Here is a 114,755-nt window from a genome sequence, read left to right on the forward strand (position 1 = left end):
CGCAACGCCTTCGGACGGCAGAACGAGTCCTTCGAGGCCGCGGTCGACATCCGCGGAGTCGACGGCGATCCCGTGGAGGGCGTCTTCATCCGCGCTCCCTGGGTCGAATCCGTGGGCGCCGGAACCGAGGTGCTAGCCGAGCACGACGGCCACATCGTCGCCGTCCGGCAGGGCAACGCGCTCGCCACGTCGTTCCACCCGGAGCTGACCGGAGACCACCGAGTGCACTCCCTGTTCGTCGACATGGTGCGCGCCGACCGGACACCGGAGTCCTTGTAGGATCTCTGGAGTTCGTTGCAGAGATGGGTTACGCGAAGGAGACAGGCAGATGTCCGGCCACTCTAAATGGGCTACGACGAAGCACAAGAAGGCCGTGATCGACGCCAAGCGCGGCAAGCTCTTCGCGAAGCTGATCAAGAACATCGAGGTCGCGGCGCGGATGGGCGGCGTCGACCTCGAGGGCAACCCGACCCTCTACGACGCCGTGCAGAAGGCCAAGAAGCAGTCGGTTCCCAACAAGAACATCGACTCGGCCATCAAGCGCGGAGGCGGCCTTGAGGCCGGCGGCGCCGACTACGAGACGATCATGTACGAGGGCTACGGTCCCAACGGCGTCGCGGTGCTCATCGAGTGCCTCACCGACAACCGCAACCGCGCCGCCTCCGACGTGCGCGTCGCCATGACCCGCAACGGCGGCAACATGGCCGACCCCGGTTCCGTGTCGTACATGTTCAGCCGCAAGGGCGTCGTCATCGTCCCCAAGGGCGAGCTGAGCGAGGACGACGTCCTCGACGCGGTCCTGGACGCGGGCGCCGAGGAGGTCAACGACCTCGGTGAGACCTTCGAGGTCATCAGCGAGGCCACCGACCTGGTCGCGGTCCGCACCGCCCTCCAGGAGGCCGGCATCGACTACGACTCCGCCGACTCCAGCTTCGTGCCGTCCGTCCAGGTCGAACTGGACGAGGAGGGCGCGAAGAAGATCTTCAAGCTGATCGACGCGCTGGAGGACAGCGACGACGTGCAGAACGTCTTCGCCAACTTCGACGTCAGCGACGAGATCATGGAGAAGGTCGACGCGTAGCGCCGCCGCGAGCTCAGCACCTTCTTCGGCGGGCCGGTGGGACACATCCCACCGGCCCGCCGTCGTTGTCAGTGGCAGCGGATAGCCTGGCGTGCAGGAGAAAGATCACCGTCCGCGGTCCGCGGACACCGGCCGCGGAACGACGGCGGTGTCCGGCCGGGTCCGCGGGAGCGGCGGCGGTCCGGCCACGGAGAAGGGGAGGGGCGCGTGCGCGTACTGGGGGTGGACCCCGGCCTGACCCGGTGCGGGGTCGGCGTCGTCGAGGGGGTCGCGGGCCGTCCGCTCACCATGATCGGTGTCGGGGTCGTCCGGACCCCCGCCGACGCGGAGCTCAGCCACCGCCTCCTCGCCGTCGAGCAGGGCATCGAGCAGTGGCTGGACGAACACCGGCCGGAGTACGTCGCCGTGGAGCGCGTCTTCAGCCAGCACAACGTGCGCACGGTGATGGGCACCGCCCAGGCCAGCGCCGTCGCGATGCTGTGTGCCGCCCGGCGCGGCATCCCCGTCGCCCTGCACACCCCCAGCGAGGTCAAGGCCGCCGTCACGGGCAGCGGACGTGCCGACAAGGCGCAGGTCGGCGCCATGGTCACCCGGCTGCTGCGGCTCGCCGAGCCGCCCAGGCCCGCGGACGCCGCCGACGCCCTCGCGCTCGCCATCTGCCACATCTGGCGGGCCCCCGCCCAGAACCGACTCCAGCAGGCCGTCGCCCGGCATGCAGTCCACGCAACGAAAGGCCGTACGGCATGATCGCCTTCGTCAGCGGCACGGTCGCCGCACTCGCCCCCGACGCCGCGGTCGTCGAGGTCGGCGGCGTCGGCATGGCCGTCCAGTGCACCCCGAACACCCTGTCCACGCTGCGCCTCGGTCAGCCCGCCAAGCTGCACACCTCCCTCGTCGTCCGCGAGGACTCGCTCACCCTGTACGGCTTCGCCGACGACGACGAGCGCCAGGTCTTCGAACTGCTGCAGACCGCGAGCGGCGTCGGCCCTCGCCTCGCCCAGGCCATGCTGGCCGTGCACACCCCGGACGCGCTGCGCCGCGCCGTGGCCACCGGCGACGAGAAGGCCCTCACCGCCGTCCCCGGCATCGGCAAGAAGGGTGCCCAGAAGCTGCTGCTGGAGCTGAAGGACCGCCTCGGCGAACCCGTCGGCGCCCCCGCGATCGGCGCTCCGGTCAGCCAGGGCTGGCGCGACCAGCTGCACGCGGCCCTCATCGGCCTCGGCTACGCCACCCGCGAGGCCGACGAGGCCGTGACCGCCGTCGCACCGCAGGCCGAGGCCGCGGGCGGCACCCCGCAGGTCGGACAGCTGCTGAAGGCGGCCCTGCAGACCCTGAACCGCGCCCGCTGACCCCGAACACTGACGAGGCACATTCATGAACTGGGACGACACGACCGACCCCTCCGCCGAGGAGCGGCCCGTCGGTCCCGCCGAGGAGCGGCTGGTGGGCTCCGTCGCCGACCGGGAGGACCAGGCCGTCGAGGCCGCCCTGCGCCCCAAGGACCTGGGTGAGTTCATCGGCCAGGAGAAGGTCCGCGAACAGCTCGACCTGGTCCTGCGCGCCGCACGCGCGCGGGGCGCCACCGCCGACCACGTGCTGCTCTCCGGCGCGCCCGGGCTCGGCAAGACCACCCTGTCGATGATCATCGCGGCCGAGATGGGCGCCCCCATCCGCATCACCTCGGGCCCCGCCATCCAGCACGCCGGCGACCTCGCCGCGATCCTCTCCTCCCTCCAGGAGGGCGAGGTGCTCTTCCTCGACGAGATCCACCGGATGTCCCGGCCCGCCGAGGAGATGCTCTACATGGCGATGGAGGACTTCCGCGTCGACGTCATCGTCGGCAAGGGCCCCGGCGCCACCGCGATCCCGCTGGAGCTGCCGCCGTTCACCCTGGTCGGCGCCACCACGCGCGCGGGCCTGCTGCCGCCCCCGCTGCGCGACCGCTTCGGCTTCACCGCGCACATGGAGTTCTACGAACCGCACGAGCTGGAGCGCGTCGTCCACCGCTCGGCGCACCTGCTGGACGTCGAGATCGACCCGGACGGCGCCGCCGAGATCGCCGGCCGCTCCCGGGGCACGCCCCGCATCGCCAACCGTCTGCTGCGCCGCGTCCGCGACTATGCGCAGGTCAAGGCCGACGGGGTGATCACCCGCGAGGTCGCGGCCGCCGCCCTCGCCGTCTACGAGGTCGACACCCGCGGCCTCGACCGCCTCGACCGCGCGGTCCTGGAGGCGCTGCTGAAGCTGTTCGGCGGCGGACCGGTCGGCCTGTCCACCCTCGCCGTCGCGGTGGGGGAGGAGCGGGAGACCGTGGAGGAGGTCGCCGAGCCGTTCCTGGTCCGGGAGGGCCTGCTCGCCCGTACCCCGCGCGGCCGGGTGGCCACGCCCGCGGCATGGGCGCATCTCGGCCTCACCCCGCCGCGCCCGCCGGCCGGGGGAAACGGACAACAGGACCTGTTCGGGGCGTGATGGCCGCCGCCCGGCGAGGGCGGTGGCCCAGCAGGAACCCAGGTGCCATGCTGAGCGTTGTTCCATGCGAGCGGACTCGCTTAGACTCCGCCGATGCCGCCCTTGCGGGCGGCGCCGACCCCCGCCCCCATCCAACAGGCCGCTCACCGCGCGGTCGCGCGAAGGAATTTCCGTCCCGTGAATGCCTATACCCTTCTCCCGTTCATCGTGCTCATCGCGGCCATGTTCCTGATGACGCGCTCGGCCAAGAAGAAGCAGCAGCAGGCCGCCAACATGCGGAACGAGATGCAGCCCGGCTCGGGTGTCCGCACGATCGGGGGTATGTACGCGACGGTCAAGGAGGTCAACGAGGACACGGTCCTCCTCGACGCCGGACCGGGCGTCGAGCTCCTCTTCGCCAAGAACGCCATCGGCGCCGTCCTCACCGACGACGAGTACAACCGCATCGTCCACGGCGTCGAGCACGACCTGAAGTCCGGCGCCGGCATCGTCCCGGACGACGCCTCCTCCCTCACCGAGACCGACGAGACCGACGGTTCCGCCGCCGCTGCCGCCGCCGACGGCAAGCTCGACCTCGGTAAGAAGGACGCCGCCGAGCGCGGCGAGGACGCGATCCAGGCCGCCGAGGACAAGGCCGACGCCGCCGAGGCCAAGGCGGAGGACGAGTCCAAGAAGACCGACGGCGACTCCGACGCGAAGTAGTCACGCCCCGGGAGGCGCGGCGGCGGCATGACGGCGCCCCCGCGAGTCCCGGGCGCGTCTGTTCCCGCACGGGAGCCCGACACCATGTCATGGCCGACCGCGCCGACCGGGCGCGGGGCGGCCCGAGAGGGAGTACGAGAAGGTGGCAGCACCTAAGAGGGGCCGTAACGCGAGCGCCCCGAGCAAGCCAGGGCGCTCGCTGGCCCTCATCCTGATCGCCATCGTGGCGCTCACCGGGGGGATGTTCGCCTCCGGGCACAAGACTCCGCGTCTCGGCATCGACCTCGCCGGTGGTACGAGCATCACGCTCAAGGCGAAGGCCGACCAGGGGTCCGCGATCAACAAGGCCAACATGGACACCGCGGTCGACATCATGAACCGCCGTGTCAACGGTCTTGGCGTCTCCGAGGCGGAGGTGCAGACCCAGGGATCCGACAACATCATCGTCAACATCCCCAAGGGCACCAACTCCAAGGAGGCCCAGGAGCAGGTCGGCACCACCGCCAAGCTGTACTTCCGGCCGGTCCTGGCCCAGGAGGCCAGCGGCCCCGCGGGCAGCCCCTCGCCGAGCGCGTCCACCGGCGGCAGCTCCTCGCCCAAGCCGAGCGCGAGCCCGTCGTCGAGCGCCTCCTCGAAGCAGAAGGGCTCCTCGTCCGGCTCCCCGTCCCCGACGGCCACGGCGACCTCCCAGGGCCGCGCCGTCACCGACGCGCTGAAGGCCGGCTCCACCCCCTCGCCGAGCGGCTCCGCCTCCGGCAGCGGCAAGCCGTCGCCCAGCCCCTCGGCCTCCTCCGGCAGCGGCTCGGGCGCGGACACCAAGCAGCTCCAGGCGCAGTACGCCGCCCTGGACTGCACCAAGCCCGCCGACCGCGCCAAGGCCGGCAAGAACGTCAAGCCCGGCGACCCCACCGTGGCCTGCGGCCAGGTCGACAAGGCCTGGTACAAGTACCTGCTCGGCCCCGCCGGCGTGGACGGCACCGAGGTGAAGAAGGCCCAGGCGGTCTTCGACACCCAGGGCGCCTCCGGCTGGCAGGTGCAGATGACCTTCACCAAGTCCGGTGCCGACAAGTTCGCCGACATCACCGGCGAGCTGGCCAAGAACCAGCAGCCGCAGAACGAGTTCGGCATCGTCCTGGACGGCGAGGTCGTCTCCAGCCCGTTCGTGCGGACGGCCATCACCGGCGGCCAGGCGGAGATCTCCGGCAGCTTCCAGCAGGACGAGGCGCAGGGCCTGGCCAACATGCTGTCGTACGGCGCCCTGCCGCTGTCCTTCCAGGAGCAGTCCGTCACCACCGTCACCGCCGCGCTCGGCGGTGAGCAGCTGCACGCCGGTCTGCTCGCCGGCGCGATCGGTCTCGCGCTGGTCGTGATCTACCTGGTGGTCTACTACCGCGGCCTGTCGGTCGTCGCCATGGCCTCCCTGCTGGTCTCGGCGATGCTCACCTACCTGATCATGACGCTGCTCGGCCCGGCCATCGGGTTCGCCCTGAACCTGCCGGCCGTCTGCGGTGCCATCGTCGCCATCGGTATCACCGCGGACTCGTTCATCGTGTACTTCGAACGCATAAGGGACGAGATCCGCGAGGGCCGCACGCTGCGTCCCGCCGTCGAGAGGGCCTGGCCGCGTGCCCGGCGCACCATCCTGGTCTCCGACTTCGTGTCGTTCCTCGCCGCCGCGGTGCTGTTCATCGTGACCGTCGGCAAGGTGCGGGGCTTCGCGTTCACGCTCGGCCTGACCACCGTGCTCGACGTGGTCGTCGTCTTCTTCTTCACCAAGCCGCTGATGACGCTGCTCGCCCGCCGCAAGTTCTTCGCGAACGGCCACAAGTGGTCCGGCCTCGACCCGAAGAGCCTGGGTGCCAAGCCGCCGCTGCGCCGCACCCGCCGTCCCGCCGGTCCCGCCGCCGGTTCCGTCGACACCAAGGAGGCGTGAGCATGTCCAAACTCGGCGACCTCGGCGCACGACTGCACCGCGGCGAGATCAGCTACGACTTCGTCGGCAAGCGCAAGATCTGGTACGGCATCTCGATCCTGATCACCATCACGGCGATCGTCGGCCTCGCGGTGCGCGGCCTGAACATGGGCATCGAGTTCCAGGGCGGCGCGGTCTTCACGACGCCCACGAAGATGAGCACGTCGGTGGCCCAGGCGGAGGACTACGCCAATCAGGCCTCCGGCCACCAGTCGGTCGTGCAGAAGCTCGGAAACGGCAGCCTGCGCATCCAGATCGCGGGCATCGACACCGACCAGTCCAACAAGGTCAAGCAGGAGCTGGCCAAGGACCTGAACCTCGACCCCGAGAAGCTCGCCGCCGACCTGGTCGGCCCGAGCTGGGGCGAGCAGATCGCCAGCAAGGCCTGGGAGGGCCTGGCGATCTTCATGGTCCTCGTGGTGATCTACCTGGCGATCGCCTTCGAGTGGCGGATGGCCGTCGCGGCCCTGGTCGCGCTGATCCACGACATCACCATCACGACCGGTATCTACGCCCTGGTCGGCTTCGAGGTCACGCCCGGCACGGTCATCGGTCTGCTGACCATCCTCGGTTACTCGCTCTACGACACGGTCGTCGTCTTCGACAGCCTCAAGGAGCAGACGAAGGACATCACCAAGCAGACCCGCTTCACCTACAGCGACATCGCCAACCGGTCGATCAACGGCACCCTGGTCCGCTCCATCAACACCACGGTCGTCGCCCTGCTGCCGGTCGCCGGTCTGCTCTTCATCGGCGGCGGCTTCCTCGGCGCGGGCACGCTCAACGACATCTCGCTGTCGCTGTTCGTCGGCCTCGCGGCCGGTGCCTACTCGTCGATCTTCATCGCCACGCCGCTCGTCGCCGACCTCAAGGAGCGCGAGCCGGCGATGAAGGCCCTCACCAAGCGGGTCCTGGCCAAGCGCGCCCAGGCCGCCACGGACGAGGACGCCGCGCAGGCCCGCACCGGCGATGACGACACCGACGACGCGGCCCCCGCCGTCGTCGGCCCGCGCAACCAGCCCGCGTCCCGCAACCGGGGCCGCGGCCGGACCTCGGGGAAGCGCCGATGACCGAGCTCGCGGACGTCCCGGCGCTGCTGCTCAGCCGCATCCGTGATGTCGCCGACTATCCGGAGCCGGGCGTGATGTTCAAGGACATCACCCCGCTCCTGGCCGACCCGGCGGCCTTCACCGCGCTCACCGACGCGCTCGCCGGGATCGCCGCCGGCACCGGCGCGACCAAGGTCGTCGGCCTGGAGGCCCGGGGCTTCATCCTGGGCGCCCCGGTCGCCGTCCGCGCGGGCCTGGGCTTCATCCCCGTCCGCAAGGCGGGCAAGCTGCCCGGAGCGACCCTGCGCCAGGCGTACGACCTGGAGTACGGCTCGGCGGAGATCGAGGTGCACGCCGAGGATCTGGCCGCGGGCGACCGCGTCCTGATCGTGGACGACGTCCTGGCCACCGGCGGCACCGCCGAGGCCGCGATCCAGCTCATCCAGCGCGCGGGCGCCGAGGTCTGCGGCCTCGCGGTCCTGATGGAACTGGGCTTCCTGGGCGGCAGGGCCCGCCTTGAGCGGGCGCTGGGCGGGGCCCCGCTGGACGCCCTGCTGCAGGTCTGAGCGATCCGCACGGCGAAACGGCCGCCCCGGGATCCCCGGGGCGGCCGTCGCCGTACGGACACCCGCCGCACACCCGGAGAACCCCCCGGGGACATCTCCAGGAATCCCAGGGGAGTCCCGCGCGTTGCACGGGTAGTCGGTCCTCACAGCCGCCTGCAGGCGATGAGCGGGCGCAGGATCGCTACCATGGGGTCTCCGGAGCCTGACCGGGGGACCCGGATCGCGCACGAGGAGCCCTCTTGCCAGACGAGGCCCAGCCACTGACCGCCGCCAAGCCCGAGCCCGCCTCGGCCGCCACGGCCAAGCCCGCGCCGAGCGCTTCCCACGTGAAGAACGACACCCGTGGGACGGTGGAGCACGCCCAGTCCGCGCCCGTCGAGAAGAGCGCCGAGTCCGCGCGCCCCAAGCCGGCCCCGCCCGAGCGCCCGGCGCAGCCCCCGGTGGTGCGCCAGCCCGCCGCGCCCCCCACCCGCTCCGGCTCCTCCAACCGCGTGCGGGCCCGCCTCGCCCGCCTCGGCGTCCAGCGCGCGAACCCGTACAACCCCGTCCTGGAGCCGCTGCTGCGGATAGTGCGCAGCAACGACCCCAAGATCGAGAACTCCACGCTGCGCCAGATCGAGCGCGCCTACCAGGTCGCCGAGCGCTGGCACCGCGGCCAGAAGCGCAAGAGCGGCGACCCGTACATCACGCATCCGCTCGCCGTCACCACCATCCTCGCCGAGCTGGGCATGGACCCGGCCACGCTGATGGCGGGGCTGCTGCACGACACGGTCGAGGACACCGAGTACGGCCTGGAGGACCTGCGCCGCGACTTCGGCGACGTCGTCGCCCTGCTCGTCGACGGCGTGACCAAGCTGGACAAGGTCAAGTTCGGCGAGGCCGCCCAGGCCGAGACCGTGCGCAAGATGGTCGTCGCCATGGCCAAGGACCCCCGCGTCCTGGTCATCAAGCTCGCCGACCGCCTGCACAACATGCGCACCATGCGCTACCTCAAGCGCGAGAAGCAGGAGAAGAAGGCGCGCGAGACCCTGGAGATCTACGCGCCGCTCGCCCACCGCCTCGGCATGAACACCATCAAGTGGGAGCTGGAGGACCTCGCGTTCGCGATCCTCTACCCCAAGATGTACGACGAGATCGTACGGCTGGTGGCCGAGCGGGCACCGAAGCGTGACGAATACCTGGCCATAGTGACCGACGAGGTCCAGACCGACCTGCGGGCCGCCCGCATCAAGGCGACCGTCACCGGCCGCCCGAAGCACTACTACAGCGTCTACCAGAAGATGATCGTGCGGGGCCGCGACTTCGCCGAGATCTACGACCTGGTGGGCATCCGCGTCCTCGTCGACACGGTCCGCGACTGCTACGCCGCCCTCGGCACGGTGCACGCGCGATGGAACCCGGTCCCCGGCCGGTTCAAGGACTACATCGCGATGCCCAAGTTCAACATGTACCAGTCGCTGCACACGACGGTGATCGGCCCCAACGGCAAGCCGGTCGAGCTGCAGATCCGCACCTTCGACATGCACCGCCGCGCCGAGTACGGCATCGCCGCGCACTGGAAGTACAAGCAGGAGGCCGTCGCCGGCGCCTCGAAGGTCCGCACCGACGTCCCCAAGGCCGGCAAGAAGGACGACCACCTCAACGACATGGCGTGGCTGCGCCAGCTGCTGGACTGGCAGAAGGAGACGGAGGACCCGGGCGAGTTCCTGGAGTCCCTGCGCTTCGACCTGTCCCGCAACGAGGTCTTCGTCTTCACCCCCAAGGGCGACGTCATCGCGCTGCCCGCCGGTGCCACCCCGGTGGACTTCGCGTACGCCGTGCACACCGAGGTCGGCCACCGCACCATAGGAGCGCGGGTCAACGGCAGGCTCGTACCGCTCGAGTCCACCCTGGACAACGGCGACCTGGTGGAGGTCTTCACCTCCAAGGCGTCCGGCGCCGGCCCGTCCCGCGACTGGCTCGGCTTCGTCAAGTCGCCCCGGGCGCGCAACAAGATCCGGGCCTGGTTCTCCAAGGAACGCCGTGACGAGGCGATCGAGCACGGCAAGGACGCCATCGTCCGCGCCATGCGCAAGCAGAACCTGCCGATCCAGCGCATCCTGACCGGCGACTCGCTCGTCACGCTCGCGCACGAGATGCGCTACTCCGACATCTCCGCGCTGTACGCGGCGATCGGCGAGGGCCATGTCTCCGCACCGAACATCGTGCAGAAGCTCGTCCAGGCCCTCGGCGGCGAGGAGGCCGCCAGCGAGGAGATCGACGAGGCCGTCCCGCCGTCGCGCAGCCGCAGCCGCAAGCGCCGTTCCAGTGCCGACCCGGGTGTCGTCGTCAAGGGCGTCGACGACGTGTGGGTCAAGCTGGCCCGCTGCTGCACGCCGGTGCCCGGCGACCCGATCATCGGCTTCGTCACGCGCGGCAGTGGCGTATCGGTTCACCGCAGCGACTGCGTCAACGTCGACTCACTGTCCCGCGAGCCGGAGCGCATCCTCGACGTCGAGTGGGCACCCACCCAGTCGTCGGTCTTCCTGGTCGCCATCCAGGTGGAGGCCCTGGACCGCTCCCGTCTGCTGTCGGACGTCACCCGGGTCCTGTCCGACCAGCACGTCAACATCCTCTCGGCGGCCGTCCAGACGTCCCGGGACCGGGTGGCCACCTCGCGCTTCACCTTCGAGATGGGCGACCCCAAGCACCTCGGCCACGTCCTGAAGGCCGTACGGGGCGTGGAAGGCGTGTACGACGTCTACCGCGTGACGTCCGGCCGCAGCCGGTCCTAGGCACCCAGGGCCGCAGGCACCCACGGCAAAGGGCCCCGTACGACCGTACGGGGCCCTTTCACCTGACCGGCGGGCGGATCAGCCGCCGAACTCGTGCAGGCCCTTCAGAGCCTGGTCCAGGAGCGCCTGGCGGCCCTCCAGCTCCCTCTCCAGCTTGTCGGCCTTCGCGTTGTTGCCCTGGGCGCGCGCCTGCTCGATCTGCGCCCTCAGCTTGTCCACGGCGGCCTGCAGCTGACCGGTGAGGCCCTCGGCACGCGCGCGTGCCTCCGGGTTCGTCCGGCGCCACTCGGCCTCCTCGGCCTCCTGGATCGCCCGCTCGACGGCGTGCATCCGGCCCTCGACCTTCGGCCGCGCGTCCCGCGGGACGTGACCGATGGCCTCCCAGCGCTCGTTGACCGAGCGGAAGGCGGCCCGCGCGGACTTCAGGTCGGAGATCGGCAGGAGCTTCTCGGCCTCCTCGGCCAGCTCCTCCTTCAGCTTCAGGTTCTCCGACTGCTCGGCGTCCCGCTCGGCGAACACCGAGCTGCGGGCGGCGAAGAACACGTCCTGGGCACCGCGGAAGCGGTTCCACAGGTCGTCCTCGTGCTCGCGCTGGGCGCGGCCCGCGGCCTTCCACTCCGCCATCAGCTCGCGGTAACGGGCGGCCGTCGGCCCCCAGTCCGTCGAACCCGACAGCGCCTCCGCCTCGCCGACCAGCCGCTCCTTGGTGCGACGGGCCTCCTCGCGCTGCGCGTCCAGCTGCGCGAAGTGCCCCTTGCGGCGCTTGGAGAACGCCGACCGGGCGTGCGAGAAGCGGTGCCACAGCTCGTCGTCGGACTTGCGGTCCAGGCGCGGCAGCCCCTTCCACGTGTCCACCAGCGCCCGCAGCCGCTCACCGGCCGCCCGCCACTGGTCCGACTGGGCCAGCTCCTCCGCCTCGACGACCAGCGCCTCCTTGGCGTGCCGGGCCTCGTCGGACTGCTTCGCCCGCTGCGCCTTGCGCTCCTCGCGGCGCTTGTCGACGGTCTCCACGAGCTTGTCCAGCCGGGCCCGCAGCGCGTCCAGGTCGCCGACCGCGTGGTGCGCCTCCACCTGCTCGCGCAGGTGGTCGATGGCGACCTGGGCGTCCTTCGCCGACAGGTCGGTGGTCTTGACTCGCTTTTCGAGGAGGCCGATCTCGACAACCAGGCCCTCGTACTTGCGCTCGAAGTAGGCCAGCGCCTCCTCGGGGGAGCCGGCCTGCCAGGAACCGACGACCTGCTCGCCGTCGGCCGTACGCACGTACACGGTCCCCGTCTCGTCGACGCGGCCCCACGGGTCGCTGCTCACAGCGCCTCCTCCACATGATGCCTGCGGGGGGCCTCAGCACCCCCGGGCATCGTCCACAGTTTCGTCACGGCCAACATAGGCGACCAGCGGGTGGCCTGTCCGCATCCAGCGCGACCGAAATTCCGCTACCTGCCACGTCGACCTCGACGTGCGGCATCGGCTCCGGCCCGCGGGGTCGGGACGGGGGTCAGGACTTGGCGACCGTGGCCTTGTCGATCACGACCGTCGCGTTCGGCGCGCCGTCCCCGCGGCCCGTGTTCTCCCCGGCCTTGGCGATCTTGTCGAGCACCTTCATGCCCGCCGCGTCGATGGTGCCGAAGGGGGTGTAGCTGGGCGGCAGCGGGCTGTCCTTGAACACCAGGAAGAACTGGCTGCCGCCGGTGTGCGCCTGTCCGGTGTTGGCCATCGCCACCGTGCCCGCCGGATAGGTGTTCTTCTGCAGGCTCTTGTCCTTGAGGTTCTCGTCCGGGAGCGTGTAGCCGGGACCGCCCGTGCCGGTGCCCTGGGGGTCGCCGCACTGCAGGACGTAGATCTGCTGCGTGGTCAGGCGGTGGCACTTGGTGTGGTCGAAGTAGCCCTCGCCCGCGAGGAAGTCGAACGAGTTGACCGTGTGCGGGGCCGCGGCCGTCTTCAGCGCGATGCCGATGTCACCGCACGTCGTCGCGAGCTTCAGCGTGTACTTCGCCGACGTGTCGATCTTCATCGCCGGCTCCTTCTTCCAGCTCAGCTTCTTCACCGAGCCGGCCGCCGCCTTCTTGCACGGGTCCGCGGGCTTCTCGGCCGGCGTGGGACTCGGCGTCGTCTCGGCGGCGGCGTTGGTCTTCTTGTCGTCGTCCTTGAGCACCCCGGTCGTGTACAGGGCGACACTGCCGATCACGACGACGCCCAGTACCGACGCGATCACGGAGTTGCGCAGACGGGCCTTGCGCCGCGACTCGGTGCGCCGCTGCTGCTGCCGCAAGAACTTCTCCCGGGCGAGCTGACGCCGCCGCTGCTCCTGGCTGACCACCGGGTTCTCTCCTATGCGTGTCGTGTGTCGGACGGGACGCGTACGTCCTCGTGGGCCGACCGCTGCGTGTAGCCCCGTACCGTATATGGGTTCGCTGAGGAAACGGCAGCGCCGGTAGGCTCTGAGAGCAGCTGAAGCCGCCAGTAACCGACATTACGAAGGACGATCGTGCTCATTGCCGGGTTCCCCGCCGGGGCCTGGGGGACGAACTGTTATCTCGTCGCCCCCGCCGCCGGTGAGGAGTGCGTGATCATCGACCCCGGCCACCAGGCCGCCGAAGGCGTCGAGGAAACGCTGAGGAAGCATCGTCTCAAGCCCGTCGCCGTCGTCCTCACCCACGGCCACATCGACCATGTGGCCTCGGTCGTCCCCGTCTGCGGAGCGCACGACGTGCCGGCCTGGATCCACCCCGAGGACCGGTACATGATGAGCGACCCCGAGAAGGCGCTCGGCCGCTCCATCGGCATGCCCCTGATGGGCGAGCTGACCGTGGGGGAGCCGGACGACGTCAGGGAGTTGACGAACGGCACGACCCTGCCGCTGGCCGGGCTGGAGTTCTCCGTCGCGCACGCGCCGGGCCATACCCAGGGGTCGGTGACCTTCGGCCTGCCCGAGGCGGCGGACATCCCGCCCATCATGTTCTCGGGCGACCTGCTGTTCGCCGGCTCCATCGGACGCACCGACATGCCGGGCGGATCCATGGAGGACATGCTGCGGTCGCTGGCCCGTGTGTGCCTGCCGCTCGACGACTCCACCGTGGTGCTGTCCGGCCACGGCCCCCAGACGACCATCGGCCAGGAGCGCGCCACCAACCCCTACCTGCGGCAGGTGGCCGCCGGCCAGGGAGCCGCGCAGACTCCCCGACGAGGATTGTGACGAGAATTTCCGTGAGCACTTTCAAGGCCCCCAAGGGCACGTACGACCTTCTGCCTCCGGACAGCGCCAAGTTCCTGGCCGTCCGCGAGGCGATCGCCACCCCGCTGCGCAACTCCGGCTACGGCTACATCGAGACGCCCGGTTTCGAGAACGTGGAACTGTTCGCGCGCGGCGTCGGTGAGTCCACCGACATCGTGACGAAGGAGATGTACGTCTTCGAGACGAAGGGCGGCGACAGGCTGGCCCTGCGTCCGGAGACGACCGCCCCCGTGCTGCGCGCGGTCCTGGAGGCCAACCTCCACAAGACGGGCAACCTCCCGGTGAAGGTCTGGTACTCGGGCTCGCAGTACCGCTACGAGCGCCCCCAGAAGGGCCGCTACCGCCACTTCTCCCAGGTCGGCGCCGAGGCGATCGGCGCGGAGGACCCGGCGCTCGACGCCGAGCTGATCATCCTGGCCGACCAGGCGTATCGCACGCTGGGCCTGCGCGACTTCCGCATCCTGCTGAACTCGCTGGGCGACAAGGAGTGCCGTCCCGTCTACCGGGCCGCGCTCCAGGACTTCCTGCGCGGCCTGGACCTGGACGAGGACACCCGCCGGCGCGTGGACATCAACCCGCTCCGCGTCCTGGACGACAAGCGTGAGTCGGTGCAGAAGCAGCTGACCGGCGCGCCCCTGCTGCGCGACTACCTGTGCGACGCCTGCAAGGCGTACCACGAGGAGGTCCGCGAGCTGATCACCGCGGCGGGCGTCTCCTACGAGGACGACCCGAAGCTGGTGCGCGGTCTGGACTACTACACCCGCACCACCTTCGAGTTCGTGCACGACGGCCTCGGCTCGCAGTCCGCGGTGGGCGGCGGCGGCCGGTACGACGGCCTGTCCGAGATGATCGGCGGCCCCGCGCTGCCGTCCGTCGGCTGGGCCCTCGGCGTCGACCGCACGGTCCTCGCCCTGGAGGCCGAGGGAATCGAACTGGCCATCCCGTCGGCGACCAGCGTCTACGCGGTCGCGCTCGGCGACGAGGCCCGGCGGGTGCTCTTCGCGAAGATCACCGAGCTGCGCAAGCTGGGCGTCGCGGCGGACTTCGCCTACGGCGGCAAGGGGCTGAAGGGCGCCATGAAGAACGCCAACCGCTCGGGCGCCCGCTACACCGTCGTGGCCGGCGAGCGCGACCTCGCCGAAGGCGTCGTCCAGCTCAAGGACATGGAGTCCGGTGAGCAGACGGCGATCGGCGTCAACGAGATCGTGGCGGAACTGGAATCCCGTCTCGGCTAGCGACCACAGGGGCGCCGGATCCCTCCGGCGCCCTTCTCGGTGGCCGGGCGGTCCGTGGCCCATGGCGCCGCTGACGGCCACGGTGTGCCGCCGGGGCGGTCATCCGCCCGGATGAGCCGGGTCACAGCCGGACCCACGGGCCCGTCAACGCGGCGGGCGGCGATTCGTCCTGCCGGACGATCCCCGCACGGGATCTCCCTGCGCGCGTGGCCGTCGCCGGGCCGGTGCTCAGGACGGTGATCCCGCCGGCGTCCGGTGAGCCGTTGCCCCGTAGGACCTTCGGTGTGGTGGTCTCGCCCGCGCCATGGGGTCCGAGCAGGCCGAAGACCCTCCCGCGCCGGATCGCGAGACCCGGACCGTCCACCGCGGACGGGTCCCCGCACCGCTCGCGCGGCCCCCCGCGCGTTCGTTCGCGTGTGTGCTCATGCCCTCGGGCCCCGGCCGGAACCGAGCGGTCCGGGCCCGCCGTGCGTACCTTCTTATGTCCACCGAACGGTGGAGGCACAGGCCTGTGCGGCACAATGGCCGGTGCCCGAAGATGGTCCGACTCTCAAGTGACGGAATCGGCGTGATGAGCAAGACCACAGTGAACGACGTCTCCGCGGAGCCCGGTCCGGAGCGGGCCGCCGACGCCCCGCGCGCGGTGGGCGGCAGCCGTGCCCTCGCCATCCTGCTGGTGATCACCGGCGCGGCCGGACTGCTGGCCGCCTGGGTCATCACGATCGACAAGTTCAAGCTCCTCGAGGCCAAGGTCGCGGGCAAGAGCTTCACCCCCGGATGCAGCCTCAACCCGGTCGTCTCCTGCGGCAGCGTCATGGAGAGCAAGCAGGCCGCCGCCTTCGGGTTCCCCAACCCGATGCTCGGTCTGGTCTGCTACGGCATCGTCATCTGCGTCGGCATGAGCCTGCTGGCCCGCGCCCGGTTCCCGCGCTGGTACTGGCTGACCTTCAACTTCGGCACGCTGTTCGGCGTGGCCTTCTGCACCTGGCTGCAGTTCCAGTCCCTGTACCGGATCAACGCGCTGTGCCTGTGGTGCTCGCTGGCCTGGGTCGCCACGATCACCATGTTCTGGTACGTCACCTCGTTCAACGTCCGCAACGGCTTCCTGCCGTCCCCGGGCCGGCTGAAGTCGTTCTTCGGCGAGTTCACCTGGGTGCTGCCGGTCCTGCACGTCGGCATCATCGGCATGCTCGTCCTGACCCGCTGGTGGGACTTCTGGACCAGCTGACGGCCCGGGCGGGATTGTCAGTGGGGTGTTTTAGGGTTTCAGCGTGGAACCCGACCTCTTCACCGCCGCAGCAGAAGAACGCCAGGAGAAGGACCCGGCAGGCAGCCCCCTGGCGGTGCGCATGCGACCGCGCACACTCGACGAGGTCGTCGGCCAGCAGCATCTGCTGAAGGCCGGCTCGCCCCTGCGCCGCCTGGTCGGCGAGGGCTCCGGCGGCCCCGCCGGACCGTCCTCGGTGATCCTCTGGGGACCGCCCGGCACCGGCAAGACCACTCTGGCGTACGTGGTGTCGAAGGCGACCGACAAGCGGTTCGTGGAGCTGTCCGCGATCACCGCGGGCGTCAAGGAGGTCCGCGCGGTCATCGACGGCGCCCGCCGCGCCATCGGCGGCTTCGGCAAGGAGACCGTCCTCTTCCTGGACGAGATCCACCGCTTCAGCAAGGCCCAGCAGGACTCCCTGCTGCCGGCCGTGGAGAACCGCTGGGTGACCCTGATCGCGGCCACCACGGAGAACCCGTACTTCTCGGTGATCTCCCCCCTTCTCTCCCGCTCCCTCCTGCTCACCCTCGAACCCCTCACCGACGGCGACATCCGGGGCCTGCTCGAGCGCGCTCTCGCCGACGAACGCGGCCTGAAGAACGCCGTCACGCTCCCCGGGGACACCGAGGAGCACCTGCTGCGGATCGCCGGCGGCGACGCCCGCCGCGCCCTGACCGCCCTGGAGGCCGCCGCCGGGGCCGCCCTGGACCAGGGCGAGAGCGAGATCACCCTGTCGACGCTGGAGCAGACCGTCGACCGGGCGGCGGTGAAGTACGACCGCGACGGCGACCAGCACTACGACGTCGCCAGCGCCCTCATCAAGTCCATCCGCGGCTCCGACGTCGACGCGGCCCTGCACTACCTGGCCCGCATGATCGAGGCCGGCGAGGACCCCCGGTTCATCGCCCGCCGCCTGATGATCTCCGCCAGCGAGGACATCGGCCTCGCCGACCCGAACGCGCTGCCGATCGCGGTCGCCGCCGCCCAGGCCGTCGCCATGATCGGCTTCCCCGAGGCCGCCCTCACCCTCAGCCACGCCACCATCGCCCTGGCCCTCGCCCCCAAGTCCAACGCGGCCACCACCGCGATCGGCGCCGCCATGGAGGACGTGCGCAAGGGCCTGGCCGGCCCGGTGCCGCCGCATCTGCGCGACGGCCACTACAAGGGCGCCGCGAAGCTGGGCCACGCCCAGGGGTACGTGTACCCGCACGACCTGCCGGAGGGCATCGCCGAACAGCAGTACGCCCCGGACGCCCTGAAGGACCGCGAGTACTACACGCCGGGCCGGCACGGTGCCGAGGCCAGATACGCCGACGCCGTGGAATGGACCCGTAAGCGCCTCGGTCGCAGGCGGTCCTGAGCACCCTGTAGACTGCCCCGAAGTGCCGAGTCCCGTGCCGTCAGAGCGGGACAGCCGGCCGGAGAACCGGTCCCTCGCGGACCGGCTCCAGGAGCGTCGCGCACCGTCGAACGGTGTCGCGGGCAGCCCACCACCACCCGAATCCCGGGAACGGTCGGTGGGCCACTCGCGTGCTGCACGTATGTGCCCAGACCAGGGAAGCGGCTGCCCGGCAGGTCCCCTGCGGACCCGACGGGTTTTCCCGGCTGCGGATGCGACCTCCCTAACTCTGGCAAGCCGGAAACTACGAAAGAGAAGAACAAGTGGCGAACCAGTCCCGCCCCAAGGTCAAGAAGTCGCGTGCCCTCGGCATCGCGCTGACGCCGAAGGCCGTCAAGTACTTCGAGGCCCGCCCCTACCCGCCGGGTGAGCACGGCCGTGGCCGCAAGCAGAACTCGGACTACAAGGTCCGTCTGCTCGAGAAGCAGCGTCTGCGCGCGCAGTACGACGTGTCCGAGCGCCAGCTCGTCCGCGCCTACGAGCGTGCCTCCAAGGTCCAGGGCAAGACCGGTGAGGCCCTGATCATCGAGCTCGAGCGCCGTCTCGACGCGCTGGTCCTGCGTTCGGGCATCGCCCGCACGATCTACCAGGCCCGCCAGATGGTCGTCCACGGCCACATCCAGGTCAACGGCCAGAAGGTCGACAAGCCGTCCTTCCGTGTCCGTCCGGACGACGTCGTGCAGGTCCGCGACCGCTCCAAGGAGAAGACGCTCTTCACGATCGCCCGTGAGGGTGGCTTCGCCCCCGAGGGTGAGACCCCGCGTTACCTCCAGGTGAACCTCAAGGCCCTGGCGTTCCGCCTGGACCGCGAGCCGAACCGCAAGGAGATCCCGGTGATCTGCGACGAGCAGCTCGTCGTCGAGTACTACGCCCGCTGACCCCAGCCCAGGCGCAGCACCTCAGCCCGCCGTCTCCCCGCCCTTCCGGGTGGGCGAGGCGGCGGGTTCGCGTTTTTCCGCCTCACCCCGTTTTCCCGGCTCCCCCTCCGTCCCGGCCTCCCCGCCGCCCTGCGCCACCGGCCCGCGCGGCGACGGCAACGCGGACAGCGCCCCCGCCTCCCGGTGCCGCAGCGCCCGGGCCACCGCCGCCTCCCGGTCCAGCCCCGCGCCCTCCCGTACACACTCCGCGTACCGGGCGTCGCCCAGCGCCTGCCGGGCGGCGGCCTCGCACTGTTCGTGCGGGGCGTTGTAGAACGCCGAACCGAACAGCGGCAGTCCGACCGAGGGCCACAGCCGCCCGGCGGCCCCCTGGAGCACCGCCGCCTCCACCGGATCCCCCTGCGTCACCGTCACCAGCGCCAGCAGCTCGATCGAGAGCACCGAGCCCAGCAGGTCGCGGAAGGCGTGCGCGTTGTCCAGACAGTCCGCCAGCAGCACCCGCGCCCCGGCCGGGTCCCCGTCGAGCCAGGCCGCGTAGGCCAGCACGTACAGCGCGTACGACCGCGCCCAGCGCTCCCCGTGGTCCTCGCAGACCTGACGCACGTCCTCGCACAGCCGCACCGCGTCCGGCAGATCCCCCTGGAACGCCCGCGCCATCGCCAGCTCGACCTGGCCCATCAGGACGTTGCTGTTGAGCTCGCCGATCTCCCGATAGCGGTGCAGCGCCGACCGCAGCAGCGTTTCTGCGCGGGCCATGTCATCCGTGACCAGGGCCAGACAGCCGGTGCGGTGCTCGGCGTACGCCACCGCCGTCGGGTCGGCCGACCGTTCCGCCTGCTCCCGGCATGCCCGCAGCGCCTGCAGCGCCGGCACGGTGTCGCCCTGCAGGATCGCCACGTAACCGAGCACCCACAGCGCCTTCAGCCGGGCCTGGTCGTACTCCGAATCCAGCTCGACGCTGCGCTCCAGCCAGCGCCGCCCCTCCGAGAGCCGGCCGCAGCCCACCCAGCAGAACCACAGCGAACCGGCCAGGTGCTGGGCGAGATGCGCCTCGTCCGGAACGGTCAGACAGAACTCCAGCGCGGTCCGCAGATTCGGCAGCTCGGCGTCCACCCGCGCGGCCACCTCCCGCTGCCGGGGCGAGAACCACTCCAGCTCGCACCAGGTAGCCAGGCCCAGGTACCAGTCCCGGTGCCGTCTGCGCAGCCGGTCCGCGTCCCCGGTCGCCTCCAGCCAGCCGGCGCCGTAGGCCCGCACGGTGTCCAGCATCCGGTAGCGCGGGCCCACCGGGGTCTCCTCACGGGCGACGACCGACTGGGCGAGCAGCTCCGACAGCACGTCCAGGATGTCCTCGGCGGGCAGCCCGTCCCCGCTGCACACATACTCGGCGGCCTCCAGGTCGAAGGTCTCCGCGAACGCCGACAGACGTGCCCACAGCAGCCGCTCGGCCGGCGTGCACAGCTCGTGACTCCAGCCGATCGCCGTGCGCAGCGTCTGGTGCCGGGGCAGGGCGTCCCGGCCGCCGCCGGTCAGCAGCCGGAACCGGTCGTCGAGGCGCTGCAGAAGCTGCGCCGGGGACAGCGCGCGCAGCCGCCCGGCCGCCAGCTCCAGCGCCAGCGGGATCCCCTCCAGCCGGTGGCACAGCTCCCGTACCTCGGCGCCGTCGGCCACCGGCACACCCTGCGACCGGGCCCGGTCCGTGAACAGTTCCACCGCCTCGTCCCCACCGAGCGGCGCCAGCGGGAACAGCCGCTCGCCCGCCAGGCCCAGCGGGCGCCGGCCCGTGGCCAGCACGCGCAGCTCCGGCAGCTTCCGCAGCAGCTCCGCCACCAGATCGGCGCAGGCCGTCACGAGGTGCTCGAAGCCGTCCAGCACCAGCAGGACCCGGCGGCCGGCCAGATGCTCCAGCAGCGTCTCCCGGGGCATGCGGGTGGTGTGGTCGGTCAGCCCCAGCGCCTCCACGACCGCGTACTCCACGAACTGCGGATCGCGCACCGGCGCCAGCTCCACCCGCCCCCGGTCCGCCGCGGGCAGGCCACGCTCCGGGTCACCCGACGCCCACCGTGCCGCCGCCCGCACCGCCAGCCGGGACTTGCCGACCCCGCCCACCCCGGTCACGGTCACCAGCCGCGCCCGGCCGAGTGCCGCGGTCAGCTCGGCCAGCTCGGCCGAGCGCCCGACGAAGGCGGTGAGTTCGAGGGGCTGATCGCCGTCCGTCCAGGAGCCGGCGCTGTGAGGACCTCGCATGGGACACGGAGCGTACTGAACCGTGTTCATTCCGTACAATCGCTTCCCGTAACTCCCCTCGCACCGAGCCGGTAATCCGGTACGGAGCCTCCGCCCCGGCGCGATAGGCTCGGGACACTGCTTTTTCATGGTTCCGATGTTCAGAGCACGTTTCAGGGAGCGGGTGCGCACAGTGTCCGGTGGAGAGGTGGCCGGGATCCTGGTGGCCGTCTTCTGGGCGATCCTGGTCTCCTTCCTCGCCGTGGCACTGGCGAGGCTGGCCCAGACGCTCAAGGCGACCACCAAGCTCGTCGCGGACGTGACCGACCAGGCGGTCCCGTTGCTCGCCGACGCCTCCCAGGCGGTGCGCTCCGCGCAGACCCAGATCGACCGGGTCGACGCGATCGCCTCCGACGTCCAGGAGGTCACGTCGAACGCCTCCGCGCTGTCGACCACCGTCGCCTCCACCTTCGGCGGCCCGCTGGTCAAGGTCGCGGCCTTCGGCTACGGCGTCCGCCGGGCGCTCGGCGGCCGCAAGGAGGAGGACGTGCCCGGGAAGTCGCCCCGGCGTACCGTGATCGTGGGCCGGACGGTCCCTGCCGCACGACGCAAGCGGAAGTAAGGACTGAGACCGAGCGATGTTCCGCCGTACGTTCTGGTTCAGCACCGGTGTCGCCGCCGGCGTGTGGGCCACCACCAAGGTCAACCGCAAGCTCAGGCAGCTGACCCCGGAGAGCCTGGCCGCCACCGCGGCGAACAAGGCGCTGGAGACCGGCCAGCGGCTGAAGGACCGCGCGGTCGGCTTCGCGCTCGACGTCCGCGACAACATGGCGCAGCGGGAAGCCGAACTGGGCGAGGCGCTGGGCATCGACGCGGACCCCGAACTCCCCGCGCCCCGGCGCCATGCCGCCATCGAGAACGACCGCAGCAGCCCGAAGTACATCGAGAACACGACGTACTCGCACAACCGGAATGAGGACCACTGATGGAGTCGGCCGAGATTCGCCGCCGCTGGCTGAGCTTCTACGAGGAGCGCGGGCACACCGTCGTGCCTTCGGCGTCGCTCATCGCGGACGATCCGACCCTGCTCCTCGTCCCCGCCGGCATGGTCCCCTTCAAGCCCTACTTCCTGGGTGAGGTCAAGCCGCCGTTCCAGCGCGCCACCAGCGTGCAGAAGTGCGTGCGCACGCCCGACATCGAAGAGGTCGGCAAGACCACGCGCCACGGCACGTTCTTCCAGATGTGCGGCAACTTCTCCTTCGGCGACTACTTCAAGGAAGGCGCCATCAGTTACGCCTGGGAGCTGCTCACCACGCCCCAGGACAAGGGCGGTTACGGCCTGGAGCCGGAGAAGCTCTGGATCACCGTCTACCAGGACGACGACGAGGCCGAGCGCATCTGGCACGAGGTCGTCGGCGTGCCCAAGGAGCGCATCCAGCGCCTGGGCATGAAGGACAACTACTGGTCCATGGGCGTGCCCGGCCCGTGCGGCCCCTGCTCCGAGATCAACTACGACCGCGGTCCCGAGTTCGGCGTCGAGGGCGGGCCCGCCGTCAACGACGAGCGGTACGTGGAGATCTGGAACCTCGTCTTCATGCAGTACGAGCGGGGCGAGGGCATCGGCAAGGACAACTTCGAGATCCTCGGGGAACTGCCGAGCAAGAACATCGACACGGGCCTCGGCCTGGAGCGGCTCGCCATGATTCTGCAGGGCGTGCAGAACATGTACGAGATCGACACCTCCATGGCCGTCATCGAGAAGGCCACCGCGCTGACCGGCGTCCGCTACGGCGACGCCCACGACTCGGACGTGTCCCTCCGTGTGGTCACCGACCACATGCGCACCGCCACGATGCTCATCGGCGACGGTGTCACCCCGGGCAACGAGGGCCGCGGCTACGTCCTGCGCCGCATCATGCGCCGCGCCATCCGCAACATGCGCCTGCTCGGCGCCACCGGTCCGGTCGTCCAGGACCTGATCGACACCGTGATCGGCATGATGGGCCAGCAGTACCCCGAGCTGATCACCGACCGCGAGCGCATCGAGAAGGTCGCCCTCGCCGAGGAGAACGCCTTCCTCAAGACGCTGAAGGCCGGCACCAACATCCTCGACACCGCCGTCACCGAGACCAAGCAGTCCGGCGGCACCGTCCTCGCCGGCGACAAGGCGTTCCTGCTCCACGACACCTGGGGCTTCCCGATCGACCTCACCCTGGAGATGGCCGCCGAGCAGGGCCTCTCCGTGGACGAGGACGGCTTCCGCCGCCTGATGAAGGAGCAGCGGGAGCGCGCCAAGGCCGACGCCCAGGCCAAGAAGACCGGCCACGCCGACATGGGCGCCTACCGCGAGATCGCCGACGCCGCCGGTGCCACCGACTTCATCGGCTACACCGACACCGAGGGCGAGACCACGATCGTCGGCATCCTCGTCGACGGCGTCTCCTCCCCGGCCGCCTCCGAGGGCGACGAGGTCGAGGTCGTCCTCGACCGCACCCCGTTCTACGCCGAGGGCGGCGGCCAGATCGGCGACACCGGCCGGATCCGCGTCGACACCGGTGCCGTCATCGAGGTCCGCGACTGCCAGAAGCCGGTCCCGGGCGTCTACGTCCACAAGGGCGTCGTCCAGGTCGGCGAGGTCACCGTCGGCGCCAAGGCCCACGCCTCCATCGACGCCCGCCGTCGCACGGCCATCGCCCGCGCCCACTCGGCCACCCACCTGACCCACCAGGCGCTGCGCGACGCCCTCGGCCCGACGGCCGCCCAGGCCGGTTCCGAGAACCAGCCGGGCCGCTTCCGCTTCGACTTCGGCTCCCCGTCCGCGGTCCCGACGGCCGTGATGACCGACGTCGAGCAGAAGATCAACGAGGTGCTCGCCCGCGACCTCGACGTGCACGCCGAGGTCATGGGCATCGACGAGGCCAAGAAGCAGGGCGCCATCGCCGAGTTCGGCGAGAAGTACGGCGAGCGCGTCCGCGTGGTCACCATCGGCGACTTCTCCAAGGAGCTGTGCGGCGGCACGCACGTGCACAACACCGCCCAGCTGGGTCTGGTGAAGCTGCTCGGCGAGTCCTCCATCGGCTCGGGTGTCCGCCGTATCGAGGCCCTCGTCGGTGTGGACGCCTACAACTTCCTCGCCCGTGAGCACACGGTCGTGGCCCAGCTCCAGGAACTGATCAAGGGCCGTCCGGAGGAGCTGCCGGAGAAGGTGTCCGCCATGCTCGGCAAGCTGAAGGACGCCGAGAAGGAGATCGAGAAGTTCCGCGCCGAGAAGGTGCTGCAGGCCGCCGGCGGTCTCGCCGAGTCCGCCAAGGACGTGCGCGGTGTGGCCCTGGTCACCGGTCAGGTCCCGGACGGCACCACCCCGGACGACCTGCGCAGGCTGGTCCTCGACGTGCGCGGCCGCATCCAGGGCGGGCGCGCCGCCGTGGTCGCCCTCTTCACGGTCAACAACGGCAAGCCGCTGACGGTCATCGCCACCAACGACGCCGCCCGCGAGCGCGGTCTGAAGGCCGGTGACCTGGTCCGTACCGCCGCCAAGACCCTCGGCGGCGGCGGTGGCGGCAAGCCGGACGTCGCCCAGGGCGGCGGTCAGAACCCGGCCGCCGTCGGCGACGCCGTCGACGCCGTCGAGCGGCTCGTCGCCGAGACCGCCAAGTAGGGAACGGTCGAGAAACCATGCGCAGAGGACGTCGGCTCGCGATCGACGTCGGGGACGCCCGGATCGGGGTCGCCTCGTGCGACCCCGACGGGATCCTCGCCACCCCGGTGGAGACCGTCCCCGGCCGGGACATCCCCGCCGCCCACCGCCGGTTGCGTCAGCTGGTGGAGGAGTACGAACCGATCGAGGTCGTCGTCGGCCTGCCCCGCTCCCTCAAGGGGGGCGAGGGCCCGGCCGCGGTCAAGGTCCGCGCCTTCGCCCAGGAGCTGGCCCAGGGCATCAAGCCGGTGCCGGTGCGCCTGGTGGACGAGCGGATGACGACCGTGACGGCCAGTCAGGGACTGCGCGCCTCGGGCGTGCGGTCCAAGAAGGGCCGCGCGGTCATCGACCAGGCGGCGGCCGTCATCATTCTGCAGCAGGCCCTGGAATCCGAACGGGTGTCAGGCAGAGCACCCGGCGAGGGCGTCGAAGTGGTCATCTGATCGCGATACGGTAACGTTCCGCGCGATGCGCCGGTGTTCGAACAGCCGGGGCACAGCAAGAGGCGGAACGGAAGCCGGCCCACCGGCCGCGTGACCGTCGGCCTCGCGGCTCTAGGGGATCGATGACTGAGTATGGCCGGGGCCCAGGCTCCGAACCGTGGCATCCGGAGGACCCGTTGTACGGGGACGTCGGATGGGGAGGACAGCAGGCCCAGGCGGGTCAGCGGTCCCCCTACGACGGGCGGCCGCAGCAGTATCCCCAGGCGTCGCAGTACGGCGACTGGAGCCAGGAGCAGCAGCCGGGGTACGGCGGGCAGCAGCACCAGCAGCACCAGCACCAGCAGCAGCACCAGCAGTACGACACGTCCGGTCAGCCGCAGTACGACCAGCAGTTCACCGGCCACCCCCAGCAGCAGCAGTTCCACCAGGGCGGCTGGGACGCGACCGGCACCCACGGCCAGGTGCCGTACGCCGCCGACCCCGGCGACCCGTACGGCCAGCAGCCCGTGGCCTACGGCGGGGAGCAGCCCGACTTCTACGGCACCGAGGACGCCTACCCGCCGCCGGAGCCGCCAGGCCGCAGGCGCCCCGAGCCCGATCCGGAGCCGGCGGCCGACGCCGAGGAGGAGCACGGAGTCCTCCCGGGCGACGACGAGGACGACGAGGAGCACGAGCTCCAGGGCCGGCGCGAGCGGCGCGGCAAGGGCCGCAAACCGGTCAAGAGCAAGAAACGGCGTACCGGCTGCGCCTGCATGGTGGTCGTCCTGGTGTTCGGCGGCGGCCTGGGCGGAGTCGGGTATTTCGGCTACAAGTTCTACCAAAATCGTTTCGGCACGGCTCCGGACTTCGCGGGCGAGGGCAGCAGCCAGACCGTGACCGTCGAGATCCCCAAGGGCGCGGGCGGCTGGGAGATCGGCCGCCGCCTGAAGGAGGCCGGGGTCGTCAAGAGCGCCGACGCCTTCGTCCACGCCCAGGGCACGACGCCGGGCGGCGACGGGATCCAGGCCGGCGCCTACCTCCTGAAGAAGGAGATGTCCGCCGCCAGCGCCGTCAAGCTCATGCTGGACCCGCGCAGCCAGAACAACGTGGTCGTCACCGAGGGCGAGCGCAACACGAACGTCTACGCGGCCATCGACAAGCGACTCGAACTGCCCGACGGCAGCACCAAGAAGATCGCCCGGAAGCAGTACAAGAGCCTCGGCCTGCCGTCGTGGGCGGAGAACAACAGCGACATCATGGACCCGCTGGAGGGCTTCCTCTGGCCCGCCACGTATCCGGCCGCCAAGGGCATGAAGCCCGAGGCGATCCTGAAGCAGATGGTGACCCAGGCCAAGCAGAAGTACGCCGCCTACGGACTCGACGGCAAGGCCAGGGAGCTGGGTCTGAACAACGCGTTCGAGCTGGTCACGGTCGCGAGCCTGGTCCAGGCCGAGGGCAAGACGCACGACGACTTCCGCAAGATGGCCGAGGTCGTCTACAACCGCCTCAAGCCCACCAACACCGAGACCAACCGGCTGCTGCAGTTCGACTCGACCTACAACTACCTGCTGGGCAAGAGCAACATCCACATCTCCGAGAAGGAGATCAACAGCAACCCGAGCCCGTACAACACGTACACCCACAAGGGACTTCCGCCCGGCCCGATCGGCAACCCCGGCGAGGACGCGCTGAAGGCGACGCTCAACCCGACGGACGACGGCTGGATCTACTTCGTGGCGACCGACGGCACGAACAACACCGAGTTCGCCAAGACCTACGCCGAATTCCAAGAGCTCAAGGACAAGTTCAATGCCAGCTCGGGCAACTGACGGCCGCCGGGCCGCCGTGCTCGGTTCGCCGATCGCCCACTCCCTGTCCCCGGTGCTGCACCGGGCCGCGTACGACGCGGCGGGGCTCACCGGCTGGTCGTACGACAGCTTCGACGTCGACGAGGCCGCCCTGCCCGGCTTCCTGGACGGGCTCGGGCCGGAGTGGGCGGGACTGTCACTGACCATGCCGCTGAAGCGGGCGGTCATCCCGCTGCTGGACGAGATCAGCCACACCGCCGCCTCGGTCGACGCGGTCAACACGCTCGTCTTCACGGAGGACGGACGCCGGCGCGGCGACAACACCGACATCCCGGGCATGGTGGCCGCCCTGCGCGAGCACGGCATCGAGCAGGTCGACTCCGCCGCCATCCTCGGCGCCGGCGCCACCGCCTCCTCCGCGCTCGCCGCGCTCGCCCGGATCTGCACCGGGGAGGTCGTCGCCTACGTCCGCGGCGAGGCCCGCGCCGCCGAGATGCGGCGGTGGGGCGAGCGGCTCGACGTGGAAGTCCGCACCGCGGACTGGGCGGACGCGGCCGAGGCGCTGCGCGCGCCGCTGGTCGTCGCCACCACGCCCGCCGGGGCCACCGACGCCCTCGCCACCGCGGTGCCCGAACGCCCCGCCACCCTCTTCGACGTGCTCTACGACCCCTGGCCCACCGAGCTGGCGGCCCGCTGGTCCATGTTCGGCGGTGCCGTGGTCAGCGGCCTCGACCTGCTGGTCCACCAGGCCGTGCTCCAGTTCGAGCAGATGACCGGGCACGCTCCGGGCCCGGTGGACGCCATGCGCCACGCCGGGGAGAAGGCACTGGCCGGCCGCTGACGCCCCGCTCGCGGCCCCCTGGCTCCTCGCGCACGGCCCCGTGGTGTCCCGCACCCGGTCCGCCGGCGTCCGCGCGCGCGTCCGCCTGCTGGACCGGCGGCCGGACATCGCCGCCGGACGTGGGAGGATCGGAGGTGGCGGACCGGGGTCGCGCACCCGGTGACGCCGTCGCCGTACGCGAGCACGCGCGTACGCAGGGCAGTACCGGGCGCGAGCACTGAGGAGCACCGTTGAGCAGGCTGCGTTGGCTGACCGCGGGGGAGTCCCACGGTCCCGCACTTGTCGCGACGCTGGAGGGTCTTCCCGCCGGCGTGCCGATCACCACGGAGATGGTGGCGGATCACCTGGCGCGGCGGCGGCTCGGCTATGGCCGCGGTGCGCGGATGAAGTTCGAGCAGGACGAGGTCACGTTCCTGGGCGGTGTCCGGCACGGCCTGACCATGGGCTCCCCGGTGGCGATCATGGTGGGCAACACCGAGTGGCCCAAGTGGGAGCAGGTCATGGCGGCCGACCCGGTCGACCCGGAGGTGCTGGCGAACCTCGCCCGCAACGCGCCGCTGACCCGCCCCCGGCCCGGCCACGCCGACCTCGCCGGCATGCAGAAGTACGGCTTCGACGAGGCCCGCCCGGTCCTGGAGCGCGCCTCCGCCCGTGAGACCGCGGCCCGCGTGGCGCTCGGTGCGGTCGCCCGGTCGTACCTGAAGGCGACGGCCGGCATCGAGATCGTCTCGCACGTCGTCGAGCTGTGCTCCGTGAAGGCCCCGCAGGGCGTGTACCCCACCCCGGCCGACGTCGAGAAGCTGGACGCCGACCCGCTGCGCTGCCTCGACGCGGACGCGTCGAAGGCGATGGTCGCGGAAGTCGACCAGGCGCACAAGGACGGCGACACGCTCGGCGGCGTGGTCGAGGTCCTCGCCTACGGAGTCCCCGTCGGCCTGGGCTCGCACGTGCACTGGGACCGCAAGCTGGACGCCCGGCTGGCCGGTGCCCTCATGGGCATCCAGGCGATCAAGGGCGTCGAGATCGGCGACGGCTTCGAACTGGCCCGGGTGCCCGGCTCCAAGGCGCACGACGAGATCGTCAACACACCGGAGGGCATCCGCCGCGTCTCCGGCCGCTCCGGCGGCACCGAGGGCGGTCTGACCACCGGTGAGCTGCTGCGGGTGCGGGCCGCGATGAAGCCGATCGCGACCGTGCCGCGGGCCCTGAAGACCGTGGACGTGTCCACGGGCGAGGCGGCCCAGGCCCACCACCAGCGGTCCGACGTGTCCGCCGTGCCGGCCGCCGGCATCGTCGCCGAGGCCATGGTGGCGCTCGTCCTCGCGGACGCGGTCGCGGAGAAGTTCGGCGGCGACTCGGTGACCGAGACCCGGCGCAACGTCCAGGCGTACCTCGACAACCTGGCCATCAGGTGAGCGTCATGCCGGCGGTCGTACTGATCGGCCCGATGGGCGTGGGCAAGTCCACCGTCGGGCGGCTGCTCGCCGAACACCTCGGCGCGGGCTACCGGGACACCGACGAGGACATCGTCGCCGCCGAGGGCCGCACCATCGCCGAGATCTTCGTGGACGAGGGCGAGCCCGCCTTCCGCGTGAAGGAGAAGGCGGCCGTGCGGGCCGCGCTCGCCGAGCACGAGGGTGTCGTCGCGCTGGGCGGCGGAGCCGTCATGGACCCGGAGACCCGGGCGCTGCTGGCCGGGCACCGGGTGGTCTACCTGTCGATGGACGTCGAGGAAGCCGTCAGGCGCACCGGTCTCAACGTGGCCCGCCCGCTGCTCGCGGTCAACCCGCGCAAGCAGTGGCGCGAGCTGATGGAGGCCCGTCGGCACCTGTACGAGGAGGTCGCCACCGCCGTGGTGGCGACGGACGGCCGCGACCCCGAAGAGGTCACGCAAGACGTGCTGGACGCACTGGAGTTGAAGCAAGGATGAGCGAGTCAGTCACCCGGATCCAGGTCGGCGCGACGGCGGGCACGGACGCGTACGAGGTGCTGGTGGGCCGGCAGCTGCTGGGCGAGCTGGCCGGGCTGATCGGGGAGCGCGCCAAGCGGGTCGCGGTCATCCACCCGGAGGCGCTCGGCGAGACCGGTGAGGCGCTGCGGGCAGATCTGGCCGGGCAGGGGTACGAGGCCGTCGCCATCCAGGTGCCGAACGCGGAGGAGGCCAAGACCGCCGAGGTCGCCGCCTACTGCTGGAAGGCGCTGGGCCAGTGCGGGTTCACCCGCACCGATGTCATCGTCGGCGTCGGCGGCGGCTCGACCACGGACCTGGCCGGGTTCGTCGCAGCGACCTGGCTGCGCGGGGTGCGCTGGGTCGCCGTCCCGACCACCGTGCTGGCGATGGTGGACGCGGCGGTCGGCGGCAAGACCGGGATCAACACCGCCGAGGGCAAGAACCTGGTCGGCTCCTTCCACCCGCCGGCCGGTGTCCTGTGCGACCTGGCCGCGCTGGACTCCCTGCCGGTGCACGACTACGTCTCCGGTCTGGCCGAGGTCATCAAGGCGGGGTTCATCGCCGACCCGGTCATCCTCGACCTGATCGAGGCCGACCCCGAGGCCGCCCGGACCCCGGAGGGCCCCCACACGGCCGAGCTGATCGAGCGGTCGATCCGGGTCAAGGCCGAGGTCGTCTCCTCGGACCTGAAGGAGTCCGGCCTGCGGGAGATCCTCAACTACGGCCACACGCTCGGCCACGCCATCGAGAAGAACGAGCGGTACAAGTGGCGGCACGGCGCCGCGGTCTCGGTGGGCATGCACTTCGCCGCCGAACTGGGCAGGCTGGCGGGCCGGCTGGACGACGCGACGGCCGACCGGCACCGCAGCGTCCTGGAGGCCGTCGGGCTGCCGCTGCACTACCGCTACGACCAGTGGCCCAAGCTGCTGGAGACGATGAAGGTCGACAAGAAGTCCCGGGGCGACCTGCTGCGCTTCATCGTCCTGGACGGCCTGGCCAGGCCGACCGTCCTGGAGGGCCCCGACCCGGCGGTCCTGCTCGCCGCGTACGGCGAGGTCGGGCAGTAGGTCCCCTCCTGTTCCGTCCGTCCGATTCCCTCCCCGGACCGGGCACTTCGGGCCGCCCCCGGCCGTTTCACCAAACGACGGCCGGGGACGGTACCGTTCGGTAGGAAGCGGGGGCACGCCCCCCGCTTCCCGCACCACAGCCCTGTACGAGACGGAGTTGGCAACGGATGCAGCACGCAGTGGGGTCTCCGCTGCCGCCGCCCCACCAGCCGGGGCAGGCGCCGCACGCCGGCTGGGTGCCGGCCGGACACCACCCGGGCCCGCACCCGGGAGCCTCCCAGGGGTCGGCCCCCGTGCCCCCGCCGGCCTCGGGCTTCCCGGCCCCGGTCGCCCCCGTGCCCCCCGCGCCGCAGCCGCCCCCCGCCCACCCGGTGCCGCCGCCCGCCTCCCCGCAGTACGGCTCCGGCCCGCCCGCCCCCGATACCACCGGGCACGTACCGCTGCCACCCGGCGGCCCGGTCGGCGTGCCCGCGCCGCCGCCCGCCGCGGCCGCGGTCCCGGACCCGACGGCCACCACCCTCGCCGTTCTCCTCATCGGCCCGGCCGGTGCGGGCAAGACCAGCGTCGCCAAGTTCTGGGCGGACCACCGCCGCGTCCCCACGGCCCACATCAGCCTGGACGACGTGCGCGAATGGGTCCGCTCGGGCTTCGCCGACCCCCAGTCCGGCTGGAACGACAACTCGGAGGCCCAGTACCGCCTGGCCCGCCGGACCTGCGGATTCGCGGCCCGTAATTTCCTGGCCAACGGCATCTCCTGCATCCTGGACGACGCCGTCTTCCCGGACCGCCCGGTCGTGGGCCTCGGCGGCTGGAAGCGGCACGTGGGCCCCGGCCTGCTCCCTGTGGTCCTGCTCCCGGGCCTGGACATCGTCCTGGAGCGCAACGCCGAACGCACCGGCAACCGCCGCCTCTCCGACGAGGAGGTGGCCCGCATCCACGGCCGCATGGCCGGCTGGTACGGCTCCGGCCTCCCCATCATCGACAACTCCCAGCTGGACGTCCCGGGTACGGCCCGGGTCCTGGACGAGGTCCTGGCGAGGGCCATAGCGAGCCCGCCGAGCTGGTAGGCGGGGCCGTGGCGAGCCCGCCGAGCCGGTAGGCGGGGGAGCAGCGTTCCCGGCCGGGAAGGGCGGGGGAACCGCGCGACGAGCCACGGGCCACCCGCACCCGGCCGGCACCCGCGCCACCCTCCGCGAACCCCACTCGGCCCCTCCCAATCGGCACGAACCGCACAAAACTCCTACGCTCATCTCATGTCAGAGGTGTACGCGAACCGCCGATCCCGGCTGAGGGACCACGTCAACGCGGCCGGCACCGCGGCAGCGCTCGTCACCCGCCCGGCCAACGTCCGTTACCTCGCCGCCGCGGCACCGCAGGGCTCCGTCCTGCTGCTCGGCCGGCAGGAGGACCTCCTGGTGTGCGCCGGCCCGCCGGACGACCGTCCCCACGAAGGCAGGCCGGACGAGCATGTGCGCCTGCACATCCTTCCGGTGAACGGCCCGGGCAACGGCGGTGACGCCGCGGTGGCGGCGGCCGGCCTCGCCGCGGCCCAGGGCGCCGACTCCCTGGCGGTCGAGGAACACCACCTCACCGTGGCCCGCCACAGAGCCGTCGCCTCCGTCGCCCCCAAGCTCCGCCTCAGCGACCTCGGCGGCGCGGTGGAACAGCTCCGGGTGGTCAAGGACGAGGAGGAGATCTCCTGCCTCCGCATCGGCGCCGAGATCGCCGACCAGGCCCTCGGCGAGCTGCTGGAGTCCATCCTGGTCGGCCGCACCGAACGGCACCTGGCGCTGGAGCTGGAACGGCGCCTGGTCGACCACGGTGCCGACGGCCCGGCGTTCCCCACCTCCGTGGCCACGGGACCGCACGCCGGACGCCGGGGCCACCGCCCCACCGACCGGCGGGTGGAGGAGGGCGACTTCCTCTCCGTCTGCCTGGGCGCCACCTACCGCGGCTACCGCTGCGAGATCGGCCGTACCTTCGTCATCGGCACCTCGCCCGCCGACTGGCAGATCGAGCTGTACGACCTCGTCTTCGCCGCTCAGCGCGCCGGACGGGAGTTCCTCGCCCCCGGTGCCGCCTACCGTGACGTCGACCGCGCGGCACGGCAGGTACTGGACTCGGCGGGCTATGCGGAGGCACTCCCACCGCTGATCGGACACGGGGTCGGACTCGAAATCGACGAGGACCCGCAGTTGGCGCCCGCGGCAATGGGTAAACTGGACGCTTGCGTGCCGGTCACCGTCGAACCGGGGGTCCACCTCCCGGGCCGGGGCGGTGTCCGGATCGATGACACGCTCGTCGTACGCCCCGAGGCGGACGGCGGACCCGAGCTACTCACCATCACGACCAAGGAGCTGCTCGCCCTCTAGGCAGGTGCGTGCACCGGGGTCGTACGTCAGTCCAGGAGATTCCGCAACCGTGGCTTCCACGAACGACCTCAAGAACGGCATGGTGCTCAAGCTCGAAGGCGGCCAGCTCTGGTCCGTCGTCGAGTTCCAGCACGTCAAGCCCGGCAAGGGCCCGGCATTCGTGCGCACCAAGCTCAAGAACGTGCTCTCCGGCAAGGTCGTCGACAAGACCTTCAACGCCGGTGTCAAGGTCGAGACGGCCACTGTCGACAAGCGCGACATGCAGTTCTCGTACATGGACGGCGAGTACTTCGTCTTCATGGACATGGAGACCTACGACCAGCTGCACATCGACCGGAAGACCGTCGGCGACGCCGCGAACTTCCTGATCGAGGGCTTCGAGGCCACCGTCGCCCGGCACGAGGGCGAGGTGCTCTTCGTCGAGCTGCCGGCCGCCGTCGAGCTGACCATCCAGGAGACCGAGCCCGGCGTCCAGGGCGACCGCTCCACCGGTGGCACCAAGCCCGCCACCCTGGAGACCGGCCACCAGATCCAGGTCCCGCTCTTCATCACCACCGGTGAGAAGATCAAGGTCGACACCCGTACCAGCGACTACCTCGGCCGGGTGAACAGCTAACCGTGGCTGCCCGCAACACGGCCCGCAAGCGCGCCTTCCAGATCCTCTTCGAGGGCGACCAGCGCGGCGCCGACGTCCTGACGGTCCTCGCGGACTGGATCCGGCTCTCCCGGTCCGACACGCGCCAGCCGCCGGTCAGCGAGTACACGATGCAGCTGGTCGAGGGCTACGCCGAGCACGCGACGCGGATCGACGAGCTGATCGCCCAGTACGCGGTGGGGTGGACGCTGGACCGCATGCCGGTCGTCGACCGCAACATCCTGCGGCTGGGCGCGTACGAGCTGATCTGGGTCGACGAGACCCCGGACGCCGTCGTCCTGGACGAGATGGTGCAGATGGCGAAGGAGTTCTCGACCGACGAGTCGCCCTCGTTCGTCAACGGCCTGCTGGGCCGGCTGAAGGAGCTCAAGCCCACGCTGCGGCGGGACTAGCCGGAAAGGCCGCGAGAGGGGCGCCGGGGAACGGTGGCGCGGCGGCCGCGGGTCGTCCGTGGCTGATCGCGCGGTTCCCCGCGCCCCTTCGGCATGTCCGCGCGCCCCGGCACCTGGAAGCGGCCGGAGCCCTCATGGCCCCCACGCAAAAGCCGCCGGGGTGGCCGGAACCACTTGGTTCCGGCCACCCCGGCGGCACGTTTCTGCTGAGCTGGGAAGCGGTTACGCGTCTTCGTGCGTGGCCACCGCGCGGCGCGCGTCCGCGTCCAGCACACCCCAGCTGATCAGCTGCTCGGTGAGGACCGAGGGGGACTGGTCGTAAATGACGGCAAGGGTGCGCAGGTCGTCCTGGCGGATGGAGAGCACCTTGCCGTTGTAGTCGCCGCGCTGGGACTGGATCGTCGCCGCGTAGCGCTGCAGGGGTCCCGCCTTCTCGGCCGGCACGGTGGCCAGCCGCTCGAGGTCGAGGACCAGCTTCGGCGGCGGCTCGGCGGCACCGCCCGGCGTGGTGCCCGGCAGGAGTTCCTGCACGGGGACGCCATAGAAATCGGCCAACTCGGCCAGGCGCTGCACGGTCACGGCACGGTCGCCGCGCTCGTACGAACCGACCACCACGGCCTTCCAGCGACCCTGGGACTTCTCCTCGACACCGTGGAGGGAAAGGCCCTGCTGGGTGCGGATGGCCCGGAGCTTGGCCCCGAGCTGTTTGGCGTATTCGCTGGACATATAGCTCCCCGGACACTGTGTCGACGCGGCCGGCTGTTTTCCCGCCGCGCGGCTGGTAACTCACTGTGAGGTTACGCAGCGTGACTCTTGTGCGTCAAGCCGAATGGTCCACACCGACTCTTCCGTGGTAGCGACAGTCGACTGGGCCAAGTGGGTGAAAGCCGGATGTCAGGGGGGTGACGGGGGCCTGACCGGTGACCTGCTACCGTGGATGGCGCAATTCCGACGTCCTTTAAGGTCCGTCCCGTGAGGCGGAGAAGGAGGTCCGTTTCGTATGGACAAGCAGGACACGCAGGACACGCAGGCGAATCCGCAGGCGTCCGGTGCGCGGCCCGTTCTCGAGGGCCCCGACATCGCGCGGGTGCTGACCCGCATCGCCCACGAGATCGTCGAACGCGCCAAGGGCGCCGACGACGTGGTGCTCCTCGGCATTCCGACCCGGGGCGTCTTCCTCGCCCAGCGGCTCGCCGTGAAGCTGGAGCAGATCACCGACCGCAAGATCCCGGTCGGCTCCCTCGACATCACCATGTACCGCGACGACCTGCGCATGCACCCGCCGCGTGCGCTGGCCCGCACCGAGATCCCCGGTGACGGCATCGACGGCAGACTGGTCGTCCTCGTCGACGACGTGCTCTTCTCCGGCCGCACCATCCGCGCCGCCCTCGACGCCCTGAACGACATCGGGCGCCCCCGCGCGGTGCAGCTCGCGGTCCTGGTCGACCGCGGCCACCGGGAACTGCCCATCCGTGCCGACTACGTCGGCAAGAACCTCCCCACGTCGCTGCGGGAGACGGTCAAGGTCCAGCTCGCCGAGGAGGACGGTCGCGACACCGTGCTGCTCGGTGCCAAGCCGGCCGGCCAGTAGCGAGTCAGGCGCACGGCCCGCTTCGGCGTGCCCACACATGCGCCGGTTTGCCCGAATCCTCCCGAATGAACTGCCTTACGGAGCCTGACAGATGCAGCGTCATCTCATCTCGGCCGCCGATCTCACCCGCGACGACGCCGTCCTGATCCTCGACACCGCCGAGGAGATGGCCCGGGTCGCCGACCGGCCGATCAAGAAGCTGCCGACCCTGCGTGGCCGGACGATCGTCAACCTTTTCTTCGAGGACTCCACGCGCACGCGGATCTCCTTCGAGGCCGCCGAGAAGCGGCTGTCCGCGGACGTCATCAACTTCACCGCCAAGGGCTCCTCGGTGTCCAAGGGCGAGTCCCTGAAGGACACCGCCCAGACCCTGGAGGCCATGGGCGTCGACGCCGTGGTCATCCGGCACGGCGCCTCGGGGGCCCCGTACCGGCTCGCCAACTCCGGCTGGATCGACGCGGCCGTCATCAATGCCGGCGACGGCACCCACCAGCACCCCACCCAGGCCCTGCTGGACGCCTTCACCATGCGCCGCCGGCTGGTCGGCCGCGACGCCGGGCTCGGCCAGGACCTGTCCGGCAGGCGGATCACCGTCGTCGGCGACGTCCTGCACAGCCGGGTCGCCCGCTCCAACGTCGACCTGCTGCACACCCTCGGCGCCGAGGTCACCCTGGTCGCCCCGCCCACCCTGGTGCCGGTCGGCGTCGAAGCCTGGCCCTGCGAGGTGTCGTACGACCTCGACAGCACACTGCCCAAGTGCGACGCCGTGATGATGCTCCGCGTCCAGCGCGAGCGCATGAACGCCGCGTTCTTCCCGACCGAGCGCGAGTACTCCCGGCGCTACGGCCTCGACGGCGACCGCATGGCCAAGCTGCCCGAGCACGCCATCGTGATGCACCCCGGCCCGATGGTCCGCGGCATGGAGATCACCGCCGAGGTCGCAGACTCCGACCGCTGCACCGCCGTCGAGCAGGTCGCCAACGGCGTCTCCATCCGCATGGCCGTCCTGTACCTGCTGCTCGGCGGCAACGAGCCCGCCGTCAGCCACGCCCGCACCAACGAGGAGAAGTAAGACCCATGAGCAAGATCCTGATCCGTGGTGCGAAGGTGCTCGGGGGCGAGCCGCAGGACGTGCTGATCGACGGCGGGACCATCGCCGAGGTGGGCACCGGCCTGTCCGCCGAGGGCGCCGAGGTGGTGGAGGCCGACGGCAAGGTGCTGCTGCCGGGCCTGGTCGACCTGCACACCCACCTGCGCGAGCCGGGCCGCGAGGACTCCGAGACCGTGCTCACGGGCACCCGCGCCGCGGCAAGCGGCGGCTACACCGCGGTGTTCGCCATGGCCAACACCTTCCCGGTCGCCGACACCGCCGGCGTCGTCGAGCAGGTCTACCGGCTCGGCCGCGACCACGGCTACTGCGACGTGCAGCCCATCGGCGCCGTCACCGTCGGCCTGGAAGGCAAGAAGCTCGCCGAGCTGGGCGCCATGCACGAGTCCGCGGCCGGCGTCACCGTCTTCTCCGACGACGGCAAGTGCGTCGACGACGCCGTGATCATGCGCCGCGCCCTGGAGTACGTGAAGGCCTTCGGCGGTGTCGTCGCCCAGCACGCGCAGGAGCCGCGGCTGACCGAGGGCGCCCAGATGAACGAGGGCGTCGTCTCCGCCGAGCTGGGCCTGGGCGGCTGGCCGGCCGTCGCCGAGGAGTCGATCATCGCCCGGGACGTGCTGCTCGCCGAGCACGTCGGCTCCCGCGTCCACATCTGCCACCTCTCCACCGCCGGCTCCGTGGAGATCGTCCGCTGGGCCAAGTCCCGCGGCATCGACGTCACCGCCGAGGTCACCCCGCACCACCTGCTCCTGACCGACGAGATGGTGCGCACCTACAACCCGGTCTACAAGGTCAACCCGCCGCTGCGCACCGAGCGGGACGTGCTCGCCCTGCGCGAGGCGCTCGCGGACGGCACGATCGACATCGTCGCCACCGACCACGCCCCGCACCCGCACGAGGACAAGGACTGCGAGTGGGCCGCCGCCGCCATGGGCATGGTCGGCCTGGAGACCGCGCTGTCAGTGGTCCAGGCGACCATGGTGGACACGGGTCTGCTGGACTGGGCCGGCGTCGCCGACCGCATGTCCGTCAAGCCCGCGCGGATCGGACAGGCCACCGGGCACGGCCGTCCCGTCTCGGCTGGTGAGCCCGCCAACCTCACCCTCGTCGACACGGAATACCGTGGCCAGGTGGACCCCGCGGGCTTCGCCTCGCGCAGCCGCAACACCCCGTACGAGGGACGTGAGCTGCCGGGCCGTGTGACGCACACGTGGCTGCGGGGCAAGGCCACGCTCGTCGACGGGAAGCTCACGTGACACCTGTAATCCTGCTGGCCGAGGCGGAGAAGTCGGCCGAGGTCACCCACTGGGGCGGCCGCATCGGCTGGCTCGTCGGACTGGTCCTCTTCATCGCGCTCGTCTACTGGCTGATGCGCGAGGGCTGGAAGTGGCGCGGCACCCTCCAGGGTGACCTGCCGGAGCTGCCCAGCGCGCCGGAGGAGACCGGCCCGGCCAGACTGAGCATGAGCGGCCGCTACCACGGCTCCACCACCGCCGGGCAGTGGCTGGACCGGATCGTGGCCCACGGCCTGGGCACCCGCAGCCGGGCCGAGCTCACCCTGACCGACGCGGGCCTGGAGGTCGAGCGCCCCGGGGCGACCGACTTCTTCGTGCCCACGGCCGCGCTGCGCGGAGCCCGCCTGGACAAGGGCATCGCCGGCAAGGTCCTCACCGAGGACGGACTGCTGGTGGTGACCTGGGCGCACGGCGACAAGCTGATCGACTCCGGCTTCCGCTCCGACCACGCGGCGGAGCACACCGAGTGGGTCGACACCCTGAACCAGATGATCAACGACACGGAAGGCGCACGATGACGACCTCCACCAGGGGAGCCGCGAGGGTTCCCGCCGTACTCGTCCTGGAGGACGGCCGCAGCTTCCGCGGCCGCGCCTACGGGGCCGTGGGGGAGACCTTCGGCGAGGCCGTGTTCTCCACCGGCATGACCGGCTACCAGGAGACCCTCACCGACCCGTCGTACGACCGCCAGATCGTCGTCGCGACCGCTCCCCAGATCGGCAACACCGGCTGGAACGACGAGGACGACGAGTCGAGCCGCATCTGGGTCTCCGGCTACGTGGTGCGCGACCCCGCGCGCGTGCCGTCCAACTGGCGGGCCAAGCGCTCCCTGGACGACGAGCTGGTCGCCCAGGGTGTCGTCGGCATCAGCGGGATCGACACCCGCGCCCTCACCCGCCACCTGCGCGAGCGCGGCTCCATGCGCGCCGGCATCTTCTCCGGCGAGGCGATCGCCCCCGAGACGGAGCTCCTGGCGCGCGTGCAGGCCCAGCCGCACATGAAGGGCGCGAGCCTCTACGAGGAGGTCGCGACGAAGGAGGCGTACGTCGTCCCCGCGGTCGGCGAGAAGCGCTTCACGGTCGCCGCCGTCGACCTCGGCATCAAGGGCATGACCCCGCACCGCATGGCCGAGCGCGGCATCGAGGTGCACGTGCTGCCGGCCACCGCCACGGCCGACGAGATCTACGCGGTCGAGCCGGACGGCGTGTTCTTCTCCAACGGGCCCGGCGACCCGGCGACCGCCGACGGCCCGGTCGCGCTGATGAGCGCCGTCCTGGAGCGCAAGACGCCGCTGTTCGGCATCTGCTTCGGCAACCAGATCCTCGGCCGCGCGCTCGGCTTCGGCACCTACAAGCTGAAGTACGGCCACCGCGGCATCAACCAGCCGGTCCAGGACCGTACGACCGGCAAGGTCGAGGTCACCGCGCACAACCACGGTTTCGCCGTGGACGCGCCGCTCGACAAGGTCAGCGAGACGAAGTTCGGCCGCGCCGAGGTCTCGCACGTCTGCCTGAACGACGACGTCGTGGAGGGGCTGCAGCTGCTCGACCAGCCGGCCTTCTCCGTCCAGTACCACCCCGAAGCGGCAGCGGGCCCGCACGACGCCGCCTACCTGTTCGACCGCTTCGTTTCCCTGATGGAGGGCCAGCGTGCCTAAGCGCTCCGATATCCAGTCCGTCCTGGTCATCGGCTCCGGCCCGATCGTCATCGGCCAGGCCGCCGAGTTCGACTACTCCGGCACCCAGGCGTGCCGGGTGCTCAAGGCCGAGGGCCTGCGCGTGGTCCTCGTCAACTCCAACCCGGCGACGATCATGACCGACCCGGAGATCGCCGACGCCACCTACGTCGAGCCGATCACCCCCGAGTTCGTCGAGAAGATCATCGCCAAGGAGCGCCCCGACGCCCTGCTGCCCACCCTGGGCGGCCAGACTGCCCTGAACACCGCGATCTCGCTGCACGAGAACGGTGTGCTGGAGAAGTACAACGTCGAGCTGATCGGCGCCAAGCCCGAGGCGATCCACAAGGGCGAGGACCGCGACCTGTTCAAGGACGTCGTGGAGGAGGTCCGCCGCAAGACCGGACACGGCGAGTCCGCCCGCTCGGTCATCTGCCACACCATGGACGACGTCCTCAAGGGCGTCGACACCCTCGGCGGCTACCCGGTCGTGGTCCGCCCGTCCTTCACCATGGGCGGCGCCGGCTCCGGCTTCGCGCACGACGAGGAGGAGCTGCGCCGCATCGCCGGCCAGGGCCTCACGCTCTCCCCGACCACCGAGGTGCTCCTGGAGGAGTCCATCCTCGGCTGGAAGGAGTACGAGCTGGAGCTGATGCGCGACAAGCACGACAACGTCGTGGTCGTCTGCTCCATCGAGAACTTCGACCCCATGGGCGTGCACACCGGCGACTCGATCACCGTCGCCCCGGCGATGACGCTGACCGACCGCGAGTACCAGGTGCTGCGCGACGTCGGCATCGCGATCATCCGCGAGGTCGGCGTCGACACCGGCGGCTGCAACATCCAGTTCGCGGTGAACCCCGAGGACGGCCGCGTGATCGTCATCGAGATGAACCCGCGCGTGTCGCGTTCCTCGGCGCTCGCCTCCAAGGCCACCGGCTTCCCGATCGCCAAGATCGCCGCCAAGCTGGCCGTCGGCTACACCCTGGACGAGATCCCGAACGACATCACCCGGGAGACCCCGGCCTCCTTCGAGCCCACGCTCGACTACGTGGTGGTCAAGGCCCCGCGGTTCGCCTTCGAGAAGTTCCCGCAGGCCGACTCCACGCTGACCACGACCATGAAGTCGGTCGGCGAGGCCATGGCCATCGGCCGCAACTTCACCGAGGCCTTCCAGAAGGCGCTGCGCTCGCTGGAGAAGAAGGGCAGCCAGTTCACCTTCGTCGGCGGGACGGGGGACAAGGAGACCCTGCTGCGGGAGGCCGTGCGGCCCACCGACGGCCGGATCAACACGGTCATGCAGGCCATCCGCGCGGGTGCCACGCCGGAGGAGATCTTCGAGTACACGAAGATCGACCCGTGGTTCGTGGACCAGCTCTTCCTGATCAAGGAGACGGCGGACGAGCTGGCCGAGGCGCCCGAGCTGACCGCCGGCCTGCTCGCCGAGGCCAAGCGGCACGGCTTCTCCGACCAGCAGATCGGTGAGATCCGCGGCCTGCGCGAGGACGTCGTCCGCGAGGTCCGGCACGCCCTCGGCATCCGCCCGGTCTACAAGACGGTCGACACCTGCGCCGCCGAGTTCGCCGCGCGGACGCCGTACTTCTACTCCTCCTACGACGAGGAGAGCGAGGTCGCGCCCCGCGAGAAGCCCGCGGTGATCATCCTGGGCTCCGGCCCGAACCGCATCGGCCAGGGCATCGAGTTCGACTACTCCTGTGTCCACGCCTCCTTCGCGCTGTCCGACGCCGGGTACGAGACCGTGATGGTCAACTGCAACCCGGAGACCGTCTCCACCGACTACGACACCTCCGACCGGCTGTACTTCGAGCCGCTCACGCTGGAGGACGTGCTGGAGATCGTCCACGCGGAGCAGCAGGCCGGCCCGCTGGCGGGTGTGATCGTCCAGCTGGGCGGCCAGACCCCGCTCGGTCTCTCGCAGGCCCTGAAGGACAACGGCGTGCCGGTCGTCGGCACGTCCCCCGAGGCCATCCACGCGGCCGAGGACCGGGGCGCCTTCGGCCAGGTCCTCGCCGAGGCCGGCCTGCCCGCCCCCAAGCACGGCACGGCCACCACCTTCGCCGGCGCCAAGGCGATCGCGGACGAGATCGGCTACCCGGTCCTGGTCCGGCCCTCGTACGTGCTCGGCGGACGCGGCATGGAGATCGTCTACGACGAGACCCGCCTCGCCTCCTACATCGCCGAGTCGACCGAGATCAGCCCCTCCCGGCCGGTCCTCGTCGACCGCTTCCTGGACGACGCGATCGAGATCGACGTCGACGCCCTGTACGACGGCGAGGAGCTCTACCTCGGCGGCGTCATGGAGCACATCGAGGAGGCCGGCATCCACTCCGGCGACTCGGCGTGCGCCCTGCCCCCGATCACCCTCGGCGGCTTCGACATCAAGCGGCTGCGCGCCTCCACCGAGGCCATCGCCAAGGGCGTCGGTGTGCGCGGCCTGATCAACATCCAGTTCGCGATGGCCGGCGACATCCTCTACGTCCTGGAGGCCAACCCGCGCGCCTCCCGCACGGTCCCCTTCACCTCGAAGGCGACCGCGGTGCCGCTCGCCAAGGCCGCCGCCCGGATCTCGCTGGGCGCGACCATCGCCGAGCTGCGCGCCGAGGGCCTGCTGCCGAAGAACGGCGACGGCGGCGAGCTGCCGCTGGACGCGCCGATCTCCGTCAAGGAGGCCGTCATGCCCTGGTCGCGCTTCCGCGACATCCAGGGCCGTGGCGTGGACACCGTCCTCGGCCCGGAGATGCGCTCCACGGGCGAGGTCATGGGCATCGACTCGGTCTTCGGCACGGCGTACGCCAAGTCGCAGGCGGGTGCCTACGGCCCGCTGCCCACCAAGGGCCGCGCGTTCATCTCGGTCGCCAACCGCGACAAGCGCTCGATGATCTTCCCGGCGCGCGAGCTGGTCGCCCACGGCTTCGAGCTGCTCGCCACCTCCGGCACCGCCGAGGTCCTCAAGCGCAACGGCATCAACGCCACGGTCGTGCGCAAGCAGTCCGAGGGCACCGGCCCGAACGGCGAGCGGACCATCGTCCAGCTCATCCACGACGGCGAGGTCGACCTCATCGTCAACACCCCGTACGGCACCGGCGGCCGCCTCGACGGCTACGACATCCGTACGGCCGCGGTGGCCCGCTCCGTGCCGTGCCTGACGACCGTCCAGGCGCTCGCGGCGGCCGTCCAGGGCATCGACGCCCTCAACCACGGTGACGTGGGCGTCCGCTCGCTCCAGGAACACGCGGAACACCTGACCGCGGCCCGCGACTAGCAGCCCTGAGGGGGACACCGGAAACGGTGTCCCCCTCTTCACGAGGACACCCATGTACAAGATCTTCTTCAATCTCGTCTTCAAGCGCATGGATCCCGAGAAGGCCCACTACCTGGCCTTCCGCTGGATCCGGCTGGCGGTTCGGATCCCGGGCTTGCGCACCTTCGTCGCCGCCGCCCTAGCGCCCCGCCACAAGGAGCTGCGCACCGAGGCCTTCGGGCTGCGGATGCACGGCCCGTTCGGGCTCGCCGCCGGCTTCGACAAGAACGCCGTCGCGATCGACGGCATGTCGATGCTGGGCTTCGACCACGTCGAGATCGGCACGGTGACGGGGGAGCCGCAGCCCGGCAACCCCAGGAAGCGGCTGTTCCGGCTCGTCGCGGACCGGGCGCTGATCAACCGCATGGGCTTCAACAACGACGGCTCCCTGACCGTGGCGGCCCGCCTGGCCACCCGCGAGCCGGTCTTCAGGACCGTCGTCGGCGTCAACATCGGCAAGACCAAGGTCGTCCCGGAGGCGGAGGCCGTCGGCGACTACGTGAAGTCGGCCGAGCGGCTCGCCCCGTACGCGGACTACCTGGTCGTCAACGTCTCCTCGCCCAACACTCCCGGCCTGCGCAACCTCCAGGCCACGGAGGCGCTGCGACCGCTGCTGACGGCCGTGCGCGAGGCCGCCGACCGCACGGTCGCGAACCGGCGCGTCCCGCTGCTGGTGAAGATCGCGCCCGACCTCGCCGACGAGGACATCGACGCGGTCGCCGACCTCGCCGTGGAGCTGGGCCTGGACGGCATCATCGCCACCAACACCACCATCGCCCGCGAGGGACTCGGCCTGACGTCGGCGCCCTCGCTGGTCAAGGAGACCGGCGGCCTGTCCGGCGCCCCGCTCAAGGCGCGCTCCCTGGAGGTCCTGCGCCGCCTGTACGCGCGCGTGGGCGACCGGATCACCCTGGTGGGTGTCGGCGGCATCGAGACGGCCGAGGACGCCTGGCAGCGCATCCTGGCCGGTGCCACGCTGGTCCAGGGCTACAGCGCCTTCATCTACGAGGGCCCCTTCTGGTGCCGCGCCGTCCACAAGGGACTCGCCTCCCGCCTGCGCACCAGCCCGTACGCCACCCTCGCCGACGCGGTCGGCGCCGACGTGAGGAAGCCCGCATGAGCCCCCTGGAGCCCTTCGGTGCCCGGCTGCGCCGCGCGATGGACGAGCGTGGCCCGCTGTGCGTCGGCATCGACCCGCACGCCTCCCTGCTCGCCGAATGGGGGCTGAACGACGACATCGCGGGTCTGGAGCGGTTCAGCCGCACGGTCGTCGAGGCCATGGCCGACCGGGTGGCCGTCCTGAAGCCGCAGAGTGCCTTCTTCGAGCGGTTCGGCTCGCGGGGCCTCGCCGTCCTGGAGAAGTCGGTCCAGGAGGCGCGGGCGGCCGGTGCCCTGGTCGTGACGGACGCCAAGCGCGGCGACATCGGCTCGACCATGGCCGCCTACGCCGAGGCGTTCCTGCACCCGGACGCCCCGCTGTTCTCCGACGCCCTGACCGTCTCGCCCTACCTCGGCTACGGCTCGCTCAGCCCGGCCGTGGCCCTGGCCCGGGAGAGCGGCGCCGGCCTGTTCGTGCTGGCGCTGACCTCGAACCCGGAGGGCGGGGAGGTGCAGCACGCGGTCCGCGCGGACGGCAGGAACATCGGCGCGACCATGCTGGCCCACCTGGCGGCCGAGAACGCGGGGGAGGAGCCGCTGGGCTCCTTCGGCGCGGTGGTCGGCGCCACGCTCGGCGACCTGTCCTCGTACGACCTGGACATGGGCGGCCCGCTCCTCGCCCCCGGCATCGGCGCCCAGGGCGCGACCCCGGCCGACCTTCCCGGGGTCTTCGGCGCGGCCGTCCGCAACGTCGTGCCCAACGTCAGCCGGGGTGTTCTGCGTCACGGTCCCGACGTCAGCGCGCTGCGCGGGGCGGCCGAGCGGTTCGCGGAGGAGATCAGGGCGGCCGTCACCGCGGCCTGAGTCCCGTGTCAGGTGCTCGGCTGAGCGGTATCGCGCCGACTTGAGCGTGAATACATTCTCAAATCGAGGGCAATATGTCTGAAATGTCCGGCCTGACGGAGGCTGACCAGGACTTTTCCGCTGTTCTCGCTGACTCTGGCGGACTTGCCCGCTAGTCTCCGAGCAGTGGGGGCACCTCCCACGCCCTTCAGGCAGTGGGGGAGAACGGGCAGCGTGTTGCTCGTAGCTCCCCAGGTGTGGGGCGACTAGGTTCCTCACCGGTCCGTATCCGACAGTTCGACATCCGAGGTGACGTAGGCGTGGCTCTTCCGCCCCTTACCCCTGAACAGCGCGCAGCCGCGCTCGAAAAGGCCGCCGCGGCTCGCCGGGAGCGGGCCGAGGTCAAGAATCGACTCAAGCACTCCGGCGCCTCCCTGCACGAGGTCATCAAGCAGGGCCAGGAGAACGACGTCATCGGCAAGATGAAGGTCTCCGCCCTGCTCGAGTCCCTTCCGGGCGTGGGCAAGGTCCGCGCCAAGCAGATCATGGAGCGTCTGGGCATCTCCGAGAGCCGCCGAGTGCGCGGTCTCGGTTCCAACCAGATCGCTTCCCTGGAGCGTGAGTTCGGCAGCACCGGCTCCTGAGCCCGACTCCCCGTACGCGGGGAGTCGGACCGGGAGTCCCGGGCACTCCGGGATTGCTGGAATAATCGCTGCATGGCTGCAACATTCCGGGGGACGACCCCCGAGCCCCCGGACGTACGTCCGCGGCTGACCGTGCTCTCCGGCCCCTCGGGGGTCGGCAAGAGCACGGTCGTCGCCCATATGCGCAAGGAACACCCCGACGTCTGGCTCTCGGTGTCGGCGACCACCCGCAGGCCGCGCCCCGGCGAGCAGCACGGAGTCCACTACTTCTTCGTCACCGACGAGGAGATGGACAAGCTGATCGCCAACGGCGAGCTGCTGGAGTGGGCCGAGTTCGCCGGCAACCGTTACGGCACGCCCCGCGCGGCCGTGCTGGAGCGGCTGGAGAACGGCGAGCCGGTCCTGCTGGAGATCGACCTCCAGGGCGCCCGGCAGGTCCGCGCGTCCATGTCCGACGCCCAGCTGGTGTTCCTGGCTCCGCCCTCCTGGGAGGAGCTGGTGCGCAGGCTGACCGGCCGGGGTACCGAGCCGCCCGAGGTCATCGAGCGCCGCCTGGAGGCGGCGAAGACCGAGCTGGCGGCCGAGCCGGAGTTCGACGAGACCCTGGTCAACACCTCCGTCGAGGACGTGGCTCGCGAGCTGCTAGCCTTGATGGACGTTGTGTGATCGTGACTGTGATCACGATGTCTGATTCTTTCCCATCCATCGGAAGGTAGAGCGTGTCCTCTTCCATCACCGCGCCCGAGGGCATCATCAACCCGCCGATCGACGAGCTTCTCGAGGCCACCGACTCGAAGTACAGCCTCGTGATCTACGCGGCCAAGCGGGCCCGCCAGATCAACGCGTACTACTCGCAGCTCGGCGAGGGCCTCCTCGAGTACGTCGGTCCGCTCGTCGACACCCACGTCCACGAGAAGCCGCTCTCCATCGCCCTGCGCGAGATCAACGCCGGTCTGCTGACCTCCGAGGCCATCGAGGGCCCGGCGCAGTAGTACCGTCAGATTGCGGTTGACTTATCCACAGGCCCGGCAGTCACGCTGCCGGGCCTGTGGTGTGTCATGGAGTCGTACGGTTCCGTCGTACGTTTTCGAGTCCGGGGAGACACGGTGGACAAGCCGAGGGTCGTGCTGGGGGTCAGCGGTGGCATCGCCGCGTACAAGGCCTGTGAGCTGCTGAGGAGGTTCACGGAGTCGGGCCACGACGTGCGCGTGGTGCCCACCGCCTCCGCGCTGCACTTCGTCGGCGCCGCCACCTGGTCCGCGCTGTCCGGCAACCCGGTCTCCACCGAGGTCTGGGACGCCGTGCACGAGGTCCCGCACGTCCGCATCGGGCAGCACGCCGACCTGGTGGTGGTGGCCCCGGCCACCGCCGACATGCTCGCCAAGGCCGCCCACGGCCTCGCCGACGACCTGCTGACCAACACGCTCCTCACCGCCCGCTGTCCGGTCGTCTTCGCCCCGGCGATGCACACCGAGATGTGGGAGCACCCGGCCACCCAGGAGAACGTGGCCACGCTGCGCCGCCGCGGCGCCGTCGTCGTCGAGCCCGCCGTCGGGCGCCTGACCGGCGTCGACACCGGCAAGGGCCGGCTGCCCGACCCGGCGGAGATCTTCGAGGTCTGCCGCCGCGTGCTGTCCCGCGGGGCCGTGGAGCCCGACCTGCGGGGCCGGCACGTCGTCGTCTCCGCGGGCGGCACCCGCGAGCCGCTCGACCCGGTCCGCTTCCTCGGCAACCGCTCCTCCGGCAAGCAGGGCTACGCCCTCGCCCGCACCGCCGCCGCCCGCGGCGCCCGTGTGACCCTTGTCTCGGCCAACGCCGGCCTGCCCGACCCGGCGGGCGTGGACGTCGTCCCGGTCGGCACCGCCGTGCAGCTGCGCGAGGCCGTCCTGAAGGCCGCGGCGGACGCCGACGCCGTGGTCATGGCCGCCGCCGTCGCCGACTTCCGCCCGGCCGCCTACGCCGCCGGGAAGATCAAGAAGAAGGACGGCCAGGATCCCGCCCCGATCGCCCTGGTGCGAAATCCGGACATCCTTGCGGAGATTTCCGCCGACCGGGCCCGGCCCGGACAGGTGATCGTCGGCTTCGCCGCCGAGACCGACGACGTCCTCGCCAACGGCCGCGCCAAGCTCGCCCGCAAGGGCTGCGACCTGCTCGTGGTCAACGAGGTGGGAGAGCGCAAAACCTTTGGTTCCGAGGAGAACGAGGCCGTCGTGCTGGGCGCCGACGGCAGCGAGACCCCGGTGCCCCACGGGCCCAAGGAGGCCCTCGCGGACACCGTCTGGGACCTGGTCGTCGGGCGACTGGGCTAACGTCCGGCGCGCGATCGGGCGAACTCCTGACCAGATCGCGCCAGGCTCAAATCGGGTGTGGCGGCCCTGGCCAAGGCCGCTCGCCATTGTGCACAATGCCCGTGCCGCAGGTCACAGCGCTCCCGAGAGGCGAGACGGTGGCCCATTGGTCGAGTACGACCGATAAACTGTTCACGGTGGACGCCGGGCCGCAGCCCCGCGTCCTCCGCAAATGATCAGCCAGCAGCCGCTGCAACCACAGGGAGCGTTGTGTCCCGTCGCCTGTTCACCTCGGAGTCCGTGACCGAGGGTCACCCCGACAAGATCGCTGACCAGATCAGCGACACCATTCTCGACGCGCTTCTTCGCGAGGACCCGACCTCCCGGGTCGCCGTCGAGACGCTGATCACCACCGGCCTGGTGCACGTGGCCGGCGAGGTGACGACGAAGGCCTACGCGGACATCGCGACCCTCGTCCGCGGCAAGATCCTCGAGATCGGCTACGACTCCTCGAAGAAGGGCTTCGACGGCGCCTCCTGCGGCGTCTCGGTGTCCATCGGCGCGCAGTCCCCGGACATCGCGCAGGGCGTCGACACGGCGTACGAGAACCGGGTCGAGGGCGACGAGGACGAGCTGGACCGGCAGGGCGCGGGCGACCAGGGCCTGATGTTCGGCTACGCGTCCGACGAGACGCCGACCCTGATGCCGCTGCCGATCTTCCTGGCGCACCGCCTGTCCAAGCGCCTGTCCGAGGTCCGCAAGAACGGCACCATCCCCTACCTGCGCCCCGACGGCAAGACGCAGGTCACCATCGAGTACGACGGCGACAAGGCCGTCCGCCTCGACACGGTGGTCGTCTCCTCCCAGCACGCCTCCGACATCGACCTGGAGTCGCTGCTCGCCCCCGACATCCGCGAGTTCGTCGTGGAGCCGGAGCTGAGGGCGCTCCTGGACGAGGGCATCAAGCTGGACACCGAGGGCTACCGCCTGCTGGTCAACCCGACCGGCCGCTTCGAGATCGGCGGCCCGATGGGTGACGCCGGCCTCACCGGCCGCAAGATCATCATCGACACCTACGGCGGCATGGCCCGCCACGGTGGCGGCGCCTTCTCCGGCAAGGACCCGTCCAAGGTCGACCGCTCGGCCGCCTACGCCATGCGCTGGGTCGCCAAGAACGTCGTGGCGGCCGGCCTGGCCTCCCGCTGCGAGGTCCAGGTCGCCTACGCGATCGGCAAGGCCGAGCCGGTCGGTCTCTTCGTGGAGACCTTCGGCACCGCCAAGGTCGACGCCGAGAAGATCGAGAAGGCGATCGACGAGGTCTTCGACCTCCGCCCGGCCGCGATCATCCGCGACCTCGACCTGCTCCGCCCGATCTACTCCCAGACGGCGGCGTACGGCCACTTCGGCCGCGAGCTGCCCGACTTCACCTGGGAGCGCACGGACCGCGTGGACGCCCTGCGCAAGGCCGCCGGCCTGTAACCCACCCGCTCTCCTCACCGAGGCCCGGCTTCCCTTCGGGGGGCCGGGCCTCGGCGTGTCGCGCGGGGGAGCCGCAGCCGGGCGGCAGCCGTGATGATCCCGGGCGGACGCCGGTTGTCGGTGCCGTTTGGTAAGAATGCAAGCGTGAGCAGCGAGAACGGGGCGTCCCGAACAGAGGGGGGCGGCGGGGCCGAGGGGGCGCCGCCGGAGCAGCTCGCGCTCATCCGGGAGAGCGTGCGCCAGGCGAAGACGCCCCGGGCCAAGCCAGGGACCTGGCGCGGGGCCGCGCTCGCCAAGGAGCTGCCCGTCGCGCGGGTGCTGGTCGACAAGGGTGTGCTGCATCTCGACCGGTACTTCGACTACGCCGTGCCCGAGGAGCTGGATGCTGAGGCACAGCCCGGTGTGCGGGTGCGGGTGCGGTTCGGGGCCGGCCGGCACCGGGTGCGCGAGGGCCGCCGGGAGGGCGGCGGGCTCATCGACGGCTTCCTCGTGGAACGGCGGGCCGAGTCCGACTACTCCGGACCACTGGCCGCGCTCGCCCAGGTCGTGTCGCCGGAGCGGGTGCTCAGCGAGGAGCTGCTCGGCCTCGCGCGGGCCGTCGCCGACCGGTACGCGGGCAGCCTCGCCGATGTGCTGCAGCTGGCCGTCCCGCCGCGTAGCGCCCGCGCCGAGCGGCGGACGTCCCCGGAGCCGCTGCCCCCGCCGGAGCCGCCGGACCCCGGCTCCTGGACGCGGTACGAGCACGGGCCGGCCTTCCTGGACGCCCTGGCCTCCGACGGGGCGCCCAGGGCCGTGTGGAACGCGCTGCCCGGACAGCTGTGGAGCGAGGAGCTCGCCCGGGCCGTCGCCGCCACCCTCGCCTCCGGACGCGGCGCGCTCGTCGTCGTACCGGACGGGCGGGCCGCCGCGCGCGTGGACGCCGCCCTGACCGGGTTGCTCGGCCCCGGCCGGCACGCGCTGCTCACCGCCGACGCCGGTCCCGAGAAGCGGTACGCCCAGTGGCTGGCGGTGCGGCGCGGTTCCGTGCGGGCCGTCGTCGGGACGCGGGCCGCGATGTTCGCACCCGTGCGGGACCTCGGGCTCGTCGCCGTCTGGGACGACGGGGACGACAGCCACAGCGAGCAGCACGCCCCGCAGCCGCACGCCCGCGACGTGCTCCTGCTGCGTGCGGCGCTGGACAGGTGCGCCTTCCTGCTCGGGGGTTGGAGCTGCACGGTGGAGGGCGCCCAGCTCGTCGAGAGCGGCTGGGCCCGGCCGCTGGTCGCCGGACGGGAGCAGGTGCGCCGCACGGCCCCCCTGGTCCGGACGGTCGGGGACGACGACCTCGCGCGCGACGAGGCCGCCCGCGCCGCCCGGCTGCCCACCCTCGCCTGGCAGGTGGCCCGGGAGGGGCTGCGGCACGGGCCCGTGCTGGTGCAGGTGCCCCGGCGCGGTTACGCGCCCCGCATGGCCTGCGCCCGGTGCCGGGAGCCCGCCCGCTGCCGGCACTGCGCCGGCCCGCTCGAAGGACAGGACGGGGGCGTCCTGCGCTGTGGGTGGTGCGGGCGTGAGGAGAGCGCCTGGCACTGCCCGGAGTGCGGCGGCTTCCGGCTCCGCGCCCAGGTCGTGGGCGCGCGCCGGACCGCCGAGGAACTGGGGCGGGCCTTCCCCGCCGTACCGGTGCGCACCTCGGGGCGCGAGCATGTGCTGGACACGGTCCCGGACACGCCCGCGCTGGTCGTCAGCACGCCGGGCGCCGAACCGGTCGCCGAGGGCGGTTACGCGGCGGCCCTGCTGCTGGACGGCTGGGCCATGCTCGTACGGCCCGACCTGCGGGCCGGCGAGGACGCGCTGCGCCGGTGGATCGCGGCCGGTGCGCTGGTGCGGCCGCAGAGCGAGGGCGGCACCGTGGTCGTGGTGGCCGAGCCGACCCTGCGGCCCGTGCAGGCACTGGTGCGCTGGGACCCCGTCGGGCACGCGGTGCGGGAACTGGCCGAGCGGGCCGAGCTGGGCTTCCCGCCGGTGTCGCGGATGGCGGCCGTGTCCGGTCAGCCCGCGGCCGTCGCCGAGTTCCTCGCGGCGGCCGAACTGCCGCCGGACGCCGAGATGCTGGGGCCGGTGCCGTTGCCGCCCCCGCCGCCCGGCCGGCCGCGCAGACCCGGTGCGCCGCCGCCGGGCGAGCACTGGGAGCGGGCACTGGTCCGGGTGCCGCCGGGCAGCGGCGCCGCGCTGGCCACCGCGCTGAAGTCCGCCCAGGCCGCGCGCATGGCGAAGGGCAGCGGTGAGGCGGTGCGGGTGCGGATCGACCCGCCGGACATCGGCTGAGACGCCGCCGTCGTGGGCCCGGCCTTTCGTCGCCGGTGGCATGGGCCCTTGCGCCGTGAGCGGCTCCGGGGGCCGCCGCGTCGTCAAGGTTGCCGGACACCGGGTCGTCAGGTGCCGGACACCGTGCCGTCAGGTCGCCGGACACCGTGCCGTCAGGAGTGCCGGGCATCCCCGTCAGGGCCTCCCCGACGCACGGCTGCCCTCCCGGACGGCCCGGGAGGGCAGGCAGAACGGCTGCCGTCGTCAGCCGTTGCGCGGGCCGGGAAAGGCAGTCGGCCGGGCGTCGTCGCGAAGGGCGGGGCTGCCCGCGGTCGGCTGGGTGGGCATGGAGCGGGCCGCGGGGACCGTCGGCATCGTGGGCATCGTGGGCAACCCGGTGTTCACGTCGAGCGTGCGGGTGCCGGACGGCTCCGTCGACCGCTCCGCCTCGGCGGCCGCCTGGGCCGCGGCGCGGCGGGCGCCGTACCGGCGGTGCACCGCCTGCTTGGTGACACCGAGCGCCGAGCCCACCGCGTCCCACGAGAAGCCGAGCGAGCGGTCGAAGTCCACGGCGGCCGTGACCAGGGTTTCGACGCTGTCCCGGAGCTCCTGGGCCAGGCGCACCGTCGGGGCGGGGGCGCGTCCGTAGACGACGAAGCCCGTGGACGGGCCGGAGCGGCGCGGGCGATAGACGTTGCCCAGCTGGGCGGTGAGCGTGCGCAGCGCGTCCACCTGCCGGCGGACCCGCTCGATGTCCCGCACCAGCAAGTGCAGGCTGGCCCGGGCCTGGGCGTCGTGGGTTGCGTGGTCGGCCATGAACAAGCCTCTCGAACCGGCGTTGAAAGGAATTGGGCCGCCAAAGCGGCCCGATGTGGTCAACTCTCTCTTGACCAACGCGCTGACGCTCCGCTGGTCACGGGGTGGGGGCGTACGGGCATATGCGTACGCCGCCTGCCCACCCGCGCGCCGTCAGTCCCCCGCCCACCCGCGGGCCACCCTTCCCCGGCCGGCCGGAGTGCGGGCGGCCGGTGGGCGGTCGCTCGCCGTCGGCGGCCTTTCGCCGGTGGTCATAGACTGGTGCGCTGCCCGCCCAACCCCCGCCCGAGAGGCCCGATCCCGCCCATGAAGCTCGTCTTCGCCGGTACCCCCGAGGTAGCCGTTCCCGCTCTGGACGCTCTGCTCGCCTCCGGGCGGCACGAGGTGGCCGCCGTCGTCACGCGGCCCGACGCGCCGGCCGGGCGCGGGCGCAGGCTGGTCGCGTCGCCCGTGGCCGAACGGGCGGAGGAGGCCGGCATCGAGGTGCTGAAGCCCCTGAAGCCGCGGGACCCGGAGTTCCTGGAGCGGCTGAGGCAGATCGCCCCGGACTGCTGTCCCGTCGTCGCCTACGGCGCCCTGCTGCCGAAGGCCGCCCTGGACATCCCCGCCCACGGCTGGGTCAACCTGCACTTCTCGCTGCTGCCCGCCTGGCGGGGCGCGGCGCCCGTGCAGCACTCCGTCATGGCGGGCGACGAGATCACGGGCGCCTCCACCTTCCTCATCGAGGAAGGGCTCGACTCCGGCCCCGTCTACGGGACCGTGACCGAGCAGGTCCGTCCCACCGACACCAGCGGCGACCTGCTGACCCGGCTCGCCTTCGCCGGCGCCGGGCTGCTCGCCGCGACCATGGACGGCATCGAGGACGGCACCCTGAAGGCCGTGCCGCAGCCCGCCGAGGGCATCACCCTCGCGCCGAAGATCACCGTCGAGGACGCGCAGGCGGACTGGACGACGCCCGCGCTGCGGGTCGACCGGGTGGTGCGCGGCTGCACCCCGGCGCCCGGCGCCTGGACCACCTTCCGCGGCGAGCGGCTCAAGCTCATCCAGGTCACGCCCGTGCCCGAGCGGACGGACCTCGCCCCCGGCCGGCTCGCCGTGGGCAAGAACAGCGTGCACGTGGGCACCGGTTCGTACGCCGTCGAGCTGCTGTGGGTGCAGGCCCAGGGCAAGAAGCCGATGCGCGCCGCCGACTGGGCCCGCGGGGTGCGCATCGCGGACGGCGAGACGCTCGGCGGCTGACGCCGGGACGACGACGGCGACGGCAGCGGCAGGGCGCGCCCGACCGTGGGCTTGGACGGCCGCGCCCGACCGCCGGGGTGGCCGGCCGCGCCTGATCGTGGGGGTGGCCGGGCGCGTACGGGCGTGGGCGTGGCCGGCTGTGCGCGAGCGCGGGCGTGGCCGGCTGTGCACGGGCGTGAACGGCCGAGCCCTGTCGCGCCGGGCGGCGGTCCTTCGCGTCGTGCGCGGCGGTACCCGGCCGCGCCCGGCGGCCCGGGCGGCCGGTGCCCCGGACGGCCGGGGCGCGGGGGCGCCGACGTAGGCTGGAGACGCATCCTCTTCTTCACACCCGGAGCACCTTTTTCGTGAGCGAGCAGTCCCGGCGGCCGCGCAAGCCCGCCAAGCCCTACCGCCGTCCTCAGAAGGACCCCGTCCGCATCCTGGCCTTCGAGGCGCTGCGCGCGGTGGACGAGCGGGACGCGTACGCCAACCTCGTGCTGCCCCCGCTGCTGCGGAAGGCCCGCGAGAAGGGCGACTTCGACGCCCGGGACGCCGCCCTCGCCACCGAGCTGGTGTACGGCACGCTGCGCCGTCAGGGCACGTACGACGCCGTCATCGCCGCCTGTGTCGACCGGCCGCTGCGCGAGGTCGACCCACCGGTGCTCGACGTGCTGAGCCTGGGCGTGCACCAGTTGCTCGGCACGCGGATCCCGACGCACGCCGCCGTCTCCGCGTCCGTGGAGCTGGCCCGGGTGGTGCTCGGGGACGGACGGGCCAAGTTCGTCAACGCCGTGCTCCGCAAGGTCGCGCAGGACGACCTCCAGGGCTGGATCGAGAAGGTCGCGCCGCCCTACGACGAGGACCCCGAGGACCACCTCGCCGTGGTGCACTCACACCCCCGCTGGGTCGTCTCCGCGCTGTGGGACTCCCTCGGCGGCGGCCGGGCCGGCATCGAGGACCTGCTGGCGGCGGACAACGAGCGGCCCGAGGTGACACTCGTCGCCCGCCCCGGGCGGGCCACCGCCGAGGAACTGCTCCGCGAGGACGCCGCCGTACCCGGCCGCTGGTCGCCGTACGCCGTGCGGCTCGCCGAGGGCGGCGAGCCCGGAGCGGTCGAGGCCGTGCGTGAGGGCCGGGCCGGCGTGCAGGACGAGGGCAGCCAGCTGGTCGCCCTCGCGCTGGCCAACGCCCCGCTGGAGGGCCCGGACGAGAAGTGGCTCGACGGCTGCGCGGGGCCCGGCGGAAAGGCCGCGCTGCTGGCCGCCCTCGCCGCCGAGCGCGGGGCCGCGCTGCTCGCCTCGGAGAAGCAGCCGCACCGGGCCGGCCTGGTCGCGAAGGCACTGCACGGCAACCCCGGGCCGTACCAGGTCATCGCCGCCGACGGCACCCGCCCGCCGTGGCACCCCGGCTCCTTCGACCGGGTGCTGGTGGACGTCCCCTGCACCGGTCTCGGCGCGCTGCGCCGCCGCCCCGAGGCCCGCTGGCGCCGCCGCCCCGAGGACCTGGACAATTTCGCCCCGCTCCAGCGCGCCCTGCTGCGCACGGCCATCGACTCCGTACGCGTCGGCGGAGTCGTCGGCTACGCCACCTGCTCCCCGCACCTGGCCGAGACCCGCGCGGTCGTCTCCGACGTCCTCAAGCAGCGCCCGGACACCGAGCTGCTCGACGCCCGCCCGCTCCTCCCCGGTGTGCCGGACCTGGGCGAGGGCCCCGACCTCCAGCTGTGGCCCCATGTCCACGGCACGGACGCGATGTACCTGGCCCTGATCCGCAGGACCGCCTGACGCCGAAAGGGTCCCCGCGCCCGGAAGGGGCGCGGGGAACTGCGCCGGCAACCCACGACGGCCCGCAGCCGAACGACGACCGAAGGGCCCGCGGCTACAGACGGGCGCGGCGGCATGGCAGGCTTGGGTCATGGCCGTGCAGATCAACCCCAGCATCCTGTCCGCCGACTTCGCCCGACTCGCGGAGGAGGCCAAGGCGGTTCAAGGCGCCGACTGGCTCCATGTCGACGTCATGGACAACCACTTCGTCCCGAACCTCACGCTCGGCGTGCCGGTCGTGGAGTCCCTGGCCCGTGCGACGGACACCCCGCTGGACTGCCATCTGATGATCGAGGACCCCGACCGGTGGGCGCCCCAGTACGTCGAGGCGGGGGCGTCGTCCGTCACGTTCCACGTGGAGGCCGCCGCCGCCCCCGTGCGGCTCGCCCGGGAGATCCGCGCGAAGGGCGCCCGCGCCTCGATGGCGCTGAAGCCCGCCACGCCGATCGAGCCGTTCGAGGACCTGCTGCCGGAACTCGACATGCTGCTGATCATGACGGTCGAGCCGGGCTTCGGCGGCCAGGCGTTCCTCGACATCATGCTGCCGAAGATCCGCCGTACCCGTGAGCTGATCGGCAAGCACGGTCTGCAGCTGTGGCTGCAGGTCGACGGCGGTGTCTCGGCCTCGACGATCGAGCGGTGCGCGGACGCGGGAGCGGACGTGTTCGTCGCCGGCTCGGCCGTCTACGGGGCACAGGACCCGGCGGAAGCGGTACGTGCTCTGCGCGCCCAGGCGGCCACGGCCACCGCCAAGGCGTCCTGGGCATGCGACCACGGAGCCACGGCGAAGTGAACGCTTGAATGAACGGCGCCCATCAGGGCGATTCAGTCGCGCCGAATCTGCAAGGATGAACGGCGAATCCAGAGTGTGAACAGCAGTGAGGAGATCGCCGTGTCGGGTATGTCGGCGGGCCGGTCAGCCATGCGGATGGGACCCGCTGAGCTGGTGCAGGCGGCGGCCATGGCCCGCCGCTTCTACCTCGAGGGCAAGTCCAAGATCCAGATCGCGGAGGAGTTCGGCGTCAGCCGCTTCAAGGTGGCCCGGGTCCTGGAGACGGCCCTCGAACGGGATCTCGTGCGCATCGAGATCCGCGTCCCGGCCGAGCTGGACGCCGAGCGCTCCGACGCGCTCCGCGCCCGCTACGGCCTGAGGCACGCCGTCGTGGTCGAGTCCCCGGCCGAGGCCGAGGAGACCCCCGATCCCGAGAACCTCGGCGAGGTCGCGGCCGACCTGCTCGGCGAGCTCGTGAACGAGGGCGACGTGCTCGGCCTGGCCTGGGGCCGGTCCACCATCCACATGGCGGCGGCGCTCGACCGGCTGCCGCCGTGCACGGTGGTGCAGCTGACGGGCGTGTACGACGCCGGGACCGCCGAGCGCGGCTCGGTGGAGGCGGTCCGCCGGGCCGCCCAGGTGTCGGGCGGCGACGCGCACCCGATCTACGCGCCGATGCTGCTGCCGGACGCGGCCACCGCGGCGGCGCTGCGCAACCAGACGGGGATCGCCCGGGCCTTCGAGTACTTCGACAAGGTCACGGTTGCCTGCGTCTCCATCGGCTCCTGGGAGCCGGGCATCTCGACGGTGCACGACATGCTCAGCGACGAGGAGCGCGCGCACTACGCCTCGCTCGGTGTCGCCGCCGAGATGTCGGCGCACCTCTTCGACGCCGAGGGGCGCCGGATCGGGCGGGACCTGGGGGAGCGGTGCATCACGGTCAAGACCGACCAGCTGCGCCGTATCCCGGAGGTGGTGGCGATCGCGGGCGGCCAGCGCAAGGCGTCCGCGATCGACGCGGTGCTGCGCTCCGGGCTGGTGACCAGCCTGGTGACCGACACCTCGGCCGCCGACCACCTGATGACGACGGGCCCGACGCCGAGGCCGGCGCTCAGCCGCGCGGACCCGGACGGGGCCTGACCGCGGGGCGCGGCACCGTCGTGACGGGACGGCCGTGGCAGCATCGGCGGCATGCTGCTGCGGCTCGTCCCCCGCGTCCCCGAACCGGGACGGCGCTGTCCCGTGCGCTCGCGGGGCTGCTGGTCTGTCTGTCCGTCCTGCTGACGGGATGCTCGTCCGGCCCGGACACCGCTCCGGCCCCCGGTGTGTCCGCTCCGGAGTGGGCCAGGGACATGGCCACCGTCCGGGAGGCCCGGCTGCCCGCCGAGGCGCGCCGCACGCTCGCCCTGGTCGACCGGGGCGGCCCGTACCCGTACAGCAGGGACGGGATCGTCTTCGGGAACTTCGAGGGGCGTCTGCCGAAGCACCGGCGCGGCTACTACCACGAGTACACCGTGCGCACCCCCGGATCGCGTGACCGCGGGGCCCGGCGCATCGTCACCGGACAGGGCGGCGAGATCTACTACACCGATGATCACTACGAGACGTTCCGGGCGGTGCTGAGATGACGGAAGACCTGGGCGGCCGGTACACGGTCACCCTGGACCTGGAGGGCGTCACGGGCAAGGCGGGCCTGATGGACCGCGTCGCGAAGGCCCTGGCGCTGCCCGACTGGTTCGGCCGGAACTGGGACGCGCTCGCCGACTCCCTCGCCGATCACACCGTCTGGCCCGAGGGGGCCGTGGAGCGGGGTCTGCTGATCGTCGTACGGGGCTGGCGGCCGTACGCCGGGACCCGGCCGGACGAGTGGCGGACCGCCGAGGAGGTCTTCGCGGAGGCGGTGGACCGGACGCCGGCCCTCACCGTGGTCCTCGCCCTTGGAGGAAGCTCCTAGGTGATCGACGGCCACCCTGGATGTTCTGTCGGGGCATGACACCGGCACCGCCATGGGACAATGAAGTACGTGCTCTTTCCCCCTGGCACACCTGTCCGGGGGTCACCTCTGATCGACTGGGATGTGCAGCACGTGCGTTTCCTCAATGACATCCAGCCCGCCTACGACCTGACGTACGACGACGTCTTCATGGTGCCGAGCCGCTCCGCGGTGGGCTCCCGTCAGGGCGTGGACCTCGCCGCGCCGGACGGGACGGGCACCACCATCCCGCTCGTCGTCGCGAACATGACCGCCATCGCCGGCCGCCGCATGGCCGAGACGATGGCCCGTCGCGGCGGCCTCGTGGTCATCCCGCAGGACATCCCGATCGACGTCGTCACCGACGTCGTCTCCTGGGTGAAGAGCCGCCACCTGGTGCTGGACACTCCGATCGTGCTGGCCCCGCACCAGACCGTCGCCGACGCCCTGGCGCTGCTGCCCAAGCGTGCGCACAACGCCGGTGTCGTCGTGGACGAGGACCAGCGCCCCGTGGGTGTCGTCACCGACGCCGACCTGTCCGGCGTCGACCGCTTCACCCAGCTCGAAGTGGTCATGTCCAAGGACCTGCTGCTGCTGGACGCCGACATCGACCCGCGCGAGGCCTTCAACACCCTCGACCACCACAACCGGCGCTACGCCCCGGCCGTCGACCAGGACGGCAGGCTCGCCGGCATCCTGACCCGCAAGGGCGCCCTGCGCGCCACGCTGTACACCCCGGCGGTGGACGCGAACGGCAAGCTGCGGATCGCCGCCGCCGTCGGCATCAACGGCGATGTGGCGGGCAAGGCCAAGCAGCTGCTCGACGCGGGCGTGGACACGCTCGTCATCGACACCGCGCACGGTCACCAGGAGTCGATGATCAGCGCCGTCCAGGTGGTCCGCGCGCTCGACCCGCAGGTGCCGATCGTGGCCGGCAACATCGTCTCCGCCGAGGGCGTCAAGGACCTCATCGACGCGGGCGCGGACATCATCAAGGTCGGTGTCGGACCGGGCGCCATGTGCACCACCCGCATGATGACCGGCGTCGGCCGCCCGCAGTTCTCCGCCGTCCTGGAGTGCGCCGCCGAGGCGAAGAAGTACGGCAAGCACGTGTGGGCCGACGGCGGTGTCCGGCACCCGCGCGACGTCGCCATGGCCCTCGCGGCCGGCGCGTCCAATGTGATGGTCGGCTCCTGGTTCGCGGGCACCTACGAGTCGCCCGGCGACCTCCAGCAGGACGCGAACGGCCGCCTCTACAAGGAGTCCTTCGGCATGGCCTCCGCGCGTGCCGTGCGCAACCGGACGTCCGAGGAGTCGGCGTACGACCGTGCCCGCAAGGCGCTGTTCGAGGAGGGCATCTCGACCTCCCGCATGTTCCTCGACCCGGCCCGCCCGGGCGTCGAGGACCTGGTCGACTCGATCATCGCGGGCGTCCGCTCCTCCTGCACCTACGCCGGCGCGGGCTCCCTGGAGGAGTTCGCCGAGAAGGCGATCGTCGGCATCCAGAGCGCGGCCGGCTACGCCGAGGGCAAGCCGCTGCACGCCAGCTGGAGCTGATCGCACCACCCCTGCCGACGGCCCCCGTCGTTCCCGCCATCCCGGGAACGACGGGGGCCGTCGGCGTGCGCCCCGACCCGCCGTCCGCCACCCGCCCGGTGCCGGGAGCCGGGCCGCCGACGGACCTGTCCGGCACCCGTGCGCGTGGTATCTACACCTTTCTCGGTGAGGGGGTGCGGAGAGGGCTCACGAGGGGGTTGTGCAACGGTCGACAGCTCTCGCGCAACGATTTGTCATTCGGGCCCGATGAACGCAATGATCATCCGGGGACGCGCAAGGTTGCTGCATTACGCCCGTGAAGGCCCGCCTCATAGGGTGCTGCGCTAGTACGTGGTGTGGCGGGGACCCCGCTCGGTGGGTTCCTGCCCTCGCAGGCCCATCGGTCCCCCTCCACGAGGACCGGCGGCCGTGCCGGTCCACCACCGCAACCGACCGGCAGCGAGAAGGAGCCAACGCGTGCTCGACCAAGGCGCACCCCCGCAGAACCCGATACCGGCCGCCCCCGCGTCCCAGGGCGTCGCCGCGCGCCTGATGCGTCGCAAGCCCGTGGAACGCCTGGTCGCAGAGGGCGGACAGGGTGAGGGGGGACAGCTTCGGCGCTCCCTCGGGCTGTGGCAGCTGACCATGATCAGCATCGGGGCCACGCTCGGCACCGGCATCTTCGTCGTTCTCGGCGACGCCGTTCCGGAGGCCGGTCCCGCGGTCACCCTGGCCTTCGTCATCGCCGGACTCACGGCGCTGTTCTCGGCCCTGTCGTACGCCGAACTGGCGGGCAGCATCCCCGTCGCCGGATCCTCCTACTCGTATGCGTACGCAACGCTGGGCGAGCTGGTCGCCTGGGTCTGCGGCTGGTGTCTGGTGCTGGAGTACGGCGTGTCGGTGGCCGCCGTCGCCGTCGGATGGGGCGAGTACCTCAACGAGCTGCTCGACGGCACCATCGGCGTCACCATCCCGAGCGCCCTGTCCTCGGCGCCGGGTGAGGGCGGGATCATCAACCTGCCCGCCCTGATCGTCGTCCTGCTGGCGATGGTGTTCCTGCTCGGTGGCGCCCGGGAGTCCGCCCGTGCCAACACGATCATGGTCTGCGTGAAGATCGCCGCCCTCGTGCTCTTCTGCTCGATCGGCTTCATGGGCTTCAAGTCCGGCAACTACCGCGACTTCATGCCGCTCGGCATGTCCGGTGTGAGCGCCGCGGGCGCCACGCTGTTCTTCTCGTACATCGGCTTCGACGCCGCCTCCACCGCCGGTGAGGAGGCGAAGAACCCCAAGCGGGACCTGCCGCGGGCGATCATGCTGTCCCTGATCATCGTGACCGCGCTCTACGTCCTCGTCGCGGGCGTCGCCGTCGGCGCGTGGAACTGGAAGAAGTTCGACGGCTCGGAGGCCACCCTCGCCGCGATCATGAACGACGTCACCGGCCAGTCCTTCTGGGGCACGATGCTCGCGCTCGGCGCGGTCATCTCCATCGCCAGCGTGGTGCTCACCGTGCTCTACGGCCAGACCCGCATCCTCTTCGCGATGTCCCGCGACGGCCTGGTGCCCAAGGCGCTCGGCAAGGTCCACCAGAAGACCGGCGCCCCGCGTCTGAACACGGTCCTCGTCTCCCTCTTCTGCGGTGTCCTCGCCGCCCTCATCCCGCTGGGCAAGCTCGTCGACGCCACCAGCATCGGCACGCTGTTCGCCTTCGGTCTGGTCAACATCGCGGTGGTCGTGCTGCGGTACCGGCGCCCGGAGCTGGAGCGCACGTTCAAGGTGCCGTTCGGCCCGGTCCTGCCGGTGCTGGGCTTCCTGTTCTGCGCGTACAACATGTTCAGCCTCGACACCGTCACCTGGGTCGTCTTCGGATGCTGGATGGCCGCGGGGCTCGTGTTCTACTTCCTCTACGGCTATCGCCGTTCCCGTCTCGCGACCAATGAGGATCTCGCGGTGACGGCAGAGAAGTGACCGAACCGAAGAAGTGAACCACCCCCTGTGCTGAACGATCTCGACGAACGCATCGTGCACGCCCTCGCCGAGGACGCCCGCCGCTCCTACGCGGACATCGGGCAGATGGTCGGCCTGTCCGCGCCCGCGGTGAAGCGGCGCGTGGACCGGCTGCGGGCCACCGGAGCCATCACCGGATTCACCGTCCGGGTGGATCCGGCGGCCCTCGGCTGGGAGACCGAGGGGTACATCGAGATCTACTGCCGGCGCAACACCTCGCCGGAGACCATTCAGCGGGGCCTGGAGCGGTATCAGGAGGTCGTGGCCGCGTCGACCGTCACCGGCGAGGCGGACGCGATCGCCCAGGTCTTCGCCTCCGACATGCGTCACTTCGAGCGGGTGCTGGAGCGGATCGCCGGCGAGCCGTTCGTGGAGCGGACCAAGTCGGTGCTGGTGCTGTCGCCGTTGCTGCGGCGCTTCTCCTCCGGGGCGCCGGGGTAGGGACGGATCACCTCGGGGGGCGTCCGGGAGAGTGCCGGGTGCGGGTGGTTTCCGGCTGGTCGCGAACCACGACGGGCCCGCACCCGGCACTCCCCCCGAGCCCTATTCCGCGGTCTTCCGCGCCAGCGGATTGTTGCCTATCGAGTTGTGCACGCTGAAACTCACCGCGTCCGGCCGATAGCGGTCGTCCGACCACTCCACCGGACGCCCCTCGCGCGTCGTCGTCACGCGCCGCACCCGCAGCAGCGGACTCGTCCGGCGCACCCCGAGCAGCTCGGCGTCCAGCGCGCCGCAGGCCACCGCGTCGATGATGTGCTCGCCGTACGCGAAGACCAGACCGGTGTCGTCGTACAGGCGCTGGGTGACGGACGGGCAGTCGGGCTCGATCGCCTCGACCGCGGGGGAGATCCATTCGGCGTACACCGTGCGTTCGAGCAGCACCGGCTCACCGTCCAGGCCGCGGACCCGCAGGACGTGCAACACCGGGGTGCCGACGGCCAGTTGGAGGCGTACCGCGTCCTCGGAGGTCGCCGGGTGGTACTCCTGGGAGACCACATGGCCGGTGGCCTCGCGGCCCATGGTGCGGGCCCACTGGGCGAAGCTGCGCAGTTCGGCGAAGCTCTGGCTGCGGCGGCTGGCGAGCACGACCCGGCGGGCTCCCTGGCGGGAGCCGATGAGCCCTTCGGCGGTGAGGGCCGCGACGGCCTGGCGGACCGTGCCGCGTGAGACGCCGTAGTGCGCGGCCAGCTCCGACTCCGAGGGCAGCCGGCTGCCGACCGTGTACTCCTCGCGGTCGATCGCGTGCCGCAGCTCCTCGGCGATCGCCTCGTGTCGCGCCGTCATGCTTCCCCTCTGCGTAGGTCGCTGTGCACAGCGTGACCAGCCTAATCGACATCCTGCGGTGATCCGTGTCAACCGGAAGTGTGCAGGGAAACGGGGGTCGGTGTTTCTCCGGCGTTCATGAACACGACACCGGGGCCGGGCGTACTGAGGCCAACTTGTTCAGACAAGTTCTCCCTCACTTCTCATGTGTCCCCCTGGAGAGACCGTGACCGTGTCCCCGAGAAACGCCGTCCTCGGCGGCTCCCTCGCCGTCGTCGCCGCCCTCGCGCTGAGCGCCTGCGGTGCCGCCCCCGACAACGCGTCGACCACCACCAAGGACGGAAAGAGCGCCGCCACCGCCACCTCCGCGGCCGCCTTCGGCGGCATGGACGCCCTGGTCGAGGCGGCGAAGAAGGAGGGCACGCTGCACGCCATCGCGCTGCCCCGCGACTGGGCCAACTACGGCGCCCTCATCGACGGCTTCCAGAAGAAGTACGGCATCAAGATCGAGGTGGAGAGCCCCGACGGCTCCAGCCAGGACGAGATCAACGCCGTCACCTCCCGGAAGGGCCAGGACCGCGCCCCCGACGTCCTCGACCTCGGCAGCTCGTTCGCGCTGAGCGCCGCCCAGCAGGGCCTGCTCGCGCCGTACGAGGTGGCCTCCTACGGCGACATCCCCCAGGCGCAGAAGGACCCGAAGGCCCGCTGGTACAACGACTACGGCGGCTACATCTCCATCGGCTGCGACGCCGAGCGGGTGAAGTCCTGCCCCACCACCTTCAAGGATCTGCTCAAGCCGCAGTACAAGGGCCAGGTCGCCCTCAACGGCAACCCCACCAAGTCCGGCTCCGCCTTCGGCGGCGTCTACGCGGCCGCGCTCGCGCACGGCGGCTCCTTCGACGACATCCAGCCCGGCCTGGACTTCTTCGCCGAGCTCAAGAAGAACGGCAACTACACGCCGGTCGAGTCCACCCCGGCCACCGTCGAGAAGGGCGAGACGCCGATCTCGATCGACTGGGACTACCTGAACGCCGGCTACGCCGACGAGTTCAAGTCCAAGGGCGTCGACTGGAAGGTCTCCATCCCGGCCGACGGCCAGTACGCTCAGTACTACTCCCAGGCCGTCAACAAGGACGCCCCGCACCCGGCGGCCGCCCGCCTGTGGCAGGAGTACCTGTACAGCGCCGAGGGCCAGAACCTGTGGCTCAAGGGCTACGCCCGCCCCGCCCTGATGACCGCCATGGACAAGGCCGGCACGCTCGACAAGACGGCCGCCGCCAAGCTCCCCGCGGTGACGGGCAGCCCCTCCTTCCCGACCGAGGACCAGCAGAGCAAGGCCAAGACGGCCCTCGCGCAGGGCTGGGGCAAGGCCGTCTCCGGATGACCGCCGCTCTCCCGCGCGCGGACGTGGCGCCCGTCGCTTCGGCGAAGCGGCGGCGCCGCGCCCCCGGCTGGCTCGCCGTACTGCCGCTGCTGGTGTTCACGGCGATCGCCTTCGGGCTGCCCGCCGTGGCCATCGTGGACGGCGCCTTCACGGTCAAGGACGCCACCACCGGCGCCGCCGGCTACACCGGCGCCAACCTGACGGCCTCGCTGCAGGGGCCGTACCTCACCGCGCTGCTCGGCAGCGTCAAGCTGTCCGCGGTCTCCGCCGTGCTCGGCGTCCTGCTCGGACTGCCGCTCGCGCAGGCCGTGGCCGGCTCCCGCTCCCGCGCGCTGCGCGAGGCCGTGCTGACCGCCTCCGGCGTGCTCGCCAACTTCGGCGGGGTCCCGCTGGCCTTCGCCTTCGTCGCCACCCTCGGCAACGCGGGCGTCCTGACCATGCACCTGGGCCTGAAGGACAGCGGCTGGAACCTCTACAGCTTCTGGGGCCTGGTCCTCGTCTACCTGTACTTCCTGATCCCGCTCATGGTCCTCACCATCACCCCCGCGCTGGACGGTCTGCGCACCCAGTGGCGGGAGGCCGCGCTGAACAACGGCGCCACCGGCGCGCAGTACTGGCGGCACGTGGCCCTGCCCGTGCTCGCGCCCTCCCTGCTCGGCGGCCTCGTCCTGCTGTTCGGCAGCGCCTTCGCCGCCTACGCCACCGCCGCCGCCATGGTCGGCAGCGCCGTTCCGCTGGTCACCCTGCAGATCGCCGACGCCCTGTCCGGCAACGTGCTGGTCGGCCAGGAGAACGTCGCCCTCGCCCTCAGCCTCGACATGGTCCTGGTCGCGGGCCTGGTCATGGCCGTGTACCTGCCCCTTCAGCGACGGAGTGCCCGATGGCTCGACGCCTGACCCTCTGGCGGTGGGTCGTCCTCGGCCTCGCCGCCCTGTACTTCCTGGTGCCGCTCGCCGCGTCCGTGATCTTCACCGTCGACGTGCCCGGCCACGGCGTCACCTTCGACGCCTACAGCAGGATCCTGTCCACCGAGGGCTTCGTCTCCAGTCTGCTGCTCTCGCTGGAGCTGGCCGTGGCCACCATCGCCGTCGTCCTGCTGCTGATGGTGCCCGCCGTGGTAGCGCTCAGGCTCGGCGCGCCCCGGCTGCGGCCGGTGGTGGAGGTGGTGTGCTCGCTGCCGCTCGTGGTGCCGCCGATCGCCTTCGTCGCCGGCATCGTCAACGTGCTGAAGTGGGGGCCGGAGCACCTGTCCAGGACCCCGCTGTTCCAGACCTTCACGGCGATCCAGGACGAGGACTTCCCGGTCGTCCTCGTCCTCGCGTACGTCGTGATGGCGCTGCCGTTCGTGTACCGCGCGCTGGACGCGGGCCTGCGCGCCGTCGACGTGCGCACCCTCGTCGAGGCCGCCCGCAGCTGCGGCGCCGGCTGGCCCCAGGCCCTGCTCCGGGCCGTGCTGCCGAACCTGCGTGGCGCCCTGATGAACGCGGCCTTCCTCACCCTGGCCCTGGTCCTCGGTGAGTTCACCGTCGCCCAGCTGCTCGGTTTCCGCCCCTTCGCGGTGTGGATCTACAACATCGGCGGCTCCCAGGCCCAGATGTCCGTCGCCGTCTCCGTGCTCAGCCTGCTCGTCACCTGGGCCCTGCTCCTCGCGCTCGCCGGTGCCGGCGGCGGACGCGCCCGAACCGCTTCTTCCCGGGGATGACCCACATGACCGTCACCACGCTTGAGAAGGCCACTCAGGAAAAGGCCGCGACCGTCGAATTCCGCTCACTGCGGCGCGAGTTCGGGACGACCGTCGCACTCGACGGCCTCGACCTGACCGTCCGCCCGGGGGAGTTCCTGGCCCTGCTCGGCCCGTCCGGCTGCGGCAAGACCACCGCGCTGCGCATGCTCGCCGGGTTCGAACACCCCGACTCCGGCGCCGTGCTGGTGGACGGCGAGGACGTCACGCACGTCCCGGCCCACCGCCGGGACGCCGGGATGGTCTTCCAGTCGTACAGCCTCTTCCCCCATCTGAACGCCCTCGACAACGTCGCCTTCGGACTGCGCATGCGCAAGGTCCGCACCGCCGAACGCAGGGCCCGAGCGGCCGAGTTGCTGGAGCTGGTCGGGCTCGGCGACAAGGGGGAGCGGTACCCGCATCAGCTCTCCGGCGGCCAGCAGCAGCGCATCGCGCTGGCCCGTGCCCTCGCCCTGCGCCCGCGCGTGCTCCTGCTCGACGAGCCGCTGTCCGCGCTCGACGCCAAGGTCCGGCTCAGCCTGCGCGAGGAGATCCGCCGGCTCCAGCAGGAGCTCGGCATCACCACCCTGTTCGTGACGCACGACCAGGAGGAGGCCCTGTCGGTCGCCGACCGGGTCGCCGTCATGCGCGCCGGCCGCCTCGAACAGTGCGCCGAGCCCGCCGAGCTGTACGGCCGCCCCGCCACCGCCTTCGTCGCCGAGTTCGTCGGCACCATGAGCCGGATCCCGGGCGAGCTGAAGGACGGCACCGTGGAGGTGCTCGGGCAGCGGCTGCCGGCCGACGGCGAGGTGCCCGACGGCCCCGTCGACGTGCTGGTGCGGCCCGAGGCCGTACACGTACACGCCGACGAGCGGGGCGACGCCCGGGTCGTCGCCACCGCCTTCCTCGGCGCGGTCGTCCGGGTCACCGTACGGCTCGCCGACGGCACCGAAGCGAAGGCCGACCTGCCCGCGCACCAGGCCGCCGGGCTCGGCGCCGGAGCGGCCGTCGGCGTCTCGCTGCCCGAGCGCCCCGTACTGGTGGCCGAACGTATCCAGAAGTGAGGAACGACACCGACGTGACCCCCCACACCCCCACCCTCCCGCTGCAGGCGGTCCTGTTCGACATGGACGGCACGCTCGTGGACACCGAGCGCCTGTGGTGGGAGGCCGTCGAGCAGGTCGCCGGGCGCCCGCTGACCGAGGCCGACCAGCCGGACGTGCTCGGCCGCCCGGTCGAGCACACCGCCGCCTGGCTCGGCGCGTCCACCGGCCGCCCCGAGGCGGAGCTCGCCGCCGTACTGCACCGCGAGTTCGCCGAGCGCGTCCGCACCGGGATCGTGCCCCGCCCCGGCGCCCTGGAGCTGCTGGACGCGCTGGCCGCCGCCGGCGTCCCCGCCGCCCTGGTCACCGCGTCCCCGCGCGCGGTCGCCGACGTCGTCCTCGACGCGCTCGGCGCCGGACGGTTCGCGGCCTCCGTCACCGCCGACGACACCGCCCGCACCAAGCCGGACCCCGATCCCTACCTCGCGGCCTGCCGCGCCCTCGGCGTCGAGCCGGCCGCCTGTGTCGCCGTCGAGGACACCGAGACCGGCGTGGCCTCGGCCGAGGCCGCCGGATGCGCCGTACTCGCCGTCCCGTCCCTCGCCCCGATCGGCGCGGCTCCCGGCCGGACCGTGCGGGACAGCCTGGCCGGCGTCACCGCACAGGAGCTGAGCCGCATGGTCGCGCCCGAGCTGACGGTCATGACCTGGAACCTGTGGCTCGGCGGCAGCGAGGTGGACGACCACCGCGCCAAGCAGCTCAAGGCGATCCTGGACAGCGGCGCCGACGTCGTCGGACTGCAGGAGACCGCCGGCACCGCCGCCCAGGAGCTGGCCGGGGCGCTCGGCTGGCACCACCACCGGGCCGGCGAGAACCTCGGCGTCATCAGCCGCCACCCGATCACCGCCCGGCTCGGCGACCCGGACGTCGGCTTCTACGGCGCCGCGGGCGTCCGGATCGCGGTGGCCCCCGGCCGCGAGGTCGACGTGTGGACCGCACACCTGCACTACACGCCGTACGGACCGTACGAGGCCGCCTTCGACGGGCTGCCGGCGGCCGAGCTGATCGCCCACGAGGAGCTGCGGCTCGCGCAGCTGCGGGACGCGCTGCGGCGGATCGCCGAGGCGTCGCGGGACGGCGTGCCGGTCGTCCTCGTCGGCGACTTCAACTGCCCCTCGCACCTGGACCGGCCGCAGGTCGAGTGGCCGGTGACGAAGGCCGCCGAGGAGGCGGGCCTGCGCGACTCCTACCGGGAGGCCCACCCCGACCCGGCCGCCGCACCCGGGCACACCTGGTCCCCGGTCCACCCCGTGCACGAGGACGGCAGCGGGCGGCCCGAACCGCAGGACCGGATCGACTACGTCCTGCACCGGGGCCTGGCCGTGCTCGACGCGCGAACCCTCGTGACGGGCAGCCCGCGCCCCTGGCCGGACGTGGCGGGCAACGACTGGCCCTCGGACCACGCGGCGGTGCTCACCACGTTCACCCTGCCCCCTGCGTGACCCGGGGTTACCGCAGGTCACCATTGCGGTGCGGGGTGACCGTCCCGTAGGTTGTCCCGCACTCTCTACTGACTGGTAACACCGGCAGGTACCCCATGCGCTGGCCCCTCGGCCGTTCCACCACCGTCCGTTCGCGGATCGTGGCGCTCGCGCTCGCCCCGGCGCTCGCCCTGATGGCCCTGTGGAGCTTCGCCATGGTGTCCGTCACCGCCGAACTGCGCGCACTGGTCCGGCTCCAGGGGGTGTACGAGGACTTCGGCACCCCCGTCGACACCGCGATCGGACAGATCCAGATCGAACGCCGGATGTCCGCCGCCTACCTCGGCGCCCGCCCCGACCCGGCCGCCGCCGGGAACCTGCTCGGCCAGCAGCGCCGCACCGACCGGGCCGTCGACGCCATGCGGCGGGCGATCCGGGACGGCGACCGGGACCGGCTCAGCCGCCGGCAGCGGCAGTCCCTGGACGCCATGGCCGGCGCGACGGACCGGCTGGAGGGGCTGCGCTCGCTCGTGCTGTCCCGGCACATCTCCTGGGACCGGGCCGTCGAGCGGTACAGCGCGCTCGTGGAGCCCGGCTTCGACGTGCAGTCCACGCTCACCGCCCTGCAGGCCGGGCAGCTCGCCCGCGAGGCACAGGTCGTCGTCGAACTGGTCCGGGTGCGCGAGTTCGTCTCCCGCGAGGACGCCCTGGTCGCCGGGGCCCGGGCGGCCGGCAGGCTCACCGACCGGCAGTACGACACCCTCACCGCGACCATCGAGGACCGGCGCGTCTTCGAGCGCACCTATGTGCCCGACCTGCCCGCCGACTCGCGCGCGCTGTTCGAGGAGTTCGGCCGCGACGAGCTGCACCGCTCGCTGGTGCGCGGCGAGGACGCGCTGCTGCGGGCCGGGGCCGGCGGGGCCGGCCGGGCCGTCTCGGCGGACGGCTGGCGGTCGACCACCGACCGGGCCGTCAAGCGGTACATGCGGCTGTGCACACGCTCGGCGGAGAACTCGGCCGCCCGCGGCCGGGACTTCGCCTACCGGGAGCTGGCCAAGGCGGCCGTCGTGGGCGCCGTCGGACTGGCCGCCGTGGGACTGTCGCTGTGGTTCGCCGTCCGGGGCGCCCGGCGCGTCTCGCGCCGGCTGGAGACGCTGCGGGACGCCGCCGACCTGCTGACCACGCAGCAGCTGCCCGACGTCATGCGGCGGTTGAGCGCCGGCGAGGACGTGGACGCGGTGACCGAGGCGCCGCCGCTGGCCGCCGACGAGGTCCGCGACGACGAGATCGGGCAGGTCGGCCGGTCCTTCAACACCGCGCGGCTGGCCGCCATGGAGGCCGCGGTCCGGCAGGCCACCCTGCGCCGGGGCCAGTTCGCGGTCCTGCTCACCATCGCCCGCCGCAACCAGGCGCTGGTGCACCGGCAGCTGAAGCTCGTCGACACGCTGGAGCGGCGCACCGAGGACCCCGACGTCCTGCGCGAGCTGTTCCGCATCGACCACCTGACCACGCGCATGCGCCGGCACGCCGAAAGCCTGATCATCCTCTCCGGTGCCGCCCCCGGCCGCCGCTGGCGCCGGCCGGTGCCGGTCGCGGACGTCGTCGCCTCGGCCGTCGGCGAGATCGAGGACTACGCGCGCGTGGTCGTGCCGCCGATGCCCGAGGCCGGGGTGGCGGCGGACGCGGTCGCCGACGTCGTCCACCTGATCGCCGAACTGCTGGAGAACGCCACGGTGTTCTCGCCGCCGCACACCCAGGTCACGCTGCGGACCGGGCGGGTCGGCCGCGGGTTCGTGGTGGAGATCGACGACCGCGGGCTCGGCCTCGACGCCGAGGCGCGCGCCCTCGCCGAGCGCACCCTCACCGACCCGGACGACTTCGACCCCACCCGGCACGACCGGCTCGGCCTGTACGTGGTCGGCCGCCTCGCCGCCCGCCACGGCATCGAGGTCACCCTCCGCGATTCCCCGTACGGCGGCACCACGGCGGTGGTCCGGCTGCCGGAGCGGATGCTGGCGCGGCCGGAGACGGAGCCCGCGAGGACGGCCGGCGGGACCCGGCACGGCGGCGTCCCGGCCGAGGCGCCGCGCACGACGGGAGGACGGGCCGAGGCGCAGGGCACGGCGGGAGGAGGAGCCGAGGCACAGGGCACGGCGCGGCACCTGCCGCCCCGGCCACGAACCGGACCGACGCCCCTGGACCCGGCACTCCGGCCCGCGTCCGAGGCTGCGCCCGTGTCCGAGGCTGCGCCCGTGACTGAGGCTGCGCTCCTGCCTGAGGGCGTGCCCATCTCCGAGGCCGTGCCCGTGTCCGAGGCCGTGCCCGTGTCCGAGGCTGTGCCCATGTCCCGGGCCGTTTCCGAGGGTGCGCGCTCGGCCGGGTCCGGTCCGGTGCCCGGGCGGGGTGGTGCGGGCGCTCCCGCCCTGCCCACCCGTACCCGGCAGAAATCGCTCGCTCCGCAGCTGCGGGATGATCCGCCGGAGCGTGGCACCGGACGCGAGCTCGACGCCGAGGAGATGCGGGCGGTCCTCGGAGCCTTCCAGCGCGGCCTGGACCGCGGCCGCAAGGGCCTGCCCGTGCCCGATGACGTCCACGCCGAGAGCGCCGGCGCCGCGGACACCCCCGACGACGAGAGGACGGACACCGACGATGCACGGTGACGAGCAGACCCCGCGGCAGCCCGCCGTGCCCGCCGGAGCGCCCGGTACGGATCTCGGCTGGCTGCTGGACGACCTCGTGGCCCGCACCGAGCACGTCCGCCAAGCGGTGCTGTTCACCGCCGACGGCCTCCCGCTCAGCAGCTCCGACGGCATGCGCCGGCGGGACATCGAGCACCTGGCCGCCGTTTGCTCCGGCTTCCACGGCCTGGCCCGCTCCGCGGGGGAGCGGTTCGGCGCGGGCGCGGTGCGGCAGACGATGGTGATGCTGGACGACGCGTTTCTCTTCGTCACCCCCGCCGGGCACGGCAGCCGGCTCGCTGTGCTCAGCGGGGCCCGCACCGACGTCGGCCAGCTCGCCCACGAGATGGCCCTGCTGGTCCGCCGCCTCGGCCGCCATCTGGACGCGGCGGCCCGTACCACCTCATGATCCCGCGGTGAGCGACGAGCACTGGTACGAGGACGAGACCGGGCCGATGGTCCGCCCCTACACCGTGACCCGGGGCCGTACCCGGCCCGCCGGCCGGCACACCGCCGACCTGCTGTCCCGGGTCACCGCGCTCGACGCGGACGAGCCGGCGGCACAGAACCTCGATCATGCCCCGGCGGCCCTGCTCGCCCTGATCCGGCGCGGCCCCCGCCCCCTGGTCGAGCTGGCCGCGGACGCCGACCTGCCGCTCACCGTCGTCCGGGTGCTGCTCGGCGACCTGGCCGAGGCCGGACTCGTCCGCATCGACGCGCCCCGCCGCCCGGCCGCGGGTCCCGCGGCCGACCCCGCACTGCTCCAGGAGATCATGACCCGGCTGAAGGAGCTGTAGCCCGGGAGGACACGGTCAGCGGCGCACCAGCTCCGCCAGCAGGGCGGCGGTCGGCTCGTCGGCCGGCAGGAACGCCTCCAGCCGCAGCTCGGCCACGGTGACGTCGGTGGCCGTACCGAAGTGGGTCAGCGTGGTGATGAGCGTCAGCACCCGGTCGTCGTCCGGCCCGGTGGCCCGCAGGCGCAGGGGCACGGCGAAACCGAGGTGATCCGGTGAGTCGCCCGGCCGCCGCGGTGCCAGGGCGGTGAGGTCGGCGGCCAGGCGGGCCAGGCGTTCGTCCGGGTTGCGTACGCTCTCCGCCCGCACCCGGTCGACGATGTGCCACGCCCACTCGCGCAGGTTCACGATGCGCGGCGCGAGGCCCTCCGGGTGCAGCAGCAATCGGGGGACGCTCACGGGCGGGGCCAGCAGGTGCGGGGCCACGCCGGCGGTGAGCGCGTGGAAGCCCGCGTTGGCCGAGACGAGGTCGCCGTGCCGGTCGACGACCACCGCCGGACAAGGCAGATGACCGTCCAGGATCTGCCGGAGCGCGGTGCGGATCGGGCCGAGCCGGGGGTCGTCCAGGCTGCTGCGCGGGTACACCGGGGCGTATCCGGCCGTGAGCAGCAGCTCGTTGCGCTCGCGGATCGGGACCTCCAGGGACTCGGCAAGCCGGATGATCATGGATCGGCCGGGGGAGGACCGGCCGCTCTCGATGAAACTCACGTGCCGCTGCGTCGTTCCCGCACGCGTGGCCAGTTCCAGCTGGCTGACGCGCCGACGGGTGCGCCAGTCGCGCAGCGCGGTTCCGAGCCCTCCGACGGGCGATTCGCTGATCACTCCTCCTGTGTAACCCGCGGGATGGCCGCGCGGCCATTCCCCGGGGGGAATTGCCGCGCGACGGCCGGCGCAGCAGGGTCATGGCCGTGGAAACCGATCAGGAACGACACGGAGAAGAGCGATCATGACTGTTGCCACCGGCCTCCAGGACCTCACCGACCGGTACGTCGCCGTATGGAACGAACCCGACGCGGAGCGCCGCCGGGCCGCGATCCGGGAGCTGTGGTCCGCCGACGCGGTCCATACGCTGCAACCCCCCGGGGATCTGCGGCGGACCGCCCAGGGGCTGGGCTTCGGCCGGCTCGTCCTGGAGGCCCGCGGGCACGACGCACTCGACGTCCGGGGGACGCGCGCCCACGAGGAGTTCGTCGCGCCCGGCGACTACCTCTTCCGGTCGTGCGGCGACGCCGGCCGGCTGCACGACGTCGTCAAGTTCCACTGGGAGATGACGTCCCGGGACGGCGGCGAGGTCGCCGCGGTGGGCCTGGAGATCCTCCTCCTCGGCCCCGACGGGCGGATCACCGGCGACTACCAGTTCATCGAGGGGTGAGCGCGATGCCGTACACCCTCCCCACCGCGGTGCGCAGTTATCACCTCGGCGCCGGCGAAGGGACCGGGAGACTGTCGCTGCGCACCCGCCCACCGCGCCGGCCGGGACCCGGCCAGGTGGCGGTCGCGGTCCGTGCCGCCTCCCTGAGCTACCGGGAACTGCTCGTGCTGCGGGGGCGGTACGTCCTGCCGGTCGCACCGGACGTCGTCCCGGTCTCCGACGGCGCCGGTGAGGTCGTGGCCGTCGGACCGGACGTACACCGGGTGCGCCCGGGCGACCGCGTCACCGCCAACCTGTTCCCGCTCTGGCTGGACGGCCCGCTGGAGCCGGCCCGGCTGCCCCAGCTGGGCGGCACGCTCGACGGCATGCTGACCGAGCTGGCCGTCCTGCCCGCGGACGCCCTCGTACCCGTCCCCGAGCACCTCTCCTACGCCGAGGCGGCGACGCTGCCCTGCGCCGCCGTCACCGCGTGGAACGCGCTGACCGGCGACGGCCGCGGAGTCCGGCCCGGCCAGACCGTGCTGGCCACCGGCTCGGGCGGCGTCTCGCTGTTCACCGTGCAGTTCGCGAAGCTGCTGGGCGCCCGGGTGATCGTCACGACCGGCGACCGGGCCAGGGAGCGCCGGCTGCGCGAGGTGGGCGCCGACGAGGTCGTCGACCACCGTGCCGTGCCCGACTGGCACACCGCCGCCCGCGAGCTGACCGGCGGGCTCGGGGTCGACCGGGTCGTGGACACCGCGGGGACGCTTCAGCAGTCGCTGCGGGCGGTCGCCGTCGACGGGCACGTCGCCCTCGTCGGGTCCGTGTCCGGAGACTGGACGCCCGTCGACCCCCGGCTGCTGTTCGGTGCCGCGGCGACCCTGCGGGCGGTGGCCGTGGGCAGCCGGGCCCAGTTCGCCGCCATGAACGACATGATCGCCGCGCACCGGACGCGGCCGGTCATCGACCGGGTGTTCCCGTTCGAGGAGGCCGCGGCCGCCTACCGGTACTACGAGACGGCCCGTCCCTTCGGGAAGGTCGTCATCGAGGTGCGGTAGGCGTGGCTCCCGGCACCGGAGGCCGAGGGTGAGAGCTTCGGCCGCCACGGGACCACCCGGAAGTCGCCGATGTCCGTCTTCACCTCCTCGAACGGGGCCCGACGACCGGCAGGGGCCCGGCGCACTCCGGGTGGCCGGACCCTGCCGCAGGTCATGCGCCCCGGGGAGGACGGACGCCCGGGCGGGGGTGCGCAACGAATCGCCGCCGGACCCCCGCTCCACGCAACGAACCGCGCACCCGCGCGCAACGGCTCCTTCTTGTCCGGCCGAGCACGCCGACCGTACGGTCTTATCGGCCCCCCAAACCCCTCGTACCGGTGAGGATCCCGCATGCGCACCGCCCTGCTCCAGAGCTCCGGCCGCCCCGGCTCCGTCGCCGAGAACCTCCAGGTCCTCGACGAGGCCGCGGGCCGTGCCGCCGCCGGGGGCGCCGTGCTGCTCGCCGCGCCGGAGATGTTCCTGACCGGGTACGCGATCGGTGACGACATCGCGCGTCTCGCCGAGCCCGCCGACGGCGACTCCGCCGACGCGATCGCCGGGATCGCCGCCCGGCACGGGCTGGCCATCGCCTACGGCTACCCGGAGCGCGACGGCGAGACCGTGTACAACTCCGCCCAGCTGATCTCCGCCGAGGGCACCCGGCTCGCGAACTACCGCAAGACCCACCTCTTCGGCTGCGCCGAGCGCGAGCACTTCACCCCCGGCGAGCAGTCGCTCGTCCAGGCCCGGCTGGGCGGCCTGACCGTCGGCATCATGATCTGCTACGACGTCGAGTTCCCGGAGAACGCCCGCGCCCACGCCCTGGCCGGCACCGACCTGCTCGTCGTGCCGACGGCGAACATGCACCCGTTCCAGTTCGTCGCCGAGTCCATGGTGCCGGTGCGCGCCTGGGAGAACCAGATGTACGTCGCGTACGTCAACCGGGTCGGCACCGAGGGCGAGTTCGAGTTCTTCGGGCTCTCCGCCCTCGCCGGGCCCGACGGGATCGCCCGCACCCGCGCCGGCCGCGGTGAGGAGCTGGTCGTCGCCGACGTCGACCCCGCCTTCCTCGCCGCCTCCCGCGAGGCCAACCCGTACCTGAAGGACCGCCGCCCCGGCCTGTACGGGTCCCTGGTCTGATCCCCCCGAGCCCTCCCCGATCCACCCCCGCGCAAGGAGTCCGTACCCCATGACGTCCACGGTGCCCAACGCCGTCGAGCACACCGACGAGCAGCAGCCGCCGATCACCATGTTCGGCCCGGACTTCCCCTACGCCTACGACGACTTCCTCGCCCACCCGGCGGGCCTGGGCCAGATCCCGGCGACCGAGCACGGCACCGAGGTCGCGGTCATCGGCGGCGGTCTGTCCGGCATCGTGGCCGCGTACGAGCTGATGAAGATGGGCCTCAAGCCCGTCGTCTACGAGGCCGACCAGATCGGCGGCCGGCTCCGCACGGTCGGCTTCGACGGCTGCGACGACTCGCTGACCGCCGAGATGGGCGCGATGCGCTTCCCGCCGTCCTCCACCGCGCTGCAGCACTACATCGACATGGTCGGCCTGGAGACCACGCCGTTCCCGAACCCGCTGGCCGAGGCCACCCCGTCCACCGTCGTGGACCTCAAGGGCGAGTCGCACTACGCCGAGACCGTCGACGACCTGCCCCAGGTGTACCGGGACGTCGCCGCCGCCTGGAACAAGTGCCTGGACGAGGGCGCCGACTTCTCGGACATGAACCGCGCGATGCGCGAGCGGGACGTCCCGCGCATCCGCGAGATCTGGGCGAAGCTGGTCGAGAAGCTCGACAACCAGACCTTCTACGGCTTCCTCTGCGACTCCGAGGCCTTCAAGTCCTTCCGGCACCGCGAGATCTTCGGCCAGGTCGGCTTCGGCACCGGCGGCTGGGACACCGACTTCCCGAACTCCATCCTGGAGATCCTCCGCGTCGTCTACACCGAGGCCGACGACCACCACCGCGGCATCGTCGGCGGCTCCCAGCAGCTGCCGCTGCGCCTGTGGGAGCGTGAGCCGGAGAAGATCGTCCACTGGCCGTACGGCACCTCGCTGAAGTCCCTGCACCTGGACGGCGAGCCCAAGCCGGCCGTGACCCGGCTGCACCGCACGGCGGGCAACCAGATCACCGTGACCGACGCGAACGGCGACATCCGCACCTACCAGGCGGCGATCTTCACCGCCCAGTCCTGGATGCTGCTGTCCAAGATCGCCTGCGACGACTCGCTGTTCCCGATCGACCACTGGACCGCGATCGAGCGCACCCACTACATGGAGTCCTCGAAGCTCTTCGTACCCGTGGACCGGCCGTTCTGGCTGGACAAGGACGAGGAGACGGGTCGGGACGTCATGTCGATGACGCTCACCGACCGCATGACCCGCGGCACCTACCTGCTGGACGACGGCCCGGACAAGCCGGCCGTGATCTGCCTGTCGTACACCTGGTGCGACGACAGCCTGAAGTGGCTGCCGCTGTCCGCGAACGAGCGGATGGAGGTCATGCTGAAGTCCCTCGGCGAGATCTACCCGAAGGTCGACATCCGGAAGCACATCATCGGCAACCCGGTGACGGTCTCCTGGGAGAACGAGCCCTACTTCATGGGCGCGTTCAAGGCCAACCTGCCCGGCCACTACCGCTACCAGCGGCGCCTGTTCACGCACTTCATGCAGGACCGGCTGCCCGAGGACAAGCGGGGCATCTTCCTCGCCGGCGACGACATCTCCTGGACGGCCGGCTGGGCCGAGGGCGCGATCCAGACCGCGCTGAACGCGGTCTGGGGCGTCATGCACCACTTCGGCGGCGAGACCGACGCGACGAACCCGGGCCCGGGCGACGTCTACGACGAGATCGCGCCGGTGGAGCTTCCCGAGGACTGACCCGGGAACGGACCAGGGCGCGGGCGGCCGGCCTCAGACTCCGGCCGCCCGCGCCTTTTCAAACACCTCGGCGGCGACGTCCGTCAGCTCGGCGGCGTCCCGCGCGGTGCCCTGCAGGTCGATGAGGATCTCGTCCAGACCGATCGCGGCGTGCTCCACGAGGTCCGCCACGATCTGGTCGACGCTGCCCTGGAAGGGCCGGCGGTCCGTGCCCTCGTACGGCTTGGCCCCGCGTTCGGTGTTCACCCGCAGCACGGTCCGGATCGGCTCCGTGCGGCCCCGCTCCTCGGCCAGCTCCCGCAGCCGGCGCCACTGGCCGGCGATCTGCCCGGCCCCCATGCCCACCGGCAGCCATCCGTCGGCGTGGTCCACCAGCCGGCGCAGGGCCCTGCCGTTGCCCGCGGCCAGCAGGACCGGAATGGGCCGCGCGGGCTTGGGACCGACCACGGCGGAGCCGATCTTCGTGAGCGGGCCCTCGTGGACGACCGGATCCGGGCCCCACACGGCACGGCACACCGCGATGATCTCGTCCAGGGCCTCGCCGCGTTCCTCGAAGGGCCGGACGCCCGAGGCCGCGTACTCGTCCAGGGACCAGCCCGTGCCGAGGCCGGCGACCACCCGGCCGCCGCTCGCCGCGTCCAGGGTGGCCAGGGCCTTCGCCAGCTGGAACGGCAGATGCAGCGGAGCCACCAGGACACTGGAGCCCAGCTCCGCCCGCTCGGTGGCCGCCGCGGCCAGGGTGAGGGTGACCAGCGGGTCCGCCACGCTCCGGTACGCGTCGGGCCAGGCAAGGCCCTCGATGCCGTACAGGCCCTGGGTGGCGGGCTCGGGGAACAGGGCCCGCTCGAAGACCCACAGGCTCTCGTAGCCGATCTGCTCGGCGGCGCGGGCCACCTCGGGGACGTCCTTGCCGATCGAGTACTGCCGCATCTGGGGAAGACCGAGACCGAGCCGGGTCGCCATGCCGTTGCTCCTCTGCAATCGGGTGCCTGACGGTCAACGTGTCACGGTCACGGGGGAGTTCCTCGGGCGGCACGCCCAGGGGCGAGATCCGGCCACATCAGTCGGGGAGCGGGGTCAGCAGCATCCGGCCCGCGAACCCGACCGCCGCGTCCAGCCGTTCGGTGAACTCCTCGGCGACGTCGGCGCAGGTCCGCAGCGCCCACAGGGCGCGGGCCGCCGCCCAGGTCGCGTCCCGGGCCCGCTCCAGGCTCCAGGAGCCCAGCAGGTGGGTGAGCGGGTCGGCGATCTGGAGCAGGTCGGGACCCGGCATCAGATCCTCGCGGATGCGTTCCTCCAGTGCCACGAGGAGCTCGCCCACCCGGTCGAACTCGTCCTCCAGATCGGCCGGCCGGCAGCCGAGCGTGCGGCAGGCGTCGACCACGGCGAGGGCCAGGTCGTGCCCGATGTGGGCGTTGATGCCGGCCAGCGCGAACTGGAGCGGCCGCACCCCGGGGTGCCGGCGGAGCTGGAACAGGGGTCGCCAGCAGGCGGGCGGGCGGCGGTCCGCGGCGGCCGTGTCGACCGCCGTCAGATACCGCTCGGCGAACCGCACGCTCAGCGCGCCCGCCGCCCGCGGGTCCGGGAACTCCCCGGAGTCCAGGCGCCGGCCGACCTCCTCGGTGACGGCGAGGTAGACGCGGTTGAACACGGCGACGCCGTCGCCCGCGGGCAGGGCCGCGTCGAGAGCGCGCATCCGCGCGACGACGGCGTCGACGGGGGTGATGAGGTGTGCCGGCTGCGCCATGGGGGAAGCGTCCCAGCCCGCGGCCCGGCCGGCGCGCCGACCGGCCCGGTGCTTCGCCGGAACGAGGGAACGCCGGAACGAGGGAACTCCGGACCGGGCCCGCCGGAACGAGAGCGCCGTACCGCGAGCGCCGTACCGAGAGCGCCGGTCCGGGTCCGTCGTGCCGGGAGTGCCGCCGGTCCCGGCACCCGGACCGGTTGCGCCGGCGGCGTCCGCGCGCCTACGGCTTGGCGCCGGGCGTCTGCGCGTCGTAGGACGACGTGCCCTCGTCCAGCAGCGGTTCCTGCTTCTTCAGATGGGCCGGGGCGAAGGCGCGCAGTGCGTGGTAGCCGGTGATGACGACCAGGGTGCCGAGGGCGATGCCGCTGAGCGAGAAGGTGTCCGTGAACTTCATGGTGACGTTGCCGACGCCGATGATGATGCCCGCGGCGGCCGGGACCAGGTTCAGCGGGTTGCGCAGGTCGACCTTGGCGTTGATCCAGATCTGGGCGCCCAACAGGCCGATCATGCCGTACAGGATGACGGTGATGCCGCCGAGGACCCCGCCCGGGATCGCGGCCACGACCGCGCCGAACTTCGGGCAGACGCCGAAGAGCAGCGCGAAGCCCGCGGCGGCCCAGTAGGCGGCGGTGGAGTAGACGCGGGTCGCGGCCATCACACCGATGTTCTCGGAGTAGGTGGTGTTCGGCGGGCCGCCGACGGCCGTCGACAGCACGGAGGCGACGCCGTCCGCCGAGATCGCCGTGCCCAGTTTGTCGTCCAGCGGGTCGCCGGTCATCTCGCCGACCGCCTTGACGTGACCCGCGTTCTCCGCGATCAGGGCGATCACCACCGGCAGCGCGACCAGGATCGCCGACCACTGGAAGGACGGTCCGTGGAAGGAGGGCAGGCCGATCCAGTCGGCGTTGGAGACGCCGGAGAGGTCCAGGCGCCAGTGGTCGGTGACCTTGCCGCTCGGGCTCATGGAGTGGATCTTGCCGAAGATCCGGTCGAACGCCCAGGAGATGCCGTACCCGAAGACCAGGCCGAGGAAGATCGCGATGCGCGACCAGAATCCACGCAGGCAGACGACCGCCAGACCGGTGAAGAGCATCACGAACAGGGCCGTCCACTGGTCCTGCGGCCAGTAGGTGGACGCGGTCACCGGGGCCAGGTTGAAGCCGATGAGCATGACGACCGCGCCGGTCACGATCGGCGGCATGGCGGCGTGGATGATCCGCGCGCCGAAGTACTGCACGGCGAGGCCCACCAGGAACAGCGCGACGCCGACGACGAGGACCGCGCCGGTCACGGTCGCGCTCGTACCGCCCTGGGCGCGGATCACGGCGGCGACACCGACGAACGACAGGGAGCAGCCGAGGTAGCTCGGCACCCGGCCGCGGGTGGCGAGCAGGAAGATCACGGTCGCGACACCGGACATCATGATCGCGAGATTGGGGTCCAGGCCCATCAATACCGGGGCGACGAAGGACGCTCCGAACATGGCGACCACGTGCTGGGCGCCCAGGCCCACGGTGCGGGGCCAGGAGAGCCGTTCGTCGGGGCGTACCACCGCTCCGGGCGCGGGCGTGCGCCCGTCACCGTGCAGTTTCCAGCGCACGCCGAGGTCCATGGTGGGTTTCGCTTTCTTACGTACGTGAAGACGGTCCGGACCATTGTCAGGGGTAACCGGTGGCTTTACGCTCGCCCGATCCTACTTATGAACTGAATTCACATATCTGATCAGCGGTAGATCGGAGTGCTCGATGAGTGGAGGGCCCGGGCGGCCAGCGACCCCGGACTGCGGCGCGCCCTCGCGGACCTGACCGACCGCGCCGACGCCCTACGTCCAGCGCGACGGACAGCGCAATCCGGAGATCGACAGCGGCACGGACCGCCAGGACGCGGAGAAGGTCTTCGACTCGACGTACGACCTCGCCCTCGCCTGGTACTACACCGGCCGGCGCGACTACGCCGAGAAGGCCGGGCAGATCCTGCGCACCTGGTTCCTGGACCCCGCCACCCGGATGAACCCCGCCCTCGACCACGCCCAGTTCATCCCGGGCGATCCTCGCGACCGGCGCGCCCGGCTGGACGAATACGCCACCGGCGACACCGCCCTCGCCCGGCGGACCGTGCTCGACGCGCGCGCCCGGCGGATCGCCCCGCAGATCGCGGCCGACGGCAGTCAGCCCCAGGAACTCGCCCGCACCCGCAGCCGGCACTACTCGGCCTTCGATCTGGTCGCCTACACCCGGCTCGCGGCCATCGGCCGGCACGTGGGCGTGGACCTCTGGGACTGCCGCGGGCCGGAGGGGGCAGAGCCTGTTCCGGGCGGTGGACCACCTGCTGCCGGCCGCGACCGGCAGCGCCGCCCGGCCGCACCCCGAGCTGGAGTTCCACCGGTACGCGGCGACCGATGTGGTGCACGCGGCGGCCGACGCCGGCGACCCGGCGGCGCCCGGGCGGCCGTGCCCCGCCTCCAGGTGCCGCCCGGGGGAGACCTCTGGGCGCTGCGGCCCGCCGCCGAGCAGCTGGACTCCATAACCGGCTGACCGCGCCGGCCCCGGGCCTCCCGGCCGGGTTCCTGAGCGGTCGCTTAGTATGTGCGGTGCCCGGGGGTGCCGCCACCCCGCCAGCGCTGCTCAGGAGCCCCTGCCGTGACCGCCGAAGCCCCGACCGCCACCACCGTCTCCCATGGCCGGCTGATCCCCGTCACCGTCCACTTCGACGATCTCGACGCGCTCGGACTGCTGCACAACGCCCGCTACCCGCTGATGGTCGAGCGCGCCTGGACCGAGCTGTGGAACGAGTACGGCGTCCGCTTCGACGGCGACTGGGCGGCGGCCGGCGACGCCTGCAACGCGGTCCGCGAACTGCGCATCGGCTACGAGGCCCCGGTCACCCGCCCCGGCACCTACGCCGTCCACCTCTGGCTGGAACGGCTCGGCACCACCGGCCTCACCTACGGCTTCCGGTTCTGCTCGGCCGACGGGACCCGGACCTACGCCCAGGGCGCCCGGGTGCTGGTCCGGCTGGATCCGGTGACCATGCGCCCCACGCCCTGGACCGAGACCTTCAGGGCCGCGGGTCGGGCACTGCTGCGGCCCGCGGACTGACCTCCGCGCGGCTCCCGCGCTCGGCGGTGCGCAGCACGCCCGCGAACAGCGCGAGCCCGCACGCCAGTACCGTCACCACGCAGAAGGACACCATCAGGCTGGTCGCCTGGGCCACGCCGCCGATCAGGCTCGGCGCGATCAGCCCCGAGGTGTAGGTGATGGTCGCCACGCCCGCGATGGCCTGACTCGGGTGGGGGCCGGCGTGCCCGGCCGCCGCGAAGCAGAGCGGTACCACCACCGCGATGCCGAGCCCCATCAGCGCGAACCCGGCCATCGCCACCGCCGGGTGTCCGGCGAGCACGACCAGCAGCCCGCCCAGCCCGGCGAGGACACCGCCGGCGCGCACCGTACGGACCGCGCCGAAACGGTTCACCATGGTGTCCCCGGCGATCCGCGCCACGGCCATGGTCAGCATGAAGCCGGTCGTGGAGGCCGCCGCGAGGCCGGCCGAGCTGTCCAGCCGGTCCCGCAGGAAGACCGCCGACCAGTCCAGGCTCGCGCCCTCGGCGAACACCGCGCAGAAGCCGACCGCGCCGATCAGCAGCGCGGAGCGCGGCGGCAGCGCGAACCGCGGGGGCGGTTCCTCGTCCTCGGCGGGCTGCAGGTCCAGCACCCAGCCGCAGGCCGCGAAGCCGAGCAGGGTCAGGACGGCCGACGCGAGGGCGAAGTGCAGGCGCGCGTCGGCGCCGAGGTGCGCGGCCAGCGTTCCGGCCGCCGAGCCGATCAGGGCGCCCGCGCTCCACATGCCGTGCAGCCCCGACATGATCGACCTGCCGAGCAGCCGCTCGATCTCCACACCGAGCGCGTTCATCGCGACGTCGGCCATGCCCGCGGTCGCGCCGTAGGTGAACATCGCCAGGCACAGGGTGACCAGGTTCGGCGCGACGGACGGCAGCACCAGGGACAGCGTCCACAGCGCCAGCAGTCCGCGCAGGGCCGTACGGCTGCCGAAGCGGTGGCTGATGCGGCCCGCCAGCGGCATCGCGCAGGAGGCGCCGAACGCCGTGAAGGCCAGCGCGAACCCCAACTGGCCCGTGCCGAGCGAGGTGTGCTCCTGGACCCACGGCACGCGCGTCGCGAACGAGCCGGTCACGGCGCCGTGCACGGCGAACACGGCCGCCACGGCGTACCGGGCGCGCCTCACCTCGCCGCGCGCGCTTCTCACGTCACTCATGTCCCAGTCCCTCCCCAAGGGTGCCCAGCCGGCTCTGCCCGCAACGCGGCTTTCTCGTGGTGCGGCTTTCCGGCCTTCCCGCCACGAGGCCCTTCCGGCGGCCCGTAAACTATCAGGAACCCTGCCTGATAGATAGCGTCTTTTCGCGCCGCACGCGTGCCGGCCACGCCCCGCCGATCTGGGAGGATTCCCGTCATGCCCGCATCACCCAGCACCGCCCGGGCCCTCAACGACCGGCTGGCCCTGCGGCTGCTGCAGCAGCAAGGCCCGCTCACGGCAGGGCAGTTGAAGCAGCTGACCGGACTGTCCCGGCCGACGGTCGCCGACCTCGTCGACCGGCTCACCGCCTCGGGGCTGATCACGGTGGTCGGCGAGTCCGGCGAGCAGCGCCGGGGGCCCAACGCCCGGCTCTACGGCATCGTCGCCGACCGCGCCCACCTCGCCGCGCTGGACGTCCGTACGGAAGGCGTCTTCGTCCTGGTCTCCGACCTGGTGGGGCGGGTGCGTGCGGAGGCATCCGTGCCGATCGGCGGTGACACCGGCACCGGCCCCGCGGTGGAGCAGGCGGTGGCCGCGGTGGAGAGCGCCCTGAAGGAGGCGGGCGCCGACCGGCTGCACACCGTCGGCATCGGCGCGCCGGGGCTGATCGACCCGGCCACCGGCGACCTCAGGGACTCGGCCGGCCTGCCCGCGTGGCACCGCCGGCTGGCCGCCGCCCTGCAGGACCGGCTGCCCGGTGCCCGGGTCACCGTCGAGAACGAGACCAACCTGGCCGCGCTGGCCGAACAGCGCGAGGGTGCCGCCCGTGACCGGGACACCTTCGTACTGCTTTGGCTGGGCCACGGCGTCGGCGCCGCGGTCGTCCTGGACGGCACCCTGCGCCGCGGTGCCTCCGGCGGCACCGGTGAGATCGGCTTCCTCCCGGTCCCCGGAACGAGCGGACTACCCTCGGCGACCGACTGCGACGGGGGCTTCCACTCACTCACCGGCGCGGCGGCGGTCGTCGCCCTGGCGGGGGAGTGCGGCCTGCCGGTGCCGGCTGCCCCGGACGGCCCGGGAGCGGCGGAGGCGGTGCGCGGAGCGGTGGCCGAGGTGGGGTCGGCGGAGGCGGTGCGCGGCGTGGTGGCCGGGGTGGGGTCGGCGGAGGCGGTGCGCGGCGTGGTGGCCGGGGTGGGGTCGGCGGAGGGCGCGGTCGACGATCGTCCGGCGAGCCGCTTCCTCCGGGCCCTGGCCGACCGGATCGCCGTCGGCGTGGCCTCGGTGGTGGCCGTCCTCGACCCCGGATGCGTGGTGCTCGGCGGGGAGGTCGGCCAGGCCGGGGGCGCGGTGCTCGCCGAACTGGTGCGGGAACGGCTGGGCCGGATGTCGCCCCTGGCCACCGAGGTGCGGGCGAGCGGCCTCGGCGGTGCGGCCGTGCTGCGCGGAGCCCTGCTGACCGCCCGGGAACGGGCGCAGGACGACCTGTTCACGCCCCCGGAGCGCTGACACCCGCCTCCCAGACCTCCCCACCGCGCCGCCCCAGCTCCCGTGGGCCGGGGGTCAGTGATCGTGACCGGTGCCGAAGCGGCGGGTCAGGTGGTCCTCGAAGGTCACCTTGCCCAGCGCGCGGTCCGGGGCGAGGTGGCAGCCCGCGCGGAAGGCGCGGTACGCCTTGCCGAACAGCGGCACCCGCACCACCGGCCGGCGCCGGCCGGTCGCCCGGAGCCAGGCGCGGGCCAGCGAGTCCAGCCCGTGGACCTCGGGGCCGGCCAGATCCGGCACCCGCCCGGCCGGTGCCGCGAGCGCCAGCTCCACCAGCTGTTCGGCCACCTCGGCGGCCTCGACCGGCTGGTCCGCCACTCCCGCCGGGACCGCGAGCACCGGCAGCCTGCCCAGGCTCGCGCAGAGCGTGACCAGCAGGTCGTGGAACTGCGTCGTGCGCAGCGTGGTCCAGCCCAGCCCCGACTCCTCGACCAGCCGCTCCACCGCGAGCTTGGTCCGGTAGTAGCCGAGCGGCACCTGGTCGACGCCGACGATGGAGATGTACACGAGATGGCCCACCCCGGCCCGCCGGGCCGCCGCGATCAGATTCCGGGCCGCCTCCTCGTCGCCGCCCTTGGGCGTGCTCGCGCAGTGCACGACCGTCTCCACGCCGGCCACGGCCGCGTCCAGGCCGGCCCCGCCCGCGCGCAGGTCGACGGCGTACGGCTGCGTGCGCCGGCTGAGCACCCGGACCTCGTGCCCGTCCGCCCTCAGCCGCTCCGTGACGAGCCGGCCGAGGGTTCCGGTTCCACCGGTCACCAGGATCGTGGTCATGCTGTTCTCCGTCCCTCCGGACACCCGGGCGCTCCCCGCCGGAGCGCCCTTCGCCGAGTGGGACCGGAAAGCCACCCGGAAATGTGACATCGCCCGGCGAACTTTTTCCGCAACGGCCGGGCGGGGCGGCCGAGACGCGGTTCCCGGGGCCGGCCGGCCCCGGGAGAGTCCCTCCACCAGCACCCTGGCGGCCCGGCGGCGGGCAAGGGCCGTCGTCACCGCCACCGGGCCCGTCCGCACCCTAAAAGGACTAGACCAGTTGGGTCAATGGGTCCGCGCCGAGGTCAACGCGCTTTCCGTGGCCACCAGTTGACCCGCATGACTGCATGGCGCGAAACCGACGGCACGCACTGTGAGCCAGCCCACACCGATCACCCGTATGGACGAGTGCCGGACGTGGCACACTGGCCCTGTACCAGAAGCAGCGCACTCCGGGGTCGGTGAAAGTCCGAACCGGCGGTTACAGTCCGCGACCCGGTCGCTTCCAGCGGCCGGTTGACCAGGTGAAATTCCTGGACCGACGGTTAAAGTCCGGATGGGAGGCAGTGCGCGGCGGGCGGGCATGCGTCTCTTCCGTGTGCGCGCCGCCGTATCTGGACGCGTTCGTATGCGGACGTGTCCCTTTCCGGCGACGCCCCGGTGTGTGCTCATCCGTACAACTGTCGTCATCGACAGGCCCCGGAGTCCGTGCCCGAAGAGGCAGGAGGACCCGGGAAGTGTTCACCGGAATCGTCGAAGAGCTGGGTGAGGTCACCGCCGTCGAGAATCTCGGCGACGCCTCCCGTTTCCGGCTCCGCGGCCCCGTCGTGACCGAGGGCGCGCAGCACGGCGACTCCATCGCCGTGAACGGGGTCTGTCTCACCGTCGTGGAGCACGAGGGCGACGAGTTCACCGCCGACGTCATGGACGAGACGCTGAAGCGCTCCAGCCTCGGCGCGCTCGGCGTCGGCTCCCGCGTCAACCTGGAACGCCCCACCGCCGTGGGCGCCCGCCTCGGCGGACACATCGTCCAGGGCCACGTCGACGGCACCGGGCAGGTCCTGGCCCGCACGCCCTCCGAGAACTGGGAGATCGTCAAGGTCTCGCTGCCCGCGGAACTCTCCCGGTACGTGGTCGAGAAGGGCTCCATCACCGTCGACGGCATCAGCCTCACCGTCGTGGAGGCCGGTCCCGACCACTTCACGGTCAGCCTCATCCCGACCACCCTCGCCCTGACCACGCTCGGCCACAAGCAGCCCGGCGACCCGGTCAACCTCGAGGTCGACGTCATCGCCAAGTACGTCGAGCGGCTCCTCGGCGACCGCGCCCAGGGAGCCACCAAGTGAACTGGCTCAACTCCGAGGCGTTCACCCTCTTCGGCCAGCACATCATCTGGTCGGACATGGCCGGCAACATCCTGGGCCTCATCACCCTCGCCCTCGGCTGGCGCCGCTCGCTGTGGACCTGGCCCGTGCAGTTCCTGTCCGGACTCGTCCTCTTCGCCGCCTTCTACGGCCACCTCACCGGCAGCGCCGGCAAGCAGGCCGTCGTCATGGCCGTCGCGCTGTACGGCTGGTGGCAGTGGCAGCGCGACAAGGACCGGTCCGAGGACGGCCACATCGCCCCCCGCTTCGCCACCGGGCGCGAGCGAGCGGCCATGCTCGCCGCCGCCGCCGTCGGCACGGTCGCCGTGGCCCTCCTCTTCAAGGCCTACCCGAGCCTGTCCTGGGACCCCTGGCCCGACGCCTACATCTTCGTCGGCACCATCGTCGCGATGTACGCCCAGGCCAAGGGCATGGTCGAGTTCTGGTTCGCCTGGCTGCTCGTCGACCTCGTCGGCGTGCCCCTCAACTTCGCCAACGGCTACGCCTTCTCCGGCTTCGTCTACGTCATCTACGGCGCACTCGTCCTGTGGGGCATGCGCGACTGGTGGCTGCGCTCCCGCCGGGGCCCGCAGCCCGCACTGGAAGGAGCTCCGGCATGACCTCGGCACCGCTGCTGTACGACACCGCCGACCTCGAGGACTTCACGCTCGACCCGGTCGAGCGGGCCATCGCCGACATCGCCGCGGGCCGCCCCGTGGTCGTCGTGGACGACGAGGACCGGGAGAACGAGGGCGACCTCGTCATCGCCGCCGAGAAGGCGACCCCCGAGATCGTCGCGTTCATGATGAGCGAGTGCCGGGGCCTGATCTGCGCCCCCATGGAGGGCGAGGAACTGGACCGGCTGCGCCTGCCGCAGATGGTCGAGGACAACACCGAGTCGATGAAGACCGCGTTCACCGTCTCCGTCGACGCCTCCGCCGCCCACGGCGTGACCACCGGCATCTCGGCCGCCGACCGCGCCACCACCCTCCAGCTGCTGGCAAGCGGCACCGCCGAGCACACCGACCTCGTCCGCCCCGGCCACATCTTCCCGCTGCGCGCCCGGCCCGGCGGCGTCCTGGTCCGCAACGGCCACACCGAGGCCGCCGTCGACCTCGCCCGGCTCGCGGGCCTGCGCCCGGCCGGCGCCATCGTGGAGATCGCCGGCGAGGACGGCAGCATGCTCCGCCTGCCCGAGCTGATCCCGTTCGCCCGCAAGCACGGCCTGACGATCATCTCCATCGAGGACCTGATCGCCTACCGCCGCGGCAGCGAGCCCACCGTCCGCCGCGAGGCCGAGACCCGCCTGCCCACCCGGCACGGCACCTTCACCGCCTACGGCTACCGCTCCACCGTCGACGGCGTCGAGCACGTCGCCCTCGTGCACGGCGAGATCGGCGACGGCGAGGACGTCCTGGTCCGCATCCACTCCGAATGCCTCACCGGCGACGTCTTCGGCTCCCAGCGCTGCGACTGCGGCCCCCAGCTGGACACCGCCCTGCGGCGCATCCAGGACGAGGGCCGGGGAGTCGTCGTCTACCTGCGCGGACACGAGGGGCGCGGCATCGGCCTGCTGTCCAAGCTCCGGGCCTACGAACTCCAGGAGCAGGGCCACGACACGCTCGACGCCAACCTCGAACTCGGCCTGCCCGCCGACGCCCGCGACTACGGCGCCGGCGCCCAGATCCTCGCCGACCTCGGCGTGCGCGGCGTCCGGCTGATGACCAACAACCCCGACAAGTCCGACGCCCTGCTGCGTCACGGCCTGAAGGTCACCGGCCGCGAGCCGATGCCCGTCCAGGCCGGCGAGCACAACCTCCGCTACCTGCGCACCAAGCGGGACCGGATGGGGCACGACCTGCCCTGGCTCGACACGCCCGCCGTGTCGGCCTGCAGCAACCAGTAACGAAGCACGAAGGAGAGACGTGAGCGGCAAGGGTGCACCGGAACTGTCCGTACGCAACGTGAGCGACCTCAGGGTCGCCGTCATCGCGGCGCAGTGGCACGAGAAGGTGATGGACGGTCTGGTGAACGGCGCCCTGCGCGCCCTGCACGAACTGGGCATCGACGAGCCCACGCTGATCCGGGTCCCCGGCAGCTTCGAACTCCCGGTCGCCGCCAAGGTGCTGGCGGGCCGCGGCTACGACGCCGTGGTCGCCCTCGGCGTCGTCATCCGGGGCGGCACCCCGCACTTCGACTACGTGTGCCAGGGCGTCACCCAGGGCCTCACCCAGGTCAGCATCGAGACCGGCGTCCCCGTCGGCTTCGGCGTGCTCACCTGCGACACCGAGGAGCAGGCGCTGGACCGGGCCGGCATCGAGGGCTCCAACGAGGACAAGGGGCACGAGGCGGTGACGGCCGCGGTGGCCACCGCGGCCACGCTCCGCTCAGTATCTGAACCCTGGCACTAGGGAGCCGCGCGAACCGCGTAGGGTGGGCAGCACCATGTCCAAGAAGACGTTCGAGGAGCTCTTCACCGAGCTCCAGCACAAGGCAGCCCACGGCGATCCCGCCACCTCCCGCACCGCAGAGCTGGTCGGCAAGGGTGTCCATGCCATCGGCAAGAAGGTCGTCGAAGAGGCCGCCGAGGTCTGGATGGCCGCCGAGTACGAGGGCAAGGAGGCGGCCGCCGAGGAGATCTCGCAGCTGCTGTACCACGTCCAGGTGATGATGGTCGCCCGCGGGATCTCCCTGGACGACGTCTACGCCCACCTCTGAACCCGCCAGCTCCCACCCACACCACTCCACGCGAAGGAAGCCGACCTCATGCTGCGCATCGCCGTCCCCAACAAGGGTTCCCTGTCCGGCCCTGCGGCGGAGATGCTGCATGAGGCCGGCTACCAGCAGCGCCGCGAGTCCAAGGAGCTGCGGATCGTCGACCCGGAGAACGAGGTCGAGTTCTTCTACCTCCGCCCCCGCGACATCGCGATCTACGTCTCCTCCGGCCGCCTCGACATCGGCATCACCGGCCGTGACCTGCTGATCGACTCCGGCGCCGACGCCGAGGAGATCCTGCCGCTCGGCTTCGCCCGCTCCACCTTCCGCTTCGCCGCCAAGCCGGGCACCGCGAACGGCATCGAGGACCTCAAGGGCAAGACGGTCGCCACCTCCTACGAGGGGATCGTCGCCGGACACCTCGCCGACAGCGGCGTCGACGCCTCCGTCGTCCACCTGGACGGCGCCGTCGAGACCGCCATCGAGCTGGGCGTCGCCGAGGTCATCGCCGACGTCGTCGAGACCGGCACCAGCCTGCGCAACGCGGGCCTGGAGGTCTTCGGCGAGCCGATCATGAAGTCCGAGGCGATCGTGGTCCGCCGCACCGGCGCCGACGCCGAGGAGCCGAAGGTCCAGCAGTTCCTGCGCCGCCTGCAGGGCGTCCTGGTCGCGCGCACGTACGTGATGATGGACTACGACTGCCGGGTCGAGCAGCTGGAGAAGGCCGTCGCGCTCACCCCCGGCCTGGAGTCTCCGACCGTCTCCCCGCTGCACAACGAGGGCTGGGTCGCGGTCCGCGCCATGGTCCCCGCCAAGGAGGCCCAGCGGATCATGGACGACCTGTACTCCATCGGCGCCCGCGCCATCCTGACCACGGCCATCCACGCCTGCCGCCTGTAGAGGGACACGCCGACCGATGTCCGACCTGCCCACCCTCCCCGTCACCTTCCGGCCGGGCCGCACCCGGGTGATCCTGCTCACCGCCGGTGTCGTGATCTTCGTGGTGATAAGCGCGATCGCGCTGCTGCTGGAGCACATCGGCCCGGGGTCGCGGCTCACCTTCATCCTCACCGGGGCGCTCGGCTTCTGGGCCCTGGCCCAGCTCGCCCGGGTGAAGGTGGTCGCCGACGACTCCGGTGTCACCGTGGTCAACATCGCCGGCAAGCGGCGCCTGGCCTGGGAGGAGATCCTGCGGGTGAACCTCCGGCCGGGTGACCCCTGGGTGTTCCTCGACCTCAGCGACGGCACCAGCCTGCCCGCGCTCGGCATCCAGCCGGGCATCGCCAAGCAGCGGGCCATCGCTGACGCCAAGGCCCTGCGCGCCCTCGCCGAGGCCCACTCGGGCACGTCCGCCCTGCCGCACGAGCCCAGATCTTGATTAATCTGGTGGGCGGAGGCCTTCCCGCTGTGCCTCCGCCCCTGCGCACCGCCCGGTGCCCGGGGGTTCCTGCTACCCGAGGAGTGAATCCCTCCGGCGATGGACGGATCGTCCTGTAGTACCTGCGCCACCCCTGCCCGACATACCGGGAAGGCGGTGGCAGCGTGACCACCTCTCTGCTGCTCCTCGGAGCGGCGCTCCTGCTGATTCTCGCCAACGGATTCTTCGTGGCCGCCGAGTTCGGCCTGGTGACGGTGGAGCGCCAAGACGCCGAGAAGGCCGCCGCCGACGGCGACCACCGGGCCCGTACGGTCGTGGAGTCGCTGAAGGAGCTGTCCTTCCAGCTCTCCGGCACCCAGCTCGGCATCACCATCACCTCCCTGGTCGTCGGCATGCTCGCCGAACCGGCCCTGGCCGGGCTGCTGCACGGCCCGTTCGCCGCGCTCGGCATCCCGGCGGGTGCCGCCTCCGGCGTCGCCGTGGTCGTCGGCATGCTGCTGGCCTCCGCCATCCAGATGGTGATCGGCGAACTCGTACCCAAGAACTGGGCGGTGTCCCGGCCGCTGCAGGTCGCGCGCTTCGTCGCGGGCCCCCAGCACCGCTTCGCCCGGCTGTTCCGCCCGGTGATCTCCGCGCTGAACACGGTCGCCAACCGGCTGGTCCGCGCCCTCGGCGTCGAGCCCGCCGAGGAGCTGGCCTCCGCCCGCACCCCCGGCGAACTCGTCTCGCTGGCCCGGCACTCCGCCCAGGCCGGCGCCCTGGAGCAGGACACGGCCGACCTGTTCGTCCGCACCCTGTCCCTGGGCGAGCTGACCGCCCAGCACGTCATGACCCCGCGCGTGAAGGTCAGCGCCCTCCAGGACTCGGCCACCGCCGAGGACGTCGTCAACCTCACCCGGGCCACCGGTCTGTCCCGCTTCCCCGTCTACCGGGAGAAGATCGACGAGATCGTCGGCATGGCACACCTCAAGGACGCACTGGCCGTCCCTGTCCACGACCGGCTGCGCACCCCGGTGAGCCGCATCGCCCGCAAGGCGCTCCTGGTCCCCGAGACCCTGCCCGTCCAGCCCCTGCTCACCCGCCTGCGCAGCGAGCAGCCCATCGCGGTCGTCGTGGACGAGTACGGCGGCACGGCCGGCGTGGTCACCCTGGAGGACATCGTCGAGGAGCTGGTCGGCGAGGTCCGCGACGAGCACGACGCCAAGGACATGCCCGAGCTGGCCCCCGCACCGCCCGAGGACGGCAGGCCCGCCTGGGACGTCGACGGCAGCTGCCGCGTCGACATCCTCCAGCGCATAGGCCTGGACGTGCCCGAGGGTCCGTACGAGACCGTCGCCGGCCTGGTCGCCGATCTGCTCGGCCGGATCCCGGCCCCGGGCGACCGGGCCGAGCTGCCCGGCTGGCGGCTCTCGGTCCGCCAGGTCGGCCACTACCGCGCCGAGCGGGTCCGTCTGGTCCGGACGGCCCCGGCGGCGGGCGTGCTGGAGGCCGCCCGATGAGCGTCCTCCAACTGGTCTTCGCCGCAGCTCTCGTGCTCGCCAACGGCTTCTTCGTCGGCGCCGAGTTCGCGCTCGTCTCCGTCCGCCGCAGCCAGATCGAACCGCTCGGCACGGCCCGGGCCCGCCAGGTGCTGTACGGCCTCGAACGCCTGCCGCAGATGATGGCCGCCGCCCAGTTCGGCATCACCGTCTGCTCCCTGACGCTCGGCGCGGTCGCCGAGCCGACGGTGGCGCACCTGCTGGAGCCGCTGTTCGAGTGGATCCGCGTCCCGCACGGCATGGTCCACCCCCTCGGCTATGTCATCGCCCTGGCCGCGGTGGTCTTCTTCCACCTGGTCATCGGCGAGATGGTGCCGAAGAACCTCGCCATGGCGGCGCCCGAGAAGGCGGCGCTCTGGCTCAGCCCCGGCCTGGTCTGGTTCGCCCGCCTCTGCAAGCCGATCACCGCGGCCCTCGGCACCTGCGCCCAGGGCATCCTGCGGCTGTTCCGGGTCGAGCCCAAGGACGAGGTCGAGGCGGTCGTCACCACCGAGCAGCTCAACCGCCTGCTGGAGGACTCCGGCCAGGCGGGCCTGCTCGGCCCCGAGGAGCGGGAGCGCCTGGAAGACGCCCTGGAGCTGGGCTCCCGCCCCGTGACGGACGTCCTGCTGCGCCGCGAGTCGCTGGTCACGGTGGCCCCGTCGGTCACCCCGGGGCAGATCGTGGAGCTGACGGCCCGCACGGGCTACTCCCGCTTCCCGGTCGCGGCCGGCGAGAAGGGCCCCTTCATGGGGTACGTCCATGTGAAGGACGTGCTCGATCTGGAGGACTCCGACCGGGCCGTCCCGCAGCACGTCTGGCGCCCCATGGCCACGCTCCGGGCCGAACTGCCGCTGGACGACGCCCTCACCGTGATGCGCCGGGCCGCCACGCACCTGGCCCAGGTGGCCGACGCCGGCGGCAGGGTCCTCGGCCTGGTCGCCCTGGAGGACGTGCTGGAACTCCTGGTGGGCGAGGTGCGGGACCCGGCGCACCGGGAGGTGTCCGACGTGACCCTGACGGAACCGAGGACGAGCGGGGAGCCGGAGCAGGCGCTGGCCACGTAGCCGGTGGTCACCCCGGGGTGCGTGGGGATCGCCCGCGCGGATCCCCACGCGCCCGCGGACCGCCGCTACAACCCCGGTGGATCCTGCGGCCCCCGCCCCGACAGCACCTCCCCGTACGCCTGCATCAGGTCGGGCAGCCGCAGGGTCGCCAGGTCCGCCCGGGACAGGGATCCGGTGTACGCCGACAACCGCAGATCCCGGTAGGCGCAGCTCTTCTCGTACAGCGTCCGCAGGAACCGTCCGTTGCCCAGCTCGTCGATCCAGCCCTGGTCGACCACGTGCCCGGCGATGGAACGCAGCTCCTCCAGCGCCTCCTCGTCCCACAGGTCCCCGTTCTCCGCCGCCAGGACCTTGCCGATCTCGGTGAGTTCCGGTGGCCGGTAGGAGGGGAAGTCCACCCGGGTCGTGAAGCGGGACGACAGGCCGGGGTTGGCGGCGAGCAGACGGTCCATGCCCTCCGGATAGCCGGCCAGGATCACCACCAGGTGGTCCCGGTTGTCCTCGGCCCGCTTCAGCAGCACCTGGAGCGCCTCGTCGCCGTACGCGTCGCCCTTGCCGTACCCGGTGTTGGACAGCGCGTACGCCTCGTCCACGAACAGCACCCCGCCGATCGCGGAGTCGATCAGCTCGTTGGCCTTCACGGCCGTCTGCCCGAGGTACTCGCCGACCAGGTCGGCCCGCTGGGCCTCCACGAGGTGGTCGCCGCCGAGCAGGCCCAGGGCGTAGAACACCCGGCCCAGGATCCGCGCGACCGTGGTCTTGCCCGTGCCGGACGGACCGGAGAAGACGAAGTGCCGCTTGGGCGGCTGCACCGGCAGCCCCTGCCCGGCCCGCAGCCGCGCCATGTTCAACTGCGCGGACAGCGCCTTGACCTGGCGTTTCACTGGTTCGAGCCCCACCATGCGCTCCAGTTCGGCGAGCGCCTCCTCGAGCAACGCGGGATCGGTCGGCCCGGCCGGGATCGGTGAGGTGGTCACCCCGGCCGGCCCCGTCCTGACGCGTACCGAGGGGTCGGCGACCGACGGCAGCGGCCCCGTCGGCAGATCGGGCTCCGGCAGCCGCAGATCACGGCCCTCCGTCCCGAACAGCGGATCGAACCCGTCGGGTCCGTCCACCGTGTCCTGGCCCGCGCCGGTCAGCGTGATCGCGGCGAAGCCTGCCGCGTCGTCGTAGCCGTCGCCCTCGGCGATCGCGGCGAGCCGGGCGGAGGTGTCCATGAAGGCCGGGTCGACCCGGTGCACCGCCCGGTACAGGGGGAGCGCGGCGGCGCTGCGGCCGGTGCCCTCGTGGGCCCGGGCCAGCCAGTAGCGCAGCTCCTTGCGCTGCGGCTGCTCGCTGCGGCACCGCATCAGCGCCGCCGACAGCAGCGGCTCGGCCTGGCCGTACATCTCCAGCCGGACCCGGGCCATGCCGCCGAACAGGCCGGCCTCGATGCCGAGCATGGGATCGTCCAGCAGCGGGTCGGTGTGCCGGACCAGCTGCTCCCAGTCCTTGACCAGATAGGCGCGGCAGGCGTGCAGGAAGCGGACCTGGGCGTCGGCGTCGACCGGGGGCAGCCCGGCGAGGGCGCGGTCCAGCTCGGGCACGTGCCGGCCGTCCAGCCAGTGGGAGGCGTGTGCCAGCAGCAGATCACGCGGGCTCTCCAGCACCGGTTGCACCCACCAGCCCAGCCAATACCAGGAGTTGAGGGTGCGGCGGTGGCGGGTGCGCTGTTCGCCGAAGCGTTCGCGGTGCCGGAACATCCGCAGCAGCGCGGTGGTCGTGTCGATCCGCAGCGCGTGCAGCCCGAGCCAGGCGTCCGCCATGCCCGGGTCCATCCGCACCGCGGTGCGGAACTCCTCCTCCGCCTGCGGGTAGGCGCCCATCGTGTAGGCGTCCACCCCCCGCAGCCAGGCGAGGTCGGCCGGGGCCTCGGGGCCCTGCGTGCCGAAGTCCATCACGTCCCCCCACAGACCGTGTCCCCGTGGTTCACCACCGGGCGGTCGCCCGACGGCCGCCGCGGTCGAACCGCTGTGCCGCGGACCGGAGTTGCAGGTGCGCGAGGCAGTCGCTCGAAGGTCGCACCGAGGGCATCGTACCCGCGGTACCTGCGCGGGCCGAAGGGTGCCGCACGGGCCGTTCGGCGAGGTGGGAGCAGACGGGGCGCACGGCGTTTCGTGACCGAGGGTGAGAGGATCGGTGCGGGGGGCAGCCGGAAATCCCGTCCCGCGGGCAGAACGAAGCCCCCGGTCACGGGGGAACAACCGGGGGCTTCGTGTCGAGGGGCGGCTCCGAAAGCCGCACATTGAGAACGTAAGTCCTGTACGGCCCCCGGGTCAAGCACAGTTGAGGCACTCGGATAACTTGCCCCGCAAGGCTCTTCACCACTTCACCACATCGAGGACGGTCCCTCACTCAGCGTCACGCCCTGTCCGGCTGCGGGGGTCGCGCCGGGTCCCGGCAGCACCTCGTACCCCTCTTGTCGCTGCAGCACCAGAAGATCGGCATGGGGGCGCGAGGGGTCGGCGGCGAAGTGCGCCCGCTCCGCCGCGATCCAGCCGTCCCAGAACTCCCGCTGTTCCACTCCGTCCCGCCGGCGGCCACGCGCCCACGACTCCTCCTGGGGCAGCTCCATCCACAGCAGTCCCGCGAGATGCGGCCGCAGCGCGCGACGGCCGGCGCCGACGCCCTCGATCAGGACGACGGGCGCGGCCGGCAGCGGACGCGGCATGCCGAAGGCGCGGGCCCGCCAGTCGTACGGGGTGAAGTGCGCGCGCTCACCGCGCGCCAGCGGTCCGATCACCTCGGACATGAGCCGGCCGGTCCAGGCGAAGAGCTGTTCATGGCTGGCGATGTCGTCCAGGTGGAGCACTGGAGCCCCGTCCAGCGCCCGCGCCAGCCGCCCGGCGAAGGTGGACTTCCCCGACCCGGCGTGCCCGTCGACACCGATCAGCCGGACCGGTCCCAGCGAAGGGGGGAGCCCGCGCAGCCGGGCGGCGAGGTCGTGAATGGCGATTCCCGAGGTGTGATGCGGTGTGGGGGGTTTTCCGTGAAACAGTCTAGTAGCGGCCCCCGGGTGACCGGTCCGGCGGGCACTCCGCCCGGGGAAAAGTCGCGTATTGAATCACCGGCTGGCGGCCAGTCAATCGCACCGATAAACACGACGAATCCCCTGACCGATATGTCGAATTCGGCGTTTCGGGTGTGCCCCACGCTGAGTAAGGTGCCTCCTGCGCAACGTGATGCGACGAGCGGGGACTGGCGGGGGGACATGGCCGCGGAGTTATTCGAGGGGCACTACGTATGGCATCCGGCGGCCGACGACCGCGTCCTGGCGAGCGTCTGCGTCGACGTGCGCGCCGGACGTTATCGGTCCGCCCACGAGGCGCTCGCCGAGACCCGCTCCGACCTCGCCCTGCGCGCCCACCGCTCGCTGGTCCTCGCCTCCGAGGCGGCCGGCACCGACCTGGTGGAACGCTGGCTCGCCGAGGAGGCCACGCCCGAGGCCGCGCTGATGTGGGCCCGGGTCGCGGTGCAGCGCGCCCTGCGGGCCGCCGACGCGCGCGACGACCGCGCCGGGGCGCTGGAGCGGATCGCGCTGACCGCCTGCGACCGGGCCGCCGACGCGGCCCCCGCCGACCCCACCCCCTGGGTCGCCCGGCTCGCGATGGCCCGGCTGCACCGGCTGCGCGACCCGGCCCCGCAGGGCCTGCTCACCGCCCCGCCCGGCCCCTGGCGGCTGTTCGCGCACATCCTGTCCCTGGACCCCTGGCACCGCGAGGCCCACCACCGGTTCCTGTCCTGCTTCTTCACCCGGTACGGCGGCTCGGTCACCGCCGCCTGGGACGTCGCCGCCTTCCTCAGCCAGCGGGCGCCCGGCGACTCCGCTCTGCGGCTGCTGCCCCTGGTGGCCCTGGTGGAGAGCTACAACCCCACCCAGCTGCTCGCCGAGCAGATCTGGGAACAGCCCCAGTGGCGCTCCACCGCGCTCGCGATCTACCAGAACTGGCTGCCCACGGTGGCCGGTTACCGCTTCACCCCGGTGCTCGACCTGGCCTACCTCGCGCACGCGCTGGTCATGGGCCGGCGCGAGTTCGAGGCCCGGGCGGTCTTCACGGCGGCGGGCCCGTACGCCTCGCGCATGCCCTGGAGCGCCTTCGGCGATCCCGCGGAGCAGCTCTCCCGGGCCCGGCGCGCCTGCGGCCTGCCCGTGCCGGGGTCCGGCTGACCCCGTTCGTCCCTCCTGCCCACCAAGAGATCCGTCCCCTGTCCCATCGAGAGAAAGGCCGATCCGTGTCGGAACGGATGCCGACTTCCCGGGCGCACGCCCGGGCCGCGGACACCGTCGTGCTCGACGACGACGCCACCCTGCATGCGATGGGTTATCCGCGGAAACTCACCCGGCGCTTCAAGGCGTTCGACAATTTCGCGATCTCCTTCACCATCATCAATATCCTCTCGGGTATTTTCTCGTCCTTCGGATTCGGCCTGAACGCGGGCGGCCCCCGCATTCTCGTATTCGGCTGGATCGGCGTGTCGGTCATGGTGCTGCTCATCGGCGCGGCCATGGCGGAAGTCGCCTCCGCCTATCCGACGAGCGGTGCCCTTTACTTCTCCGCGGGCAAACTCGCCAAGCGGCACAAGGGCGCCTGGTCCTGGTACACCGGCTGGCTGAACTTCGTGGGCCAGATCGGCGGCACCGCCGCCACCGGCTACGCCGCCGCCACCTTCATCCAGGTGTTCGTGCAGCTGCAGTGGCCCTCGTACGAGCCGACCGCGCACCAGACCGTTCTCATCACGGCACTGATCATCGTTCTGCAGGGACTCGCCAACACCTACACCGTCCAGCTCGTCGCGGTCCTGAACCGCATTTCCGTGTGGTGGCTGCTGATCGGACTCGTCGTGATCGTGGGGGCACTCATCGTGATGCCCGACCAGCATCAGCAGGCGTCCTTCGTCACCCATTTCGAGAACAACACCGGCTTCACCAACGGGCTTTACGGCGGGATGCTCGGCCTGCTGGTGACCAGCTGGACCTTCACCGGGTTCGACGGCAGCTTCCACATGTCCGAGGAAACGGTCCACGCGACGGTCAGCGCCCCGAAGGGCATCACCCGCGCCATCGGATATTCGGCGATCACCGGTCTGATCCTGATGCTGGCACTGGTCTACAGCATCGGCGACTACGCCGAGGTGGCCGGTGCCGCCGCGCCGCCCGTCCAGATCCTCATCGACGGCCTCGGCCTGCGCACCGCCAAGGTGATGCTGCTCATCGTCATCGGCGCGATGCTGTTCTGCGGTCTCGCCAACCTCACCAGCAACACCCGGCAGATCTTCGCCTTCTCCCGGGACGGTGCCATGCCCGGCTCCCGCTGGTGGCACTCGGTCTCGCTGCGGACCCGTACCCCGGTGAAGGCCGTGTGGCTCGCGGTCGCCTGCTCGCTGGCCCTGGTCGTGCCGGGCTGGTGGTCGCACACGGCGTTCACCGCCATCGTCAGCGTCAACGTGGTCGGGCTCTTCCTCGCCTACGCCGTGCCGATCTTCCTGCGGCTGCGGCTCGGTGACGCGTTCCAGCCGGGGCCCTGGCACCTGGGCCGCTGGGGCAGGCCGATCGGCTGGCTCGCGGTGGTCTGGATCCTGCTCAGCAGCGTCCTGTTCATGCTGCCGCAGGCCTCGCCGATCACGGCCGACTCCTTCAACTACGCGCCGATCGCGCTCGCCGTCGTCCTGCTGGTGGCCACGGTGTGGTGGTTCGCCACCGCCCGCCGCCGCTTCCAGGGCCCGGTCAGCTACGGCCGCCCCGACGAGGTCGCCGCGATGGACCTGGTCTGACCGGGCGGTCCGGCCCGGGCGGCCGCGCGTCGCGGCCGGGTGCGGGGGCGTGGGGACCGGTCGCGTGGTTCCCCGCGCCCCCTCGGGGCGCCGGCCCGTCCCACCGGCGTTCCAGTGGCCGAGACCAATATTCGTGCCGCGGCATGCGCCGAAGTGCTGGCAGCGGAATCCGGCCTGCTCCATAGTTGGCGCACAACGTGCACCGGACCAGCCCGACTCGGACACCCTGGGGGTCATCGCGCCCATGAGCAGAGTTCAAGAGCCGTCCCGAAGAACCGTTCTGGCGGTGGCCGTCGCAGCGGCGGTGACCGGCACAGCGGCCCCCGCTGCCGCCGCCGCACCGCGACCCGCCGCCGACGCCGACGGACCCGGCGGGGCGCAGGCCCGCCCGATCGACTATCACGCCTGGACGACGCACCGCGAATGGCGCAGCGGGACCGCCCAGGGCACCCGGGCCGTCTCCGGCCGCCGGCCCGGCGTCGTGATCGGCGCCCCCGCCGGGCGCACCGACTACACCGACCCGCACACCGGCACCACCGCCGCCTGGGACTACGCCACCTGGACCTCCCCGGTGCACCGGCTCGCCGTGCCCGCCACCGAGGCCGTCGCCTCCTGGAACGCGCACACGCCCGACGGCACCTGGATCCAGGTCGAGCTGCTCGGCACGTACTCCGACGGCACGGAGACACCCTGGTACGTGATGGGCCGCTGGGCGGCCGGCGACCAGGACATCAAGCGGACCTCGGTGGACGACCAGACCGACGGCAGAAGCACCATCTGGACCGACACCTTCGCCATCGACGACGCGAGCACCGGCCTGCGCCTGACGGCGTACCGGCTGCGCCTCACCCTGTACCGGCGGCCCGGCACGCACCTCACGCCGACCGTCTGGCGGCTCGGCGCGATGGGCTCCGACATCCCCGACCGCTTCACCGTCCCGGCCTCCACCCCCGGCCTCGCCCAGGAACTGGCCGTCCCGCGCTACTCGCAGGAGATCCACAAGGGCCAGTACCCCGAGTACGACAGCGGTGGCGAGGCATGGTGCAGCCCGACCTCCTCGCAGATGATCGTCGAGTACTGGGGCGGCAGGCTCACCCGCGAGCAGCTGTCCTGGGTCGACCCGTCCTACGCCGACCCGCAGGTCGACCACGCGGCCCGGTTCACCTACGACCACCAGTACGAGGGCTGCGGCAACTGGCCCTTCAACGCGGCCTACGCGGCCACCTTCGAGGGTCTGCAGGGCGTGGTCACCCGGCTCGCCTCCCTCACCGACCTGGAGACGCTGATCGCGGCCGGCATCCCGGCCATAACGTCCCAGTCCTTCCTGAAGACCGAGCTGACCGGCGCCGGGTACGGCACCTCCGGGCACCTGATGACGGTGATCGGGTTCACCGCGGACGGCGACGTGATCGCGAACGATCCGGCGTCGGCGGACGACGCGGCGGTCCGACGGGTCTATCTGCGCCGGGAGTTCGAGAACATCTGGCTGCGGACCAAGCGGTACAACGCCTCCGGGAAGGTCGTCTCCGGCACCGGAGGGGTCTGCTACCTCTACTTCCCGGCCCACCCGAGCCCGCGCCAGCGCAAGGCGCTCGCCCTGGTGGGCGTGCACTGACCCGCCGACGGGCGTGTGACCAAGCTCATCGCCCCGAACGCCGTCGCGGGTGGCAAGGTGGACGGGTGTACGGGGGGATTCGACCATGTACGTCCGACCTCTGCGAGTAACACCATGACCGCACACCCGGCCACCGCCACCCGCGTCCGCACCGGCGGCCCCCAGGAAGACGGCCCGAAGATCGTCGAGCACGTCATGGGCTGGGTCCTCGTCGCGGTGCTCGCGATGCTCGTGACCCAGCTCGGCCTTCTCTGAGCCGACGCGCGCACGTCCGCCCGGTCCCGCGCGCACGTCCGCCCGGTCCCGCGCGGGTGTCCGCCCGGCCTCGCGCGGGCTCCGGTGCCGAGCCACGCGGGCTCCGGGACGGTGCTCTCGTACCGCCCCCACGCTCCTGAACCGACCGCTCAGACGGTTCCGTACCGACCGCCTCCGCGCGCTGCATGTTCTGACATACTGCGGATGTCTCGCCGCGCCTAGACAGGGTCGATCTTGAACATGCCGCAGCAGCGTGCCGCCACCCCGGTGCGCGGCACCGAGCGCTCCACGGCGCGTCGTGCCGAACTCATCGCCATCGGGCGGAAGTTGTTCGCCGACACGTCCTACGACGCCCTGTCCATGGACGACATCGCCCGGCACGCCCACGTCGCCAAGGGCCTGATCTACTACTACTTCCGCTCCAAGCGCGGCTACTACCTGGCGATCATCCAGGACTCCGTCGCCGACCTGGTCACCTCCGCCGCCGGCGGCCTCCGGCTGCCCGCCGTGGACCGCGTGCACCGCACCATCGACGGCTATCTGCGCTACGCCGAGAACCACCAGGCCGCCTACCGCACCATCGTCAGCGGCGGTGTCGGCTTCGACACGGAGGTGCACGCGATCCGCGACGGCGTGCGCGAGGCGATCGTCGCCACGATCGCCGAGGGTGCCTACGGCCGCCGCGAGACAGCCCCGCTGGCCCGGATGGGCCTGCTCTCCTGGGTGTGCAGCGTGGAGGGTGCCACCCTGGACTGGATAGACCGCCCCGGGCTGTCCCGCGACACCATGCGCGAGCTGCTCGTGAAGACGCTCGGCGGGGCCCTGCGCGCCGTCGAGGAGCTGGACCCCGCCTACCCGGCCCCGCCGCCCGCCCGCCGGGACGGCTGAGCACCGCCCGCCTGCCGGGACGGCCGGGAACGAGGAAGCGGAGGCCCGTGACCCCCGCTCCGCCGTCCCCCGGTGCGGGGCTAGTGGATCGCCTTGATCAGCTCACCGTTCGCGGTGTCGCCGCTCAGCTCCCAGAAGAAGGTGCCGCCGAGCCCCTGCTGGTCCTTGTACGTCATCTTCGTGGCGATGGTCGCCGGGGTGTCGTAACTCCACCAGTCGTTCCCGCACTTGGCGTAGGCCGTGCCGCCCACCGTGCCGGTCGCCGGGCACTTGGCCTTGAGCACCTTGTAGTCGTCGATGCCCTGCTCGTACGTGCCGGCCGCCGGGCCGGTGGCCGTGCCGCCGGGCGCCGCCTGGGTGACCCCCGTCCAGCCGCGGCCGTAGAAGCCGATGCCGAGCAGCAGCTTGGAGGCCGGGACGCCGAGCCCCCTGAGCTTGGCGACGGTCGCCGAGGAGTGGTAGTTCGCCTTCGGGATGCCCGCGTAGGAGTTCAGCGGGGAGTGCGGGGCGGTCGGGCCGGCCGCGTCCCAGGCGCCGAAGTAGTCGTACGTCATCGGGTTGTACCAGTCGACGTACTGGGCGGCTCCGGCGTAGTTGGCCGCGTCGATCTTTCCGCCGCTGGTGGCGTCCGCGGTGATCGCCGCCGTCACCAGGTTCCCGGAGCCGAACTTCGACCGCAGCGCGGCCATCAGGTTCTTGAAGGCCTCCCGCCCGCTGGTGTCGCAGGTGTTGCCGCAGGCGTTCGGGTACTCCCAGTCGATGTCGATGCCGTCGAAGACGCCCGCCCACTTGGAGTTCTTCACCAGGTCGTAGCAGGACTGGGCGAAGGCGGCGGGGTTCTTCGCGGCCTCGCCGAAGCCGCCCGACCAGGTCCAGCCGCCGAAGGACCACAGGACCTTCAGGCCCGGGTGCTTCTTCTTCAGCTTCAGCAGCTGGTTGAAGTTGCCGCGCAGCGGCTGGTCCCAGGTGTCGGCGACGCCGTCGACGGACTCGGCCGCGGTGTAGGCCCGGTCGGTCGCCGCGTAGGAGTCGCCCATCGCGCACCTGCCGCCGGTGACGTTGCCGAAGGCGTAGTTGATGTGGGTCAGCCTGGCCGCGGAGCCCGAGGTCTCGATGTTCTTGACGTAGTACTTGCGGTCGTAGGTGCCCCATTCGGTGAAGTAGCCGACGACCTTGGAGCCGGCCTTCACCTGCGGGGCGCTCGGTGCCGCCGCGGTCGCCGTGCCCGTGCCGGCCAGCAGGCCCGCGCCGAGGGCGGCGGTACACGCGGCCGAGACGAGCGCCCGGACGAGGGTGCGGTGGGGAGTGTGCATCGGTGTCTCCTCGTGGGGGAGAGGGGAATGCGCGCCGATTGGCATGAACGCGGTAAAGCGTTGGTCATGCACAGTAGGAGGACTAGACCATTTGGTCAATGGTTCGGACCAATATCGGCCCTGATGGGTGCCCGGACTGGATTCCTGAAGTGAGCGGTCGTTAACTGGTGACGGGAGGTCGCCGATCGGGCATACTCACAGCGCATGCCGCTGGTCAGCAGCTTCCGAGACCCGGGAGCGGGCGCCTCCGGCACAGCGATCAGGCGGAGCCGCCCCCACCACGGGCCGATACCGCCGGTGTCCGAACAGGGAGGAGCCCGTCGCCATGTCCGTCCGCGACCCGCAGCCGGTGGAGCGTCAACTGCCGACGGAAGAGGCGAGGGATCTGCTCGCCCTCGTCCGGGAGATCGCCCAGCGCGAGATCGCGCCGAGGGCCGCGGAGGAGGAGGACGCGGGACGCTTCCCGCGCGAGATCTTCACCCTGCTCTCCGAGTCAGGCCTGCTGGGCCTGCCGTACGCCGCCGAGTACGGCGGCGGCGACCAGCCCTACGAGGTCTACCTCCAGGTCCTGGAGGAGCTGGCCGCGGCCCGGCTCACCGTGGGCCTCGGTGTCAGCGTCCACACGCTCGCCTCCTACGCGCTCGCCACCCACGGCGCCAAGCAGCAGCAGGTCGAGCACCTGCCCGCCATGCTGGGCGGCGGCCTGCTCGGCGCGTACTGCCTGTCCGAGCCGTCCTCCGGCTCCGACGCCGCCTCCCTGCGCACCAAGGCCGTCCGGGACGGCGACGAGTGGGTCATCGACGGCACCAAGGCCTGGATCACCCACGGCGGCATCGCCGACTTCTACACCGTGATGGCCCGCACCGGCGAGGACGGCCCGCGCGGGATCACCGCCTTCCTCGTGCCCGGTGACGCGCCCGGCCTCAGCGGTGCGGCGCCCGAGAAGAAGATGGGCATGAAGGGCTCGCCCACCGCACAGGTGCACTTCGACGGCGTCCGCGTCCCGGACGACCGGCGCATCGGGGAGGAGGGCCAGGGCTTCTCCATCGCCCTGTCGGCGCTCGACTCCGGCCGGCTCGGCATCGCGGCCTGCGCCGTCGGCGTCGCCCAGGCCGCCCTCGACGAGGCGGTCCGCTATGCCACCGAGCGCCGCCAGTTCGGCCGTCCCGTCGCCGACTTCCAGGGCCTGCGCTTCATGCTCGCCGACATGGCCACCCAGATCGAGGCGGGCCGCGCGCTGTACCTGGCCGCGGCCCGGCTGAGGGACGCCGGCCGGCCGTTCGCCAAGCAGGCCGCCATGGCCAAGCTGCACTGCACCGACACGGCCATGAAGGTCACCACCGACGCGGTGCAGATACTGGGCGGCTACGGCTACACCGCAGACTTCCCGGCCGAACGCTACATGCGCGAGGCCAAGGTCCTGCAGATCGTCGAGGGCACCAACCAGATCCAGCGGATGGTCATCGCCCGTCACGTGGCGGGGCCAGAAGGTCGCTGAACTGGCCCGTCAGGACCGTCGGGGCCGCCAGCCTGCTCCACTCCGGGTCGTGGCGGCCCGGCAGGGTGCGCCCCCGGTCGGCCCAGACCCGCATGAGGTCGCGGTAGATCGGCGGATCCTGCGGCGCGGGCGGCGGAACCGATTCTGCCGGGCGCGGCACGAAGATACGGCGCTGACGCCCGGTCGCCGGGTACGTGGGGGTCATACCTGGGCAACGCGGCGACGTCCGGACAGGTCACCCCCCGATGGAATCGAGCGTCAGTCCACACCCGTCCGGTTCGCCCTCTGGCCTCCTCCGGAGAGCTGACGTACCGTCAGCTCTCCATCGCCCAGGGGGTGTCCGTGGCCGACGACCGTCCCGTACCGCTCGACGAGTACCCCGTGCACCAGGTGCCGCTCTCCATGAAGCATGTGGCGACCGGTGACCGGAACGCCTACGACCGCTGCATCTTCCACGTCCTGGACCACGAGGGCCGCGCACTGCTCATCCTCGGCCTCGGCGTCTACCCGAACCTGGGCGTGATCGACGCCTACGCCACCCTCCGCGCCGGGGACACCCTGCACGCCGTGCGCGCCTCGGACGCCCTCGGTGAGGACCGGATGCGGCTCGCCGTCGGACCGCTGCGCATCGAGGTCACCCGGCCGCTCGAGAAGCTGCGCCTGATCTGCGAGGACGAGCAGCTGTCCTACGACCTCACCTGGACCGCCGCCTTCCCCGCCCTCTGGGAGCCGCACCACCTCCAGCGCCGGGGCGACCGGCTCACCCTGGAGGGGCGCCGCTTCGTCCAGGCCGGCACGGCGGAGGGCGTGATCCACGCCGGGGGAGCGGAGTTCCGGGTCACCGCCGACGACTGGACCGGCACCCGGGACCGCAGCTGGGGCGTGCGGCCGATACCAGGCGAGGACGGAGGCCGGCTCGCCGCCGACCACCCCGCCGAGGGCTTCCACTGGATCTGGTGCCCGGTCCGCTTCGGCGACCGCTTCCTGATGGTCATCACCCAGGAGGACGCCGACGGCCACCGCTCCCTGAACGACGCCACCCTCGTCCGCCCCGGCCACCGCGACCGTCAACTGGGCTGGCCGCAGGCCGAGATCGGCTACCGCTCCGGCACCCGCCATCCAGAACGGGCGGTCGTCCACCTCGGCGACGCCCGCACACCGCGGAGGCTGGACGTCGAGATCCTCGCCTCCTCGCCGCTCGCGCTCGGCGCGGGCTACCCGCCGGCGGACGACTGGCAGCACGGCACCTGGCGCGGGCCCGGCTGGACCGACCGCCGCGCCTACGACATGAACCTGCCCCACCCTCTGGCCGGCTACGGCGTCACCGACCACTCCGCCCGCTTCCGGTTCGACGGGCGGACGGGGTACGGCATCTTCGAGCACGGCTCGTTCGGCCGGCACGACCCGAGCGGCTTCACCGGCTTCGACTCGGTCGCGCCCTGAGGGAGGACGAGATGACCACGGCCCCGCGTCCCCGCACCAGCACCCGGGACCCCGAGGAGCTGACCCGGCGCCTCACCGCCTGGCTGGGCGCCCGGCTGCCCGGCGCCGAGGCGGCCGGCGTCACCGTACCGGCCTCCAACGGCATGTCCAGCGAGACCCTGCTGTTCGACATCGACCATCCCCGGCCGCCCGTCGCCTCCTGCGCGTTGCGGCTGGCGGCGGACCCGGCCGCGTACACCGTCTTCCCCGAGTACGACATGGCCCGGCAGTACCGCACCCTGGAGCTCGTCGCCGGGCACACGGACGTGCCCGTGCCCCGGACGCTGTGGCTGGAGGAGGACCCCGGCCCGCTCGGGGCGCCGTTCCTCGTCATGGAGCGGGTCGCCGGCCGCGTGCCGCCGGACGTCATGCCGTACACCTACGAGGGCAGCTGGCTGCACGCGGCGAGCGACGCCGAACGCGAGCACCTGGAGGCGGCCACGGTCGGGTTGCTCGCCCGGCTGCACGACCAACTCCCGGCCTCCGAGGCCGGGTTCCTCGCCCTGCCGGGTGAGGGGGACGCACTGCGCCGGCATGTGACGGCCCAACGCGCCTACTACGCCTGGGTGATCGACGGTCTCGCCCCCTCCCCCCTCATCGAGGCCGCGTTCGACCGGCTGGAGCGGCTGTGGCCGCGTGAACCCGGGGAACCCGTCCTCACCTGGGGAGACGCCCGCATCGGGAACGTGGTCTACGACGGCTTCGAGCCCGTCGCCGTACTGGACTGGGAGATGGCGGCGCTCGCCCCGCGCGAGGTGGACCTCGGCTGGACGATCTACCTGCACCGGTTCTTCCAGGACCTCACGACCGGCTCCGGCCAGCGGGGGCTGCCCGGCTTCCTGCGCCGCGACCGCGTCGAGGCCCGCTATGCGCGCCTGACCGGTCACACCCCGCGGGACATGGACTTCTACACCCTGTACGCCGCCCTGCGGCACGCGATCGTCATGCTGCGCATCGCCTACCGTCAGGCGTACTTCGGGGAGGTCGCCGTCCCGCGGGATCCGGACACGCTGATCCTGCACCACGGCAGTCTGCGCGCCATGGTGCAGGGCACGTACTGGGAGGGGTGAGGCGGCTCAGGCGGCCTGGCCGCGCATCGACGGCACCCGCATCGGGCGCGAGCCCGGGCCGCCGACGTGCGAGAAGGGCTGCGTCCGCCAGTCCAGACCCTGGGGGAGCGTCAGCAGCAGGGCCGTGTCCTGCTCCTGCGGCTCGACGGACTCGTCCGCGGGGCGGGCGTCGGACGCCGAACGGCCCGTACCCGCGCACACCGTGAGCCCGAACGGGTTCCACGGCGAGGCGCACAGCGCGTGTTCCGGCAGGGACTCCTCGTCCGCCAGCAGCGCGATCGGCTGCGCGCAGTCCGGGCAGATCACCCGGTACATCTCGAAGGTGTCGAAGGCGTCCAGTTCGTCCTCGAAGGCGTCGGGTTCGACGCCCTCCGGCTCGGGCTCCGCGACCTGCTGCTGCCGTGTGGACGCGGATCGACCAGGGCGATGGGTGTTCTGCATGGGTTTCTCCCCCTATGGATGGGCCGAGAAGGCGCTGCGGCCTCGACCACAGCAAGCACTTCCCGTCCGCCCTCGGTGGTAATCACGAACGCATCACGGAGCCCGTCCCAGTCGTGTGGTGTTCATCACATGTCGTCCGCACGTGCCCGTCCCCGAGCCTTTTCCGCCGAACGCGGAGTGACCTGGGCCTCTCAGGTATCCGGAGAGATCAAGCGCACTGTAGGTTTTGGCGACATGGAGGAGCTGGACCGTCAAATCGTGCAGCTGCTCGTCAAGGACGGGCGGATGAGCTACACAGACCTGGGCAAGGCCACGGGCCTGTCCACGTCGGCCGTGCACCAGCGGGTGCGCCGGCTGGAACAGCGTGGCGTCATCCGCGGCTATGCCGCGGTGGTCGACCCCGAGGCCGTCGGGCTGCCCCTGACCGCGTTCATCTCGGTGAAGCCGTTCGACCCCAGCGCTCCCGACGACATCGCGGACCGCCTCGCCGGCGTCCCCGAGATCGAGGCCTGCCACAGCGTGGCCGGCGACGAGAACTACATCCTCAAGGTGCGCGTGTCCACACCGCACGAACTGGAGGAACTGCTGGCCCGGCTGCGCGGCCTGGCGGGCGTGTCGACACGGACGACGGTGGTGCTGTCGACACCGTACGAGGCCCGCCCCCCGAAAATCTGACGACGGCCCCACCTGCCCCGCCCCACCACCGCACCGTCCCGTCACTTCACCGCCCCGTGGCTCCGCCGTGCCGTTGCTCCGGTGTCCCGCCCTGCCGGGTGCCTGCCCGCGCGCGCCCCTGGTGCGGTGCCGTGTGGACGGCGAGAGAGACTGTCGGTCATGAGCAACCGCACCGCCGAGCCCGCCAAGACCGTCCTCCTGCGCCGCGGCGAGGTGCACAGCCCCGCCGACCCCTTCGCCACCGCGATGGTCGTGGAGCACGGCCAGGTCGCCTGGGTCGGCTCCGAGGGCGCCGCCGACGCCTTCGCCGACGGCGTGGACGAGGTGGTCGACCTCGACGGCGCCCTGGTCACCCCGGCCTTCACCGACGCCCATGTGCACACCACCGCCACGGGCCTGGCCCTGACCGGCCTCGACCTCTCCGGCACCCCCTCCCTGGAGACGGCCCTCGCGCGGATCCGCGAGTTCGCTGCCGCCCGCCCCGGCGACCGGGTGCTGCTGGGCCACGGCTGGGACGCCGCCCGCTGGCCCGGCGGCCGGCCGCCGACCCGCGCGGAACTGGACGAGGCCACCGGCGGACGCCCCCTGTACCTGTCCCGCATCGACGTGCACTCCGCGGTCGTCACCACGGCCCTGCTGGACATGGTCCCCGGTGACGTCCCCCGCGAGGACGCCCCGCTCACCCGGGACGCCCACCACGTCGTCCGCGAGACCGCCCTCGCGGCCATCACCCCCGCCCAGCGCGCCGAGGCCCAGCGCACCGCCCTGGCCCACGCCGCCTCCCTCGGTATCGGCACCGTTCACGAGTGCGGCGGCCCGCAGATCTCCTCCGAGGACGACTTCACGGCCCTGCTGCGGCTCGCCGCCGGGACACCGGGGCCGCGCGTGGTCGGCTACTGGGCCGAGCAGGACACCGAGAAGGCACGCGAGCTGGGCGCGGTCGGCGCCGCGGGCGATCTCTTCGCCGACGGCGCCCTCGGCTCGCACACCGCCTGCCTGCACGAGCCCTACGCCGACGCCGGCCACACCGGCACCGCCTACCTGGACGCCGACGCCGTCGCCGCCCATGTGGTGGCCTGCACCGAGGCGGGTCTGCAGGCCGGCTTCCACGCCATCGGCGACGCCGCCGTGTCCGCCGTGGCCGAGGGCGTGCGCGCCGCCGCCGAGAAGCTGGGCCTCGCCCGCATCCGCGCCGCCCGGCACCGCGTCGAGCACGCCGAGATGCTCACCCCCGAAACCGTCGCCGCATTCGCCGAGCTGGGCCTGATCGCCTCCGTCCAGCCCGCCTTCGACGCGCTGTGGGGCGGCGAGGACGGCATGTACGCCCGGCGTCTGGGCGCTGAGCGGGCCCGCACCCTCAACCCGTACGCCGCCCTGCTCCGCGCCGGCGTGCCGCTCGCATTCGGCTCCGACAGTCCGGTCACCCCGCTCGATCCGTGGGGCACCGTCCGTGCCGCCGCCTTCCACCACACGCCGGAGCACCGCATCTCCGTCCGTGCCGCGTTCACCGCGCACACCCGCGGCGGCTGGCGGGCCGTCGGCCGTGACGACGCGGGCGTCCTGGCCCCGGGCGCGCCCGCCGACTACGCCGTCTGGCGGACGGACGAGCTGGTGGTGCAGGCCCCCGACGACCGGGTGGCCCGCTGGTCCACCGACCCGCGCTCGGGCACCCCCGGCCTGCCCGATCTCTCCCCGGGCCGTGACCTGCCGGTCTGTCTGCGGACCGTGGTGGGCGGACGGACGGTGTTCGTACGGCCGGGCGAGTGATCTCCCGGGGCGGCGCGGCGGCGGGCCGCCGCCGCGGCCCCGCCGCCCGACCTGCGCATCCTCCGCACGGCCCGCCGTGCCGGCGCTGCCCCAGCAGGTCGGAGGGCTGTTGACAGTCGGCGGCCGGGGGCCGGTAGGTTCGTCCGAGTCCACCACCGGACGCCCGACCGGGGAGCGTTCAGACGGCTCGTCGCAGCGCCGCTGGGTCAGGGACGGTGTGCCGCACCGGGCACCGCCACTGGGAGCCAGGCTCAGCGCCCGCGCCGACGAGGGAACGTTCCAGCTGGTCGGCCAGGTGTGACCCGGGTGGGGCCCGGGCGCTCAGTAGACAACGGCTTTCGGTCGATCCGCAGCCAGCGGGTCCCAGGTCGGCCCGAAGGGCGCCGGGCCCCCATCCGCCGTGGTGCGAAGATGCCGGGAGTACCGTGGGGACAGCCCGAAAGGCACACTCTTACCCCGCTCTCGGGGATTCGACACCGCCGGACGCGCACGATGTCATGTCTTCCCAGGCCGTGCCCACTATGGTGGACCCCTGCGTACAACATGAAGGGGCAGCAGTGAACGACGGCGACGGGACCCTCGCGGCCAAGGCCCACGGGAGGCAGTTCGGCCCGCTCGGCACGGCCTTGGTGATCATTCCGACCTACAACGAGGCGGAGAACATCAAGACCATCGTCGGCCGGGTGCGCAGGGCCGTCCCCGAGGCGCATGTACTGATCGCGGACGACAACAGCCCCGACGGCACCGGCAAGCTCGCCGACGAGCTCGCCGCCGAGGACGACCACATCCAGGTGCTGCACCGCAAGGGCAAGGAGGGCCTCGGCGCCGCCTACCTCGCGGGCTTCCGCTGGGGCCTGGAGCGGGACTACGGCGTGCTGATCGAGATGGACGCCGACGGCTCCCACCAGCCCGAGGAACTGCCGCGGCTGCTCACCGCCCTCAAGGGCGCCGACCTGGTCCTGGGTTCCCGCTGGGTGCCCGGCGGCCGCGTGGTGAACTGGCCGAAGTCCCGCGAGTTCATCTCCCGCGGCGGCAGCCTCTACTCCCGCCTCGCCCTGGACCTGCCGCTGCGCGACATCACCGGCGGCTACCGTGCCTTCCGCCGCGAGACGCTGGAGGGCCTGGGCCTCGGTGAGGTCGCCTCGCAGGGCTACTGCTTCCAGGTCGACCTGGCGCGGCGCGCGGTCAAGGCCGGCTACCACGTCGTCGAGGTGCCGATCACCTTCGTCGAGCGCGAGCTCGGTGACTCCAAGATGAGCAAGAACATCGTCGTCGAGGCGCTGTGGCGGGTCACCGCCTGGGGCGTGGGCGACCGCGTCGACAAGATCACCGGCAAGGACAAGCACGCCTAGGGCCTCTCGTCCGGACCGGGCCGGGCTCGCGGGCCCCGGTCCGGCCCGAGCAGGACACGGCACGCCCGGCGCACGGCGTCCGGAGCGGGCCGGCGCACGGTGCCAGGAGCAGGCCGGCGCACGGTGCCCGGAGCGGGCCGGTCAGCCCCTTATCCCGCGCTGAGCCGCGCCCAGGCACACTGGGAGCATGACGACTGGCGCTCCCACCTCTCCGTACACCGCCCGCCGCCGGCCCTCACGGCTGCGCAGGTACCTGCCGCTGGGCATCGCCGCGTGGCTGGTGCTGGAGATCTGGCTGCTGACCCTGGTCGCGGGCGCCGCGGGCGGCCTCACGGTCTTCCTTCTGCTCGTCGCGGGCCTCGTGGCCGGCTCCGTGGTGATCAAGCGGGCGGGCCGTCGCGCCTTCCAGAGCCTGAACGAGGCACTGCAGCGGGGCGGCTCGCCGGAGCGAGGCGGCGGCAACGGCCTGATGATGCTCGGCGGTCTGCTGCTGATGATCCCCGGCCTCGTCTCGGACGCGGCCGGTCTGCTCCTGCTGCTCCCGCCGGTCCAGAAGGCGGTGAGCCGCTTCGCGGAGAACGCCTTCGACAGGAGCCTTCGCAAGGCCGCTCCGGGGAGCCTGGGCGATGCGTTCCAGCAGGCCCGCATGCACCGGCCCGACGGCAAGGTGGTCCAGGGCGAGGTCATCCGGGAGGACCGCCCCGAGCCGGGGGAGCAGCGGCCTCCGCTCACCCGCTGAGTCCGCCGTCCGCGGGGGCCGGGCACGGCCCGCCGGGCCGCTGCCCCAGGGACTCCGGGCAGCACGAAACCGCGGGCGCCGTACATCTGCGTACGGCGCCCGCGGTTACTTGTGCTGTATGCGCGCCTTATGCGCTCTTGCGGCTGTCCCTGGGGTGGACCGCGATGTTCATCGCCCCCGAGCGCAGCACCGCCAGACGCTCCTCGAGGACCTCTTCGAGCTCCTCGCGGGTGCGTCGTTCCATCAGCATGTCCCAATGGGTACGCGCGGGCTTGGCCTTCTTCTCTTCAGGGCCGTCGCCGTCCACCAGGAGTGCCTGGGCCCCGCAGACCTTGCACTCCCACTCCGGCGGGATCTCCGCCTCGACCGAGAAGGGCATCTCAAACCGGTGCCCCTTCTCACATGCGTACTCCACGGCCTGGCGCGGGGCCAGGTCGATACCGCGGTCCGTCTCGTAGCTGGTCACCACGAGGCGCGTACCGCGAAGAGCTCGCTCACTCATGAATCGTGCCTCCCGGGCTTGTCGCCCACAGGACAGGTGTCGCTGTCGTCGTCATCCGGTCAACGTCCGGTCGGCGGTAAAGATTCCCGTTCCGGGTCATGCGTCGCCGTCGTAGCCGCCCCTTGTTCTACCCACAGGCGCCCGGTTTGTCACATCTGCTAGCAGATGTCACCCAGCGTTCCGGCATCTTTGACGCGCAGTAACGGTACGCCTGGCAGGCCAAACGCGTACACTACCGCCCTTTCGCGCCGAGTGCTAAATCGACGCTAGATCTTTTCCGGAAGCGGGTTGCCCGCCTCGCCGATCGCCCGCCGCACCGGGACCCGCGCGAGCAGCGCGAAACCGAGGACGAAGAAGGCCACCAGCGACACGATCGCGGAGCGGTAGCTTCCGGTCAGCTGGTACGTCACGCCGAACAGCAGCGGGCCGAGCCAGCTCATCCCGCGGTCGCTCATCTCGTACGCGGAGAAGTACTCGGCCTCCTTGCCCGGCGGCACCAGGTGGGAGAACAGGGACCGGGACAGCGCCTGGCTGCCGCCGAGGACCAGGCCGATGCCGGCGGCCAGCACGAAGAAGAACACCGGCGCCCCGGCCGGCAGGAAGTAGCCCGCCGCCAGCGTGACCGTCCACGCCACCAGCGAGCCGAGGATCGTGCGCTGCGCGCCGTACGTCCGCGCCAGCCGGCCCATCGCCAGCGCGCACGCCACGGCCAGCACCTGCACCAGCAGCACGGCCACGATGAGCGTCGACTGGCCGAGTCCGAGCTCCTCGGAGCCGTAGACCGACGCCTGGGAGATCACGGTCTGGATGCCGTCGTTGTAGACGAGGTACGCCAGCAGGAACGCCAGCGTCAGCGGGTACCGGCGCATGTCCCGGACCGTCGCCGCGAGCTGCCGCAGCCCCGGTGCCGTGCTGTGCTCCACGCGCGCGTGCCGGTCGCGCAGCCGGCGCAGCGGTACGAGGGTGAACGCGCCCCACCACAGGCCGGCCGTGGCCAGGCACACGCGGACCGCGGCGGTCTCGGACAGGCCGAAGGAGTCGTGCGCCGAGTACAGGACCAGGTCGGCGACCAGGACGAGGGCGCCCGCCGCGTAGCCGAGGGCCCAGCCCCGGGAGGAGACCGCGTCCCGCTCCTCGGGCGGGGCGATCTGCGGGAGGTAGGAGTTGTAGAGCATCATCCCGACGGACTGCGCCGCGTTGGCCACGACCAGCAGTGCCCCGCCGAGCAGATACCGGTCGCCGTCCAGGAAGAACATCCCCGTCGTGGCCGCCGCTCCGGTGTACGCCGCCGCGGCGAGCAGCGGCTTCTTGCGGCCCGTGCGGTCGGCCGCGCTGCCCACCAGCGGCATCAGGACGACCGCGAGGACCACCGACAGGGACACCGAGTAGGCGAAGAAGGAGCCCGCCCGGACCGGGACGCCCAGCGGGTGCACATAGCCGTCGCCGTCCGCGGCCCGCTCGGCGACCGAGGTGAGATACGGGCCGAGGAACACCGTGAGGACGCTCGTGGAGTAGACCGAGCACGCCCAGTCGTAGACGTACCAGCCGCGCTG

Annotated in this window: 105 protein-coding genes, 1 pseudogene and 1 riboswitch (1 of these 107 running past the window's edge); of the genes and pseudogenes, 87 read left to right on the forward strand and 19 right to left on the reverse strand. The window is 72.0% G+C overall.

The features are described 5' to 3' along the window. From pdxT to FHS34_RS34830, 10 genes are all read left to right on the forward strand, one after another. Positions 1–279: pyridoxal 5'-phosphate synthase glutaminase subunit PdxT (gene pdxT / locus FHS34_RS34785; protein WP_184973019.1), on the forward strand; the 279-nt coding region annotated here is incomplete at its 5' end. A gap of 49 nt (positions 280–328) precedes the next feature. Next, positions 329–1,081: a YebC/PmpR family DNA-binding transcriptional regulator gene (locus FHS34_RS34790; protein WP_184973021.1), complete on the forward strand. Its 753-nt coding sequence runs from the start codon at positions 329–331 to the stop codon at positions 1,079–1,081. A 207-nt stretch (positions 1,082–1,288) separates the two neighbouring features. Further along, a complete protein-coding gene (gene ruvC, locus FHS34_RS34795; RefSeq protein ID WP_184973023.1) occupies positions 1,289–1,828 on the forward strand; it encodes a crossover junction endodeoxyribonuclease RuvC in 540 nt (179 codons plus the stop codon). Then, positions 1,825–2,430 carry a Holliday junction branch migration protein RuvA gene (ruvA, locus tag FHS34_RS34800; RefSeq protein ID WP_184973025.1) on the forward strand — a complete coding sequence of 202 codons (606 nt, stop codon included), beginning with the start codon at positions 1,825–1,827 and terminating at the stop codon, positions 2,428–2,430. The genes ruvC and ruvA overlap by 4 nt, the downstream gene beginning before the upstream one ends. Before the next feature lie 25 nt (positions 2,431–2,455). Then, positions 2,456–3,550, forward strand: coding sequence for a Holliday junction branch migration DNA helicase RuvB (gene ruvB / locus FHS34_RS34805; protein WP_184973027.1), 1,095 nt, complete (start codon positions 2,456–2,458; stop codon positions 3,548–3,550). Positions 3,551–3,727: 177 nt separating this feature from the next. Beyond that, positions 3,728–4,252 (forward strand): preprotein translocase subunit YajC, encoded by a 525-nt coding sequence (yajC, locus tag FHS34_RS34810; RefSeq protein ID WP_184973029.1) that lies wholly within the window; start codon positions 3,728–3,730, stop codon positions 4,250–4,252. A 142-nt stretch (positions 4,253–4,394) separates the two neighbouring features. After that, entirely contained in the window at positions 4,395–6,185 is a 1,791-nt protein-coding gene (secD, locus tag FHS34_RS34815) for a protein translocase subunit SecD (RefSeq protein WP_184973031.1), read from the forward strand. A gap of 2 nt (positions 6,186–6,187) precedes the next feature. Beyond that, on the forward strand, positions 6,188–7,294 hold the full coding sequence (secF, locus tag FHS34_RS34820) for a protein translocase subunit SecF (RefSeq protein WP_184973033.1): 1,107 nt from the start codon (positions 6,188–6,190) through the stop codon (positions 7,292–7,294). Continuing rightward, positions 7,291–7,839, forward strand: a complete 549-nt coding sequence (locus tag FHS34_RS34825; RefSeq protein WP_184973035.1) for an adenine phosphoribosyltransferase — start codon at positions 7,291–7,293, stop codon at positions 7,837–7,839. Before secF ends, FHS34_RS34825 begins: the two co-directional genes overlap by 4 nt. 239 nt (positions 7,840–8,078) lie before the next feature. Continuing rightward, entirely contained in the window at positions 8,079–10,613 is a 2,535-nt protein-coding gene (locus FHS34_RS34830; protein WP_184973038.1) for a RelA/SpoT family protein, read from the forward strand. Positions 10,614–10,691: 78 nt separating this feature from the next. Here FHS34_RS34830 and FHS34_RS34835 read toward each other — a convergent pair whose 3' ends face one another. Then, a complete protein-coding gene (locus tag FHS34_RS34835) occupies positions 10,692–11,921 on the reverse strand; it encodes a DUF349 domain-containing protein (protein ID WP_184973040.1) in 1,230 nt (409 codons plus the stop codon). Between the two features lie 187 nt (positions 11,922–12,108). Continuing rightward, positions 12,109–12,930, reverse strand: coding sequence for a peptidylprolyl isomerase (locus FHS34_RS34840; protein WP_184973042.1), 822 nt, complete (start codon positions 12,928–12,930; stop codon positions 12,109–12,111). Positions 12,931–13,098: 168 nt separating this feature from the next. On the opposite strand from FHS34_RS34840, the gene FHS34_RS34845 reads away from it, so the two are divergent. Next, a complete protein-coding gene (locus FHS34_RS34845) occupies positions 13,099–13,806 on the forward strand; it encodes an MBL fold metallo-hydrolase (protein WP_184973044.1) in 708 nt (235 codons plus the stop codon). A gap of 11 nt (positions 13,807–13,817) precedes the next feature. Beyond that, positions 13,818–15,080 carry a histidine--tRNA ligase gene (gene hisS, locus FHS34_RS34850; protein WP_184973046.1) on the forward strand — a complete coding sequence of 421 codons (1,263 nt, stop codon included), beginning with the start codon at positions 13,818–13,820 and terminating at the stop codon, positions 15,078–15,080. A gap of 121 nt (positions 15,081–15,201) precedes the next feature. Here hisS and FHS34_RS43880 read toward each other — a convergent pair whose 3' ends face one another. Further along, entirely contained in the window at positions 15,202–15,600 is a 399-nt protein-coding gene (locus tag FHS34_RS43880) for an ATP-binding cassette domain-containing protein (RefSeq protein ID WP_313149693.1), read from the reverse strand. 51 nt (positions 15,601–15,651) lie between these two features. Here FHS34_RS43880 and FHS34_RS34860 point away from each other — a divergent pair, with 51 nt between their 5' ends. From FHS34_RS34860 to rpsD, 3 genes are all read left to right on the forward strand, one after another. Then, positions 15,652–16,308 carry a vitamin K epoxide reductase family protein gene (locus tag FHS34_RS34860; protein ID WP_184973048.1) on the forward strand — a complete coding sequence of 219 codons (657 nt, stop codon included), beginning with the start codon at positions 15,652–15,654 and terminating at the stop codon, positions 16,306–16,308. Between the two features lie 43 nt (positions 16,309–16,351). Then, a complete protein-coding gene (locus FHS34_RS34865; protein ID WP_184973050.1) occupies positions 16,352–17,707 on the forward strand; it encodes a replication-associated recombination protein A in 1,356 nt (451 codons plus the stop codon). A 302-nt stretch (positions 17,708–18,009) separates the two neighbouring features. Next, positions 18,010–18,624 (forward strand): 30S ribosomal protein S4, encoded by a 615-nt coding sequence (gene rpsD, locus FHS34_RS34870; protein WP_018570215.1) that lies wholly within the window; start codon positions 18,010–18,012, stop codon positions 18,622–18,624. A 21-nt stretch (positions 18,625–18,645) separates the two neighbouring features. Here rpsD and FHS34_RS34875 read toward each other — a convergent pair whose 3' ends face one another. Then, on the reverse strand, positions 18,646–20,871 hold the full coding sequence (locus FHS34_RS34875; protein WP_184973052.1) for an ATP-binding protein: 2,226 nt from the start codon (positions 20,869–20,871) through the stop codon (positions 18,646–18,648). Between the two features lie 163 nt (positions 20,872–21,034). Between FHS34_RS34875 and FHS34_RS34880 the strand changes: the two genes are divergently transcribed. From FHS34_RS34880 to nusB, 13 genes are all read left to right on the forward strand, one after another. Continuing rightward, complete coding sequence (locus tag FHS34_RS34880) at positions 21,035–21,472, forward strand: DUF948 domain-containing protein (protein ID WP_086011507.1); 438 nt, start codon at positions 21,035–21,037, stop codon at positions 21,470–21,472. Between the two features lie 16 nt (positions 21,473–21,488). Further along, complete coding sequence (locus FHS34_RS34885) at positions 21,489–21,836, forward strand: hypothetical protein (protein WP_184973054.1); 348 nt, start codon at positions 21,489–21,491, stop codon at positions 21,834–21,836. Then, on the forward strand, positions 21,836–24,508 hold the full coding sequence (alaS, locus tag FHS34_RS34890; protein ID WP_184973056.1) for an alanine--tRNA ligase: 2,673 nt from the start codon (positions 21,836–21,838) through the stop codon (positions 24,506–24,508). The genes FHS34_RS34885 and alaS overlap by 1 nt, the downstream gene beginning before the upstream one ends. Positions 24,509–24,525: 17 nt before the next feature. Beyond that, positions 24,526–24,990, forward strand: coding sequence for a Holliday junction resolvase RuvX (ruvX, locus tag FHS34_RS34895; protein ID WP_184973058.1), 465 nt, complete (start codon positions 24,526–24,528; stop codon positions 24,988–24,990). Between the two features lie 122 nt (positions 24,991–25,112). After that, positions 25,113–26,798 (forward strand): endolytic transglycosylase MltG, encoded by a 1,686-nt coding sequence (gene mltG / locus FHS34_RS34900; RefSeq protein WP_184973060.1) that lies wholly within the window; start codon positions 25,113–25,115, stop codon positions 26,796–26,798. After that, complete coding sequence (locus tag FHS34_RS34905; RefSeq protein ID WP_184973062.1) at positions 26,779–27,618, forward strand: shikimate dehydrogenase; 840 nt, start codon at positions 26,779–26,781, stop codon at positions 27,616–27,618. Before mltG ends, FHS34_RS34905 begins: the two co-directional genes overlap by 20 nt. A gap of 230 nt (positions 27,619–27,848) precedes the next feature. Then, positions 27,849–29,033 carry a chorismate synthase gene (aroC, locus tag FHS34_RS34910; protein WP_184973065.1) on the forward strand — a complete coding sequence of 395 codons (1,185 nt, stop codon included), beginning with the start codon at positions 27,849–27,851 and terminating at the stop codon, positions 29,031–29,033. A 5-nt stretch (positions 29,034–29,038) separates the two neighbouring features. Beyond that, complete coding sequence (locus FHS34_RS34915) at positions 29,039–29,548, forward strand: shikimate kinase (RefSeq protein ID WP_184973067.1); 510 nt, start codon at positions 29,039–29,041, stop codon at positions 29,546–29,548. Beyond that, positions 29,545–30,636: a 3-dehydroquinate synthase gene (gene aroB / locus FHS34_RS34920; RefSeq protein ID WP_184973070.1), complete on the forward strand. Its 1,092-nt coding sequence runs from the start codon at positions 29,545–29,547 to the stop codon at positions 30,634–30,636. The genes FHS34_RS34915 and aroB overlap by 4 nt, the downstream gene beginning before the upstream one ends. A gap of 167 nt (positions 30,637–30,803) precedes the next feature. Then, the gene (locus FHS34_RS34925) at positions 30,804–31,703 is read left to right on the forward strand and encodes a Pro-rich N-terminal domain-containing protein (protein ID WP_184973072.1); all 900 of its coding nucleotides are present in this window, start codon (positions 30,804–30,806) and stop codon (positions 31,701–31,703) included. Between the two features lie 186 nt (positions 31,704–31,889). Next, positions 31,890–33,008, forward strand: a complete 1,119-nt coding sequence (locus FHS34_RS34930; RefSeq protein WP_184973074.1) for an aminopeptidase P family protein — start codon at positions 31,890–31,892, stop codon at positions 33,006–33,008. Positions 33,009–33,057: 49 nt separating this feature from the next. Further along, positions 33,058–33,624 (forward strand): elongation factor P, encoded by a 567-nt coding sequence (gene efp, locus FHS34_RS34935; RefSeq protein WP_067312407.1) that lies wholly within the window; start codon positions 33,058–33,060, stop codon positions 33,622–33,624. Positions 33,625–33,626: 2 nt separating this feature from the next. Next, positions 33,627–34,055 (forward strand): transcription antitermination factor NusB, encoded by a 429-nt coding sequence (nusB, locus tag FHS34_RS34940; protein WP_184973076.1) that lies wholly within the window; start codon positions 33,627–33,629, stop codon positions 34,053–34,055. Positions 34,056–34,277: 222 nt separating this feature from the next. Here nusB and bldD read toward each other — a convergent pair whose 3' ends face one another. Further along, entirely contained in the window at positions 34,278–34,781 is a 504-nt protein-coding gene (gene bldD / locus FHS34_RS34945; protein WP_020938842.1) for a transcriptional regulator BldD, read from the reverse strand. Between the two features lie 274 nt (positions 34,782–35,055). Here bldD and pyrR point away from each other — a divergent pair, with 274 nt between their 5' ends. The 14 genes from pyrR (at position 35,056) to FHS34_RS35015 (ending at position 51,702) form a co-directional block, all read left to right on the forward strand. Beyond that, complete coding sequence (gene pyrR / locus FHS34_RS34950) at positions 35,056–35,646, forward strand: bifunctional pyr operon transcriptional regulator/uracil phosphoribosyltransferase PyrR (protein ID WP_184973078.1); 591 nt, start codon at positions 35,056–35,058, stop codon at positions 35,644–35,646. A gap of 91 nt (positions 35,647–35,737) precedes the next feature. Beyond that, the gene (locus FHS34_RS34955) at positions 35,738–36,718 is read left to right on the forward strand and encodes an aspartate carbamoyltransferase catalytic subunit (protein ID WP_184973080.1); all 981 of its coding nucleotides are present in this window, start codon (positions 35,738–35,740) and stop codon (positions 36,716–36,718) included. Between the two features lie 5 nt (positions 36,719–36,723). Continuing rightward, positions 36,724–38,010, forward strand: a complete 1,287-nt coding sequence (locus tag FHS34_RS34960) for a dihydroorotase (RefSeq protein WP_184973082.1) — start codon at positions 36,724–36,726, stop codon at positions 38,008–38,010. After that, positions 38,007–38,567, forward strand: coding sequence for a PH-like domain-containing protein (locus tag FHS34_RS34965; protein ID WP_184973084.1), 561 nt, complete (start codon positions 38,007–38,009; stop codon positions 38,565–38,567). Before FHS34_RS34960 ends, FHS34_RS34965 begins: the two co-directional genes overlap by 4 nt. After that, positions 38,564–39,706, forward strand: coding sequence for a glutamine-hydrolyzing carbamoyl-phosphate synthase small subunit (carA, locus tag FHS34_RS34970; protein WP_184973086.1), 1,143 nt, complete (start codon positions 38,564–38,566; stop codon positions 39,704–39,706). Before FHS34_RS34965 ends, carA begins: the two co-directional genes overlap by 4 nt. Next, positions 39,699–43,007: a carbamoyl-phosphate synthase large subunit gene (gene carB / locus FHS34_RS34975; RefSeq protein ID WP_184973088.1), complete on the forward strand. Its 3,309-nt coding sequence runs from the start codon at positions 39,699–39,701 to the stop codon at positions 43,005–43,007. Before carA ends, carB begins: the two co-directional genes overlap by 8 nt. 52 nt (positions 43,008–43,059) lie before the next feature. Then, positions 43,060–44,166 carry a quinone-dependent dihydroorotate dehydrogenase gene (locus FHS34_RS34980; RefSeq protein WP_184973090.1) on the forward strand — a complete coding sequence of 369 codons (1,107 nt, stop codon included), beginning with the start codon at positions 43,060–43,062 and terminating at the stop codon, positions 44,164–44,166. Then, entirely contained in the window at positions 44,163–45,008 is an 846-nt protein-coding gene (pyrF, locus tag FHS34_RS34985) for an orotidine-5'-phosphate decarboxylase (protein ID WP_184973092.1), read from the forward strand. Before FHS34_RS34980 ends, pyrF begins: the two co-directional genes overlap by 4 nt. Positions 45,009–45,307: 299 nt before the next feature. Beyond that, complete coding sequence (locus FHS34_RS34990; protein ID WP_003977346.1) at positions 45,308–45,631, forward strand: integration host factor; 324 nt, start codon at positions 45,308–45,310, stop codon at positions 45,629–45,631. 72 nt (positions 45,632–45,703) lie between these two features. Next, complete coding sequence (gene gmk, locus FHS34_RS34995) at positions 45,704–46,297, forward strand: guanylate kinase (protein ID WP_184973094.1); 594 nt, start codon at positions 45,704–45,706, stop codon at positions 46,295–46,297. A 53-nt stretch (positions 46,298–46,350) separates the two neighbouring features. Next, positions 46,351–46,623, forward strand: a complete 273-nt coding sequence (gene rpoZ, locus FHS34_RS35000; protein WP_005319902.1) for a DNA-directed RNA polymerase subunit omega — start codon at positions 46,351–46,353, stop codon at positions 46,621–46,623. Positions 46,624–46,737: 114 nt separating this feature from the next. Next, positions 46,738–47,940 carry a bifunctional phosphopantothenoylcysteine decarboxylase/phosphopantothenate--cysteine ligase CoaBC gene (gene coaBC, locus FHS34_RS35005; RefSeq protein ID WP_225817745.1) on the forward strand — a complete coding sequence of 401 codons (1,203 nt, stop codon included), beginning with the start codon at positions 46,738–46,740 and terminating at the stop codon, positions 47,938–47,940. A gap of 249 nt (positions 47,941–48,189) precedes the next feature. Next, entirely contained in the window at positions 48,190–49,398 is a 1,209-nt protein-coding gene (metK, locus tag FHS34_RS35010) for a methionine adenosyltransferase (RefSeq protein WP_184973099.1), read from the forward strand. Between the two features lie 144 nt (positions 49,399–49,542). Then, positions 49,543–51,702 (forward strand): primosomal protein N', encoded by a 2,160-nt coding sequence (locus FHS34_RS35015; protein WP_184973101.1) that lies wholly within the window; start codon positions 49,543–49,545, stop codon positions 51,700–51,702. Between the two features lie 243 nt (positions 51,703–51,945). Here the strand turns inward: FHS34_RS35015 and FHS34_RS35020 are convergent, their stop codons facing one another. Beyond that, positions 51,946–52,497, reverse strand: a complete 552-nt coding sequence (locus FHS34_RS35020) for a hypothetical protein (protein ID WP_184973103.1) — start codon at positions 52,495–52,497, stop codon at positions 51,946–51,948. Positions 52,498–52,803: 306 nt separating this feature from the next. On the opposite strand from FHS34_RS35020, the gene fmt reads away from it, so the two are divergent. From fmt to FHS34_RS35065, 9 genes are all read left to right on the forward strand, one after another. Next, the gene (gene fmt / locus FHS34_RS35025; protein WP_184973105.1) at positions 52,804–53,736 is read left to right on the forward strand and encodes a methionyl-tRNA formyltransferase; all 933 of its coding nucleotides are present in this window, start codon (positions 52,804–52,806) and stop codon (positions 53,734–53,736) included. Positions 53,737–54,080: 344 nt separating this feature from the next. Next, complete coding sequence (locus FHS34_RS35030; RefSeq protein ID WP_184973107.1) at positions 54,081–55,499, forward strand: RsmB/NOP family class I SAM-dependent RNA methyltransferase; 1,419 nt, start codon at positions 54,081–54,083, stop codon at positions 55,497–55,499. A gap of 130 nt (positions 55,500–55,629) precedes the next feature. After that, a complete protein-coding gene (gene rpe, locus FHS34_RS35035) occupies positions 55,630–56,331 on the forward strand; it encodes a ribulose-phosphate 3-epimerase (RefSeq protein ID WP_184973109.1) in 702 nt (233 codons plus the stop codon). 75 nt (positions 56,332–56,406) lie between these two features. Then, complete coding sequence (locus FHS34_RS35040) at positions 56,407–57,450, forward strand: sugar-binding transcriptional regulator (RefSeq protein WP_184973111.1); 1,044 nt, start codon at positions 56,407–56,409, stop codon at positions 57,448–57,450. Between the two features lie 95 nt (positions 57,451–57,545). Then, on the forward strand, positions 57,546–57,938 hold the full coding sequence (locus FHS34_RS35045) for a guanyl-specific ribonuclease (RefSeq protein ID WP_184973302.1): 393 nt from the start codon (positions 57,546–57,548) through the stop codon (positions 57,936–57,938). After that, positions 57,935–58,264: a barstar family protein gene (locus tag FHS34_RS35050; protein WP_184973114.1), complete on the forward strand. Its 330-nt coding sequence runs from the start codon at positions 57,935–57,937 to the stop codon at positions 58,262–58,264. The genes FHS34_RS35045 and FHS34_RS35050 overlap by 4 nt, the downstream gene beginning before the upstream one ends. Positions 58,265–58,396: 132 nt before the next feature. Continuing rightward, positions 58,397–59,839, forward strand: coding sequence for a GuaB1 family IMP dehydrogenase-related protein (locus tag FHS34_RS35055; protein ID WP_184973116.1), 1,443 nt, complete (start codon positions 58,397–58,399; stop codon positions 59,837–59,839). 456 nt (positions 59,840–60,295) lie between these two features. Next, positions 60,296–61,783, forward strand: coding sequence for an amino acid permease (locus tag FHS34_RS35060; RefSeq protein ID WP_184973118.1), 1,488 nt, complete (start codon positions 60,296–60,298; stop codon positions 61,781–61,783). 27 nt (positions 61,784–61,810) lie between these two features. Beyond that, on the forward strand, positions 61,811–62,263 hold the full coding sequence (locus FHS34_RS35065; protein ID WP_184973120.1) for an Lrp/AsnC family transcriptional regulator: 453 nt from the start codon (positions 61,811–61,813) through the stop codon (positions 62,261–62,263). A 102-nt stretch (positions 62,264–62,365) separates the two neighbouring features. On the opposite strand, the gene FHS34_RS35070 is transcribed toward FHS34_RS35065, so the two are convergent. Next, a complete protein-coding gene (locus FHS34_RS35070) occupies positions 62,366–63,106 on the reverse strand; it encodes a GntR family transcriptional regulator (protein ID WP_184973122.1) in 741 nt (246 codons plus the stop codon). Between the two features lie 184 nt (positions 63,107–63,290). Here FHS34_RS35070 and FHS34_RS35075 point away from each other — a divergent pair, with 184 nt between their 5' ends. The 8 genes from FHS34_RS35075 (at position 63,291) to FHS34_RS35110 (ending at position 72,188) form a co-directional block, all read left to right on the forward strand. Next, positions 63,291–64,469, forward strand: a complete 1,179-nt coding sequence (locus FHS34_RS35075) for an ABC transporter substrate-binding protein (RefSeq protein WP_184973124.1) — start codon at positions 63,291–63,293, stop codon at positions 64,467–64,469. Next, positions 64,466–65,365: an ABC transporter permease gene (locus FHS34_RS35080; protein WP_184973126.1), complete on the forward strand. Its 900-nt coding sequence runs from the start codon at positions 64,466–64,468 to the stop codon at positions 65,363–65,365. The genes FHS34_RS35075 and FHS34_RS35080 overlap by 4 nt, the downstream gene beginning before the upstream one ends. Then, positions 65,350–66,171 carry an ABC transporter permease gene (locus tag FHS34_RS35085; RefSeq protein ID WP_184973128.1) on the forward strand — a complete coding sequence of 274 codons (822 nt, stop codon included), beginning with the start codon at positions 65,350–65,352 and terminating at the stop codon, positions 66,169–66,171. The genes FHS34_RS35080 and FHS34_RS35085 overlap by 16 nt, the downstream gene beginning before the upstream one ends. A gap of 5 nt (positions 66,172–66,176) precedes the next feature. Next, positions 66,177–67,253 carry an ABC transporter ATP-binding protein gene (locus FHS34_RS35090; protein ID WP_184973130.1) on the forward strand — a complete coding sequence of 359 codons (1,077 nt, stop codon included), beginning with the start codon at positions 66,177–66,179 and terminating at the stop codon, positions 67,251–67,253. Between the two features lie 14 nt (positions 67,254–67,267). Continuing rightward, entirely contained in the window at positions 67,268–68,734 is a 1,467-nt protein-coding gene (locus tag FHS34_RS35095; protein WP_184973133.1) for an HAD-IA family hydrolase, read from the forward strand. A 95-nt stretch (positions 68,735–68,829) separates the two neighbouring features. Next, positions 68,830–71,373 (forward strand): sensor histidine kinase, encoded by a 2,544-nt coding sequence (locus tag FHS34_RS35100; RefSeq protein WP_184973135.1) that lies wholly within the window; start codon positions 68,830–68,832, stop codon positions 71,371–71,373. Then, positions 71,363–71,800 (forward strand): roadblock/LC7 domain-containing protein, encoded by a 438-nt coding sequence (locus FHS34_RS35105; protein ID WP_184973137.1) that lies wholly within the window; start codon positions 71,363–71,365, stop codon positions 71,798–71,800. Before FHS34_RS35100 ends, FHS34_RS35105 begins: the two co-directional genes overlap by 11 nt. 7 nt (positions 71,801–71,807) lie before the next feature. Continuing rightward, positions 71,808–72,188 (forward strand): DUF742 domain-containing protein, encoded by a 381-nt coding sequence (locus FHS34_RS35110; protein ID WP_225817744.1) that lies wholly within the window; start codon positions 71,808–71,810, stop codon positions 72,186–72,188. Between the two features lie 15 nt (positions 72,189–72,203). Here the strand turns inward: FHS34_RS35110 and FHS34_RS35115 are convergent, their stop codons facing one another. Further along, complete coding sequence (locus FHS34_RS35115; protein ID WP_184973139.1) at positions 72,204–73,007, reverse strand: helix-turn-helix domain-containing protein; 804 nt, start codon at positions 73,005–73,007, stop codon at positions 72,204–72,206. Positions 73,008–73,131: 124 nt separating this feature from the next. On the opposite strand from FHS34_RS35115, the gene FHS34_RS35120 reads away from it, so the two are divergent. The 4 genes from FHS34_RS35120 to FHS34_RS35135 all read left to right on the forward strand — a co-directional run bounded on the left by FHS34_RS35120 (position 73,132) and on the right by FHS34_RS35135 (position 77,460). Continuing rightward, positions 73,132–73,557, forward strand: coding sequence for a hypothetical protein (locus tag FHS34_RS35120; protein WP_184973141.1), 426 nt, complete (start codon positions 73,132–73,134; stop codon positions 73,555–73,557). Positions 73,558–73,562: 5 nt separating this feature from the next. Next, complete coding sequence (locus FHS34_RS35125; RefSeq protein WP_221509874.1) at positions 73,563–74,594, forward strand: zinc-dependent alcohol dehydrogenase family protein; 1,032 nt, start codon at positions 73,563–73,565, stop codon at positions 74,592–74,594. Positions 74,595–74,924: 330 nt separating this feature from the next. Next, positions 74,925–75,713: a carbon-nitrogen hydrolase family protein gene (locus FHS34_RS35130; protein WP_184973143.1), complete on the forward strand. Its 789-nt coding sequence runs from the start codon at positions 74,925–74,927 to the stop codon at positions 75,711–75,713. 49 nt (positions 75,714–75,762) lie between these two features. After that, positions 75,763–77,460 carry a flavin monoamine oxidase family protein gene (locus tag FHS34_RS35135; RefSeq protein ID WP_184973145.1) on the forward strand — a complete coding sequence of 566 codons (1,698 nt, stop codon included), beginning with the start codon at positions 75,763–75,765 and terminating at the stop codon, positions 77,458–77,460. A 33-nt stretch (positions 77,461–77,493) separates the two neighbouring features. Here FHS34_RS35135 and FHS34_RS35140 read toward each other — a convergent pair whose 3' ends face one another. From FHS34_RS35140 to FHS34_RS35150, 3 genes are all read right to left on the reverse strand, one after another. Then, positions 77,494–78,423: an LLM class F420-dependent oxidoreductase gene (locus FHS34_RS35140; RefSeq protein WP_184973147.1), complete on the reverse strand. Its 930-nt coding sequence runs from the start codon at positions 78,421–78,423 to the stop codon at positions 77,494–77,496. Positions 78,424–78,520: 97 nt separating this feature from the next. Beyond that, a complete protein-coding gene (locus FHS34_RS35145; RefSeq protein ID WP_184973149.1) occupies positions 78,521–79,207 on the reverse strand; it encodes a DUF5995 family protein in 687 nt (228 codons plus the stop codon). A gap of 220 nt (positions 79,208–79,427) precedes the next feature. Next, positions 79,428–80,819, reverse strand: coding sequence for a uracil-xanthine permease family protein (locus FHS34_RS35150; RefSeq protein WP_184973152.1), 1,392 nt, complete (start codon positions 80,817–80,819; stop codon positions 79,428–79,430). A gap of 208 nt (positions 80,820–81,027) precedes the next feature. On the opposite strand from FHS34_RS35150, the pseudogene FHS34_RS35155 reads away from it, so the two are divergent. Together FHS34_RS35155 and FHS34_RS35160 are read left to right on the forward strand one after the other, a co-directional pair. Further along, a pseudogene (locus FHS34_RS35155) lies at positions 81,028–81,741 on the forward strand (alginate lyase family protein); the annotation flags it as partial. Positions 81,742–81,846: 105 nt separating this feature from the next. Beyond that, positions 81,847–82,305 carry an acyl-CoA thioesterase gene (locus FHS34_RS35160; protein WP_184973154.1) on the forward strand — a complete coding sequence of 153 codons (459 nt, stop codon included), beginning with the start codon at positions 81,847–81,849 and terminating at the stop codon, positions 82,303–82,305. Here the strand turns inward: FHS34_RS35160 and FHS34_RS35165 are convergent. Continuing rightward, a complete protein-coding gene (locus tag FHS34_RS35165) occupies positions 82,265–83,479 on the reverse strand; it encodes an MFS transporter (protein ID WP_184973156.1) in 1,215 nt (404 codons plus the stop codon). The two genes, FHS34_RS35160 and FHS34_RS35165, sit on opposite strands and share 41 nt — an antisense overlap. Before the next feature lie 195 nt (positions 83,480–83,674). On the opposite strand from FHS34_RS35165, the gene FHS34_RS35170 reads away from it, so the two are divergent. Beyond that, on the forward strand, positions 83,675–84,964 hold the full coding sequence (locus tag FHS34_RS35170; protein WP_184973158.1) for an ROK family transcriptional regulator: 1,290 nt from the start codon (positions 83,675–83,677) through the stop codon (positions 84,962–84,964). A gap of 54 nt (positions 84,965–85,018) precedes the next feature. Here FHS34_RS35170 and FHS34_RS35175 read toward each other — a convergent pair whose 3' ends face one another. Next, positions 85,019–85,774 (reverse strand): SDR family oxidoreductase, encoded by a 756-nt coding sequence (locus FHS34_RS35175; protein ID WP_184973160.1) that lies wholly within the window; start codon positions 85,772–85,774, stop codon positions 85,019–85,021. A 422-nt stretch (positions 85,775–86,196) separates the two neighbouring features. Continuing rightward, positions 86,197–86,327, forward strand: a riboswitch (FMN riboswitch). 163 nt (positions 86,328–86,490) lie between these two features. Here FHS34_RS35175 and FHS34_RS35180 point away from each other — a divergent pair. The 9 genes from FHS34_RS35180 to FHS34_RS35220 all read left to right on the forward strand — a co-directional run bounded on the left by FHS34_RS35180 (position 86,491) and on the right by FHS34_RS35220 (position 93,794). After that, entirely contained in the window at positions 86,491–87,099 is a 609-nt protein-coding gene (locus FHS34_RS35180; RefSeq protein ID WP_184973162.1) for a riboflavin synthase, read from the forward strand. Next, the gene (gene pnuC / locus FHS34_RS35185) at positions 87,096–87,737 is read left to right on the forward strand and encodes a nicotinamide riboside transporter PnuC (RefSeq protein WP_184973164.1); all 642 of its coding nucleotides are present in this window, start codon (positions 87,096–87,098) and stop codon (positions 87,735–87,737) included. Before FHS34_RS35180 ends, pnuC begins: the two co-directional genes overlap by 4 nt. Next, positions 87,734–89,023: a bifunctional 3,4-dihydroxy-2-butanone-4-phosphate synthase/GTP cyclohydrolase II gene (locus FHS34_RS35190; RefSeq protein ID WP_184973166.1), complete on the forward strand. Its 1,290-nt coding sequence runs from the start codon at positions 87,734–87,736 to the stop codon at positions 89,021–89,023. Before pnuC ends, FHS34_RS35190 begins: the two co-directional genes overlap by 4 nt. A gap of 19 nt (positions 89,024–89,042) precedes the next feature. After that, complete coding sequence (ribH, locus tag FHS34_RS35195; protein ID WP_184973168.1) at positions 89,043–89,528, forward strand: 6,7-dimethyl-8-ribityllumazine synthase; 486 nt, start codon at positions 89,043–89,045, stop codon at positions 89,526–89,528. Positions 89,529–89,562: 34 nt separating this feature from the next. Next, the gene (locus FHS34_RS35200; RefSeq protein WP_007491392.1) at positions 89,563–89,835 is read left to right on the forward strand and encodes a phosphoribosyl-ATP diphosphatase; all 273 of its coding nucleotides are present in this window, start codon (positions 89,563–89,565) and stop codon (positions 89,833–89,835) included. Positions 89,836–89,883: 48 nt separating this feature from the next. Next, on the forward strand, positions 89,884–90,732 hold the full coding sequence (hisG, locus tag FHS34_RS35205; protein WP_184973170.1) for an ATP phosphoribosyltransferase: 849 nt from the start codon (positions 89,884–89,886) through the stop codon (positions 90,730–90,732). Positions 90,733–90,748: 16 nt separating this feature from the next. Continuing rightward, positions 90,749–91,210: a PH domain-containing protein gene (locus FHS34_RS35210; RefSeq protein ID WP_184973172.1), complete on the forward strand. Its 462-nt coding sequence runs from the start codon at positions 90,749–90,751 to the stop codon at positions 91,208–91,210. A gap of 164 nt (positions 91,211–91,374) precedes the next feature. Next, positions 91,375–92,709, forward strand: a complete 1,335-nt coding sequence (locus FHS34_RS35215) for a hemolysin family protein (RefSeq protein WP_184973174.1) — start codon at positions 91,375–91,377, stop codon at positions 92,707–92,709. Beyond that, complete coding sequence (locus FHS34_RS35220; protein WP_184973176.1) at positions 92,706–93,794, forward strand: hemolysin family protein; 1,089 nt, start codon at positions 92,706–92,708, stop codon at positions 93,792–93,794. The genes FHS34_RS35215 and FHS34_RS35220 overlap by 4 nt, the downstream gene beginning before the upstream one ends. 65 nt (positions 93,795–93,859) lie before the next feature. Here the strand turns inward: FHS34_RS35220 and FHS34_RS35225 are convergent, their stop codons facing one another. Continuing rightward, on the reverse strand, positions 93,860–95,731 hold the full coding sequence (locus FHS34_RS35225; RefSeq protein WP_184973179.1) for an AAA family ATPase: 1,872 nt from the start codon (positions 95,729–95,731) through the stop codon (positions 93,860–93,862). A 431-nt stretch (positions 95,732–96,162) separates the two neighbouring features. Then, positions 96,163–96,783, reverse strand: coding sequence for a uridine kinase family protein (locus tag FHS34_RS35230; RefSeq protein ID WP_184973309.1), 621 nt, complete (start codon positions 96,781–96,783; stop codon positions 96,163–96,165). A 261-nt stretch (positions 96,784–97,044) separates the two neighbouring features. Here FHS34_RS35230 and FHS34_RS35235 point away from each other — a divergent pair, with 261 nt between their 5' ends. The 5 genes from FHS34_RS35235 (at position 97,045) to FHS34_RS35255 (ending at position 102,363) form a co-directional block, all read left to right on the forward strand. Further along, complete coding sequence (locus FHS34_RS35235; RefSeq protein ID WP_184973181.1) at positions 97,045–98,001, forward strand: hypothetical protein; 957 nt, start codon at positions 97,045–97,047, stop codon at positions 97,999–98,001. Between the two features lie 77 nt (positions 98,002–98,078). Beyond that, a complete protein-coding gene (locus FHS34_RS35240; protein WP_221509875.1) occupies positions 98,079–99,605 on the forward strand; it encodes an amino acid permease in 1,527 nt (508 codons plus the stop codon). 244 nt (positions 99,606–99,849) lie between these two features. Beyond that, positions 99,850–101,220, forward strand: coding sequence for a C39 family peptidase (locus tag FHS34_RS35245; RefSeq protein ID WP_184973185.1), 1,371 nt, complete (start codon positions 99,850–99,852; stop codon positions 101,218–101,220). 114 nt (positions 101,221–101,334) lie between these two features. Beyond that, entirely contained in the window at positions 101,335–101,475 is a 141-nt protein-coding gene (locus FHS34_RS35250) for an SCO1431 family membrane protein (protein WP_184973188.1), read from the forward strand. A gap of 234 nt (positions 101,476–101,709) precedes the next feature. Further along, positions 101,710–102,363, forward strand: coding sequence for a TetR/AcrR family transcriptional regulator (locus FHS34_RS35255; RefSeq protein ID WP_372478621.1), 654 nt, complete (start codon positions 101,710–101,712; stop codon positions 102,361–102,363). 80 nt (positions 102,364–102,443) lie between these two features. Here FHS34_RS35255 and FHS34_RS35260 read toward each other — a convergent pair whose 3' ends face one another. Continuing rightward, positions 102,444–103,676 carry a glycoside hydrolase family 18 protein gene (locus tag FHS34_RS35260; RefSeq protein ID WP_184973192.1) on the reverse strand — a complete coding sequence of 411 codons (1,233 nt, stop codon included), beginning with the start codon at positions 103,674–103,676 and terminating at the stop codon, positions 102,444–102,446. A gap of 325 nt (positions 103,677–104,001) precedes the next feature. Here FHS34_RS35260 and FHS34_RS35265 point away from each other — a divergent pair, with 325 nt between their 5' ends. The 3 genes from FHS34_RS35265 to FHS34_RS35275 all read left to right on the forward strand — a co-directional run bounded on the left by FHS34_RS35265 (position 104,002) and on the right by FHS34_RS35275 (position 107,726). Continuing rightward, the gene (locus FHS34_RS35265; RefSeq protein WP_184973195.1) at positions 104,002–105,174 is read left to right on the forward strand and encodes an acyl-CoA dehydrogenase family protein; all 1,173 of its coding nucleotides are present in this window, start codon (positions 104,002–104,004) and stop codon (positions 105,172–105,174) included. A 342-nt stretch (positions 105,175–105,516) separates the two neighbouring features. After that, positions 105,517–106,617 (forward strand): Rv3169 family protein, encoded by a 1,101-nt coding sequence (locus FHS34_RS35270; protein WP_184973197.1) that lies wholly within the window; start codon positions 105,517–105,519, stop codon positions 106,615–106,617. Between the two features lie 11 nt (positions 106,618–106,628). Continuing rightward, positions 106,629–107,726 carry a phosphotransferase family protein gene (locus FHS34_RS35275; RefSeq protein ID WP_184973199.1) on the forward strand — a complete coding sequence of 366 codons (1,098 nt, stop codon included), beginning with the start codon at positions 106,629–106,631 and terminating at the stop codon, positions 107,724–107,726. A gap of 6 nt (positions 107,727–107,732) precedes the next feature. Here the strand turns inward: FHS34_RS35275 and FHS34_RS35280 are convergent, their stop codons facing one another. Continuing rightward, complete coding sequence (locus tag FHS34_RS35280) at positions 107,733–108,167, reverse strand: hypothetical protein (RefSeq protein WP_184973202.1); 435 nt, start codon at positions 108,165–108,167, stop codon at positions 107,733–107,735. Between the two features lie 234 nt (positions 108,168–108,401). Between FHS34_RS35280 and FHS34_RS35285 the strand changes: the two genes are divergently transcribed. The 4 genes from FHS34_RS35285 (at position 108,402) to fxsA (ending at position 112,700) form a co-directional block, all read left to right on the forward strand. Further along, positions 108,402–108,842, forward strand: coding sequence for an Lrp/AsnC family transcriptional regulator (locus tag FHS34_RS35285; protein ID WP_184973204.1), 441 nt, complete (start codon positions 108,402–108,404; stop codon positions 108,840–108,842). Positions 108,843–109,001: 159 nt separating this feature from the next. Next, positions 109,002–110,609 (forward strand): amidohydrolase, encoded by a 1,608-nt coding sequence (locus FHS34_RS35290; protein ID WP_184973207.1) that lies wholly within the window; start codon positions 109,002–109,004, stop codon positions 110,607–110,609. Between the two features lie 557 nt (positions 110,610–111,166). After that, positions 111,167–111,961, forward strand: a complete 795-nt coding sequence (locus tag FHS34_RS35295) for a polyprenol monophosphomannose synthase (RefSeq protein WP_184973209.1) — start codon at positions 111,167–111,169, stop codon at positions 111,959–111,961. A gap of 187 nt (positions 111,962–112,148) precedes the next feature. Next, positions 112,149–112,700 (forward strand): FxsA family membrane protein, encoded by a 552-nt coding sequence (fxsA, locus tag FHS34_RS35300; RefSeq protein ID WP_184973211.1) that lies wholly within the window; start codon positions 112,149–112,151, stop codon positions 112,698–112,700. A gap of 127 nt (positions 112,701–112,827) precedes the next feature. Here the strand turns inward: fxsA and FHS34_RS35305 are convergent, their stop codons facing one another. Both FHS34_RS35305 and FHS34_RS35310 read right to left on the reverse strand, forming a co-directional pair. Further along, on the reverse strand, positions 112,828–113,202 hold the full coding sequence (locus FHS34_RS35305; protein ID WP_003977404.1) for an RNA polymerase-binding protein RbpA: 375 nt from the start codon (positions 113,200–113,202) through the stop codon (positions 112,828–112,830). A gap of 266 nt (positions 113,203–113,468) precedes the next feature. Further along, positions 113,469–114,755, reverse strand: the 3' portion of a protein-coding gene (locus FHS34_RS35310; protein WP_184973213.1) for an MFS transporter. Its footprint extends 60 nt past the window's final position; 1,287 of the gene's 1,347 nt are visible here — the last part of the coding sequence; its start codon lies off the right edge, out of view — the gene reads right to left on this strand; it ends in the stop codon at positions 113,469–113,471.

The sequence above is a fragment of the Streptomyces echinatus genome (assembly GCF_014203595.1).
Classification (GTDB): Bacteria; Actinomycetota; Actinomycetes; order Streptomycetales; family Streptomycetaceae; genus Streptomyces; species Streptomyces echinatus.

Excerpts from the sequence above, each read along its gene's own strand:
- rpe (WP_184973109.1), top strand. The coding sequence starts at position 55,630 with ATGGCCGTGCAGATCAACCCCAGCATCCTGTCCGCCGACTTCGCCCGA.
- FHS34_RS34875 (WP_184973052.1), bottom strand. The coding sequence starts at position 20,871 with ATGCGAGGTCCTCACAGCGCCGGCTCCTGGACGGACGGCGATCAGCCC.
- FHS34_RS35235 (WP_184973181.1), top strand. The coding sequence starts at position 97,045 with ATGGCCGCGGAGTTATTCGAGGGGCACTACGTATGGCATCCGGCGGCC.
- fmt (WP_184973105.1), top strand. The coding sequence starts at position 52,804 with ATGAAGCTCGTCTTCGCCGGTACCCCCGAGGTAGCCGTTCCCGCTCTG.
- FHS34_RS34905 (WP_184973062.1), top strand. The coding sequence starts at position 26,779 with ATGCCAGCTCGGGCAACTGACGGCCGCCGGGCCGCCGTGCTCGGTTCG.
- FHS34_RS34885 (WP_184973054.1), top strand. The coding sequence starts at position 21,489 with ATGTTCCGCCGTACGTTCTGGTTCAGCACCGGTGTCGCCGCCGGCGTG.
- gmk (WP_184973094.1), top strand. The coding sequence starts at position 45,704 with ATGGCTGCAACATTCCGGGGGACGACCCCCGAGCCCCCGGACGTACGT.
- FHS34_RS35050 (WP_184973114.1), top strand. The coding sequence starts at position 57,935 with ATGACGGAAGACCTGGGCGGCCGGTACACGGTCACCCTGGACCTGGAG.
- FHS34_RS35290 (WP_184973207.1), top strand. The coding sequence starts at position 109,002 with ATGAGCAACCGCACCGCCGAGCCCGCCAAGACCGTCCTCCTGCGCCGC.
- FHS34_RS35020 (WP_184973103.1), bottom strand. The coding sequence starts at position 52,497 with ATGGCCGACCACGCAACCCACGACGCCCAGGCCCGGGCCAGCCTGCAC.
- FHS34_RS34860 (WP_184973048.1), top strand. The coding sequence starts at position 15,652 with ATGAGCAAGACCACAGTGAACGACGTCTCCGCGGAGCCCGGTCCGGAG.
- fxsA (WP_184973211.1), top strand. The coding sequence starts at position 112,149 with ATGACGACTGGCGCTCCCACCTCTCCGTACACCGCCCGCCGCCGGCCC.
- alaS (WP_184973056.1), top strand. The coding sequence starts at position 21,836 with ATGGAGTCGGCCGAGATTCGCCGCCGCTGGCTGAGCTTCTACGAGGAG.
- bldD (WP_020938842.1), bottom strand. The coding sequence starts at position 34,781 with ATGTCCAGCGAATACGCCAAACAGCTCGGGGCCAAGCTCCGGGCCATC.
- FHS34_RS35190 (WP_184973166.1), top strand. The coding sequence starts at position 87,734 with ATGACCTCGGCACCGCTGCTGTACGACACCGCCGACCTCGAGGACTTC.
- FHS34_RS34955 (WP_184973080.1), top strand. The coding sequence starts at position 35,738 with ATGCAGCGTCATCTCATCTCGGCCGCCGATCTCACCCGCGACGACGCC.
- FHS34_RS35105 (WP_184973137.1), top strand. The coding sequence starts at position 71,363 with ATGCACGGTGACGAGCAGACCCCGCGGCAGCCCGCCGTGCCCGCCGGA.
- hisG (WP_184973170.1), top strand. The coding sequence starts at position 89,884 with ATGCTGCGCATCGCCGTCCCCAACAAGGGTTCCCTGTCCGGCCCTGCG.
- ruvB (WP_184973027.1), top strand. The coding sequence starts at position 2,456 with ATGAACTGGGACGACACGACCGACCCCTCCGCCGAGGAGCGGCCCGTC.
- FHS34_RS35150 (WP_184973152.1), bottom strand. The coding sequence starts at position 80,819 with ATGGACCTCGGCGTGCGCTGGAAACTGCACGGTGACGGGCGCACGCCC.
- FHS34_RS35085 (WP_184973128.1), top strand. The coding sequence starts at position 65,350 with ATGGCTCGACGCCTGACCCTCTGGCGGTGGGTCGTCCTCGGCCTCGCC.
- ruvA (WP_184973025.1), top strand. The coding sequence starts at position 1,825 with ATGATCGCCTTCGTCAGCGGCACGGTCGCCGCACTCGCCCCCGACGCC.
- FHS34_RS35170 (WP_184973158.1), top strand. The coding sequence starts at position 83,675 with ATGCCCGCATCACCCAGCACCGCCCGGGCCCTCAACGACCGGCTGGCC.
- FHS34_RS35220 (WP_184973176.1), top strand. The coding sequence starts at position 92,706 with ATGAGCGTCCTCCAACTGGTCTTCGCCGCAGCTCTCGTGCTCGCCAAC.
- pyrR (WP_184973078.1), top strand. The coding sequence starts at position 35,056 with ATGGACAAGCAGGACACGCAGGACACGCAGGCGAATCCGCAGGCGTCC.
- FHS34_RS34790 (WP_184973021.1), top strand. The coding sequence starts at position 329 with ATGTCCGGCCACTCTAAATGGGCTACGACGAAGCACAAGAAGGCCGTG.
- FHS34_RS34825 (WP_184973035.1), top strand. The coding sequence starts at position 7,291 with ATGACCGAGCTCGCGGACGTCCCGGCGCTGCTGCTCAGCCGCATCCGT.
- ruvX (WP_184973058.1), top strand. The coding sequence starts at position 24,526 with ATGCGCAGAGGACGTCGGCTCGCGATCGACGTCGGGGACGCCCGGATC.
- FHS34_RS35090 (WP_184973130.1), top strand. The coding sequence starts at position 66,177 with ATGACCGTCACCACGCTTGAGAAGGCCACTCAGGAAAAGGCCGCGACC.
- FHS34_RS34980 (WP_184973090.1), top strand. The coding sequence starts at position 43,060 with ATGTACAAGATCTTCTTCAATCTCGTCTTCAAGCGCATGGATCCCGAG.
- FHS34_RS35225 (WP_184973179.1), bottom strand. The coding sequence starts at position 95,731 with ATGGACTTCGGCACGCAGGGCCCCGAGGCCCCGGCCGACCTCGCCTGG.
- FHS34_RS35140 (WP_184973147.1), bottom strand. The coding sequence starts at position 78,423 with ATGGCGACCCGGCTCGGTCTCGGTCTTCCCCAGATGCGGCAGTACTCG.
- secF (WP_184973033.1), top strand. The coding sequence starts at position 6,188 with ATGTCCAAACTCGGCGACCTCGGCGCACGACTGCACCGCGGCGAGATC.
- FHS34_RS35135 (WP_184973145.1), top strand. The coding sequence starts at position 75,763 with ATGACGTCCACGGTGCCCAACGCCGTCGAGCACACCGACGAGCAGCAG.
- FHS34_RS35245 (WP_184973185.1), top strand. The coding sequence starts at position 99,850 with ATGAGCAGAGTTCAAGAGCCGTCCCGAAGAACCGTTCTGGCGGTGGCC.
- FHS34_RS35305 (WP_003977404.1), bottom strand. The coding sequence starts at position 113,202 with ATGAGTGAGCGAGCTCTTCGCGGTACGCGCCTCGTGGTGACCAGCTAC.
- FHS34_RS34915 (WP_184973067.1), top strand. The coding sequence starts at position 29,039 with ATGCCGGCGGTCGTACTGATCGGCCCGATGGGCGTGGGCAAGTCCACC.
- FHS34_RS35210 (WP_184973172.1), top strand. The coding sequence starts at position 90,749 with ATGTCCGACCTGCCCACCCTCCCCGTCACCTTCCGGCCGGGCCGCACC.
- FHS34_RS35200 (WP_007491392.1), top strand. The coding sequence starts at position 89,563 with ATGTCCAAGAAGACGTTCGAGGAGCTCTTCACCGAGCTCCAGCACAAG.
- FHS34_RS34930 (WP_184973074.1), top strand. The coding sequence starts at position 31,890 with ATGTCAGAGGTGTACGCGAACCGCCGATCCCGGCTGAGGGACCACGTC.
- pyrF (WP_184973092.1), top strand. The coding sequence starts at position 44,163 with ATGAGCCCCCTGGAGCCCTTCGGTGCCCGGCTGCGCCGCGCGATGGAC.
- FHS34_RS35175 (WP_184973160.1), bottom strand. The coding sequence starts at position 85,774 with ATGACCACGATCCTGGTGACCGGTGGAACCGGAACCCTCGGCCGGCTC.
- FHS34_RS35100 (WP_184973135.1), top strand. The coding sequence starts at position 68,830 with ATGCGCTGGCCCCTCGGCCGTTCCACCACCGTCCGTTCGCGGATCGTG.
- FHS34_RS35265 (WP_184973195.1), top strand. The coding sequence starts at position 104,002 with ATGTCCGTCCGCGACCCGCAGCCGGTGGAGCGTCAACTGCCGACGGAA.
- FHS34_RS35275 (WP_184973199.1), top strand. The coding sequence starts at position 106,629 with ATGACCACGGCCCCGCGTCCCCGCACCAGCACCCGGGACCCCGAGGAG.
- carA (WP_184973086.1), top strand. The coding sequence starts at position 38,564 with ATGACGACCTCCACCAGGGGAGCCGCGAGGGTTCCCGCCGTACTCGTC.
- aroB (WP_184973070.1), top strand. The coding sequence starts at position 29,545 with ATGAGCGAGTCAGTCACCCGGATCCAGGTCGGCGCGACGGCGGGCACG.
- FHS34_RS35130 (WP_184973143.1), top strand. The coding sequence starts at position 74,925 with ATGCGCACCGCCCTGCTCCAGAGCTCCGGCCGCCCCGGCTCCGTCGCC.
- FHS34_RS35075 (WP_184973124.1), top strand. The coding sequence starts at position 63,291 with ATGTGTCCCCCTGGAGAGACCGTGACCGTGTCCCCGAGAAACGCCGTC.
- FHS34_RS35145 (WP_184973149.1), bottom strand. The coding sequence starts at position 79,207 with ATGGCGCAGCCGGCACACCTCATCACCCCCGTCGACGCCGTCGTCGCG.
- FHS34_RS34960 (WP_184973082.1), top strand. The coding sequence starts at position 36,724 with ATGAGCAAGATCCTGATCCGTGGTGCGAAGGTGCTCGGGGGCGAGCCG.
- FHS34_RS35070 (WP_184973122.1), bottom strand. The coding sequence starts at position 63,106 with ATGACGGCGCGACACGAGGCGATCGCCGAGGAGCTGCGGCACGCGATC.
- FHS34_RS35250 (WP_184973188.1), top strand. The coding sequence starts at position 101,335 with ATGACCGCACACCCGGCCACCGCCACCCGCGTCCGCACCGGCGGCCCC.
- FHS34_RS34925 (WP_184973072.1), top strand. The coding sequence starts at position 30,804 with ATGCAGCACGCAGTGGGGTCTCCGCTGCCGCCGCCCCACCAGCCGGGG.
- FHS34_RS35260 (WP_184973192.1), bottom strand. The coding sequence starts at position 103,676 with ATGCACACTCCCCACCGCACCCTCGTCCGGGCGCTCGTCTCGGCCGCG.
- FHS34_RS35280 (WP_184973202.1), bottom strand. The coding sequence starts at position 108,167 with ATGCAGAACACCCATCGCCCTGGTCGATCCGCGTCCACACGGCAGCAG.
- mltG (WP_184973060.1), top strand. The coding sequence starts at position 25,113 with ATGACTGAGTATGGCCGGGGCCCAGGCTCCGAACCGTGGCATCCGGAG.
- FHS34_RS35080 (WP_184973126.1), top strand. The coding sequence starts at position 64,466 with ATGACCGCCGCTCTCCCGCGCGCGGACGTGGCGCCCGTCGCTTCGGCG.
- FHS34_RS35125 (WP_221509874.1), top strand. The coding sequence starts at position 73,563 with ATGCCGTACACCCTCCCCACCGCGGTGCGCAGTTATCACCTCGGCGCC.
- FHS34_RS35240 (WP_221509875.1), top strand. The coding sequence starts at position 98,079 with ATGCCGACTTCCCGGGCGCACGCCCGGGCCGCGGACACCGTCGTGCTC.
- FHS34_RS35285 (WP_184973204.1), top strand. The coding sequence starts at position 108,402 with ATGGAGGAGCTGGACCGTCAAATCGTGCAGCTGCTCGTCAAGGACGGG.
- FHS34_RS35120 (WP_184973141.1), top strand. The coding sequence starts at position 73,132 with ATGACTGTTGCCACCGGCCTCCAGGACCTCACCGACCGGTACGTCGCC.
- FHS34_RS35165 (WP_184973156.1), bottom strand. The coding sequence starts at position 83,479 with ATGAGTGACGTGAGAAGCGCGCGCGGCGAGGTGAGGCGCGCCCGGTAC.